The following is a 113,738-nucleotide window of genomic DNA, read 5'->3' as shown; positions in this document are numbered from 1 at the left end:
CGTTGGAGATCACGTCGAGCTTCTTCTGCACTTCGCCCTGCACGTTTTCGGTGCCCATGCTGCCCAGTACGCCGCCCAGGGCGCCTTTGGACACGTTGTGGCTGATCTCCTTGCACGCACGCGCCACCACCTCGATCAGGAAGCGCAGATCGGCAGGGGTATTGTTGCTGCGGGTCTGCTCAATCAGATAGCGACTCAGGGTAACGCGGGACATGTATGGCTCCGAAAAGGATAGGGGGTGAAAAACCCCCGCAGTTTACAGGGAGAGTGACGGCCTAGCGAGTAAAGAGACGCGCCTGGCGGATCAGACGGTAGATTGGGGGTTGAGTTCATTGGTTGCAGGGCCGATGGTCGGCGGGGGCCTCATCGCGGGACAAGCCCGCTCCCACGCAGCCATGAGCGACGCATGACCGCCGCTGCGAGCAGCGGCTGCGTGGGAGCGGCTGGTAGTAGCTGCTGCGTGGGAGCGGGCTTGCCCCGCGATAGCATGGCTCAATCCAACGCCTTCCAGATTTCCGTCGCATACTCGCGAATGGTCCGATCCGACGAGAACCAGCCCATTCGCGCAGTATTGAGCACCGCCATGCGCCACCATTCCTGCGGCTTGTGCCAAAGCTCCTCGACCCGGCGCTGGGCATCCCAGTAGGCATCGAAGTCGGCACAGACCAAGAAGCGGTCATAGGCAATCAGCGAATCGATCAGGTGCGCATAGCGCGACGGATCATCCGGGGAGAACACCCCACTGCGAATCGCCTGCAAGACATCCCCCAGACGATGGGAAGCGGCAATCGCCGCATTGGCACCGAAGTCCCCTGCCCGCTTGCGCGCCTCGACCTGCTGAGCAGTCAGGCCGAAGATGAACATGTTTTCCTCGCCGACCTGCTCACACATCTCGACGTTGGCGCCATCGAGGGTGCCGATGGTCAGCGCGCCGTTGAGGCCGAACTTCATGTTGCTGGTACCGGACGCTTCATAGCCGGCGGTGGAGATCTGCTCGGAGAGGTCCGCCGCCGGGATGATGCTCTCGGCCAGGCTGACGTTGTAGTTGGGCAGGAACACCACCTTGAGCAAGCCGCGCACGGTCGGGTCGTTGTTGACCACCCGGGCGATGTCGTTGGCCAGCTTGATGATCAACTTGGCCTGGTGATAACTGGCCGCCGCCTTGCCGGCGAAGATCTTCACCCGCGGCACCCAGTCGGTGCCAGGCTCAGAGCGCATCGCCTGATACAGCGCCACGGTGTGCAGCAGGTTGAGCAACTGGCGCTTGTACTCGTGGATGCGCTTGACCTGAACGTCGAACAACGCCTCAGGATTGACCGTTACCCCCAGCCGATCCTGAATGATGCTGGCCAGCGCGCGCTTGCTATGCAGGCGCTGGGCGGCGAACTGCTTGCGAAACGCCGGCTTGTCAGCGAATGGAGCAAGGTTGGTCAGGCGTGTTTCCGAATCGTCCAGCACCTCTGCCCCCAGCGACTCGATGAGCATGCTGGTCAACTGTGGATTGGCTTGGTACAGCCAACGACGGAAGGTGATGCCGTTGGTCTTGTTGTTGATCCGCTGCGGATACAGCTTGTGCAGCTCGGCAAACACCGTGCTCTTCATCAGCTTGCTGTGCAGTGCCGACACGCCATTGACGCTGTGCGAGCCGAGGAAGGCCAGGTTGCCCATGCGCACCCGGCGGCCGTTGTCTTCTTCGATCAGCGACACCGCGCGCAGCACGTCGAAGTCGTGCAAGCCTTTGGCCCGCAACGCGTCGATATGGTAGGCGTTGATCAGATAGATGATCTGCATGTGCCGTGGCAGCATGCGCTCCATCAGGGCTACCGGCCAGGTTTCCAGCGCTTCCGGCAGCAGGGTGTGATTGGTGTAGGCCAACGTGCCGACTGTGACTTCCCAGGCTTTCTCCCAAGGGATTTCATGCTGGTCGACGAGTAGCCGCATCAACTCGGCCACAGCGATCGAGGGGTGGGTGTCGTTGAGCTGGATCGCCGCAGCGTCTGGCAGGTTGAGCAAGGTGTCGTGCATGTTCAAGTGCCGACGCAGCAAATCCTGCAGCGAGGCGGAAACGAAAAAGTACTCTTGGCGCAGGCGCAACTCCTGCCCCGCTTCAGTGCTATCGGCTGGGTACAGCACCCGCGAGATGCTCTCGGCTCGCGCCACTTCCGCCACCGCGCCTAAATGGTCGCCGGCATTGAAGCGTTCCAGATGCAGCTCTTCCAGGGCCCGCGCACGCCACAGGCGCAGGGTATTGACGCTGGCACCCCGCCAGCCGACCACCGGCGTGTCGTAGGCCACCGCCCGCACCGTCTCGCCCGGCCACCAGACCTGGCGCTGCTGGCCGGCGCTGTCCTGCACGGTTTCAACGCTGCCGCCAAAGCTGATCGGGTAGATCACCTCGGCGCGCTCGAACTCCCAGGGGTTGCCGAAATCCAGCCAGTTTTCGGTCTGCTCCTGCTGCCAGCCATCGACCACCGCCTGGCGGAACAGGCCGTGCTCGTAGCGGATGCCATAGCCATGCGCGGCGATGCCGAGGGTCGACATGCTTTCCATGAAGCAAGCCGCCAAGCGGCCCAGGCCACCATTACCCAGCGCCGCATCGGGTTCGAGCAGGCGGATTCGCTCAAGGTCGACATCCAGCCCATCGAGGGCTTCCCGGGCAATGTCCAGCAGCCCGAGATTGCTCAGGCTGTCGAACAGCAACCGGCCTATCAGGAACTCCAGGGAGAGGTAATAGACGCGCTTCTGGCTGCGTCGATAGGCCTGTCGGGTGTGATCCATCCAGTGGTCGACCATATGGTCGCGCGCGGCCAGGGCGATGGCCTCGAACCAGTCATGATCGAAGGCGTGCTCCGGGTCCTTGCCGACCGCGTAGGTCAGCTTGGCCAATACAGCGGCACGAAATTCGGCCACCTCGGCGTCACGTGCTTTAGGTTCCTGGGACATGCGGCATCCTCGGGCAAGTTGACGAAAGCGGAGGGAGATTGTTGAGACTAGACCCTTCGACAGAGAGTGACAGTTCCCGTTCGCAGTTTTCATGCCCATAACGGCAATCGGGCAAAAGGTTGTTCACAAATTGAACAACTCCGGTATGATCGCGCGCCCCAAGACCGTGATCTGCCCCCCATAACTATGAAACCGACCCTGATTGCCGCGGCCGAAGTCGACCGCCTGGAAACCTGGCAGCGCTATGCCAGCCATATGTGCGGGGGCTGCCATTCGACCTGCTGCACCCTGCCTGTTGAAGTGAAGATCAAAGACCTGATCCGTATTGGCGTGGTGGATGAGTTCGAAAAGGACGAGCCGCCAAAGAACGTCGCCAAGCGCCTGCAGAAGGAAGGCATCATCGAACGCTTCAACCAGAAGTCAGGGATCTTCACCCTGACCCGGATGAGCAACGATGACTGCATGTATCTGGATCGTAAAAGCCGCCTGTGCACCATTTATGACAAGCGCCCGGATACCTGCCGCAACCACCCCAAGGTCGGGCCGCGGCCGGGGTACTGCGCCTACAAGCCCAAAGCCGTTACGCGCCAATAGCTGGCCAGTCTGTTAGCACGCCGAGCTTACTGCGTGGGAGCGGGCTTGCCCCGCGATTGGGCCTCTGCCTGACACCCCACACAAACAAAAACGCCCCCGGCCTTTCGACCGGGGGCGTTTTCATTCAGCCTGAGCTAACTCAGTTCTTGGCTTTCTTGGCAGCGCGGGTACGCTCGCCTTCGTCCAGGATCTTCTTACGCAGACGGATCGACTTCGGCGTGACTTCGCACAGCTCGTCGTCCTGGATGAATTCCAGGGCCTGTTCGAGGGTGTGGCGAACTGGCGGAACCAGGGCGATGACTTCGTCCTTGCCCGAAGCACGCATGTTGTCGAGCTTCTTGCCTTTGGTCGGGTTCACGCCCAGGTCGTTGTCACGGCTGTTCAGGCCGATGATCTGACCGTTGTAGATCTCTTGGCCGTGTTCAACGAACAGCTTGCCGCGAGCCTGCAGGGTTTCCAGCGAGTAGGTCAGAGCCTTGCCAGTCTCGACCGACACCAGAACGCCGTTCAGGCGGCCGGACATCTGGCCCGACTTCATGGTGTCGTAGCGATCGAAGATCGAGGTCAGGATGCCTGCACCGTTGGTCAGGGTCAGGAACTGGTTACGGAAACCGATCAGACCACGAGCTGGAATGTTGTACTCCAGGCGAACACGGCCCTTGCCATCCGGAACCATGTTGGTCAGGTCGCCTTTACGCAGACCCATCTCTTCCATGACCTTGCCCTGGGATTCTTCAGGGATGTCGATGGTGACGTTCTCGAACGGCTCCTGCTTGACGCCGTCGACTTCGCGGATGATCACTTCAGGACGGCCTACGGCCATCTCGAAACCTTCACGACGCATGGTTTCGATCAACACCGACAGGTGCAGTTCGCCACGGCCCGATACCTTGAACTTGTCAGGGGAATCGGTTTCCTGAACGCGCAGGGCAACGTTGTACAGCAGCTCTTTGTCCAGACGGTCCTTGATGTTACGGCTGGTGACGAACTTGCCTTCCTTGCCGCAGAACGGCGAGTCGTTGACCTGGAAGGTCATCGAAACGGTCGGCTCGTCAACGGTCAGCGGCTTCATCGCTTCTACCGCGTCAGGTGCGCACAGGGTGTCGGAGATGAACAGCTCATCGAAACCGCTGATGCAGACGATGTCGCCCGCTTGGGCTTCTTCGACGTCGATGCGGTGCAGACCGTGGTGGCCCATCAGCTTGAGGATACGGCCGTTACGCTTCTTGCCGTTGGTGTCGATGGCGACAACCGGGGTGTTCGGCTTGACGCGACCACGGGCGATACGGCCAACGCCGATAACACCGAGGAAGCTGTTGTAGTCCAGAGCGGAGATCTGCATCTGGAACGGACCGTCACGGTCGACAGACGGCGCAGGTACGTTGTCGATGATCGACTGGTACAGCGGGGTCATGTCTTCGGCCATGTCGGTGTGGTCCAGACCGGCGATGCCGTTCAGGGCCGAGGCGTAGACGACTTTGAAGTCCAGCTGTTCGTCGGTAGCACCGAGGTTGTCGAACAGGTCGAAGATCTGGTCCAGAACCCAGTCAGGACGCGCGCCCGGGCGGTCGACCTTGTTGATCACGACGATTGGCTTCAGACCTGCTTCGAAAGCCTTTTTGGTCACGAAGCGGGTTTGCGGCATCGGGCCGTCTTGGGCGTCGACCAACAGCAGCACCGAGTCAACCATCGACATTACACGCTCAACCTCGCCACCGAAGTCGGCGTGGCCGGGGGTGTCGACGATGTTGATGTGGTAGCCGTTCCAGTTGATGGCGGTGTTTTTCGCCAGAATGGTAATGCCGCGCTCTTTTTCCTGGTCGTTGGAGTCCATCACGCGCTCGTCGTTGAGCTCGTTACGCTCCAGGGTGCCGGACTGGCGCAGGAGTTTGTCGACCAGGGTGGTTTTACCATGGTCAACGTGGGCGATGATGGCGATGTTACGCAGATTTTCGATCACAAATGTATCTCGATCAGAGGATTCGGTTTGCTGCCCAGTCTAGGCAGCCAATATGAAGGTAAAAGGCTCAGCGGGCCCATTGGTCGGGAGGGCGATGGCGGATGCTGCCGCCATACAGCCCTGGCGTCTTATGCCGGACGATAAACACGCACATTGGCATGTCCCTCACTGAGCAGGTGATGCGCGTGCAGGCGGCTCATGACGCCCTTGTCGCAATAAAGAAGGTACTGACGATTGCCATCGAGGTGCTTGAAGCGGCTGTTGATGGCATAGAAAGGCATGACCTGGACCTCGATGCCGTCGATCACCAGGGGTTCGTCTTCCTGGGCATCGGGGTGGCGAATATCGATGACGATCTGGCCAGGCAGGGCTTCGCCCACTTCCTCGACCTGAATGTCCTGGCCCAGCTCGTCGATAACGTGGTCGATCGAGATGAAACGGGCACGCTCCAAGGCGCGCTCGAGCACCTGCATGTCGAACTGGTTTTCTTCATGCACGACCCGGTGCGGTTTGGCACAGGTGGTCGGGTTCACCGAGATCACGCCGCAGTATTCTGGCATGTGCTTGGCGAACTCGGCGGTACCGATCTGATAAGCGGTGTCGATGATGTCCTGCTTGTGGCTGGCCAATAGCGGGCGCAGTACCAACTTGTCGGTGGCCTGGTCGATCACTGCCAGGTTTGGCAGGGTCTGGCTGGACACCTGGGAGATCGCCTCGCCGGTGACCAGGGCGTCGATTTCCAGACGGTCGGCGATTTTCGCCGAGGCGCGCAACATCATGCGCTTGAGGGTGACGCCCATGTAGCTGTTGTCGACCTTGCCGAGAATCTCGCCGACCACTTCTTCGAACGGCACGCTGATGAACAGCACGCGCTGGCTGCTGCCGTATTTCTTCCACAGGTAGTGGGCAACTTCCATCACCCCCAGCTCGTGGGCACGGCCGCCGAGATTGAAGAAGCAGAAATGGGTCATCAGGCCGCGGCGCATCATCTGGTAGGCGGCCACCGTGGAGTCGAAGCCACCGGACATCAACACCAACGTCTGCTCCAGGGCGCCCAGCGGATAGCCGCCGATGCCCTGGTGCTGGTTGTGGATCACGTACAGGCGCTGGTCGCGGATCTCGATGCGCACCATCACTTCTGGAGTCTTCAGGTCGATCCCAGAGGCGCCGCACTGCTGGCGCAGTTGGCTGCCGACGTAGCGATCGACGTCCATCGAAGTGAAGTCATGGTGGCCGCCGCGCTTGCAGCGTACGGCGAAGCGTTTACCGGCCAGCAGGTGACCGAAGTGCTGCTTGCACTTCTCGACGATATCGTCGAAGTCGCCCAGCGGGTATTCCTCCACTTGCAGGAAGTGGGTGATCCCCGGCATGCAGGACAGGCGCTCGATCATCTCGCGCTGGACTTTTTCGTCTTCGACGCGGGTGACCACTTCGAGGTTGTCCCAGACACCATCGACCTTCAGCTCAGGGTCCAGATCCTTGAGCACATTGCGAATGTTCTTCGCGAGCTGACGGATGAAGCGCTTGCGCACTGGCCGGCTCTTGATGGTGATTTCTGGGAAGACTTTGACGATAAGTTTCATGGGTAAACAGCGCGCCCAGGGCCTGCCGAAAATGAGGGGCGCGAATTATAGCGGAAATTGCTCAGGATTTGAGCAACTTTTGTACAGAAGGTTTGACTTTCTCTGCCAAGCCCTGTTTTACAGGCCTGCAGCTATCGCGGGGCAAGCCCGCTCCCACGCAGCCTCCACGTTCTCCTGTACAGGCAGCGTGGGAACGGGCTTGCCCCGCGATAGAGCCCTGGCGATGAGAAGCAGTCGAATTTCGCACCATTACGGTGCATAAACTTTCAAAAACGCCTCTTATCAGTGCGCCACAGCCCGCCCATCCCGGAATAAATGCCCATAAACGCCTGCTTTTGTCCTGCCCTCGCCATTTTTGGGCACTGGCATGCAATTTGCTCCCTTGTGAGGCAGGTAAGCTTGGCCGACTATGCGCGCCCGGCGACACCCTTTTTCCAGGGCAGCGGCCCACCGCGCTCTAGACCATCCGGAGGACAACATGTCGAAGTCGGTTCAGCTCATCAAAGATCATGACGTCAAGTGGATTGATCTGCGTTTCACGGACACCAAAGGCAAGCAGCAACACGTCACCATGCCAGCTCGCGATGCGCTGGATGATGAGTTCTTCGAAGCTGGCAAGATGTTCGATGGTTCCTCCATCGAAGGTTGGAAAGGCATCGAAGCCTCCGACATGATCCTGCTGCCGGATGACAGCACCGCCGTGCTGGACCCGTTCACCGAAGAGCCGACCCTGATCCTGGTCTGCGACGTGATCGAGCCGTCCACCATGCAAGGCTACGACCGCGACCCACGCGCCATCGCCCGTCGCGCCGAAGAGTACCTGAAGACCACCGGTATCGGTGACACCGTCTTCGTCGGTCCAGAGCCTGAGTTCTTCATCTTCGACGACGTCAAGTTCAAGTCCGACATCTCCGGTTCGATGTTCAAGATCTTCTCCGAGCAAGGCTCGTGGATGACCGACCAGGACGTCGAAGGCGGCAACAAAGGCCACCGCCCAGGCGTCAAAGGCGGCTACTTCCCGCTGCCGCCGGTCGACCACGACCACGAAATCCGCACCGCAATGTGCAACGCCCTGGAAGAAATGGGCCAGGTCGTCGAAGTTCACCACCACGAAGTGGCAACTGCCGGCCAGAACGAAATCGGCGTCAAGTTCAACACCCTGGTCGCCAAGGCTGACGAAGTTCAGACCCTGAAGTACTGCGTGCACAACGTTGCCGACGCATACGGCCGCACCGCGACCTTCATGCCTAAGCCACTGTACGGTGACAACGGTTCGGGCATGCACGTGCACATGTCGATCGCCAAAGAAGGCAAGAACACCTTCGCTGGTGAAGGCTATGCCGGCCTGTCGGAAACCGCCCTGTACTTCATCGGCGGCATCATCAAGCACGGTAAAGCCCTGAACGGCTTCACCAACCCGGCTACCAACTCCTATAAGCGTCTGGTACCAGGCTTCGAAGCTCCGGTCATGCTGGCCTACTCGGCCCGTAACCGTTCGGCTTCGATCCGTATCCCTTACGTTTCCAGCCCGAAAGCTCGCCGCATCGAAGCGCGCTTCCCGGACCCAGCTGCCAACCCATACCTGTGCTTCGCTGCACTGCTGATGGCTGGCCTGGACGGCATCCAGAACAAGATCCACCCAGGCGATGCCGCCGACAAGAACCTGTACGACCTGCCGCCTGAAGAGGCCAAGGAAATCCCACAGGTTTGCGGTAGCCTGAAAGAAGCCCTGGAAGAGCTGGACAAGGGCCGTGCGTTCCTGACCAAGGGCGGCGTGTTCTCCGATGACTTCATCGATGCCTACATCGAACTGAAGTCGGAAGAAGAAATCCGCGTTCGCACCTTCGTCCACCCGCTGGAATACGATCTGTACTACAGCGTCTGATGCTAGCGGCGCCTGGCGCCGCAACCATCACCAAGAAACGGCCTCCTCGCGAGGCCGTTTCTGTTTTCAGAGGCACCTTTTTCGGAAGTGTCTGACTGCCGATATTTGAGACGGGTTGCACACTTCGGGGCTCCACTGCCACAGGAGACTCATCATGCGCCTTGCCTCACTTGCGCTGTGCTGCGCACTCGGCCTCACTGGCTGCAGTGCCGAGCCAGTCGATCCTGCCCTGTCCCGATTACTCGACAGTATCGAACGCCGGCTGGCGCTTGCCGAAGCCGTGGCCCTGCACAAGTGGGACCGCCAGCAACCGGTCCAAGCCACTGCCCGCGAGCAATCGGTGCTCGACGCCGTGCGCCGCTCAGCCCCAGCCCATCAACTCAGCACAGAACACGCCGAGGCGTTCTTTGCCGACCAGATGGAAGCCAACAAGCTGCTGCAATACGCCTTGCTGTCGCAATGGCGACTGGATGGCGAAGCCCCCGATCTGCCGCGCCAAGACCTGCAAAGCAAGATTCGCCCTCGACTGGATGTCCTGCAGGATGATCTGCTGCGCAACCTCGCGCAGTTCCGCCATAACCGTTCTGCCCAGTGCCCTGAGCAAGTCGCCAGCGCACTGCGCCAGCGCGAAGGCGACTTCCTGCATTACCTGGCGATGATTCGCGCCTCTGGCCAGCTGTGTGAATGAGTCAAGCGTCGCTATGCTCTATATTGGTGCATGAAAAGTCTAAGCGCCCCGTGATGCAGCCCAATTTGGGTCACGTGAAACGATAAACCACGATTTAAATCCCCCGAATGGCGCGGTAGCAGGTGTTTCTCGGGAAATTGCGCTTCTTTTCGGAGCCTTGGTTTGTTTCTTGCATTTTCAAGCCATCACGCGGATCACCAGCGCGCCCGCCCTTGGCCCAGCCATCGGCGGCCCATGTGCCAAAAGAGGTCAACGACGCCCCATGACCATCAGCGATGCACAGCACCGTCTGCTTCTGGACAACCTGACCACCGCCACGCTGCTGCTCAACGCCGAGCTGCGCCTGGAGTACATGAACCCGGCTGCGGAAATGCTCCTGGCCGTCAGTGGCCAGCGCAGTCATGGCCAGTTCATCAGTGAGCTGTTCACCGAGTCGACTGAAGCGCTCAACTCGCTGCGCCAGGCGGTGGAACAAGCACACCCGTTCACCAAGCGCGAAGCCCAACTGACCTCGTTGACCGGCCAGAGCATCACCGTCGACTACGCCGTTACGCCGATCCTGCATCAGGGCCAGACCCTGCTGCTGCTTGAAGTACACCCGCGCGACCGACTGCTGCGCATCACTAAAGAAGAAGCCCAGCTGTCCAAGCAGGAAACCACCAAGATGCTGGTGCGTGGCCTGGCCCACGAGATCAAGAACCCGCTGGGCGGTATTCGCGGCGCAGCGCAGCTGCTCGCGCGCGAGCTGCCCGAGGATGGCCTGCGTGACTACACCAACGTGATCATCGAAGAGGCCGACCGCCTGCGCAACCTGGTCGACCGCATGCTCGGCTCGAACAAACTGCCGTCGCTTGCGATGACCAACGTGCATGAAGTGCTGGAGCGCGTGTGCAGCCTGGTCGAGGCCGAAAGCCAGGGTGGCATCACGTTGGTACGCGATTACGACCCGAGCCTGCCGGACGTGCTGATCGACCGCGAACAGATGATCCAGGCCGTCCTCAACATCGTGCGTAACGCCATGCAGGCGATCAGTGGCCAGAACGAGCTGCGCCTGGGTCGTATCACCCTGCGCAGTCGTGCGGTGCGCCAGTTCACCATCGGCCACATCCGTCATCGCCTGGTGGCTAGGGTCGAGATTACCGACAACGGCCCCGGCATCCCGGCGGAACTGCAAGACACCCTCTTCTATCCCATGGTCAGCGGACGCCCGGACGGCACCGGGCTCGGCCTGGCCATCACCCAGAACATCATCAGCCAGCACCAGGGCCTGATCGAATGTGAAAGCCACGCCGGCCACACCACCTTCTCGATCTTCCTGCCCCTGGAACAAGGAGCCACAGCCCAATGAGCCGTAGTGAAACCGTCTGGATCGTCGACGATGATCGCTCCATCCGCTGGGTCCTGGAAAAAGCCCTGCAACAAGAAGGCATGACCACCCAGAGCTTCGACAGCGCCGACGGCGTCATGGGCCGCCTGGCCCGGCAGCAGCCGGATGTGATCATCTCTGACATCCGCATGCCCGGTGCCAGTGGCCTGGACCTGTTGGCGCAGATCCGCGAACAGCATCCGCGCCTGCCGGTGATCATCATGACCGCCCATTCCGACCTGGACAGCGCCGTGGCCTCGTACCAAGGCGGCGCGTTCGAGTACCTGCCCAAGCCATTCGACGTGGACGAGGCGGTGTCGCTGGTCAAGCGTGCCAATCAACATGCCCAGGAGCAGCAAGGCCTGGACGTACCGGCAGCCCTGACCCGCACCCCGGAGATCATCGGTGAAGCGCCGGCGATGCAGGAGGTGTTCCGCGCCATTGGCCGGCTCAGCCACTCCAACATCACCGTGCTGATCAACGGTGAGTCGGGCACCGGTAAAGAGCTGGTCGCCCACGCCCTGCACCGCCACAGCCCGCGCGCGGCGTCGCCGTTCATTGCCTTGAACATGGCGGCGATCCCCAAGGACTTGATGGAGTCCGAGCTGTTCGGTCACGAGAAGGGCGCCTTCACCGGCGCGGCCAACCTGCGCCGTGGCCGCTTCGAACAGGCCGACGGCGGCACCTTGTTCCTCGACGAGATCGGCGACATGCCCGCCGACACCCAGACCCGACTGTTGCGGGTGCTGGCCGACGGCGAGTTCTACCGGGTTGGCGGCCATGTGCCGGTCAAGGTCGACGTGCGCATCATCGCCGCGACCCATCAGAATCTGGAAACCCTGGTGCAGGCCGGCAAGTTCCGGGAAGACTTGTTCCATCGCCTGAACGTCATCCGCATCCATATCCCGCGCCTGGCAGATCGCCGCGAAGATATTCCGACCTTGGCGCGGCACTTCCTCGGGCGCGCGGCCCAGGAGTTGGCGGTCGAGCCCAAACTGCTCAAGCCGGAGACCGAAGAGTTCATTCGCAACCTGCCGTGGCCAGGCAACGTGCGCCAGCTGGAGAACACCTGCCGCTGGATCACCGTAATGGCCTCCAGCCGCGAAGTGCTGATCGGCGACCTGCCGCCCGAGCTACTCAACCTGCCGCAGGATGCCGCGCCGGTGACCAACTGGGAGCAGGCGTTGCGCCAATGGGCCGACCAGGCGCTGGCCCGGGGTCAGTCGAACCTGCTCGATAGCGCAGTGCCCAGTTTTGAACGGATCATGATCGAGACGGCGCTCAAGCATACGGCGGGGCGTCGGCGCGATGCTGCGGTGTTGCTGGGTTGGGGGCGCAATACCCTGACGCGCAAGATCAAAGAACTGGGAATGAAGGTCGATGGCGGGGATGATGATGAAGGCGATGAGCATTGATCTACGCTAGCCATTGACCGGCATCGCGCGGCAGCCCCTCCTCACGCGGGAGCGGGCTTGCCCCGCGATAGCATTGTTGCAGACACACCCTGCTCCAATCCTGCCTGGCAACGGTTCACATTGCGGCCTACCTTGAGAGCTCATCATTCAAGGAGACCGACATGGATCGTCCCGCCTCCAACCGCCTGCGCCGAGGCCGCTTTTCAGAGCCCGGCCGTATCTACCTGCTGACCAGCACAACGAAGGACCGGCGGCCCATATTCGCCGATTTCGGTGCTGCCCGCTGCCTCCCCCCGCTCCTCCACCAAGCCGAAATTGAAAACGCCCTTCGCTCTCTTGCCTGGGTAATCATGCCCGATCACTTCCACTGGCTGATCGAACTGCGCGACAGCACGCTGTGTAGCTTGATGCGGCGATTCAAATCCAGAAGCCGTTGCTCGCTATACAAACAAGGCAAGGTAGAGGGACGGTTATGGCAGCCTGGCTACCATGACCGGGCACTGAGGCGCGATGAGGATGTGCGCGACTTTGCGCGCTATATCGTGTGCAATCCGCTGCGGGCAGGCCTGGCAGAGCGCCTTGGCGATTACCCTCATTGGGACGCTGTTTAGCTGTGAGGATGCGATCGCGGGGCAAGCCCGCTCCCACGTTAATGCTCGTTGTTACGGGCTGAACCGCCCTACCATACCCCGCAATTGCTGCTCCAACTGCCCCAACTCGCCTTGCGTCAGGTGTTGTAAGGCCAACGAGACTTTGCGTGGGAGCGTTTGCGTGGGAGCGTTTGCGTGGGGCGTTTGCGTGGGGCGTTTGCGTGGGGCGTTTGCGTGGGAGCGGGCTTGCCCCGCGATAGCGGTGTTTGCCATGACGCTAATCGCGGGGCAAGCCCGCTCCCACGTTGATGCGCGCTGTTAAAGATTGAACCGCGCCACCATGCCCCTGCAATACTGCTCCAACTACTCTTACTCGCCTTGCGTCAGGCGCTGAAAGGCCAACGAGCGTTTGCGTGTGAGGCCTTAACTTTATCTGGGGTCGAACTGTCTGCATGCACCGTTGCTGTGCTTCATGCACCTCGCAAAGGCACAAATCCCCTCAAAGCCTGGCCGAACTGTCTTGAAACGCAATGTTTCCGGGCTTTCCGAAACTGGCACGACACCTGCAACAAGTACTGTATCTCCAGTTTCGGGGACCTCGGTACAGGCAGGCCGGGAATTCCCCTCTTTTATTCGTGCAGTTCGCTGCACACCCAACGCCCAGCGTGCTCCCGGCCTATCGCCGCGCTGCACGCTCCAGTTCTGGGGACCTCGGTACAGGCAGGCCGGGAATCCCCTCTTTTATTCGTGCAGCCTCACCTGCACTCGCCAGCGTCCCGCATCCTCTGCACCGACCCAGTCGCCCTGCAGAGGGCGCGCGGCAACCACTGTCAGCAGCAAGCCTTCCTCGCTCTTCTGCACCCGCCACCCCACTGGCTTACCCTGCAACGTCAGCTGCCCACGCTGGGACTTGCCCTGTGCTTCGAAGACCACTGCAACCGTGCCTTCGACATTCTCGCCATGCAGCTTGGGCTCTTCGTTGAACCACAGGTCCAAGCCGCCCTGCACCACTTCTATCTGCTCCAGCACGCGCTCTTCAGGGGTGGTAAGGCGGCCGATCATCAGCCCGACCATCACCCCGACGATGGCCAGGGAAAACATCACGCGCGGGAAGGCTTTCGAACGCAGGTCGGGTTCGGGGGTAGAATGCCCGTCATCTTCATGCTTGGAGCCGTGCATGTTTCACGTCATCCTTTTTCAACCAGAAATTCCGCCGAATACCGGCAATATCATCCGCCTCTGTGCCAACAGCGGCTGCGCCTTGCACCTGATCGAGCCGATCGGCTTCGAGCTGGGCGACAAGCGCTTGCGCCGGGCCGGGCTGGATTACCATGAGTATGCCACGCTCAAGCGCCACCAGAGCCTGGCCGGATGCCTGGAAAGCCTCGGCCAGCCGCGCCTGTTCGCCTTCACCACCAAAGGCTCGCATCCGTTTCACGAGGTCGCTTACCAGCCGGGCGATGCGTTCTTGTTTGGGCCTGAAAGTCGCGGGTTGCCCGCCGAAGTGCTGGACAATTTGCCGGCTGAGCAGAAGCTGCGCCTGCCGATGCGTCCGGGCTGTCGCAGCTTGAACCTGTCCAATACCGTTGCAGTGACGGTATACGAGGCGTGGCGTCAGCAAGGGTTTGCCTGACGGCCATGAAAAAAGCGCCCCAAGGGGCGCTTTTCGTTTCTCGCAAGCCGTGCTTACTGCAGCGACGGTGCTTCGCCAGCGGCCTGCATGCGCTCCATCTCTTGCGCGTACAGGGCGTCGAAGTTGACCGGCGACAGCATCAGGGCCGGGAACGAACCACGGGTCACCAGGCTGTCCAGGGTTTCGCGCGCATACGGGAACAGGATGTTCGGGCAGAATGCACCCAGGGTGTGGCTCATCGATGGCGCGTCGAGGTTCTTGATCAGGAAGATACCCGCCTGCTGAACTTCGGCAATGAACGCCACTTCGTCACCGTTCTTGACGGTTACCGACAGGGTCAGTACGACTTCGTGGAAGTCACCTTCCAGGGCTTTCTGACGGGTGTTCAGGTCCAGCGAAACCGCCGGTTCCCACTGCTGACGGAAGATCTGCGGGCTCTTTGGCGCTTCGAACGACAGGTCGCGCACATAGATGCGCTGCATGGAAAATTGTGGGGCGTTTTCGTCGGCGGCGGCGCCGTTATTTTGTTGGTCAGTCATGGCAGATCCTTTTCCTAATGGGGTTCTAAGCGGTGTGAATCAGGCCGCGAGAAGGCTGTCGAGCTTGCCCGCCCGCTCCAGGGCATAGAGGTCATCGCAACCACCGACATGGGTACTGCCGATCCAGATCTGCGGCACCGAGGTACGGCCGGCCTTCTGGCTCATTTCGGCGCGAACCTGTGGTTTGCCGTCGACCTTGATTTCCTCGAACGCCACGCCCTTGCTCTCGAGCAGGTACTTGGCGCGCATGCAGTAGGGGCAGTAGTCGCTGGAGTAAACGATGACGGGCTTCATATCACTTCACCAGGGGCAGGTTATCGGCTTTCCAGCTGGAAATGCCACCGCTGAGCTTGGCGGCGGTATAACCAGCCTTGAGCAGTTCACGGCAATGGGTACCAGACTGCTGGCCCATGCTGTCGACCACGATCAGGGTCTTGTCTTTGTGTTTCTCCAGCTCTGCCATGCGAGTGGCGAGCTTGTCTTGCGGGATGTTCAGCGCACCGACGATGTGCCCTGCCGAATATTCCTTGCTCGGGCGGATGTCGATCACCAGACCCTTGTCGGCATTGACCAGGGCGGTCAATTGGCCGTTGCTCAGGCTCTGCCCGCCGCGACGAATTTCATTGACCAGCAGCAGGATCAGCAGAACGAAGAAGATCGCCACCAGAATGAAGTGGTTTGTGGCAAAAGTGATCAGGTTAGCAACCATCAGGTGTGTTCCACGCGATTGAAAATGGCGGCCAGTATACACAGCCCCAAAGGCCCACCAAAGCCCGTAGGCCAGGCAGGCGAACAGCTTTCATTGCAGTTGGTCGGGACGATGGTCGGGCAGCACGATGAATTTTCGCCCCAGATGGCGTATTTGCCCTAAAATGCGTGTCTTTATCATCTTCTAGCAACCGTGAGTGGGATTGATGACGAGCACGCCTAAACCCCTGGTCCTGATCATCCTGGATGGTTTCGGTCACAGCGAAAGCCCCGAGTACAACGCCATCTTTGCAGCCAACACCCCGGTCTACGATCGCCTGCGGGCTACTCAGCCCAACGGCTTGATCTCCGGCTCTGGCATGGATGTCGGCTTGCCCGACGGCCAGATGGGCAACTCTGAGGTCGGTCACATGAACCTCGGAGCCGGGCGCGTGGTGTACCAGGACTTCACCCGGGTGACCAAGGCCATCCGTGACGGCGAGTTCTTCCATAACCCCGTGCTGACCGGTGCCGTGGACAAGGCCGCCAGCGCCGGCAAGGCCGTGCACATTCTCGGCCTGCTCTCCGACGGCGGCGTACACAGCCACCAGGACCACCTGGTCGCCATGGCCGAACTGGCCGCACAACGTGGCGCCGAGAAAATCTACCTGCACGCCTTCCTCGATGGTCGCGACACCCCGCCACGCAGCGCCCAGTCGTCGATCGAACTGCTCGACGCAACCTTCGCCAAGCTGGGTAAAGGCCGCATCGCCAGCCTGATCGGCCGCTACTTCGCAATGGACCGTGACAACCGTTGGGACCGCGTCAGCGCCGCCTACAACCTGATCGTCGACTCGGTGGCCGACTACACTGCCGATACCGCCGTGGCAGGCCTTGAAGCCGCCTACGCACGCGACGAAAGCGATGAGTTCGTCAAAGCCACACGCATTGGCGAAGCGGTGAAGGTCGAAGATGGCGATGCGGTGATCTTCATGAACTTCCGCGCCGACCGTGCCCGCGAGCTGTCGCGCGTGTTTGTCGAGCCAGACTTCAACGAATTCCCGCGGGCCCGCCTGCCCAAGCTTGCCGCCTACATCGGCCTGACCCAGTACTCGGCCAAGATCGCTGCCCCTGCGGCCTTTGCCCCAGCCAGCCTGGACAACGTACTGGGCGAGTACCTGGCGAAAAACGGCAAGACCCAGCTGCGTATCGCCGAGACCGAGAAGTATGCCCACGTGACGTTCTTCTTCTCGGGCGGGCGTGAAGAGCCGTTCGAAGGCGAAGAGCGCATCCTGATCCCGTCGCCGAAGGTCGCCACCTACGACCTGCAGCCAGAAATGAACGCCCCTGAAGTGACCGACCGCATCGTCGAAGCCATCGAGCAGCAGCGCTTCGATGTCATCGTGGTCAACTACGCCAACGGCGACATGGTCGGCCATACCGGCGTGTTCGAGGCGGCGGTCAAGGCTGTCGAGGCGCTGGACACTTGCGTGGGACGCATCGTCGAGGCGTTGGACAAGGTTGGCGGCGAAGCGCTGATTACCGCCGACCACGGCAACGTTGAACAAATGGAAGACGAGTGCACCGGCCAGGCGCATACCGCTCACACCACCGAGCCGGTGCCGTTCATCTATGTCGGCAAGCGCAAGCTTAAGGTCCGCGAAGGCGGCGTGCTGGCGGACGTGGCGCCGACCATGCTGCAACTGCTGGGCCTGGAAAAGCCAGCAGAGATGACCGGAACCTCGATCCTGGTGGATGCCTGATAACTACGGGGCCTGTCCAACAGGTCCTGGCACACCGCCTGTTTTATGATCGACTCGATTGCTGTGGGAGCGGGCTCGCCCGCGAAGGGCCGCAAAGCGGCCCCAGTCTCACGGTTTTCCAGACCAACGCCTCGCCGCAGATGCCGCGAGGCGTTTTTTTTGCAGGCCCAGGCGGGCATACTAGGCCAGTCTCCATCCCTGGTACGCCCAACCTCATGCTTCGCGCCCTGATTCTTCTCGCCCTGTCTTGCCTGCTCAGCCCGGCCTTCGCCGATGAGCGTGCGCAGACCCAGCAACAACTGGACGCCACCCGCCAGGACATCGCCGAGCTCAAGAAGATGCTGGGCAAGCTCCAGGAGGAAAAGTCTGGCGTGCAAAAAGACCTCAAGAGCACCGAGACCGATATCGGCGCGCTGGAAAAACAGGTGGAGGCGTTGCAGCAAGAACTAAAAAAGACCGAGGGCGAACTGGAGCGCCTTGATACCGAGAAAAAAAAACTCCAGTCCGCCCGCGTTGAACAGCAACGCCTGATCGCCATTCAGGCCCGTTCGGCTTACCAGAACAATGGCCGTGAGGAATACCTCAAGCTGCTGCTCAACCAGCAGAACCCTGAGAAATTCGCCCGCACCCTGACGTACTACGATTACCTGAGCAAGGCGCGCCTGGAGCAACTGCGCACCTTCAACGAAACCCTGCGCCAGCTGGCCAATGTCGAACAGGACATCGCCAGCCAACAGGCGCAACTGCTGGCCCAGCGCGGCAATCTCGACAGCCGCCGGCAAGAGCTCGAAGCCGAGCGCAGCAAGCGCCAGCAGGTGCTGGCCAAGCTCAACAGCGACCTGAAAGAGCGCGACCAGAAACTGCAAGCGCGCCAGCAGGATCAAGCCGAGCTGGGCAAAGTCCTCAAAACCATCGAGGAAACCCTTGCTCGTCAGGCCCGCGAAGCCGAGGAGGCGCGCCAGAAGGCCTTGCTCGCTCAGCAGGAGGCTGAGAAGCGTCGCCAGCAAGAAGCCCTGGCCGCTCGCCAAGCGCCAGAGCCGCCGAAGAAAAAGGCCCTGACCACCCTCGGCCCACTGGTTTCTGGAGATGGCGCCAACTACGGCGGCGCATTTTCTGCCGCTCGGGGAAAACTTCCATGGCCAGTCAATGGTCGACTACTGGCACGCTTCGGCGATGCGCGCGGTGGCGATGCCCGGGCCAAATGGGATGGCGTGATGATCAGCGCCGCCACCGGCACCCAAGTGCGCGCTGTGCATGGCGGTAGAGTGGTATTTGCCGACTGGTTGCGCGGCGCTGGACTTCTGGTCATTCTCGACCATGGTAATGGTTACCTGAGCCTGTACGGCCACAACCAGAGCCTGCTCAAGAGCGCCGGTGACGTAGTCAAGGCCGGCGAAGCCATCTCCACCGTGGGTGACAGCGGTGGTCAGGATAGCGCAGGCTTGTACTTCGCCATTCGCCAGCAGGGCCGCCCCAGCGACCCCGCGCAATGGTGCCGTGGCTAGGCATTTTATTTTTACGGTGGCTGCACCGTGGCTCCTGCGGGAGCGCCAACAGGATCAGGAGTTCGTTCGACATGCTGCACTCGCCTCGCCTCACCCAACTGGCCCTGACCATCGCCCTGGCGATCGGCGCGCCCCTGGCCGTTGCCGCCGAGCCGGCCAAGCCAGCCGCGGTGCCAGCGCCGGTGCCTGCCACCGAGGTGACGGCCAAGTCGCCGCTACCGCTTGAGGAGCTGCGCACCTTTGCCGAGGTCATGGACCGGATCAAGGCGGCCTATGTCGAGCCGGTGGACGACAAGACCCTGTTGGAAAATGCCATCAAGGGCATGCTCAGCAACCTCGACCCACACTCCGCCTACCTCGGCCCTGAAGACTTCCAGGAGTTGCAGGAAAGCACCAGCGGCGAATTCGGCGGCTTGGGCATCGAAGTCGGCATGGAAGACGGCTTCGTCAAAGTCGTCTCGCCGATCGACGACACCCCGGCCTCCCGCGCAGGCATCGAGGCGGGCGATTTGATCGTCAAGATCAACGGCGCGCCCACCCGCGGCCAGACCATGACCGAAGCGGTCGACAAGATGCGTGGCAAGATCGGCGAAAAAATCACCCTGACCCTGGTTCGCGATGGCGGTACGCCGTTCGACGTCACCCTCGCCCGCGCGGTCATCCAGGTCAAGAGCGTCAAGAGCCAGCTGCTCGAGAACGATTACGGCTACATCCGCATCACCCAGTTCCAGGTCAAGACCGGCGATGAAGTCGGCAAGGCCTTGGCCAAGATGCGCAAGGACAACGGCAAGAAGCTGCGCGGTGTGGTCCTGGACCTGCGCAACAACCCAGGCGGCGTGCTACAGTCGGCGGTAGAAGTGGCCGACCACTTCCTCACCAAGGGCCTGATCGTCTACACCAAGGGCCGTATCGCCAACTCTGAACTGCGCTTCTCGGCCAACGCCGCCGACGCCAGCGAAGGCGTGCCGTTGGTGGTGCTGATCAACGGTGGCAGCGCCTCGGCCTCGGAGATCGTCGCCGGCGCTCTGCAAGACCAGAAGCGCGCCGTGCTGATGGGCACCGACAGCTTCGGCAAAGGCTCGGTTCAGACCGTGCTGCCACTGGCCAATGACCGCGCCCTGAAGCTCACCACCGCCCTGTACTTCACCCCCAACGGCCGCTCGATCCAGGCCCAGGGGATCGTTCCGGACATCGAAGTGCGCCCAGCCAAGCTGACCGCCGAAGCCGATACCGAGAACTTCAAGGAAGCCGACCTGCAAGGTCACCTGGGCAACGGCAACGGCGGCGCCGACCGCCCGACCGGAAGCAGCAAACGCAAGGATCGCCCACAGGATGATGACTTCCAGCTGAGCCAGGCCCTGAGCCTGCTCAAAGGCCTGAACATCACCAAGGGCGATTGATCCTCTCGATGCGTTATCTGCTGTTTACGCTGTTCTGGCTGCTGGCTGGCACCGCCCATGCGGCGCCAGCCAAGGCTTATATGAGCATCATCATCGACGACCTGGGCCAGAACATCGAGCGCGACAATCGCACGCTCGCCCTGCCTGGGCCGGTCACCATGGCGATCATGCCCGACACGCCGCATGCCAGCGACTTCGCCCGTCAGGCGCACAAGGCCGGCAAGACGGTCATCCTGCACATGCCCATGGATCCGGCCACCGGCCCCTACGCCTGGCACCCCGATATCCCGTTGCCGGAACTCGCTAGCCGGCTCAATGCCGCCCTGGCGAAGGTGCCCCACGCTGCCGGCATCAACAATCACATGGGCAGCCGCATGACCGCCCAGCGCACGCCAATGACCTGGTTGATGGCTGAGTTGCAGCAGCGTCACCTGTTCTTCGTCGACAGCCGCACCAGTGCCGCCACGGTCGCCGCCGCCGAAGCTCAGGCGATCGGCCTGGCGCATGTGTCGCGGGATGTGTTCCTGGATGATGTGCGCACCACAGAAGCGATCACCGCCCAGCTCCAGGTGGGTATTGCCCAGGCCCGCAAGCAGGGCTCGGCGGTACTGATCGGCCACCCCTATCCACAGACGCTGGAGGTTCTGCAACGGGAAATTCCGCGCCTGAAGAGCCAGGGCGTCGAGCTGATCGAGCTTTCACAGATGATTGCCGAGCGTGGTAACCAAGCCATGCCCGGACATGGCAAAAACGGCCGCTACAGCAACCGCTGACTATCTGTCAGATCTATCTACCGCTTGCCGCCCAGGCAGTTGAAAACAATGGAACTCCAAACATTACGGAGACTTCCATGTTCAAGCACCACCCTTTCTGCCTGGGCGCAGCCCTGATCAGCCTGGCCATAACGGCCAGCGCCGAAGATACCGTCCAGCCTTCGGTCCCCACCCCTGAGCTGCTGACCAATGCCCACGGTGAGCGTCGCCAATGGACCGGCATTGGCCGCCTGACCCGGCCAGGCGGTAGTCAATGCATTGCCAGCCTGATCGACAGCCGCGCGCCCGGAATGGCCGCATCAGGCCCCGCCTACCTGGTCACCGCGGGGCATTGCGTGGACAAACGCAACGGCGTGATCGGCCATGACACTGAGATCGAAGGCAGCATCAGCTTCAACTTCTTCGTAGACACCCAGGACCAGCGCCACACCTTCGCCCTCAAACGCACGGTGTGGAGCAGCATGCAGGGCCTCGATCTGGCCCTATTGGAGCTGGACGCGAGTCTCAGCCAGGTCATGGCGCACGGCATTGTGCCGTTAGCGCTAGCCGCAGATTCTCCCCCTGGCGCAAACGTGCATGTCATCGGCGAGTCATCCGCCAATGAGCTTGGCTTGCGCCTGACAACCTGCAGCCAGGCCACTACCGACTTCGTGATCGCAGCCCCGTGGGTATGGCGCAACATCTACAGCAACGACTGCCTAGGCCTGGGACCCGGCTCCTCCGGCAGCCCAGTGATCGATGTGCAAAGTGGCCGCCTGCTCAGCGTGCTCAACAGCGTTTCTGAACCGATAAGCGGCAAAGCTGCCCCTTGCTCACTGAGCAGCCCCTGCCAAGTGCCGGTTCAAACCGATAAACCCGCGTTGACGACGGGCTTTTCCATACCACTGGGCCGCTTGCAAGGGTGTTTCGCTCAAGGCTTTGCCAATCTGTCACTGGACAGTTGCCAACTGCTGCCGGGCTTTGAGTTGATCGTCGAAAGAAATCCCCGATCGCTCACCAAGATCGCGACCGATGCAGAGGGTAACGAGCGTCTACCCAGGTGGGGCCTTAGCTTTTCCCTGAATACGCCACGCTACCGATACAAAACCGTGCGCAACCCGCTCGCCTGTGAAAACCCTGAGGGCTACAGCGGCACTATCGCTGCTGAGCAAAATCACATTGACGAGCCCATCGGTCCAGAACCAGGCTGGCACTTCCTCTGCCTGCTCGGCGTAGACTCAGCCGAGCACAAGCCCTCCCCGGCCTTGATGGGCAATAGCCTGAGCCTAGCGACCCAGCTGCTTCCCGCAGCTCCCGTGCCAGACCCCGACATGACCGTCACAGCGCTGCCCAACGGCAATGTACAAGTCAGTTGGCGCACCGCACCGCCGCACCTGACCCTGTACCGGGTAAAGCGCGGGCCACCTGCGACGACTGACTGCCAGGATCCCGCTGGCTTTCGTCACCTGCGCCATAAGCGCTATGAGTTCAAGGCCCAGCAACTGCCACTGACGCTGTGCACGGTCAGTGAAGACTTGATAGAGCAACGCTCTGCAGTACGCACCGATCTGTTACAACCAGCGGCTTCAGGGAAAAAATGAGCGTCGCAACGAGAAAGGGCCCTGTTCTCACGAACAGGGCCCTTCTCTTTTGCTTCAACCGTTGTCAGCTATAGACACGGCCAAGCAACTGGCGATGGCTCTCGAACTGATCGAGCACATCACGCACCACCTGTTCAGGGGTAAAGCCCATCAGGTCGTACTCCTGGCTGCCGTCGTGCAGGTACACCTCGGCGCGGTAGAAACGCTGGCGGACTTCCGGCTCACCTTCGACCGGTGCCTCGCTCGGCGCGGCCATGTAGCCGTCCAGGCTGACTTCATAGACGAACGGGTTACCCTCTTCCATCATCACCCGCAGGCCCATCATGTTGCGCGACTGGCCCACCCGGGTTTCGACCTCGAAGCCCAGGGTGCGCAACTGTGCGGCGGCATCCTTGAGCGCAGGGCTGACCTGCTTGTCCATGAAGCGCTGAACCACGGCCTGAGTCGGCTGCAGGTCCATCGCACTGAGGCGCTCGCTGAAACCGCGACGACCACGGGCGGCCAGCTCGGCGCGCTCCTGCTCAAGCTGCGAGTCCTGCTTCATGGCCTTGTACAGGCCGAACATGAACAGCACCAACACCACCGAGAACGGCAGCCCGGCCAGTACCACCATGGTCTGCATCGCCGCGAAGTTGCCGGCGAACAGCAAACCGATGGTGACCAGGGTAATCACCACCGACCAGAACACCACCATCCAATGCGGCGCGTCTTCGTCGACCTGACCACCTTTGCACGACAGGTTGGCCATCATCACCGCGCCGGAGTCGGCTGGGGTGAGGAACAGCACGAAGCCCACGAACACCGCTACACCAATGACGATCTTGGCCGCTGGGAAGTACTCCAGCAGCTGGTAGATCGACATCGACGGCTGCTCCAGCGCGGTCTTGCCCAACTCCACGGCGCCATGGTTCATCACCAGGTCCAGTGCAGTGTTGCCGAAGATCGACAGCCAGGCCAGGGTGAAGCCCAACGGGATCAGCAGCACGCCAGCGACCAGCTCACGCACGGTGCGGCCTTTGGAAATACGGGCAATGAACATGCCGACGAATGGGCCCCAGGAGATCCACCAGGCCCAGTAGAACACGGTCCACAGGCCCAACCAGCGCTCGGACTTGCCGGCCTCGCCTTCATAGACGTAGAGGTCGAAGGTCTTGAGCACGATGCCGTTGAGGTAGTCGCCAATGTTCTGCACGAAGCCGTTGAGCAGGTGCAGGGTGTCACCCGCCAGCAGGACAAAGATCAACAGGCCGCTGAACAGCAGGATGTTCAGGTTGGACAGACGACGGATGCCATTTTCCACACCGGAAACCGCCGCCACCGTGGCAACCGTGGCCATGACCAGGATCACGATCAGCAGGTTGGTCTTGCTGTGGTCCATGCCGAACAGGTATTCCAGCCCCGAGGCCACCTGCATCGAGCCGATACCCAGGTTGGTCACCAGGCCCAGCAGGGTCACGAACATACCGAAGATGTCCACTGCGTGACCGGCGCCACCCTTGACCCAACGCTCGCCCATCAACGGGTACAGCGCCGAGCGCAATGCCAGCGGCTGGTTGTGGCGGTAGGCGAAGTAACCCACGGCCAGGCCGACCAGGGCGTAGATCGCCCAGCCATGCAGGCCCCAGTGCAGGAAGGTCAGTTGCAGGCCCTGGCGCGCAGCCTCGGCGCTGGCCGAAGGTCCTTCAGGCGGATTGAAGTAGTGGTCCAGCGGCTCGGAGGCGCCAAAGTACAGCAGCGAGATACCGATACCGGAGGAGAACAACATGCCAGCCCAGGCGCCGTAGCTGAAGTCAGGCTGGTCATCCTTGCCGCCAAGCTTGAGCTTGCCGAAATTGGAGAAGGCCAGGACCACCACGAATACCAGGTATCCGCCGATCACCAGCATGTAGTACCAGCCGAAGGTGCGGGTCAGCCAAGTCTGGGCGACGTTGAGAACTTCACCGGCTTTTTCCGGTACAGCGATAAGCAAGGCAGTCAACACAAGGATCAGCAGCGCGGAGGTGATGAACACCACGTTGTTGACCCGGACCCTCTCGGCGGGGGGTTTGGTTAGGGAGGCAGAACTCATTGCACGAATGCTCCGGGGAGTGCGGCTGTGGAGGCTAATCAGTCATTTCCCGCGCAATTGGTGCAATAGCCCTACTGCGTCAGGTGTTATAAAAGCACCTTGGAAACCGTGATCCCGAATCGAAACGTTGCAAAAAACCAGACAGATGGCCTGAGTGCGAGCCGCCTCCCATGCTTGGGTGCGCGCATTAGCCACAGATCATCTCGCCCGCTCCAAGGGCCTGTCGCACGGCCTGTGACCGTTCGGCAGAATCTGTCATTCGCATCGCTCTAGCCCGTCAACGCCTTGTATTCCGGGGGTTACACGATTTCCTGGGGTGACAATCAGTGCCGCTTGGACCAGCTGAAAAACTGTCAATGGCACAAATTGTCGCAGAGCTTATTCTTTATTGATTGAACGTTCAATCAAAACAAAATAGACTGGCCTTCGCCGAGGCAGCCGCTTGTCGTCTGCCCGCAGGCCTGAGGAGAAAGCAAGATGCCCAAGGTCGGTATGCAACCCATCCGCCGCCAGCAGTTGATCGAAGCCACCCTGCAGGCGGTCGATCAGGTCGGACTGGGGGACGCCAGCATTGCGCTTATTGCCCGTTTGGCCGGGGTGTCGAATGGCATCATCAGTCACTACTTTCGGGACAAGAACGGCCTGATCGCAGCGACGATGCGTTACATCATGAACATGCTCAACGAAGGCGTAAGAGCACGTCGCCAGGCCCTGACGGACGACAGCCCGCGCGCTCACCTGAAGGTGATCATCGAGGGCAACTTCGATGCCAGCCAGGTGAACGGCCCGGCAATGAAAACCTGGTTGGCCTTCTGGGCTTCCAGCATGCACCAACCCGATTTGCACAGGTTGCAGCGGATCAACGATCACCGCTTGTATTCCAACCTGTGCTGTCAGTTCCGCCGCGCCCTGCCGCTCTACCATGCGCGTAAGGCAGCCCGCGGGCTGGCAGCGCTGATCGACGGCCTTTGGCTGCGTGGCGCTCTGTCGGGAGATGCATTCGACACCGAGCAGGCAATACGAATTGCCTACGAATACATGGATCTACAACTGGCTAAGCAGCACACCCTGGCCACAACCGACCAGGCCGCTGAACAAGCGCGCACGGCACTTGCCCACCCGGCAGGAGCGTGACGCGCAAAGCCAACCACACACTCCACTTGCGAGGACACTATGGCCCGTTTCGGAACGCAAAAACTCTACATCGATGGTGGTTATGTCGACGCTGGCTCTGACGCCACCTTCGAAGCCATCAACCCGGCTACCGGCGAAGTCCTCGCCCACGTGCAGCGTGCTACCCAGGCTGACGTCGAAAAAGCCGTCGAAAGCGCCGAGCGTGGCCAGAAAGTCTGGGCGGCGATGACCGCCATGCAGCGTTCGCGCATCCTGCGTCGCGCCGTCGACATCCTGCGCGAGCGCAATGACGAGCTGGCCCAGCTGGAAACCCTGGACACCGGCAAGTCGTACTCGGAAACCCGCTACGTAGACATCGTCACCGGCGCCGACGTGCTGGAATACTACGCAGGCTTGGTACCGGCCATCGAAGGCGAGCAGATCCCCCTGCGTGAAAGCTCCTTCGTCTACACCCGTCGCGAGCCGCTGGGCGTCACCGTCGGTATCGGCGCGTGGAACTACCCGATCCAGATCGCCCTGTGGAAATCCGCTCCAGCCCTGGCCGCTGGCAACGCGATGATCTTCAAGCCGTCGGAAGTCACCTCGCTGACCACCCTGAAACTGGCTGAAATCTACACCGAAGCTGGCCTGCCAAACGGCGTCTTCAACGTTCTGACCGGCAGCGGTCGCGAAGTCGGCACCTGGCTGACCGAGCACCCGCGCATCGAGAAAGTTTCCTTCACCGGCGGCACCACCACCGGCAAAAAAGTCATGGCCAGCGCTTCGAGCTCCTCGCTCAAGGAAGTGACCATGGAACTGGGCGGTAAATCGCCGCTGATCATCTGCGCCGACGCCGACCTGGACAAGGCCGCCGACATCGCCATGATGGCCAACTTCTACAGCTCCGGTCAGGTCTGCACCAACGGCACTCGGGTGTTCATCCCTGCCGCGATGAAAGCCGCCTTCGAAGCCAAGATCGCCGAGCGCGTTGCGCGCATCCGTGTCGGCAACCCAGAAGACGAAAACACCAACTTCGGCCCGCTGGTCAGCTTCCAGCACATGGAAAGCGTGCTGGGTTACATCGCCAAGGGTAAAGAAGAAGGTGCCCGCGTCCTGTGCGGCGGCGAGCGTCTGACCGAAGGTGATTTCGCCAAGGGCGCATTCGTTGCCCCAACCGTGTTCACCGACTGCACCGACGACATGACCATCGTCAAAGAAGAGATCTTCGGCCCAGTGATGAGCATCCTCTCCTACGAGAGCGAAGAAGAAGTCATCCGCCGCGCCAACGACACCGAGTACGGCCTGGCCGCTGGCGTATGCACCAACGACATCAGCCGCGCCCACCGTATCATCCACCAGCTTGAAGCTGGCATCTGCTGGATCAACGCCTGGGGTGAGTCGCCAGCTGAAATGCCAGTAGGCGGCTACAAGCAGTCGGGCGTTGGCCGTGAAAACGGCGTCAGCTCGCTGGCCCAGTACACCCGCATCAAGTCGGTCCAGGTTGAGCTGGGCGGCTACTCGTCGGTCTTCTGACCAACCGTTTCCAGCTGCTAGCTTCAAGCTGCAAGAAAGAGCCGGTCGGCGTCATGCCACCGGCCCTTGCAGGCCTCATCCATTCGCGAGCTTTGCACAACTGCTTTTCTTGCAGCTTGTAGCTTGAAGCTTGCCGCTCAAATGGGAGAAACCCATGGAATACGATTACATCATCGTCGGCGCAGGTTCGGCCGGTAACACGATCGCCACCCGCCTGACCGAAGACGCCAACGTCAGCGTATTGCTGCTCGAAGCCGGCGGTCCGGACTACCGCTTCGACTTCCGCACCCAGATGCCAGCCGCCCTGGCCTTCCCGCTGCAGGGCCGCCGCTACAACTGGGCCTACGAGACCGATCCAGAGCCACATATGGACGGCCGCCGCATGGAATGTGGCCGCGGCAAGGGCCTGGGTGGCTCCTCGCTGATCAACGGCATGTGCTACATCCGTGGCAACGCCCTGGACTTCGACGGCTGGGCCAAGTTGCCAGGGCTGGAAGACTGGACTTACCTGGACTGCCTGCCGTACTTCCGCAAAGCGGAAACCCGTGACATCGGCCCGAACGATTACCACGGCGGCGAAGGCCCGGTCAGCGTCACCACGCCTAAAGCCGGCAACAACCCGCTGTTCCACGCCATGGTCGAAGCCGGCGTGCAGGCCGGCTACCCGCGCACTGAAGACCTCAACGGCTACCAGCAGGAAGGTTTCGGTCCGATGGACCGTACCGTGACCAAGAAAGGCCGTCGCGCCAGCACCGCTCGCGGTTACCTGGACCAGGCCAAGAAGCGTCCGAACCTGACCATCGTCACCCACGCCCTGTCTGACCGCATCCTGTTCGACGGCAAGCGCGCCGTGGGCGTGACCTACCTGGTCGGCGACAGCGAAGAGCGCGTCGAAGCGCGTGCACGCAAGGAAGTCATCGTCAGCTCCGGCGCCATCGCTTCGCCGCAACTGCTGCAACGCTCCGGCGTCGGCCCCCGCGCCCTGCTGGAAAGCCTCGACGTACCGGTGGTGCACGACCTGCCGGGCGTCGGCGAGAACCTGCAAGACCACCTGGAGCTGTACCTGCAGTACGCCTGCACCCAGCCGGTCTCGCTGTATCCGTCGCTGCTGTGGTGGAACCAGCCGGCCATTGGCGCCGAGTGGTTGTTCAATGGCACTGGCATCGGCGCCAGCAACCAGTTCGAGGCCGGTGGTTTCATCCGTACTCGTCCTGAGTTCGAGTGGCCAAACATCCAGTACCACTTCCTGCCGGTAGCGATTAACTACAACGGCTCCAATGGCGTGAAGGAACACGGCTTCCAGGCGCACATGGGCTCGATGCGTTCGCCAAGCCGCGGCCGTATCCAGCTCAAGTCCAAGGACCCGCGCCAGCACCCGAGCATCCTGTTCAACTACATGGCCACCGAGCAGGACTGGCAGGAATTCCGCGACGGCATCCGCCTGACCCGCGAGATCATGGCCCAGCCAGCGCTGGACCCGTACCGTGGTCGCGAGATCAGCCCGGGTGAGCACGTGCAAACCGACGAAGAGCTGGACAAGTTCATCCGTGAGCACGCCGAGACCGCGTTCCACCCATCGTGCTCGTGCAAGATGGGCAGCGACGAGATGGCGGTGGTCGACAACGAAGGCCGCGTGCATGGCATGCAAGGCCTGCGCGTGGTCGATGCCTCGATCATGCCGATCATCATCACCGGCAACCTCAACGCCACCACGATCATGATCGCCGAGAAAATCTCCGACAAGATCCGGGGCCGCAAGCCACTGCCGCGCAGCACGGCCAAGTATTACGTGGCTAACGGCGCGCCAGTCAAAGGCAAGTCGATGCGTGAAGTGAAACAAGGCTGATTTGCGCGTTATCCGCTTGGGGCTGCTGCGCAGCCCCAAGCTTCTTCATGAGCACACGCTCAGGTTGGAATAGGGAAAAACCGCCGCATCAACGAGTCATCATCGGCCCCCAGTCGCCGCGCCAACACCTCCCGATCAAACACCTCCCCCGTACGCATCTCATACACCCTCGCCCCCGCCGGCACCTGACCCAATCCCTTCAGCCGTACCTCCATGAACCGATGGTTCATTCCCTTCACAGCGGTCACTTTCTCGACCTGTAGATAACGCCCCGGCAGCATCAACGACTCGACCTCATCCGGCCGTCGCGAGAACGGCGCCACCGGTGTAGCCTCAGCAAACTCGCCTGGTTCCAGCACATACACCACCGCATGGTCATCAAATACCGTCTTGCCGCTAACCTGCGCCTGTGGGTTGTTGAACACTTCCCAAAGCGCGTAGGGGTTTTCGGTGAACGAGGTGAAATCGGTGGTCACCAGCACATCACCCACCCCTACCCCACCCTCGCGAAACATCGACGTGCCGGTACCGCGTAATACCGACGCTGCCCGGTACAGCGTTAACTGATTGTTCACCCCAATCTGGCCCAGCGCATGCGCCAGGTCGTGGCTTCGCTGGATACTGACGCTGCGCCTGCCCTCAAGCGGCAAGCCACGCCAGAGGTTGTTGTAGCGCTCCGGTGAGCTGGTGTATTCGGCAATGGCTGCCGAACCATAGCCATACTCATCGCGGTACACCGGATACGGCTCACTGAAGGCATCCAGGTATTCGCCACTCGTACCCAACACATCCAGATCAGCCCAAGGTACTGCGCCCATCAGCGATTCTTGACGCGCCAGAGCGCGATCGGAATACGCCAGGAGCTCATCGGCTGCGGGCAGCATGTAACGCTCCCAGTCAGGCCCGGAAACGGCCAGTTCGCTCTGCGCGCCGATACGCAGCGGTTGCCGCGCATCGGCAAACAACTCGCCACTGCGCATCATCGCCGCGTCCAACAAGATGAACAGGATATCCAGCACCACAGCCCACCACGCTGCCACACGCCAAGCCGACTTACCGTTGATGGCGCGATCCAGATGCAAGCCAAGACTGCCCACGCCAAGCCCCAGCGAAGTCAGCACCACCGGCCATCCAAACGGCGCCATAGGTGCAATGATCACGCTGGCAGCCTGCAACCCGGCCAGCCAATTCGCCTTGCGCAGCTCGGCATTACTGGTCAGGCGCTCATGGGCGTTGTTGACCAGTTGCGCCATGGCTTGCTCGCGCAAGCGTACGAACAGGTCGCCAGTGATGGCCTGCCCGGCGATGCCGATATCGCCCCGCGCTTGTGCCAGCAACTTCAAGTAGTTGCGCAGGCGCGGTCGCAGTGATTGCGACAGCACATCAACGCCGATGAAATACTCGATCAAACGCTCACGGCCCACGGACGTGCCCGCCTGATCGCTCAACCACGCCTGCAGTGCGTGGCGATCATCGAACACCCGTAGCGCATCCTGCTCATCCGCCAGGTACAGGCAACGCCTGCCCGTGCCGAGCGTTCGCTGGAACAGTGTCCGGGCGGCGATGCCACCAATGCTCAAGGCACTCCAGCCGCTCTGCGCCGAGGCCGCACAGCTGCGACGCAGCGCCTGCACAGTGATCGGCACAGTGGCTACCACAAGGCTCGCCGCGCGCACCTCGGCGCGCTCCGCCTCGGTAAGCGCCGACCGCTCAAGCGCGGCCACAAAACGCGCCCGGGCCAGCACACAGAAGTCCTCACTGTGTTGCGCCTGAAAAGCTTGCAGCAGCTGCGTGTAGCGCTCAGAGAAGTTCATCTGCCAGAACATATCCAGCACCGCTTGGGGCGCCAGGCGAACTTCGTTGTGCTCGTCATATTCGCCATGGCTGGCATCCACCCGATAGAAACCGCCATAGACAGACAGCTGGTCAGCATCGGTTTGCTGCGCCGGACTGAATCGCTGCATCACCAGCTCAGTTAACGTCAGCGAACGCCGCGGCGGCCCCCGATGACGCCAGCCGGTATAACTCAGCGCGCTGCTGGCGGCCGATTCGAACTCATGCCAATAGAGCGTGTCAGGGTCGAGCCAGTACCCCAGCAGGCGCTGCAGCACGTGGCCGGCAGCCTGCCGGGCAAGGCCATGCAAATCAGGAAATCGACCCAGGAAACGCTGGGCAATGTGTTCAAGTGTCTGGTTGTTGCCGCTACTCATGTTGCTCTGCCTAAGTGAAGGTGGAGCACCACTTCAGCTCAAGTCGCCTGCCGCCATGCGGTAACGCTTTACAGCCCGCGCTGGCATCAGGTTAGAATCGATTGGCACGCAACCTGCGTGCTCGGCGTCAGCCTTCCCTTCGCGTTTCCCCGGAGTACTGCCTTTGGATGCAAGCACCATCAATAGCCTGTTCCTGATCGGCGCATTGCTGGTGGGTGCAAGTATCTTGGTCAGTTCGCTGTCATCGCGCCTGGGCATCCCTATTCTGGTCATCATCCTCGCGGTCGGCATGGTCGCTGGAGTCGATGGTGGCGGCATCATCTTCAACAACTACCCAACCGCCTACCTGGTGGGCAACCTGGCCTTGGCGGTGATCCTGCTCGACGGCGGCTTGCGTACGCGAGTGGCGAGCTTTCGCGTAGCCTTGTGGCCGGCGTTGTCGCTGGCCACAGTGGGCGTTTTGATCACCACAGCGTTGACCGGCATGGTCGCCGCCTGGCTGTTCGACCTGAGCCTGATTCAAGGGCTGCTGATCGGCGCCATCGTCGGTTCGACCGACGCCGCAGCGGTGTTCTCGCTGCTCGGCGGCAAGGGTCTGAACGAACGGGTTACCGCCACGCTTGAGATCGAGTCGGGCAGTAACGACCCGATGGCGGTGTTTCTCACCGTCACCCTGATCGACATGATTGCCAGCGGCCAGACGGGCCTGCACTGGAGCCTGTTGACCCACCTGCTGCGCGAGTTCGGCATCGGTGGCCTGCTGGGCCTGGGCGGCGGCTGGCTGATGCTGCAGCTGGTCAACCGGATCAACCTGGCCGGCGGCCTGTACCCGATCCTGGTGGTCGCCGGTGGCCTGGTGGTGTTCTCCCTGACCAACGCCCTGCATGGCAGCGGCTTCCTTGCCGTGTACCTATGCGGCCTGGTCTTGGGCAACCGCCCCATTCGCAGCCGCCACGGCATTCTGCACATGCTCGACGGTATGGCCTGGCTGGCGCAGATCGGCATGTTCCTGGTACTCGGCCTGCTGGTCACGCCGCACGACCTGCTGCCGATCGCCTTGCCCGCGCTGGGCCTGGCGCTGTGGATGATCCTGGTCGCCCGCCCCCTTTCGGTGGTCGCCGCCCTGTTGCCGTTCAAGGCTTTCCATGGCCGCGAGAAAGGCTTCATCTCCTGGGTTGGCCTGCGCGGTGCGGTGCCGATCATTCTTGCGGTGTTCCCGCTGATGGCCGGGCTGCCGCAGGCGCAGCTGTTCTTCAACCTGGCGTTCTTCATCGTGCTGGTATCACTGCTGGTGCAAGGCACCAGCCTGCCGTGGATGGCCAAGCTGCTGAAGGTTACGGTGCCGCCGGACCCAGCGCCGATCTCCCGCTCCGCGCTGGAGGTGCACGTCACCAGCGAGTGGGAGCTGTTCGTCTATCGCCTGGGCGCAGAAAAATGGTGCATCGGCGCCGCCCTGCGCGAGCTGAAGATGCCTGAAGGCACGCGGATTGCCGCGCTGTTTCGCGGCGAGCAATTGCTCCACCCCTCGGGCAGTACCGTGCTGGAAGTGGGCGACATGCTCTGCGTGATCGGTCATGAGCACAATCTGTCGGCGCTGGGCAAACTGTTCAGCCAAGCGCCCCAGCGAGGCTTGGATCTACGCTTCTTTGGCGACTTCGTCCTTGAAGGTGATGCCGAGCTGGGTGCAGTGGCGGCACTTTATGGCCTGAAACTCGATGGCCTGGACGCGAAAATGCCGTTGGCGCAGTTCATCCGACAAAAGGTCGGAGGCGCTCCAGTAGTAGGGGATCAGATCGAATGGCACGGCACAATCTGGACCGTCGCGGTGATGGACGGGAACAAGATCCACAAAGTCGGCGTCAGATTCCCGGAAGGTACTCGGCCTGGCCCCGGGTTGTTCCTCTAGACTTCGACTTACCTCGTTTTACAAAAACCCTGCACAAGACTCTGCCTATGTCCCTGCGCGTGTATCTCCGCGCAGCCCTGCTCGGGCTGTGCTTGTCCCTCTCGTTCGCTGTCAGCGCGGCCGAGGCTCCAACCACCGCCAGCATCCAGAACAGCCTCGACAAGATTGCCGATCGCAAGCTTCCAGAGGCCGAGCAGAAGGCTCTGCAGCAAGTCCTCGAAGACACCTTGAGCCTGCTCGCCAGCAAGGAAGACAGCGAGAAGAAGCTCGCCGCGCTCAAGCAACAGCTGGCCGACGCTCCGCGCCTGACCAGCGAAAGCCAGCGCGAACTGATCAAGCTCAAGACCAGCAAGACCATACCGGTTGCCCAACGCTACGCCAGCCTCAGCGTGCCGCAGTTGGAACAGCTGCTCAGCGAACGCAGCACCCTTCAGGGTGAGCTGCAAAAAGCGCTGTCCGAAGCCAATAGCCTGATCATCAACTCGCAGACCCGCCCCGAACGGGCCCAACGCGAGATCAGCAACAACCAGACTCGCGCCCAACAGATCAACAGCAGCCTCAAGTCCGGCAAGGACAACGGCAAGACCCTGTCCGCCGACCAGCGCAACCAGCTTAATGCCGAACTGGCATCGCTCAACGCCGTGACCCTGCTGCGCCGCCAGGAACTGGCTGGCAACGGCCTGCTGCAAGACCTGGGCAACGCTCAGCACGACCTCTTGATCGAACGCGCAGCACGTCTGGAGCAAGAAATCCAGGACCTGCAGACGCTGATCAACGACAAGCGCCTGGCCCAGTCGCAGCAAACCGTCACCCAGCAGTCGATCGAAGCGCAAAAAGCCGGTGGCAGCAGCCTGTTGGCCACCGAGAGCGCTGCCAACCTCAAGCTTTCCGACTACCTGCTCAAAAGCACCGACCGCCTCAACGAGCTGACCCAGCAGAACCTCAGGACCAAGCAGCAGCTCGATAGCCTGACCCAGGCCGACCAGGCCCTGGACGAGCAAATCAACGTGCTCAAGGGCAGCCTGCTGCTGTCCAAGATCCTCTACAAGCAGAAGCAGACCCTGCCGCACCTGAAGCTCGACCGCGACCTGGCCGACCAGATCGCCGACATCCGCCTGTACCAGTTCGAGATCAACCAGCAGCGCGAGCAGATGAGCAACCCAGTGGGCTACGTCGACCGCCTGCTGGCCACGCAGCCCGAGCAGGATGTCACCCCACAACTGCGCAAAGCCCTGCTGGAAGTGGCGATTACCCGCAGCGACCTGCTTGAACGGCTGAACCGCGAACTGTCCGCCCTGCTTAACGAGTCGATCACCCTGCAGCTCAACCAGAAGCAGCTGCTGAGCACTGCCCAGGGCCTGCGTACCACCCTGGAAGAGCAGATGTTCTGGATCCCCAGCAACAAGCCGCTGGATTGGGAATGGCTGCGCAGCGTGCCGCAACGCTTCGTCGACCAGGTCGCCAACCTGCCCTGGGGTTCGGGGATCAAGGAGCTGACTGACGGCCTGATCCAGCGGCCGCTGCTGTTCCTGCCGCTGTTCCTGGTCATCGGCGGGCTGTTGTGGCGCCGCAAATACCTGTACCAGCGGCTGGGCAAGGTTCACCAGGACATCGGCCACTTCAAGCGCGATAGCCAGTGGCATACGCCCCAAGCCATCCTGATCAACATTCTCCTGGCCTTGCCGGTCAGCATTGCCCTGGCCCTGGGCAGCTACGCACTACAGATCGACGCGCGTGGGCAGAACGCCAACCTCGGCGCGGCACTTTGGCAACTGGCCCAGGCCTGGTTGGTGTTCTACACCGCCTATCGCATCCTTGCCCCGGGCGGAGTGGCAGAAATCCACTTCCGCTGGCACAAGCCGCAAGTCGAGTTCCTGCGCGGCTGGGTGCGCCGCCTGGGTACCGTGGTACTGGCATTGGTCGGCGTGGTGGCGGTGGCTGAGCACCAGCCCTCGGCGTTGGCCGACGACGTCCTGGGGATCGGCGTGGTGCTGACCTGCTACGCGCTGATGGCCTGGCTGCTCAGCCGACTGCTGCTCAGCAGCCCGGCGCACCGCGATACCTCGCTGTTCCGCAAAGCAGTCGGGGTGGCCTTCACGGCCCTGCCGATCGCGCTGTTCGTGGCGGTATGCTTTGGCTACTACTACACCGCGCTGAAGCTCACCGACCGGCTAATCTACACCCTCTACCTGCTGCTGTTCTGGCTGGTGATCGAGGCCGCCTTCGTCCGGGGCCTGTCGGTGGCCGCTCGGCGCCTGGCCTACCAACGTGCGCTGAGCAAGCGCCAGGCGACCAAGGAAGGGCTCGATGGCGAGGTCATCGCCGAGGAGCCGACGCTGGACATCGAGCAGGTCAACCAGCAGTCGCTGCGCCTGATTCGCCTGGCCCTGCTTGGGGGGTTCATTGGCGGCCTGTACTGGGTCTGGTCGGACCTGATCACGGTGTTCGCCTACCTCAACAACTTCACCCTCTACGAGTACACCAGCGGCACCGGTGCCGCCGCCAGCATGGTGCCGATCAGCCTCGGCGATCTGCTTGGCGCGCTGGTGATCGTCGGCATCACCTTCGCCCTGGCGGGCAACTTGCCTGGCCTGCTGGAAGTGCTGGTGCTGTCGCGCTTGAACCTGGCCCAGGGCAGCGCCTACGCCACCACCACGTTGCTGTCGTATGTGATTGCCGGGGTGGGCTTCGTCAGTACCCTGTCGACCCTCGGGGTCAGCTGGGACAAGTTGCAATGGCTGGTCGCCGCGCTATCGGTGGGCCTGGGCTTTGGCATGCAGGAGATCTTCGCCAACTTCATCTCCGGCATCATGATCCTGTTCGAACGCCCGGTGCGCATCGGCGACACCATCACCATCGGCAACCTGTCTGGCACGGTGAGCAAGATCCGCATCCGTGCCACCACCATCACCGACTTCGACCGCAAGGACATCATCGTCCCCAACAAGACCTTCATCACCGGCCAGCTGATCAACTGGTCGCTGACCGACACGGTTACCCGGGTGACCTTGAAGCTGGGCATCGACTACGGTTCGGACCTGGACCTGGTGCGCGACCTGCTGCTCAAGGGCGCCCATGAGAACCCGCGGGTACTCAAGGATCCGGAGCCGCTGGTGTACTTCCTCAACTTCGGCGAAAGCTCGCTCGATCACGAGCTGCGCATGCACGTGCGCGATCTAGGCGACCGCAACCCGACCCTGGATGAGATCAACCGCTACATCAACCGCGAGTTCAAGGCGCACAACATCAAGATTTCGGTGCGCCAGGTCGAGGTGTTCCTGATGGATACCCAGGGGCAGAAGCAGAAGTTGATTGCTGTCGAGGGGGGTGATGGCACTGCACCGCAGGGCACTCGGCCGGTGTAACTGGACTCCAAAGGGCGTGAACCGCAGAATTGCGTCGAGGGCTACGCCCTCGTTCGCAGGCAAGCCCACGCCCACAGGAGCCGCATAATACCTGTAGGCGCTGGCTTGCCTGCGAAGGGCCGCACAGCGGCCGCCAATTCTCCAACCAGGAGCCGGCCCTTGAAAGCCCTCGACCAACTGACCTTCGACAACCGCTTCGCTCGCCTGGGCGATGCGTTCTCCACCCAGGTCTTGCCCGACCCGATCGCCGACCCACGGCTGGTCGTCGCCAGCCACTCGGCCATGGCCCTGCTCGACCTCGACCCCGCGCAAGCCGAGCTGGCGCTGTTCGCCGAGCTGTTCAGCGGGCACAAGTCCTGGCAAGACGCCGACCCACGGGCGATGGTCTATTCGGGCCACCAGTTCGGCTCCTACAACCCGCGCCTGGGCGACGGTCGCGGCCTGCTGCTCGGCGAAGTGGTCAACGATGCTGGCCAGCACTGGGACCTGCACCTCAAGGGCGCCGGCCAGACCCCTTACTCGCGCATGGGCGATGGCCGCGCAGTACTACGCTCGTCGATCCGCGAGTTCCTCGGCTCCGAAGCCCTGCACGCCCTGGGCATCCCCAGCAGCCGCGCCCTGTGCGTAATCGGCTCCAGCACCCCGGTCTGGCGCGAAACTCGCGAAAGCGCGGCGATGCTCTTGCGGGTTGCCCAAAGCCATATCCGTTTCGGCCACTTCGAATATTTCTACTACACCCGCCAGCCGGAGCAACAACAGCTGCTGATCGATCATGTGCTGGATCAGCATTACCACGAATGCCGCGAGGCCGAGCAGCCGTACCTGGCCATGTTCCGCAGCATCGTCGAGCGCAATGCCGAGCTGATTGCCCGCTGGCAAGCCTATGGCTTCTGCCACGGGGTGATGAACACCGACAACATGTCGATCCTGGGTATCACCTTCGACTTCGGCCCGTTCGCCTTCCTCGACGACTTCGACGCCAATTTCATCTGCAACCACTCCGATGACCGAGGCCGCTACAGCTACTCCAACCAGGTGCCAATCGCCCACTGGAACCTCAGCGCCCTGGCCCAGGCCCTGACACCCTACATCGAGGTCGAGGCGCTCAAACAAGCGCTTGGGCTGTTCCTGCCGCTGTACCAGGCGCATTACCTGGACCTGATGCGCCGCCGCCTGGGTTTGACCAGCGCCGAGGACGATGACCTGGCGCTGGTCGAGCGCTTGCTGCAACGCATGCAAAGCGGCGGCGTCGACTACACGCTGTTCTTCCGCCGGCTTGGCGAGCAGCCGGTGGCCGAGGCCCTGAAGGTGGTGCGTGATGATTTCATCGACCTCGCCGGCTTCGATGCCTGGGGCGCAGATTATCTGGCCCGCTGCGAGCGGGAGCCTGGCAATGCCGAAGGGCGGCGTGAGCGGATGCATGCGGTGAATCCGCTGTATGTGCTGCGCAACTACCTGGCGCAGAAAGCCATCGAAGCGGCTGAGGGCGGCGATTACAGTGAAGTGCGGCGGTTGCATCAGGTGCTGAGCAACCCCTTCGAACAACAACCCGGGATGCAGGCCTATGCTGAACGGCCGCCAGAGTGGGGTAAGCATCTGGAGATCAGTTGCTCATCCTAGTACTAGTCTTTCCCGGGGGCGCAAAGCGGCCCCAAAACACTCAGGAGCTTCTATGTCAGAACCATTACTGATCCCCTGCCCGCATTGCAACGGCCTCAACCGCCTGCCCGCCGCACGCCTGAACGACGCCCCCAAATGCGGCCGCTGCAAACAGGACGTACTCCTGAGCAAACCCTTCGACCTCAGCGAAAGCAGCTACGCCAGCCAGATCAAAGGCGACCTGCCGCTCCTGCTGGACGTCTGGGCCGACTGGTGCGGCCCATGCAAATCCTTCGCACCGATCTTTGAACAGGCTGCCAGCCAACTCAGCGGCCGCTGCCGCCTGGCCAAACTCGACAGCGAGGCCAATCGCAACCTGGCCGGGCAACTGGGCATCCGCTCGATTCCCAGCCTTATCCTGTTCAAGAATGGCCGCGAAATCAGCCGCCAAGCGGGCGCCTTGCCACTCCAGTCATTGCTGGAGTGGTTGCGTAGCCAAGGGGTCTAGGCGTTTTCTTCGAGCAGCGAGTGCAACTCGACAAACTGCTGAGTGAGCTTGTGCCGGGGCTCCAGATGGATCAGCGGCAAGCTGGCGTGGTGCGATTCGCGCATCTTCACCGAGCTACTCAGGTACACCGGCAACACCGGCAAACCCTCTTCCAGCAGCTCATCGAGCATCTGTTGCGGCAAGCTGGCGCGTGACTGGAACTGGTTGACGACAATGCCTTCAACCACCAGATCTTCGTTGTGGTCATCCTTGAGTTCTTCGATCTCAGCCAGCAGGCCATACAGCGCCTGGCGCGAGAAGCTGTCGCAATCGAACGGAATCAGCACTCGATCGGCGGCGATCAACGCGGAAACCGCATAGAAATTCAGCGCAGGCGGGGTATCGATGTAAATGCGCTCGTAATCCTCATCCAGATCATCGAGCAGTTTGCGCAGCTTGTTGATCTTGTGCTTGGCCTCAAGCTTGGGCTGCAGGTCGGCCAGCTCCGGGGTCGCGGTGACCACGTGCAGGTTGTCGAACGGTGTTTCGTAGATATCGACCTTGTTCTTCTTGGCAAACGGCCCGCTGGACAGGCTCTGCTTGAAGAAGTCGGCGATACCCATGGGGATGTCCTCACCAGTCAGCCCGGTCAGGTATTGGGTCGAGTTGGCCTGGGCATCCAGGTCGATCAGCAGGGTCCGATAGCCCTCATTGGCGCTCACCGCTGCCAGGTTGCAGGCGATGCTCGACTTGCCCACACCACCTTTCTGATTGAATACCACGCGCCGCATGAGAGACCTCCGTGTATCAACGAATGCCCGAGTATGTGGGCAGTGGCCGGGCTTGACCAGTACCGTTGCTCAACCTTCTCCTACAACAACCGATACCTTGTCCAGGCACTGTTATCAGACGTATCTGGCTCGCCAGCGAAGCCATGTATCGCTAACCTCGTGATTTTTCCGCTGGCCACGGTCTAAGCATTTGCTACAGCTCGGCAGCACCGGGATAATGCGCGCCAGTCGGCGAATGCCAATCCCCTGTCAGGCCGTTGTGGCGCTCATTTCAATGCAGAACGCGTCTCCACAGGGCGGGAAACAGACACATCGTGATCACCTTCGACATCAGCCAATGGCGCGCTTGGGCTCCAGGCCTGCAGACGCCTGTCGATTGGCAGGCCTGGGCCGATGGCGCCGATCTGCCTGCAGATGACGGCCAAGCGCCATACGTAGGGTTCTTGCCGGCCATGCAACGGCGGCGGCTGAGCTATCTGGCGCGCATGGCGTTTGCGGTCGGCTGGCCGCTGGTCGAAGGTATCGAGGCCTTGCCACTGGTGTATGTCTCGCGCCACGGCGAAACCCCGCGCACCTTCGCCCTGCTCAGCGAGCTGGCCGAGCGCCAGCCGTTGTCACCCACCCAGTTCAGTTTGTCGGTGCACAATGCGGTGATCGGCTTGTGGTCGATCCTGCGCGGCGAAACCAGCGAAATGACCGCCCTGGCGGCGGCCGGCGACGGTTTCGAGCAAGGCGTGATCGAGGCCGCGGGCCTGCTCCATGAGGGGGCGCCGGCGGTCCTGCTGATCGTCGCCGAAGAGCAGCCGCCAGTCGCCTACCGGCCGTGGATCGATGATGTGCCCTGCTCCTACGCCTTGGCCCTGCTACTGACCCCCGGCACGCAGTGGCAACTGACCCTCGGCCAAGCGTTGTCAGGGCAAGCAGCAACGGTCCCTGCGCCGCTGCCGCATGCACTGAGCTGGCTACGCGCCCTGCTCAGCGAGCAAACCCGCCTCACTCACCCAGGAACGCAGCGCTCATGGACCTGGCAACGACAGCCATGAACACGCCTCGCGACGCCTACTATTGGCGCCTGCTGGCGACCGCCCTGAGCTTCTTGCTGTTCGGCGTCGGTGGCCTGTGCCTGCGGCTGCTGGTGTTTCCTTTGCTCGCCTGCCTGCCAGGTGATGCCGAGCGCCATCAACAACGCGCCAGGCGCACCATCGGCTGGCTGTTCTGGCACTTCATCCGCTTCATGCGTGCCAGCGGCGTGCTGACTTATGAGATCATTGGCGCCGAGCGCCTGGGGCGCCCTGGGCAGATGATCATTGCCAACCATCCGTCGCTGATCGATGTGGTGTTTCTTATCGGCCTGGTGCGCAACGCCAACTGCGTAGTCAAGCAAAGCCTGTTCGCCAACCCGTTCACCCGTGGCCCGGTCCGCGAGGCGCAGTACCTGGGTAACGATGGCAGCATGCAGATGTTCGATGCGGCAGTCGATGCACTGCACCAGGGCCAGCCACTGATCATCTTCCCGGAAGGCACCCGCACCGAACCCGGCAAACCACCGGCCTTTCATCGTGGCGCCGCCGCAATCGCCCTGCGCGGTGCGAAGATCATCACGCCTGTGACCATCAGCGTCAGCCCCACCACGCTGACCAAGAACGAGCCGTGGTACCGCATCGCCCGGCGCCGCGTGCACGTGCGCCTGAAGGTCGGCGGCGACATTGACCCGGCGGCTTTCGCAGCCCAGGGCCCGGCGCCCATGGCCTCGCGCCGGCTCAACGACTATCTGCATCACTATTTCATCAAGGAGCTCGCCGAAGATGAGCGATCCACAGCAACACCTGAACCGTGATATCAAGCAGTTGATCATCGATGCCCTGGGCCTTGAAGACATCACCGTGCAGGACATCGACGACCAACAGCCCCTGTTCGGCGAAGGCCTGGGCCTGGATTCGGTGGACGCGCTCGAACTCGGCCTGGCCCTGCAGAAGCACTTCGGCATCAAGATCGACGCCGATGCCAAGGACACCCGTAGCCATTTCAGCAACGTCGCCAGCCTGGCGGCGTTCGTCACTGCCCGTCAGGCCGCCTGAGACCGCCCCATGCAAAACCGTGAAGACATCTTCAATATTCTGCGCGACGCCTTGGTCGAGCTGTTTGAAACCAACCCTGCCAGCATCACCCTGGACTCCAACCTGTACCAGGACCTGGAGATCGACAGCATCGATGCCATCGACCTGATCGACCATATCAAGCGCCAGACCGGCAAGAAGATCAGCGCCGAAGACTTCAAGAGCGTGCGCACCGTGGGCGATGTGGTCGAAGCCGTATTCCGCCTGGTCAACACTGCGGCATGAAACGCCTGGTCGGCCTTGGCCTGGTGCTGGCCGGCGTGCTGTATCCGTTTGCCGTGCATTTCGGTCTCGGCCACTTCGCGCCCTGGCAGTTTGCCGTGTTGCTCGGTGGCCTGTGGCTGGCCCGCAGCGTCAGCGCACCGCGCCGCCCCGGCAACCTGTGGATGGCGGCAGTAGCGCTGACGTTCTGCGCCGTGCTGGCATTTTCCGACAGCAGCCAACTGCTGCGTTGGTATCCGGTGCTGGTCAACGCCTTCATGCTGGTGTTGTTCGGTTCGAGCCTGAAATACGGCCCGCCGCTGGTTGAGCGCTTGGCCCGCTTGCGCGAACCGCAACTGCCTGAAGCGGCGCTCAGCTACACCCGCCGAGTGACCCAAGTGTGGTGCGGCTTCTTTGTGCTCAACGGCGGGATCGCTGCGGCTCTCACCCTCTGGGCGCCGCTGAGCTGGTGGACACTGTACAACGGCCTGATTGCCTATATCGCCATGGGCCTGCTGTTTGCCGGTGAATGGCTGACACGACAACAGGTGCGAGGACGCGCATGAACTGGATCAACCCCGAGCAGCTGTTGCGCCCCGTGGACGGGCCGCGCTTGGTCACGATGGCGCCCGCCCTGACGCATGCCGAGCTGTGTGAACAGGCCTTGCGCCTGGCCGGTGGCCTACAAGCGAAAGGTATCCAGCGCCTGGCGGTGCACCTGCAAGACGCTGCCGCGCTGGCCATCGCATTGCTCGGTGCCTGGCGCGCCGGCGTGCAGGTCTTGCTACCGGCCGACCTGCAAGCGCAGACCCGCGCACGCTGGAACGATCAGGTCGACCTGTGGATAAGTGACCAGCCCGACGACCTCAGCATCGCTGACCTACGGGGCGAACCGCTGCCACCCGCCGAGCTGGATCTCGATAAGTGCCGGATTGGCCTGTGCACCTCAGGTTCCAGCGGCCAAGCCAAGCTGATCGACAAGCGCCTGCGCCAGCTGGCCAATGAAGTCACCGCCCTGGAGCAGCTGTGGGGCGCGGCGCTTGGCGATGCCTGGATCATCGGCAGCGTGGCCACCCAGCACATCTACGGCTTTCTGTTCCGCGTGCTTTGGCCTCTCTGTGCCGGCCGGGGTTTCCTGCGCCAGCCAATGCCCTTCCCCGAAGATCTGCAACGGGCCAGCCGCGAACTGCCAAGCTTTGCCTGGGTGGCCAGCCCGGCACTGCTCAAGCGCATGGGCGATAACCTTGATTGGCCAGCGTTGAGCCAGGTGCGCAAGGTGTTCTCATCAGGGGGTGAGCTGCCGGCCGCGGCAAGTGCACGTCTGCAGCAGCGGCTTGGCCAATGGCCCGTGGAGATCCTCGGCAGCTCGGAAACCGGCGGCATCGCCTGGCGAGAGGGCGGCGACCTGTGGCAACCCTTCGCAGGCGTGCAACTTGCTGTGGATGAACAGGGCGCCCTGCGCATCGCCTCGCCCTACTTGCCGCCTGGCCATATCGAACAAAGTGCCGACGCTGCCGAACTGTTCAGTGATGGCCGCTTGCGCCTGCTCGGCCGCCTCGACCGCATCGTCAAGCTGGAAGAAAAACGTATCGCCCTGCCCATGCTCGAACAGGCGCTGTGCCGCCACGCCTGGGTCAGCGAAGCGCGCCTGGGCGTGATCGAGGAAGGCCGTGCCTCGCTGGGCGCCTTGTTGGTACTTAGCCCAGCCGGCGTGCACGCCTTGCGCAACCAGGGCCGGCGGACCTTGCTCGACAGCCTGCGCCAGCACCTGGCCCAGTATTGCGAGGCGCTGGCCCTGCCTCGGCGCTGGCGGCTGCTACGGCAATTGCCGATGAACGCCCAAGGCAAGCTGGCCGAGGCGCAGGTCCAGGCCCTGCTCAAAGCACCACGGGCGAATGATCCACAGGTGCTTGAGCGGCTGGAAGAGGGCGCTCTGCTGCGCCTGTGGGTACCTGCGGACCTGCCCTGCTTCACCGGCCACTTCCCGACCACGCCGATCCTGCCGGGCGTGGTGCAGATCGACTGGGCGATTACCCTCGGCGCAGCACTGGTGCCGCCAGGGCTGCGTTTCGCCGGCATGGAAGTGCTCAAGTTCCAGCAACTGGTGCGCCCCGCAGACGAGCTCGAACTGAGCCTGCGCTTCGACCCGCAACGCAGCAAGCTGTACTTTGCCTTCAGCCGCGCAGGGCAACCCTGCTCCAGCGGTCGCATTGCGTTGGAGGCCGCCTGTGCATAAGCCTTGCGCGGTGATCCCGGTGTACAACCACGAACGGGCGGTGCCTGCCGTGGTCGCTGAATTGCGCCGGGCGGGCTTACCCTGCGTGCTGGTGGACGACGCCAGCCATCCGCCCTGCGCCGGGGTGCTACGCCAGCTGGCTGGCCAGCCGCAGGTGTTCCTGATCACCTTGAGCAGCAACCAGGGCAAGGGCGGCGCGGTGATGGCCGGCTTGCGCGAGGCGGCGCGGCTGGGGTTTAGCCACGCCCTGCAAGTGGACGCCGATGGCCAGCATGACCTGGCTGATATCGCCACCTTCCTGGCCCAGTCGCAGGCCCATCCGCAGGCGCTGATCTGCGGTTATCCACAGTACGACGCCAGCGTGCCCAAGGGCCGCCTGTATGCCCGCTACCTGACTCACGTATGGGTGTGGATCAACAGCCTGTCGCTGGCGATCCCTGATTCGATGTGCGGTTTTCGGGTCTACCCGCTGCCAGCGACCCTGGCCCTGATCGACTCGGTGCAACTGGGCCTGCGCATGGATTTCGACACGGAAATTCTCGTGCGCCTGGCCTGGCGCGAGCAACCGATGCGCTGGCTGCCAACCCGTGTGCATTACCCGCAGGACGGCGTCTCGCACTTTCGCCTGGTGCACGACAACGCGCTGATTTCGCGCATGCACGCGCGCTTGTTCTTCGGCATGCTGCTGCGCGCGCCACTGATCCTCTGGCGCCGGTGGCGACGATGAACAGCCCATCACGGCACTGGGCCGAGCAACGCGAACGCGGCAGTTTCTGGTTGATGAAGCTCACCGCCGGGCTGGTGCGCCTGCTTGGCCGGCGCCTGCTCAGCCCGCTGATCCACGCCATCGTGCTGTACTTTTTCCTGTTCGGCCGCCGTGCCCGGCGCAGTGCCTGGCAGTATCAACAACGGCTGGCTGCGCACAGCCGCGCAGCCACGCCAGCGCCCAGCCACTGGCAGGTGTTTCGCCAGTTCATGGCGTTCGCCGACTCCCTGCTGGACAAGCTCGACGCCTGGAACGGCAAGCTGCGCCTGCAAGATATCGAAATCGACGACCCTGCCGGCCTGCGCCAGCAACTGCGCGGCAGCCGCGGGCAAATGCTGGTCGGTGCGCACCTGGGCAACCTCGAGGTGTGCCGGGCCTTGGCCGAGTTGGGCGAGCAGGTAACCATGAATGTGCTGGTGCACACCCGCCATGCCGAACGCTTCAATCGCTTGCTGGGCGAAGCTGGGGCCAGCCACCTGCGGCTGATCCAGGTCAGCGAGCTGGACCCGGCGATCATGCTGCAGCTGTCCGAACGCCTGGAACGCGGCGAATGGCTGGCGATTGCTGGCGACCGCGTCCCCTTGCATGGCGCGCGTACGGTCGAGGTGGATTTCCTCGGCCATCCGGCCGCATTTCCCCAAGGCCCCTGGCTGCTGGCGGGGTTGTTGGGTTGCCCGGTCAACCTGCTGTTCTGCCTCAAGCGCGAAGGCCGCTATCGGATCACACTGGAGCCGTTCGCCGAGCGCCTGCACTGGCGGCGCGACCACCGCGAACAGGTGATCGGCGAATGGGCTGCGCGCTACGCTGCGCGGCTGGGCCATTATTGCCAGCAGGCGCCCACCCAGTGGTTCAACTTCTACCCCTTCTGGAAAGACCGATGACGACGCATGAGTCTGTAACCTTCGGCGAGGCGCCGCTCGCCATCGAGGATGTCCTGGCCCTGAGCCAGCGCCAAGCAGCCGCACGCCTGGAGGAGGCCCCCGCCTATCGTGAGCGGATCGCTCGCGGCGCGCGTTTTCTCGACACCCTGCTGGACAAGGAAGGGGTGATCTACGGCGTCACCACCGGCTATGGCGACTCGTGCGTGGTGGCAGTACCGCCGGAGCACGTCGAAGCCCTGCCGATCCACCTGTACACCTTTCACGGCTGCGGCCTGGGCAAGCTGCTCGAGCCTGCGGCCACCCGCGCGGTGCTGGCGGCGCGGCTGCGCTCGCTGAGCCATGGGATGTCGGGGGTGCGCCTGGAGTTGCTGGAACGGCTGCGGGCGTTCCTCGAACACGACATCCTGCCGCTGATCCCCGAAGAGGGCTCTGTGGGCGCCAGCGGCGACCTGACCCCGCTGTCATACGTAGCGGCGACCCTGTCTGGCGAACGCGAGGTGCTGTACCGCGGTGAAAAGCGCAGCAGCGCCGACGTCCATCGCGAGCTCGGCTGGCAACCGCTGGTGCTGCGCCCCAAGGAAGCCCTGGCATTGATGAACGGCACCGCCGTGATGACCGGCCTGGCCTGCCTGGCCTTTGGCCGCGCCGACTACCTGCTCAAGCTGGCCACCCGGATTACCGCACTCAACGTGATCGCATTGCAAGGCAACCCTGAGCATTTCGACGAGCGCCTGTTCGCCGCCAAACCGCACCCCGGCCAGACCCAGGTCGCCGCCTGGCTGCGCCAGGATCTGGCCATCGACGCCCCGGCTGCCCCGCTGCACCGCCTGCAAGACCGCTACTCGCTGCGCTGCGCACCCCATGTACTGGGGGTGCTGGCCGACAGCCTGGGCTGGTTGCGCAGTTTTATCGAAACCGAGCTCAATAGCGCCAACGATAACCCGATCATCGATGGCGACGCCGAGCGAGTTCTGCATGGTGGCCATTTCTATGGCGGCCATATCGCATTCGCCATGGACAGCCTGAAGACCCTGGTGGCCAACGTCGCCGACCTGCTCGACCGCCAGCTCGCGCTGCTGGTCGACGAACGCTACAACCATGGCCTGCCGAGCAATCTGTCCGGCGCCGAAGCCGACCGTGCGATGCTCAACCATGGCTTCAAGGCAGTGCAGATCGGCGCCAGCGCCTGGACCGCCGAGGCGCTCAAGCAGACCATGCCTGCCAGCGTGTTCTCCCGCTCCACCGAATGCCACAACCAGGACAAGGTAAGCATGGGCACCATCGCCGCACGCGATGCCTTGCGCGTTCTTGAGCTGACCGAGCAGGTCGCTGCGGCAACCCTACTGGCGGCCAATCAGGGCGTCTGGTTGCGTGGCCGCCAGGCAGGTGAGCGACCACTGCCGCCAGCGCTGGCTGAGATGCATGGCGCATTGCTGGAAGACTTCGCCCCCGTCATCGAAGACCGCGCATTGGAGCGAGAACTGCGCCTGTGCCTGAGCCGTATCGCCGAACGACACTGGAGGCTGCATGCGTAGCCCCGGCGTGTTCCACGTCGATACTGAGATCGTCGTGCCGTTCTTCGATGTCGACAGCATGCACATCGTCTGGCACGGGCACTACGTCAAGTACCTGGAAGTCGCCCGCTGTGTCTTGCTCGACAAGCTCGAGCACGACTATCGGCAGATGCATGCCAGCGGCTACATGTGGCCGGTGATCGACTTGCAGCTGCGCTACATCCGTGGCGCCACTTTCGGCCAGCGCCTGAACGTGCGCGCCAGCCTGGTGGAGTGGGAAAGCCGGCTGAAGATCAATTACCTGATCAGTGATGCTGAAAGTGGCGAGCGCATGACTCGCGCCAGCACGGTGCAGGTTGCAGTGCACATCGATAGCGGCGAAATGCAACTGGCCTCACCGCAGGTGATGCTCGACGCGGTGCAGAAGGTGCTGTCATGAAACTTGCCACTGGGCCCGCTTTGCTGGCCATCGCAACGCTGCAAAACCCTGTGGGAGCGGGCTTGCCCGCGAAGGGTCGCAGCGCGACCCCAAACCCTCCAAACCACTCCATGGCGCTGGCGTTACGCGCCCTCACCACGTTAGCCCTGCTGCTCACCAGCCCACTAACCTTAGCCTTCACCCTCGAAGACCTGCAAAAGCAGCTAAGCGAACCCACTGTAGTCAAAGGCCCCTTCATCCAGGAAAAACACCTGCGCGCCCTTCCCCAGCCCTTGGTCAGCCGCGGCCAATTCGTCCTGGCCCGCGACCACGGCCTGCTCTGGCTGCTGCAAACACCGCTGCGCCAGGACTACCGCATCACCGCCAACGGCATTGCCCGGCGTGATCCATCCGGCTGGCAAACCCTGCCCAGCCGTAGCGCCGGCGCCGAGCAGAACCGTCTGTTTTTCGCTGTCCTGCAAGGCGACAGCAGCGGCCTGCAACGCGACTTCGAGCTGAACTTGCAAGGCACCGCCGAGCACTGGCAACTGCAGCTGAACCCTCGCTCGCTGTTGCTCAAGCAGATCTTCCGCCGTATCGACATCGCCGGCGGCCAGTACGTCGAGCGCATCGAGCTTGAGGAAAGCCAAGGCGACAGCACCGTGCTGCGCCTGCCAGCCAGCAGCGGCGCCACTGCCCTGAGCGATACGGAGCGCAGCGATTTTGCCGATTGAACGCCTGTTGCCCCGGCTGTTCCTGGCCTTGCTGATTGCCGTGCTGGCTGTCGCCGGCTGGCAGTGGCAGCGTGGCGCGCCGCTGTCGGGCGACTTGATGGCGCTGGTGCCCGGCGACACCCAAGATCCGTTGGTACAGCGCGCCGAGCAACGCATGCAGGCACCGCTGAACCGCGAGATGCTGGTGTTGGTCGGCGACCAGGACCGCCAGCGCGCCGTAGCCCTCGCCGAACGCCTGGCCGGACAGTGGCAAGCCAGCGGCCTGTTCGAAAAGGTCCAGTGGAGCCTGCAGACCGACCTGCAAGCAGTGCGCGAGCAACTGCTGCAAGGCCGCCTGGCGATGCTCTCGGCCGCTGATCGCAGACAGCTGGTCGAACAACCCGAGGCCTTTATCGAACAACGCGTGCAAAGCCTGTTCGACCCCTTCACCGGCTTTAGCCTGGTCCCCAGCCAGGACGATTGGCTAGGCCTGACTGGACGCATCCAGGCCAGTCAGCCGAAGCCGGCCAATGTCCAGCTCGACACCGCCAGCGGTGCGCTGATCGCCGAGGCTGACGGCAAGCACTGGGTATTGCTGCGCGCGCGTAGCCTGGGCGACGCCTTCGACCTGAAGTTGCCGTTACAGGTCGCCGACCTGCTGGCCGCCAGCCGGCTCCACGCCGAGCAGAGCGGGGCCCAACTGTTGGCGGTCAGCGGCCTGTTGCACGCCGCCAATGGCCAGCGCCAGGCCAGCCGAGAGATCACTTGGGTCGGCGGTGGCGCTACCCTGGGCATTCTTCTGCTGTTGCTGCTGACGTTTCGCCGCTGGCGGGTGTTGCTGGCATTCGTGCCGGTGCTGGTTGGCATGCTGTTCGGCGCGGTGGCCTGCGTGGCGTTGTTCGGCAAGATGCATGTAATGACCTTGGTCCTGGGTTCCAGCCTGATCGGGGTGGCGGTGGACTATCCACTTCACTACCTGTCCAAGAGCTGGAGCCTGCGCCCTTGGCGCAGCTGGGCGGCCCTGCGGCTGACCTTGCCGGGACTGAGCCTGAGCCTGGTCACCAGCTGCATCGGTTACCTGGCCCTGGCATTCACCCCGTTTCCGGCACTGACCCAGATCGCTGCATTCTCGGCGGCGGGCCTGGTCGGCGCCTACCTCAGCGCAGTGTGCCTGCTACCGGCACTGCTGCAGTCTGTCGAGCTGCGCCCGGCAGACTGGCCGCTGCGCATTGCCCAGGCCCTCACCGACCTACGTGAACGCCTGCTGAGCAAAGTCCCCAGTGCCGTGTTGCTGGGCCTTTTGATGCTGTTCTGCGCCGCAGGCCTGTGGCAACTGGACAGCCGTAACGATATCCGCCAGTGGGTCGGTAGCTCACCGCAGTTGCTGCAAGAGGCGCAGACCGTCGCACGCATCACCGGTTACCAGCCGACCAGCCAGTTCTACCTGGTCCGCGCCGCCGACCAAGGCCAACTGCTCGAACGCTTGCAGGCGTTGAGTACAAAGCTCGACGAGCTGGCTGACCTGGACAAGCTCAAGGGCTACATGAGCCTCAGCCAACTGGTCGCCAGCGCTGGTGCTCAGCGACAGCTACGCCAGGCGCTGGCGCAATTGCCTGCCCATTGGCAACCGTTGCTGGCACTGGGCGTGCCGCAAGATGCATTGGCCGCAGAGCTTGAACAACTGCGCAGCCTGCCGGATCGCTCGATCGAGCACGTCCTGGCTGGCCCGCTCGGCGAGGCTTGGCGACCGTTGTGGCTGGGCGAGGATGGCCATGGCGTGGCGGCGATCGTCAGCCTGCAAGGGCTCAACGATCCGGCGCTGCTGCGCTTGCAGACCGATGAACTGCCAGGGGTGCAACTGGTGGATCGGCTCGGTCAGCTGAACCAGTTGTTCGCCGCTACCCAAGTCAGCGCCGCTGAGTTGAAACTGCTGTCGTGCGCGCTGATCCTGTTGCTGTTGGTCGTGCCTTTCGGTTTGGCTGGCGCTCTACGGCTGGTCGCCCTGCCGCTGCTGGCCGCGCTGTGCAGCCTGGCCAGCCTTGGCTGGCTGGGACAACCGCTGACCCTGTTCAGCCTGTTCGGCCTGTTGCTGGTAACAGCGATCAGTGTCGACTACGCGATCCTTATGCACGAACGGATCGGCGGCGCTGCGGTCAGTCTGCTCGGCACCCTGTTGGCGGCGCTCACCACCTGGCTGTCGTTTGGCCTGCTGGCACTGTCCAGCACGCCGGCGGTGAGCAACTTTGGCCTGGCAGTGAGCCTGGGCCTGGCCTTCAGTTTCGTCCTGGCGCCTTGGGCCGCCGCCCGTGATAGAGAACCTGCGCAATCATGAAACCCCTGCTGCTGTTGCTGACCCTGCTGCTGAGCGCCTGCGCTGCGCGGCCACCGCTACCAGAGCGTCTACCCCAGCTGACATTGCCGCAGCAATTGCACGTGCAACGCGAACAAGCCGGGCAACGCCAGGACTGGTTGTTGGTGGTGCAGCGTGAAAATGGCCGCCTGCGCTGGTCGCTGCTCGACCTGATGGGCATCCCCCAGGCGCGGCAGTTGCTCGATGGCCAGGACTGGCAAGCCGATGGCCTGCTGCCGCCCAACCCTGCTGCGCGGGAGTTGTTCGCCGCCGTGCTGTTCGCGCTAACCCCCGAGCAGCAACTGCTGCAGCTTTATCCACAGGCCCGGCAGCAGGAGCAGCGGCGCTGGCTGGATACACGCTGGCAGGTCGACTATCGCCGCGCCGACCACTTCACCTTGAACCTCGGCCAGGGCCTGCGTTACCTCGTCAGCCCTCTGCCCAATGAGACTGCGCCATGACCGCCTACCTCAATGCCCTGGGCCTGGTCTGCGCCCTTGGCCAGGGCCAGGCCGAAGTCGCCCGCAAGCTGTTCGCCGGTGACTGCTCAGGCATGCAAGCGCAGGGCGGCTGGGTGCCGGAGCGCAGCCTGCCGGTCGGCGCCGTGGCCGGCCCGTTGCCGCAGCTACCCCTAGCAGGCCAGCAAAGCCGCAACAATCAGCTGCTGTATGCCGCTGCCCTGCAGATCGAGCCGGTCATCCGCCAGGCCATCGCGCGCCACGGCGTCCAGCGGGTCGGTGTGGTGCTAGGCACCAGCACCTCGGGAATCGACGAAGCCAGCGCCGGCATCGCCCATTACCTGGACGCTGGGCACTTCCCTGCGGACTATCGCTATGACCAGCAGGAACTGAGCGCCCCGGCCAACTTCCTGGCCGCTTGGCTGCAACTCGAAGGCCCGGCTTATGTCATCTCGACCGCCTGCACCTCCAGTGGCCGCGCCCTGTTGAGCGCACGTCGATTGCTCGACCTGGGCCTGTGCGATGCGGTGCTGTGCGGCGGCGTCGACAGCCTGTGTGGCCTGACCGTCAATGGCTTCAACGCCCTTGAGGCCGTCAGCTCACAGCGCTGCAACCCGTTGTCGGTCAACCGCGACGGGATCAATATCGGCGAAGGCGCGGCGCTGTTCCTGATGACACGCGAAGGTTCAGGCATTGCCCTGCTCGGCGCGGGCGCCAGCTCAGACGCGCACCACATTTCCGCCCCCGAACCTAGCGGCAGGGGCGCCTTGCAGGCCATGGGCAAAGCGCTGGACAATGCCCGTCTCGAGCCCGCGCAGATCGATTACCTGAACCTGCACGGCACCGCCACCGAACACAACGACGCCATGGAATGCCGGGCCGTGCACAACCTGTTCGGCGCCCAGCTGCCTTGTTCATCGAGCAAGCCGATGACCGGTCATACCCTCGGCGCCGCCGGCGCCCTGGAAGCAGCCTTCTGCTGGCTGAGCCTGAGCGAGCACAACCCACTTGGCCTGTTGCCGCCGCACCTCTGGGATGGTCAGGCCGACCCACAACTGCCCGCGCTCAATCTGGTCGATGGCAGCCAACGCTTGGCGCTGCACGGACCGCGCCGGTTGATGAGCAATTCGTTCGCCTTCGGCGGCAACAATGTCAGCCTGATTCTCGGAGATGCACCATGACCACCTGGCCCCTGGCCGACCTGCTGCCGCACGCCGGTGACATGATCCTCATCGATGGCATCGACAGTTGTGACGAGGAGCAGATCCACACCCACGCAACGGTCCGTGCTGGCGGCCAATTCAACCGTGCCGACGGCAGCCTGCCCGCCTGGCTGGCGCTGGAGCTGATGGCGCAGAGCGTGGCGGCCTATGCCGGCTGTCGCGCACGGCGGCTGGGCCAGCCAGTGGAAATGGGCTTTCTGCTCGGCACACGCAAGTTCGAGTGCACTGTCGAACACTTTCCCGTCGGCGCCCAGCTGCGTATCCACGCCCTGCGCTCGCTGGAAGACGACAACGGCATGGGTGTGTTCGAATGCCACCTGCGCGGCGACGGCATCCAAGCCAGCGCCCGCCTGAATGTCTACCGCCCGCCCCAGGCAAGCCAGTACCTGGCCGAGCCGGCACCCGAGGAACACCCGCATGACTGACACCATCCTGGTCACCGGCTCCAGCCGCGGCATTGGCCGCGCGATCGCCCTGCGTCTGGCCCGCGCCGGCTACGATCTGGTCCTGCATTGTCGCAGTGGCCGCAGCGAGGCCGAGGCGGTTGCCGAACAGGTCCGCGCGCTGGGGCGCCAGGCGCGCATCCTGCAATTTGATATCGCCGATCGGGCGGCCTGCGCTGCCATCCTCAATGAGGATGTCGAAGCGCATGGCGCTTACTACGGCGTGGTGTGCAACGCCGGGCTGACTCGCGATGGCGCCTTCCCAGCCCTGAGCGAGGACGATTGGGACCAGGTCATGCGGACCAATCTGGATGGTTTCTACAACGTCCTGCACCCCTTGATGATGCCGATGATCCGCCGCCGTGCGCCGGGGCGGATCGTCTGCATCACCTCGGTTTCCGGGCTGATCGGCAATCGCGGCCAGGTCAACTACAGCGCCTCCAAGGCCGGCCTGATCGGTGCAGCCAAGGCCCTGGCGATCGAACTGGGCAAGCGCCGGATCACGGTCAACTGCGTCGCCCCAGGGCTGATCGACACGGCCATGCTCGACGAGCACGTGCCGGTCGAGGAGTTGCTCAAGATGATTCCGGCCCAGCGCATGGGCACCCCGGAAGAGGTCGCCGGCACGGTCAACTTCCTGATGTCCAGTGAAGCGGCCTACATCACCCGCCAGGTCATCGCGGTCAACGGAGGGTTGTGCTGATGCGCCGTGTCGTGGTCACCGGCATGGCCGGCATCACTGCCCTGGGCAATGACTGGGAAACCCTTTCCAGGCATTTTGTGAGGAACCGCAGTGGCATTCGCCGCATGCACGAATGGGACGTTTTCGAAGACCTCAATACCCGCCTGGGCGGGCCCATCGACGAATTCACAGAGCCCGCGCACTGGACCCGCAAGCAACTGCGCAGCATGGGCCGGGTCGCCCGCCTGGCGGTAGCGGCCGCAGAACGAGCGCTGGCCGATGCCGGTCTGCTCGACGATCCGAGCATCCGCGATGGCCGCATGGGCGTGGCGTGCGGCTCCTCTGCTGGCAGCACCGACGAGATCAAGGCGTTTGGCAACATGCTGCTCAATGCCAGGGCCGATGGCCTCAATGCCAACTCCTACGTGCGCATGATGCCGCACACCACTGCGGCCAACATCAGCATCTTCTTCGGCCTCACCGGACGGCTGATCCCCACCTCCAGCGCCTGCACCAGTGGCAGTCAGGGGGTCGGCTATGCCTACGAGGCGATCAAGTTCGGCCGCCTGCCGATGATGCTCGCCGGTGGCGCCGAAGAGCTGTGCCCGACCGAGGCCATGGTGTTCGATGCCCTGTATGCGACCAGCCTGATGAACGACACCCCTGAACTGAGCCCGCGCCCTTACGACAGCGCCCGCGACGGGCTGGTAGTGGGTGAGGGTGGCGGCATGCTGGTGCTGGAGGAGCTGGAGCATGCACTGGCCCGTGGCGCGCGCATTCATGCCGAGATCGTTGGTTTTGGCAGCAATGCCGATGGCCAACACATCACGCGTCCTGAACAAGCCACCATGCGCCGCGCCATGGAGCTGGCGCTGGAGGATGCCGGGTTGGCGCCAGAGGCGATTGGCTACGTCAACGGCCATGGCACGGCCACTGAACAGGGCGATATCGCCGAGACCCTGGCTACCAGCGAACTGTTTGGGCCGCGGATGCCGATCAGTTCGCAGAAGAGCTTCCTTGGCCATACGCTTGGCGCCTGTGGTGCGCTGGAATCGTGGTTCAGCATCGAGATGATGAATCGCGACACGTACGTGCACACCCTCAACCTGGACAACATCGACCCGCGCTGTGGCGAGCTCGACTACGTGCGTGGCGGCATGCGGGTGATGAGCAATGAGTACGTGATGAACAACAATTTTGCCTTTGGTGGGGTGAATACCTCGTTGATCTTCCGGCGCTGGCCAAGGGCTTAACGGCGCCTGCATCGGCCTCTTCGCGGGCAGGCCCGCTCCCACTGGGTTCGGTGGTGCTGCATATCCTTGTGGAGGCGGGCTTGCCCGCGAAGAGGCCAGTACGGGCTACAGGGTACTTTCGCGGGTCAGCAGCTCGGCAAATGCCTTGGCCATCGCCGAGCCACCCGCCTGACGCTGGACCAGCCACACCGCCGTACCCGCGCCCTCATCGAGCAGGGTGCGATACACCACGCCATCAATACGCATGCGCTGGAACGACGCCGGCAGCACCGACACCCCCAACCCCGCCGACACCAGGCCAATGATGGTCATCGCCTCCCCCGCCTCCTGGGCAAAATGCGGGCTGAACCCCGCTTGCCGAGCCAGACTCAACAACTGCGCATGCAAGCCGCTGCCATAGCTGCGCGGAAAGAACACGAACGGCTCATGGGCCAGCGCCGCCATGTACACGCCCTGCTCGCTCCCCTGCGCCAGCGGGTGCGAGGCGTTGATCACTGCCACCAGCGGCTCTCGGAACAACTCGGTGACGACCAACCCCTCAGGCAACGGCATTGGCCGCATCAGGCCGACTTCGATCGACTCGTCGAAGACCGCCTCGGCGACATCGCGACTGCTCATCTCCTTGAGGTTCAGGTGCACGGCGGGAAAGCGTTGGCGAAATGCATGAATCGCCTTGGGAATCTTCGAGGTAAATGGCGCCGAAGAGGTGAAGCCGATCTTCATTTCACCCAACTCGCCCAGTTGCGCTCGACGGGCGACATCCGCGGCTTTTTCCACTTGGGCGAGTACCTGGCGCGCCTCCTCTAGAAACAACCGGCCAGCTTCGCTCAGCTCTACCCGACGATTGGTGCGCTCGAACAATCGCGCGCCCAGCTCCTGCTCCAGCGCCTGGATCTGCTGGCTCAGGGGGGGCTGGGAAATCCCCAGCTGCTGCGCGGCACGGCCAAAGTGCAGCTCCTCGGCAACGGCGATGAAGTAGCGCAGGTGACGCAATTCCATGAGCAGCTCCAAACAAGTCGTAAAACGTCTTAAATAGGTCGAACAATATATTGGATCTAATCATTAGCCAGCTATATGCTTTTTACAATTCGCAACACCGGCCCGCGTGCCTGAGGGACCCATTCGTGAAAACTGCTGTAGCGCCCCTGCCTGTCGACCCTGAGCCTGCCCCGCTGAACGAGATCTGGATCGAGAAAGGTACTCCCGCCTTCCTCAAGACCGTGCTGGCATTGTTCAGCGGCGGCTTTGCCACCTTTGCCCTGCTCTACTGCGTGCAACCGATGATGCCGTTGCTGTCGCAGGAGTTCTCCATCAACGCCGCGCAGAGCAGCCTGGTGCTGTCGGTGTCGACGGCGATGCTCGCCTTTGGCCTGCTGGTCACCGGGCCGATCTCGGACCGGATCGGCCGTAAGCCGGTAATGGTATTCGCCCTGGTCTGCGCTGCGCTGTCGACCCTGGCCAGCGCGGTAATGCCAAGCTGGGAGCTGGTGCTGGCGACCCGGGCCATGGTGGGCTTGTCGCTCAGCGGCCTGGCAGCGGTGGCAATGACTTACCTGAGTGAGGAAATTCATCCGCAGCACATCGGCCTGGCCATGGGCCTGTACATCGGCGGCAATGCCATCGGCGGCATGAGCGGGCGGCTGATCACTGGCGTGCTGATCGACTTCGTCAGCTGGCACACGGCGATGCTGACCATTGGCGGGCTGGCCCTGGCAGCGGCGCTGGTGTTCTGGAAAGTGCTGCCCGAGTCGCGCAACTTCCGCCCGCAAGCGATGAACCCGCGCAGCCTGCTCGATGGCTTTGTCATGCACTTTCGCGACGCCGGTTTGCCGTGGTTGTTCCTTGAAGCGTTCCTGCTGATGGGCGCCTTCGTCACCCTGTTCAACTACATCGGCTACCGCTTGCTGGCCGAGCCCTATCACATGAACCAAGCGCTGGTGGGCTTGCTCTCGGTGGTTTACCTGTCGGGTATCTACAGTTCGGCGCAGGTCGGCGCCCTTGCCGACAAGCTGGGGCGGCGCAAAGTGTTCTGGGCGAGCATCCTGGTGATGGCAGGCGGGCTGTTGCTGACCCTGGCCAGCCCGCTGGCGATGGTGATCCTGGGCATGCTGGTGTTCACCTTTGGCTTCTTTGGCGCGCACTCGGTGGCCAGCAGCTGGATTGGCCGACGCGCATTGAAGGCCAAGGGCCAGGCGTCTTCGCTGTATCTGTTCTGCTATTACGCCGGATCGAGTGTGGCCGGGACGGCCGGTGGGGTGTTCTGGCACATGGCCGGATGGAATGGGATTGGCCTGTTCATTGGCAGCCTGTTGGCGGTGGCGTTGCTGGTTGCGTTGCACCTAAGCCGATTGGCGCCCAAGACCACGTGAAGCCGGGGCCGCTTTGCGGCCCTTCGCGGCGGTTCGGCGCCCCGACAAGCCCGCTCCCACAGAGTCTTGCAGCGCTGTCGAACCCTGTGGGAGCGGGCTTGCCCGCGAAGGGTCGCAAAGCGACCCCAGTCCTCTGGATCAGTTAATGATCTCGACGATATCCACATCCACTTCGCGGCTCATCAGGTTCTTCTCGACTTCACCGGTCAGCTTGACCTTGGTCTTGTCATTGAAGCCTGCCGCTGGCATGTCCTCATCGTCGATCTCGACTGTGATGGTGCCGGTGTTGTCCTTGAATTCGTACTTGTCGTCGTTATCCAGCTTCTTGGTCACGAAGCCTTGCAGGACCACGCGGGTGTCGTCAGCGGCGTCGTTGGCAGCAGCCACAGTGGTGACCGGCTGAGCACCTGGACCGGTGTAGGTATTGGCCAGGGCAGCGGTGCTGAACAGCGGTGCGAGAATCAGGGCGAAGTAGCGAGCTTTCATGAGGTCAGGTCCTGTATCGGTTGAGATGGGACCAGATTAACGACGATCGCTGAATTAAACCTTAATCCAAACGTATCGCGGGGCAAGCCCACTCCCACGCCTCGTCCCTGAGGACTTTTGCGTGGGAACGGGCTAGCCCCGCGATAGATTCAACGCTTACTGGTGATACTGCGCGGACAGCTCGTGCACCGCGTTGATGAACGCGCCTGCATGCTCTGGATCGACCTCTGGGGTAATGCCATGCCCCAGGTTGAATACATGCCCAGTGCCCTTGCCGTAGCTGGCCAGAATCCGCGCAACTTCCTGGCGAATCGCGGCAGGCTTGGCGTACAGCACGGTCGGGTCCATGTTGCCCTGCAGGGCCACCTTGTCGCCGACCCGGCGGCGGGCATCGCCAATCTCGCAGGTCCAGTCCAGGCCCAACGCGTCAGCGCCAGCCTCGGCGATGCTTTCCAGCCACATGCCGCCGTTCTTGGTGAACAGGATCACCGGCACCTTGCGCCCGTCGTGCTCGCGGATCAGGCCGCTGACGATCTTGCGCATGTAGGCCAGGGAGAACTCCTGGTAGGCCGCCGCCGACAGGTTGCCACCCCAGGTGTCGAAGATCTGCACTGCCTGGGCACCGGCCTGGATCTGGCCGTTGAGGTAGCTGGTGACCGACTGGGCCAGCTTGTCCAGCAGCAGGTGCAGGGCCTGCGGGTTGTCGTAGAGCATGGACTTGATCTTGCGGAAGTCCTTGGAGGAGCCGCCTTCGACCATGTAGGTAGCCAGGGTCCAGGGGCTGCCGGAGAAGCCGATCAGCGGTACGCGGCCATTGAGCTCACGGCGGATGGTGCTGACCGCGTCCATCACGTAGCCCAGGTCCTTGTGCGGATCAGGGATTGGCAGCGCTTCGATGTCCGCCAAAGTGCTGATGACCTTCTTGAAACGCGGGCCTTCGCCGGTTTCGAAGTACAGGCCCTGGCCCATGGCATCGGGGATGGTGAGGATGTCCGAGAAGAGGATCGCTGCGTCCAGCGGGTAACGGTCCAGCGGCTGCAGGGTGACCTCGCAGGCGAACTGCGGGTTCATGCACAGGCTCATGAAGTCACCCGCCTTGGCCCGGCTGGCGCGGTACTCCGGCAGGTAGCGGCCGGCCTGGCGCATCATCCAGACTGGAGTGACGTCTACGGGTTGCTTGAGCAGTGCACGCAGGAAACGATCGTTCTTCAGGGCAGTCATGTCGGCATCCGGAAAAAAAGTGCGGGCATTTTCTCAGACGTACAGAGAAAAGGCACGGTTGTTTGTCTATCCGTCTGCCTTGGATCAATTATTTTTGTATACAAAAAGCATCGCGGGGCAAGCCCGCTCCCACGCAGCACACACTTCTGCATGGCAGCGGGCTTACCCCGCGATAGCGATCGATCAGACTTCGAGGTAGTCCAGGATCCCTTCCGCAGCGGTGCGCCCTTCGAAGATCGCCGTCACCACCAGGTCAGAACCGCGCACCATGTCGCCACCGGCAAACACTTTAGGGTTGCTGGTCTGGTGCTTGAACTTGGCCTTCTCAGGTGCAACCACCCGCCCTTGGCTGTCGGTTTGAATGCCGTACTGCTCGAACCACGGCGCTGGGCTCGGACGGAAACCGAAGGCGATCACCACGGCATCGGCCGGCAGGATCTCCTCGGAGCCCGGAATCGGCTCAGGGCTACGACGGCCACGGGCATCCGGCTCGCCGAGACGGGTCTCGACCACCTTCACCCCTTCGACCTTGTCTTCGCCAACGATGGCGATCGGCTGGCGGTTGTAGAGGAATTTCACCCCCTCTTCCTTGGCGTTCTTCACCTCTTTGCGCGAACCGGGCATGTTCGCTTCGTCACGACGGTAGGCACAGGTCACCGACTTGGCGCCCTGGCGGATCGAGGTGCGGTTGCAGTCCATCGCGGTATCGCCACCGCCGAGCACCACCACCTTCTTGCCCTGCATGTCGACGAAGTCTTCCGGCGACTTTTCAAAGCCCAGGTTGCGGTTGACGTTGGCGATCAGGAAGTCCAGTGCATCGTGCACGCCCGGCAGGTCTTCACCCGGGAAGCCGCCCTTCATGTAGGTGTAGGTGCCCATGCCCATGAACACTGCGTCGTACTCGGCGAGCAGTTGTTCCAGGGTGATGTCCTTGCCCACTTCGGTGTTCAGGCGGAACTCGATGCCCATGCCGGTGAAGACTTCGCGGCGATTGCTCAGCACGGTCTTTTCCAGCTTGAACTCGGGGATGCCGAAAGTAAGCAGGCCACCGATTTCAGGGTTGCGGTCGAACACCACCGGAGTCACCCCGGCACGCACCAGCACGTCAGCACAGCCCAGGCCCGCAGGGCCGGCACCGATGATCGCGACGCGCTTGCCGGTCGGCTTGACCTTGGACATGTCCGGACGCCAGCCCATGGCGAAGGCGGTGTCGGTGATGTACTTCTCCACCGAGCCGATGGTCACGGCACCAAAGCCGTCATTGAGGGTGCAGGCACCTTCGCACAGACGATCCTGCGGGCACACGCGGCCGCAGACTTCCGGCAAGGTGTTGGTCTGGTGCGACAGTTCCGCCGCCGCCAGGATGTTGCCCTCGGAGACCAGCTTCAACCAGTTGGGGATGAAATTGTGCACCGGGCACTTCCATTCGCAGTACGGGTTGCCGCAACCCAGGCAACGGTGCGCCTGCTCGACGGACTGCTGGGGCTTGAAGGGTTCGTAGATCTCGACGAACTCCTTCTTGCGCTGACGCAGCAGCTTTTTCTTCGGGTCTTTGCGCCCGACTTCGATGAACTGGAAGTCGTTATTCAGACGTTCAGCCATTTTTCAAAACCTCTCAACAGCAGCTGCAAGCGATAAGCTGCAAGCCGCAAGACGATCACGTAAGCCCGGCAAACCTCGCACTGCGTTCACTTGCAGCTTGAGGTTTGCCACTTGCAGCTGCTTTTACTGCGGGTTGGCACGGGTACTGGACAGCAACTGCTTGAGATTGGCCGCCTTCGGCTTGACCAGCCAGAAGCGCCGCACGTAGTCGTCCAGGTTCTCCGAGAGCTCACGCCCCCACTCGCTGCCGGTCTCTTCAACGTATTCGGCAAGGACCCGCGCCAGGTGGCTACGGTAAGCCTCCATCGCTTCACCACTGATACGCTGGATTTCCACCAGCTCGTGGTTGAGCTTGTCGACGAAGCTGTTGTCCATGTCGAGCACGTAGGCGAAGCCGCCAGTCATGCCAGAACCGAAGTTGTAACCGGTCTTGCCCAAGACGCAGACAAAGCCGCCGGTCATGTATTCACAGCAGTGATCGCCGGTGCCCTCGACCACAGCGTGGGCGCCGGAGTTACGTACAGCGAAGCGCTCACCTGCGGTACCGGCGGCGAACAGCTTGCCGCCAGTGGCACCGTATAGGCAGGTATTGCCGACGATGGCGCTGTCCTGGGTTTTGAACGGGCTGCCAGCAGGCGGCACGATGGTCACCTTGCCACCGGTCATGCCCTTGCCGACGTAGTCGTTGGCATCGCCTTCGAGCAGCAGGTTCAGGCCGCCGGCGTTCCACACACCGAAGCTCTGCCCCGCAGTACCCTTGAAGCGGAAGGTGATTGGCTTGGCGGACATGCCCTGGTTGCCGTACAGCTTGGCGATTTCGCCAGAGATGCGCGCACCAATCGAACGGTCGCAGTTGCAGATGTCCAGGCTGAACTCACCACCGGCCTGGTCGCGGATCGCCGGCAAGGCCATCTCGACCATCTTCTCGGCCAGCTCGCCTTGATCGAACGGCGGGTTCTTGTCGACTTCGCAGAACTGCGGCTTGTCGGCCGGGATGTGCGAGCTGCCCAACAGCGGGCTGAGGTCGAGGTACTGCTGGCGCTCGGTGTCGCCTGGCAGTACTTCAAGCAGGTCGGTGCGACCGATCAGCTCGCCGAGGCTGCTGACGCCCAGCTTGGCCAGCCACTCACGGGTTTCTTCGGCGACGAAGGTGAAGAAGTTGATCACCATGTCGACCGTGCCGATGTAGTGATCCTTGCGCAGCTTGTCGTTCTGGGTCGCGACGCCGGTGGCGCAGTTGTTCAGGTGGCAGATACGCAGGTATTTGCAGCCCAGGGCGATCATCGGCGCGGTGCCGAAACCGAAGCTTTCGGCGCCGAGAATGGCGGCCTTGATCACGTCCAGGCCAGTTTTCAGGCCACCGTCGGTCTGCACCCGAACCTTGCCGCGCAGGTCGTTGCCGCGCAGGGTCTGGTGGGTCTCGGCCAGGCCCAGCTCCCACGGTGCACCGGCGTACTTGATCGAAGTCAGCGGCGAAGCGCCGGTGCCGCCGTCGTAGCCGGAGATGGTGATCAGGTCGGCATAGGCCTTGGCCACGCCGGCGGCGATGGTGCCCACGCCAGCTTCAGCGACCAGTTTGACCGAGACCAGCGCCTGCGGGTTGACCTGCTTGAGGTCGTAGATCAGCTGGGCCAAGTCCTCGATCGAGTAGATGTCATGGTGCGGCGGCGGCGAGATCAGGGTCACGCCGGGAACCGCATAACGCAGCTTGGCGATCAGGCCGTTGACCTTGCCGCCTGGCAGCTGGCCACCTTCGCCCGGCTTGGCGCCCTGGGCCACCTTGATCTGCAGCACTTCGGCGTTGACCAGGTATTCGGGGGTGACACCAAAGCGGCCCGTGGCGACCTGCTTGATCTTGGAGCTACGCACGGTGCCGTAACGCGACGGGTCTTCACCGCCCTCACCGGAGTTGGAGCGCGCGCCCAGGCGGTTCATCGCCTCGGCCAGGGCCTCGTGGGCTTCTGGAGACAGCGCCCCCAGCGAGATACCGGCAGAGTCGAAGCGCTTGAGGATCGCCTCCAGCGGCTCGACCTGATCCAGCGCCAGCGGCTGCTCGGCCACCTTGACCTTGAGCAGGTCGCGGATCATCGACACCGGCCGGGTGTCGACCAGGGTGGTGTATTCCTTGAACTTGGCGTAGTCGCCCTGCTGCACGGCGGCCTGCAAGGTGTTGACCACATCCGGGTTGTAGGCATGGTATTCGCCACCATGGACGAACTTGAGCAGCCCCCCTTGCTGGATCGGCTTGCGCGCGCTCCAGGCTTCGGCGGCGAGCAGCTTCTGGTCGCCTTCCAGGTCGACGAAACGCGCGCCCTTGATGCGGCTCGGTACGCCCTTGAAGCTCAGGCCGACCACTTCGTCGGACAGGCCGATGGCTTCGAACAGCTGCGCGCCACGGTACGAGGCGATGGTCGAGATACCCATCTTCGACAGGATCTTCAGCAGCCCCTTGGAGATGCCCTTGCGGTAGTACTTGAACACTTCGTCCAGATCGCCCAGCACTTCGCCGGTACGGATCAGGTCGGCCAGCACTTCGTAGGCCAGGTAGGGGTACACCGCCGAGGCACCGAAGCCCAGCAGCACGGCGAAGTGATGCGGGTCGCGGGCGGTAGCGGTCTCTACCAGGATGTTGCTGTCACAGCGCAGGCCCTGTTCGGTCAGGCGGTGATGCACCGCGCCCACGGCCAGCGAAGCGTGCACCGGCAGTTTGCCAGGGGCGATGTAACGGTCGCTCAGCACCAGCTGGGTCTTGCCAGCCCGCACCGCTTCTTCAGCCTGGTCGGCGATGTTGCGGATGGCAGCTTCCAGGCCAATGCTTTGTTCGTAGTTGAGGTCGATCAGCTGGCGCTCGAAGCCTTCGCGCTCCAGGTTCATCAGCGAGCGCCACTTGGCTGGCGAGATCACTGGCGAGCTGAGGATCACCCGCGAAGCATGCTCCGGGGACTCCTGGAAGATGTTGCGCTCGGCACCCAGGCAGATCTCCAGCGACATCACGATCGCTTCGCGCAGCGGGTCGATCGGGGGGTTGGTCACCTGGGCGAACTGCTGGCGGAAGAAGTCGTACGGCGAACGCACGCGCTGCGACAGCACTGCCATCGGCGTGTCATCACCCATCGAGCCGACCGCTTCCTGGCCCTGCTCGCCGAGCGGACGCAGGACCTGGTCACGCTCTTCGAAGGTGACCTGGAACATCTTCATGAATTGCTTGAGCTGGTCAGCATCGTAGCTGGCCGCGCCCTGGTCATCGCTCAGGGTCGCCTGGATGCGCGTGGCGTGCTGGCGCAACCAGCGCTTGTACGGATGGCGCGACTTGAGGCGGTTGTCGATGGCGTCGGTGTCGAGGATCTGCCCGGTCTCGGTGTCCACGGCAAAGATCTGCCCCGGACCAACCCGGCCCTTGGCGACCACGTCCTCTGGCTTGTAGTCCCACACGCCGATTTCCGAGGCGAGGGTGATGTAGCCGTTGCGCGTGGTGACCCAGCGCGCCGGGCGCAGGCCGTTGCGGTCGAGCAGGCAGACGGCATGGCGACCTTCGGTCATGACGATACCGGCCGGGCCGTCCCACGGCTCCATGTGCATGGAGTTGTATTCGTAGAAGGCACGCAGGTCGGCGTCCATGGTCTCGACGTTCTGCCACGCTGGCGGCACCAGCATGCGCACGCCGCGGAACAGGTCGATGCCGCCGGTGACCATCAGTTCGAGCATGTTGTCCATGCTCGAGGAGTCCGAACCTACGCGGTTGACCAGCGGGCCAAGCTCTTCGAGATCGGGAATCAGGTCGTTGGCGAATTTGGTGCGACGGGCCATGGCCCAGTTGCGGTTGCCGGTGATGGTGTTGATCTCGCCGTTGTGGGCGAGGAAGCGGAACGGCTGGGCCAACGGCCACTTCGGCAGGGTGTTGGTCGAGAAACGCTGGTGGAACACGCAGATCGCGGTTTGCAGGCGTGGGTCATCGAGGTCTGGATAGAACGCCGCGAGATCGCGCGGCATCATCAGGCCTTTGTAGATGATGGTCTTGTGCGAGAAGCTGCAGATGTAGTGGTCGCTGTCGTGGGCGTTGGCCACAGACGAGCGACGACGGGCACTGAACAGCTTGATGGCGAACTCTTGGTCGCTCAGGCCTTCACCGCCGATGAATACCTGCTCGATCTGCGGCAGGCGCTCCAGGGCCAGGCGGCCGAGCACGCTGGTGTCGATCGGCACTTTGCGCCAGCCGACCAGCTTCAGGCCAGCGGCGAGGATCTCGCGGTCCATGTTGGCGCGCGCGGCTTGCGCTTTAACCGGGTCCTGGTTGAAGAACACCATGCCTACCGCGTACTGCTTGGGCAGCTCGACGGCGAAATGCTCTTGGGCCACGGCGCGCAAAAACTGATCGGGCTTCTGCATGAGCAAGCCGCAACCGTCGCCGGTCTTGCCGTCGGCGTTGATCCCACCGCGGTGGGTCATGCAGGTCAACGCCTGCATGGCAGTTTGCAGAAGGTGGTGACTTGGCTCGCCCGTCATATGGGCGATCAGGCCGAAACCACAGTTGTCCTTGAATTCTTCCGGATGGTACAGACCTGTTTTCATAGACACATTCTCACCAGGTTCACCTCTCGACGGAGGCAAATCTCTTTTTAGTACAACCACTTACCATCCACACCGGTCGAATGCCAGCTTTTTTGCGGGGGGCAACGTGAAACCATTGTTGCACAGCGACAGTGAAGCTCACAAATTCTCACGACGAATCGTTGTAAATTTATGTCGCAATTTTGAATGTTTTTGACCTTTTGCCGTGGTACGGCATTGGTCGGAGTCTGAAGCGTTTCAGCCTGGACTGCAAGAGAGGGCTTGTGGCCGGCAGTCTGGGACAGAAAAGCCTGCCGCGTTTGAACGCAGCAGGCTAGACGAAAGTCAGGAGTCGCTCAGCATCTGGGCAGCGGGGTGGTGCCGCCCGGAAGGTATCAGCGAGCCGTAGCCAGCTCTTGTTGGACGCTGGCAACGGTACGTGGCCAAGGTTTACCAGCCTGGACCTTCGCTGGCAAGTTCTTGATTGCCGCAACCGCTGCATCACGGTTGGCGAAGTTGCCGTAAGTGACGACGTACAGTGGCTTGCCCTGCAGGGTTTTCTTGAAGTAGCGATAGTCGCCACCCTGCGCTTTGACGAACGATTGGGCCGATGCCTCGGAGCTGGTGCCGAGGATCTGCACCACGTAATTGCCTGGTTTTTGGCCCGAGTACCAGCTGCTGTTGCCACTGCCACCAGCAGCAGGTTTAGCCGCTGGCTTAGAGGTTGCGACCTGAGTCGGAGCCGGCGCTGGCTTGGCAGGCGCTACCGGCTTGGCCGGCTGGGTTGCAACAGGCTTCGGTGCAGGCGCAACCGGCTGGCTTGGCGCGCTGGCGATTGGCTGCGCAGGTGCCGTAGCTGGCCCCGCAGGAACACCTTCAGGCGGCGCAATGGTGGTAACGGTCGGCGGGTTGGCGGGCTGTAGCGCAGTGTTGCCGGCTGGACCGCCCTCTTCGCCATCGCCCATGCCTGCGGCCTGGGCTAGCGGCTCGCGCATGACCGGCTGCGACTGCCCTACCAGCGGCAGTGGCATCGGCTGGGAGGAGCCGGAGAACTCGATGGCAGGGTTGCCATTGTTGGCCTGGGCGTTGCCCGGCTGGCCTTCACCCAACGGCAGCTGGGCTTGGGCCGCAGGTGCGTCGGTAGGGGCTTTATCGGCGCCTTTCTTGGGCATCAGGACCGCCGCAGCAACGGCGACCACTACGACAGCAGACAGCGCGAGCACGTGTTTTTTAGGCATTTTGAACCCCATGGATGGTCGCTTCGCCGTACTGCGGGTGGCGATCATGGCTTCGATCAAGGTATCGCGGGCGACCTGGTTGATAGTGCCAGGCCAGCCGTCCGAATGTTCATGGATATCGACGATCTGTTCAGCGCTGAACACCTCGATGCCCCGGCCAGCGCCCTCCAGGCGTTGCTCCAGGTACTCGCGGGTTTCTTCCTCGCTGTAGGGGGCAAGCTCGATGACGTGGAAACGATCACCATCGGCATTGAGCTCATCCAACCCTGCGATCAGCGAGGGCTCACCGAACAGGAACACGTGCGGACGCCCTTCCGGAACCCCCGCCGCCAACTCCAGCAACGCTTGGAGTGCCGACTCGCCGAGTTGTTCCGCATCGTCCACCAACAGATAGACTTCCTGACCGGTCAGCGCCAGTTGTACCACCTGGGACAGAATGGCTTGCACCTCGGCCTGGGCCACCCCAAGCGCCTGGGCCACCTGGCCCAGCACGCTGGCAGCATCGCTGGCGCCACGGGCGGAAACCACCACGCTCTGTACCGACTGTTTGTTGGTGCTTGCCACCAGCGCCTGGCGCAGCAGGGTCTTGCCGCTGCCCACCGGCCCTGTGACCACCAGCATCAGCTGGCTGTAGCGGGCCAGGTGATGCAACTGCCCCAACACTGGCTTGCGCTGGGCGGGGAAGAACTTGAAGCCGGGCACACGCGGCGCGAACGGATCGTGGCTCAGTTGGTAATGGTCGAGAAACGCCTCATCGGCATGCAAACTGGTCATTGCGCTGTCACAACCTCAAAGCTGGGCCACGATCGCGCGGTAATCCGCTGCCAGCGTGGCCTGAAGGATCTCTTTCGGATAGTCGTCGGTAATCACGGCTTCGCCCAGCTGGCGCAACAGCACCAGGCGCAAGCGACCGTCGAGAACCTTTTTGTCGACCGCCATATGCTCCATGAAATGTGCCGGGGTCATTTCCTGTGGGGGCACCACCGGCAATCCTGCGTCCTGCAGCAGGCGAATAGCGCGATCACGCGCCGGCTGGTCGATCCAGCCCAGGCGCATGGACATTTCCAGGGCCATTACCGTGCCTGCTGCCACGGCTTCGCCGTGCAGCCAGACGCCGTAGCCCATGTGGGTCTCGATGGCATGGCCAAAGGTATGACCCAGGTTGAGGGTCGCACGCACGCCAGACTCACGCTCGTCAGCTCCGACCACCGCAGCCTTGGCCGCGCAGGAACGGCGAATGGCCTCGGTCAGGGCAGCGTTATCCAGGCCACGCAGGGCCGTCATATTGTCTTCGAGCCAGTCAAGGAACGGCTTGTCGCAGATCAGGCCGTACTTGATGACTTCGGCAAGCCCTGCCGACAGCTCGCGCTCTGGCAGAGTCTTGAGGGTGGTGGTGTCGATCAGCACCGCATTGGGCTGATAGAAGGCACCGACCATGTTCTTGCCCAGCGGGTGGTTGATGCCGGTCTTGCCGCCAACCGAGGAATCGACCTGGGACAACAGCGTGGTCGGCACTTGGATGAAATCGACACCGCGCTGATAGCACGCGGCAGCGAAACCCGCCATATCGCCGATCACGCCTCCGCCCAGTGCGACCACGGTGGTACGCCGATCATGGCGTGCGCTGAGCAGGCCATCGAAGATCAACTGCAGGGTTTCCCAGTTCTTGTAGGCTTCGCCGTCGGGCAGCACCACATGCACCACCGAGTAGGCGCCCAGGGTGCGACTCAAGCGTTCGAGATACAGGGGCGCGACGGTCTCGTTGGAAACGATGGCGACTTGCCGGCCGGCAATGTGCGGTGCCAGCAACTCAGGCTGGTCCAACAGGCCTTCGCCAATGTAGATCGGGTAGCTGCGTTCGCCCAGATCGACCTTTAGTGTCTGCATGTATCCCCACAATGTGCTTGGGCGCGGCATCGCCAGTGCAATCCGCGCGGTAACGTTGAACCCTGCCTCGGCATTGGCTGCCGAGGATAGTCCCCGGCTTAGCGGGGCGGCAACTTCTCCAGGCGCTCGAGGATATCGAGCACTACCATGCGCGGTGGCCGTTCGTCGGTTTCCACCACCAGATCAGCGATCTCGCGGTAGAGCGGATCGCGCGATTCCAGCAGCGCACGCAAGGTCGCCTCGGGATTGGCTGTGCGCAACAGCGGGCGATTGCGATCACGTGCGGTGCGGCCGACCTGCTGCTCCACCGAGGCGTGCAGGTAGATCACTCGTCCGCCGGCGTGCAGTGCCTGGCGATTGGCCTCACGCATCACTGCGCCGCCACCGGTGGCCACGACCACGCCGTCCAGCTCGCAGAGCTCGGCGATCATCGCCTCTTCACGATCACGGAAACCCGGCTCGCCTTCCTTGTCGAAGATCCACGGGATATTGGCGCCGGTTCGCAGCTCGATTTCCTTGTCGGAATCCTTGAACAGCAAACGCAGCTCTTTGGCCAAAAGGCGACCGATGGTGCTTTTACCAGCACCCATGGGGCCTACAAGTATCAAATTTCGCACAGAATCAACGACTCACAGCAATCGCCTGGTCACTCATGATACGCGGAGTCAGGAAGACCAGCAGCTCGGATTTTTTCTCTTGTAATGCATCGCGTCGAAACAGCCGCCCAACATACGGCAGATCGCCGAAAAATGGCACCTTGTCGACTACATTGTTTTGCGAAGTCGAGTAGACGCCACCGATGACAATGGTTTGGCCATCCGCCACCCGGACCTTGGCATTGACCTCGTTCTTGCGAATCGGCGGTACGTTGTTCAAGGCATTGACGAAGTCTGGCTCGTCCTTGGTCACCTTGACCGTCATGATAACGCTACCGTCTGGCGTAATTTGTGGTGTGACCTCCAGTGACAACGATGCCTCGCGAAAAGAGATAGAGGTCGCGCCATTTCTGCTGGTCTCCTGATAGGGCACCTCGGTGCCCTTGAGGATGCGGGCAGTCTCCTTGTCTGCCGTAACCACTTTAGGCTGGGAGATGATCTCGCCATTGCCGCTTTTTTCCATGGCACTGAGCTCCAGATCGAGCAACGTATCGCCACGCAGCAACCCCAAACCCACCCCGGATGTGGCGCGGTCGACGCCAAGGTCGACAAACAGGCCGTTAGTCAGCTGCGCATCGCCCCCCGAGAATGACGCGCCCCAACGCACACCCAGGCTTTTCTCGTAATCGACATTGGCCTCGACGATGCGCGCCTCGATCATGACCTGACGCACAGGCACATCCAGTTGCGCGACCAAGCGCCGCAACTCTTCGAGGCGCGCTGCCGGCTGGTGGGCAACCAAGGTGTTGGTACGCACATCCACGCTCAGACTGCCACGCCCAGCTTCTCCCGCTTCGGCGAGCGTGGCCCGCAACAGCTCGGCAAGTTCGCTCGCCTTGGCGTGATGAATGGGCAGCAGCTCGCGAACCAGCGGCTGCAACTGTGCATCGAGCTCCAGCCCCAACTGCGCCTCGCGTGACTGCCCCGCCAACTCGGCCACTGGTGCTACCAGCAGGACACTCCCCTCTTGGCGCCGGGCCAGCCCCTTGCTGCGCAGTACCAGGTCCAAGGCCTGATCCCAGGGTACCTGCTCCAGCCGCAAGGTGATGTTGCCAGTGACTGAGTCGCTGACCACCAGATTGATCCCGGCGTAGTCAGCCAGTACTTGCAGGATCGAGCGCACTTCTACGTCCTGGAAGTTCAACGACAACGGTTCATCCTCGTAAGTCGCCGCTGACGCCCCCTGAATCCACAGGATCATTGCCACTAACCACACCGACAGCTGCTTCACGCTCATCCTTGACCCCTTTGCCCGCGCGCTTCCGGAGCGCGAGATACGTCGACCGGTGCTGCCAGGCACCACCGAGGAACACTCGTTCAAGCACTTCTAGCTGGCGCTCATCGATGCGCGTGACGACGCCCTCATCCCTGCCCAGGGGATCGCCCACCTTGACTCGATAGATTCGGCCCGCTGACCACACCAGTGCCTGCGACTGGCCGGCACGCGAAAGGCTGCCGACCATCTCCAGTTGTGCCAGCGGCACCCTGGCCAAGCCTTCCACTGCGAGCCTCGATGACCAGGCTTGAAACGGATCGGAGCGAGGCGGCTCGATGGCTTCCCGGGCCGGCTCATCCGCCAGCGACAATGGCAGCGGCAGCGTCTGCCCGGCGTGATAGGCCTGTACCTGCAGGCGCATCCGCAACACGCCTGTGCGACCCTGCGCTGCTTCCAGGCGCAGCCCCGAGGGGCGCAACAGGCGCATTTGCCCCAACCACTCGTCGAGCCACGTGCGCAACGCCGGATAGCTACCTACGACTTCAATCTGCAAAGGAGCAACCCAATAATCGCTGGCCTGGACCTCCTCCAGCACATCGAGCCGTTCGAACGACAGCCCAAGAGCGTGTCCGGAACTGGCCAACTGGTCGAGCAGGTCACTCATGCCCTCTCCCGCCGCGAGGCGCCAACGGGCGTCTTGTAGCTGGGCTTGGCTATCAGCCAGCGCCGCCTTGATAGTCGGCAGATCCTGCATCTGTTGCGACTTTTGCGCATGTGCCCGCGCCAACTCGACGAGCGCCTCAGCACCTTGTCGATACGACTGCTGGGGCTCTTGCAGTCGCAACAGCCAGCCCAGGCCCAACACCAGCAAGGCGGGAGCAGCCAGGGCCGCAATCTTCAACGGCCTGGAACTGACAGCGAATTCCTGCCATTCGGCGAACCACGCGCCAGTCACGTGGAAAGCGCCGACAAACGGGCCATCAGCAAGAACTGATCGCCTTGGGAATGCGCCTTGATTTGCTTGAGTTCCAACCCTTCAAGTAGCCGTGACTGTTGCAGTTCGCGCATAAACTGAGCGACTACAGCCGAAGACGCCGCCAGCCCGGTCAATTCAAGCTGCCCGTCTTGCAAGGACAGGTTGGTGAGTTGCAGCCCGGCCGACAACGCCCTTTCCAACTCGGCGAATAATCTTGGCAGTACGCCCTGGTCCACTCTCAAGGCCGCCAGGGCAGCTGATTGTGCCAGCGTGCGCTCACGCGCCTGGCGCAACTGGGCAAGACTCTCCAGTTGTCCATCCAACTGCGCGAGGCCAGCTTGGCGCTCGGCAATCCTCGAGGCTTGCTGGAGCCCACGCTGACGCGCCATATGGTCCATTACCATGACCGCGCAAAGCGCGAACAGCAGGCTAACCACTAGACCACGCTGAAACCGTCGCACTGCCGCCAGTCGCTGTCGCTCACGCCAGGGCAATAGATTGAGGCGAACCATTATTGCCCCCCTCCCAACGCCAAGCCGCAGGCCAGTGCCATGGACGGCGCGAGCAAAGAGCGTTCTTTTACATCGGCCCGCACCCCATGTAGAGCGCGGAACTGATCGCAAGGTATCCCCAAGCGCTGCTGTAAGCCGTCGATCCAGCCAGATTCTGTAGGTTGCGTTGCAACCATCAGCCCTTGCGGGGTGACACCACGGAAAAGCTGGACAGCCCGCTCCAGCCGCGTTTCGCAAGGCTCAGATGGAGCAAAGCGCACCTCCTGACGTTGCGGCAACCCAGTGTCAGACCAGGTATGCAGAGCTGCACTAGCCGATTCAATCCGCAGCAAAGCGTGCTTGCCAGCCGGCAGAACCCGTCGCAGGGCAATGCTGTCGACCTCCACCGCTACGGCCTGCAAACCTGCCTCTTCAAACACCTGCTCCAGAAGCTCGAGTGAGCGCTGACGACAGGCCGCCACCAGGACATCCACATGCCCCTCAGCCTGCGGCGAAGCGCCCATGACCTGAAAATCCATGGCCAGGTCTTCGAGTGGAAAAGGAAACAGCCGTTCTGCGTCTGCGAGCAGCCGCTCCTCCAGCTGCGCGGCGGTCAGCCCTGCCGGTAGAGAGCAAACCTTGCAGATGACCTCAGCACCCGGCAGCGCTACGGCGACTTGCTGGCGCTTGCAGCCACTGCGCAGATAGGCGCTGCGCAGCGCTTTGATCAGTGGCTGATAGTCTTTTGACCAATCTGCGTGCAATGGCACGTCCAGCGCCTCTTGCGCCCAGGCGAGTGCCTGGTAGCGCCCTTGTCGGCGCTGCACTTGCAGCATGCGTATCGAGTCAGGGGCTATTTCCACCCCCAACAGTGAACCGGCATCCTTGCCAAAGCGTCCAAGCATCGCTGCCTCCCTGCTCCATCGTCGCCAAACCGCGCCCACCGATCCGGCGGCCAGGGCCGGCCGGTCGCCCGGAAAGGCGAAAAATGCTTATAATGCCCAGCGTTTTTTTCTGTCCGCCGGACCCGCGTGCAATCCACTTCTCAATCTGGACACCCCAAAGCCTTGATACGCCTGCTGAAGTTTTTCTGGTGGTCTTTCGTCGCAGTCATCTGTGCGCTCGTACTCGGTCTGAGCGGTGCGTTTCTGTATCTTAGCCCCAGCCTGCCTTCGGTCGAGTCGCTACGAAGCATCCAGTTGCAGATCCCCCTGAGGGTGTACAGCAGCGATGGCAAGCTGATTGCCGAGTTCGGCGAAATGCGGCGGTCTCCAATCCGTTTTGCGGAAATTCCCCCACAGTTCATTCAGGCGCTTCTGTCAGCCGAGGACGACAATTTCCTCAATCACTATGGCGTCGATCCAAGCAGTTTGATGCGCGCCGCGACCCAGTTGGTGAAGTCTGGTCATATCCAGACTGGCGGCAGCACCATTACCATGCAGGTGGCGAAGAACTTCTTCCTCACCAGCGAGCGCAGCTTCTCGCGCAAGACCAACGAAATTCTCCTGGCCCTGCAGATCGAACGTGAGCTGACCAAGGACGAGATTCTTGAGCTGTACGTCAACAAGATCTACCTGGGCAACCGCGCCTACGGCATCGACGCCGCCGCACAGGTCTACTACGGCAAATCGATCCGCGATGTCAGCCTGGCGCAGATGGCCATGATCGCCGGCTTGCCCAAGGCGCCGTCACGTTTCAACCCGCTGGCCAATCCGGTGCGCGCCAAAGAGCGCCGCGACTGGATCCTCGGCCGCATGTACAAGCTGGGCAAAATCGACGAAGCCAGCTATCAGGCCGCCTTGGCCGAGCCGCTCAACGCCAGCTATCACGTGCCGACCCCGGAAGTGAACGCGCCCTACATCGCCGAAATGGCCCGCGCCGAAATGGTTGGCCGCTATGGCAGCGATGCCTACACCGAAGGTTTCCGCGTCACCACCACGGTGCCGAGCGACATGCAGAACATGGCCAACAATGCCGTGCTCAATGGCTTGTCCGACTATGACGAGCGCCATGGCTACCGCGGGCCGGAATCGCGCTTCCCCGGCAAGACCCATGCAGCCTGGCTGCAAGAGCTGAGCAAGCAGCGTACCCTCGGCGGCCTGGAGCCGGCCATCGTCACCCAGGTCGACAAGGCTGGGCTGAAGGTACTGACCCGCAACGGCGAAGAGCAGGATGTCGCCTGGGAGACCATGAAATGGGCCCGGCCGTATCTGAACAACAACGCCCAGGGCCGTGCACCGCAGTCGCCGGCAGACGTTGCCCAGATCGGTGACCTGATCCGCGTCCAGCGCCTGGAAGAAGGCAAGCTCAAGTTCAGCCAGGTGCCTGCCGCGCAGAGTGCCCTGGTCACCCTCGACCCTTATAACGGTGCTATCCGCGCCCTGGTCGGCGGCTTCTCGTTCGAGCAAAGCAACTACAACCGCGCCATGCAGGCCAAGCGCCAACCGGGATCGAGCTTCAAGCCGTTCGTTTATAGCGCGGCCCTGGACAACGGCTACACCGCCGCCAGCCTGGTCAACGACGCACCGATCGTGTTCGTCGACGAGTACCTGGACAAAGTCTGGCGACCGAAGAACGACACCAACACCTTCCTCGGGCCGATCCGCATGCGTGAGGCGCTGTATAAGTCGCGCAATCTGGTGTCGATCCGCCTGCTGCAAGCGATGGGCGTAGATCGCACTATCGACTACATCGCCAAGTTCGGTTTCAACAAGCAGGACCTGCCGCGCAACCTCTCGCTGGCGCTGGGCACCGCGACCCTGACACCCATGGAGATCGCTACCGGTTGGAGCACCTTTGCCAACGGCGGCTACAAGATCAGCCCGTACCTGATCGAGCGCATCGAGAGCCGCAGCGGTGAAACCCTGTTCACCGCCAACCCGGCTCACGTGCCGCAAGGTGGTGGCGAAGACCAGGCCGGCATTGCCGCGCCAGAGCAGCCGATCAGCACCGTTGCCATGCCAGGTGAGGCACCGTCGGCCCTTGGCCAGGTCGCGCCTGCCCCGCAGACACCGGTGATTGCCGAGCAGATCATCGATGGGCGCACCAGCTACATTCTCACCAGCATGCTACAAGACGTGATCAAGCGCGGTACCGGGCGCCGCGCCTTGGCGCTGGGCCGTACTGACCTGGCAGGCAAGACCGGTACCACCAACGAGTCCAAGGACGCCTGGTTCTCTGGCTATAACGCTGATTACGTGACCACTGTGTGGGTCGGTTTCGACCAGCCGGAAACCCTGGGCCGGCGTGAGTACGGTGGTACGGCAGCGCTGCCGATCTGGATGAGCTTCATGGGCGCCGCCCTGAAGGACAAACCGAACCATCCACCTGCCGAGCCTGAGGGTATTCTCAGTCTGCGGGTCGACCCGGTCAGCGGTCGTGCGGCTACGCCGAATACGCCCAATGCCTACTTCGAGCTATTCAAGGCTGAAGACTCGCCGCCGTCGGTGGATGAGCTGGGCAATGGTGCAGCGCCGGGCAGCCCGCTGCCAGCGGATGAAGCGGCGCCGATGGATTTGTTCTGATACCGGCCCAGTCTCTCCTTATCAAACGACGCTAGTATTTGGGGCTGCTTTACAGCCCCAAAATTCCCACAAAAAAGCCCCGGCTCTCGCGAGCCGGGGCTTTTTCATGACGCTACGGACAATCAGCCGTTGAACACGTCATCCACGCTTTTCAGCGGGTAGTGCTGCGGGTACGGCAGGGTCGCCACGCCGCTTTCGATCGCGGCCTTGGCCACGGCATCGGATACCAGAGTGATCAGGCGTGGGTCCATTGGCTTCGGAATGATGTACTCACGACCGAATTCCAGGGCCTGAACGCCGTAGGCCTCGCACACTTCCTTCGGCACTGGCTGCTTGGCCAGGTCTTTGAGGGCGATTGCAGCGGCGATCTTCATCTCTTCGTTGATGCGCTTGGCGCGAACGTCCAGGGCACCACGGAAGATGAACGGGAAGCCCAGTACGTTGTTGACCTGGTTCGGGTAGTCGGAACGACCGGTAGCCATGATCACGTCATTACGCGTGGCGTGGGCCAGCTCAGGCTTGATCTCTGGATCCGGGTTCGAGCAAGCGAACACGATCGGGTTGGCAGCCATCGACTTCAGGCCTTCAGGGCTCAGCAGGTTCGGGCCGGACAGGCCAACGAACACGTCTGCGCCTTGCAGGGCGTCGGCCAGGGTGCGCTTGTCGGTAGCGTGGGCGAACTGGGCCTTGTACTGGTTCAGGTCGTCGCGGCCAGCATGAATCACGCCGGTACGGTCGATCATGAAGATGTTCTCGACCTTGGCACCCATGCTGACCAGCAGCTTCATGCAGGAGATAGCGGCAGCACCGGCGCCGAGGCAGACGATCTTCGCCTCTTCGAGGGTTTTACCAGCGATTTCCAGGGCGTTGATCATGCCGGCCGCGGTGACGATGGCGGTGCCATGCTGGTCATCGTGGAAGACCGGGATGTCGCACTGCTCGATCAGGGTACGTTCGATTTCAAAGCACTCAGGCGCCTTGATGTCTTCGAGGTTGATGCCGCCGAAGGTGATCGAGATGCGGCGTACGGTGTCGATGAACGCTTGCGGGCTTTCCGACTCGACTTCGATGTCGAATACATCGATACCTGCGAAACGCTTGAACAGCACGCCCTTGCCTTCCATGACCGGTTTGGAGGCCAGTGGGCCGAGGTCACCCAGGCCAAGAATGGCGGTACCGTCGGAAATCACTGCGACCAGGTTGCCCTTGCCGGTGTACTTGTAGGCCAGCTCTGGATCACGACCGATCTCGCGCACGGGTTCGGCGACGCCCGGGCTGTAGGCCAGGGACAGGTCACGCGCGGTGGCGGTCGGTTTGGTGAGCTCGACGCTCAGTTTCCCCGGACGAGGCTGAGCATGGTATTCGAGAGCGGCGGTTTTCAGGTCTGACATGGTGGGCAATTCCGCTATTTACTGTTCTGACGGACCGCCGAGGATACGCAAAGAGCCGGGGGGCGACAAGACTGCCCGGTCACTTGTGTCAAGGCCCTTGGCCTACGACTTTACGCTATAACCCACGGGGCATGCGGGCTTCAGTGTGTACAATCCAATATCGAAATGTCTACAATTTTTTAGTCAGGAGCGCGCTCCAGCATGCTCGGGTCGGTCAGCGGCAAAACCCAGCGCCGCTGCCCAGGCTGCAATCCACCCTTGCGGGAACGATCCAGCACCCAGCCGCGGGCTTCGACCTGGTGCCCTTTGAGGTTATCGAAGAAGCTAGAGGGGAAGTTGCGTAGCAGACGAGCGGGTACTTGCAGCACCAGAGCATCGTCGAGTTCCAACCAGATTCCACCACGATTGCGCTGGATACCTTGAATTTTACCGCCGATAACCGCAAAGCCCGATTGCTGGATATCGCGGTCGCGCTGCACCGGTGACTGCCGCCAAAGTCCTGCACGGACGGCTCGGGCAGCCTGTTCGGCATCCTGCTGGCAGCCGGCAAGGCTGACATTAGGCGCCACTGCAACGCGGTAGCCGAGCCCCTCACTGAGCAGCGCAGCCTCGAAATTGTCACCACGCTTGCCGTAGATGTGGGCCAGGGTCCGCCCATATTTGTCTTTGGCTTCCACCCCGGGGACCAAGCCCACCTGGCCATCGCTGGCTTTCACCAAGGCCTGGAGACGCCGCTTGGCCGCCTCGGCATAGGGCTCGCTGGTGCGCCCCTTGCGGCCGATCTCGGGGGCGTTGATGCCAATCAGGCGCACGCTGCGCCCATCGTTCAGGCGCAACGTATCGCCATCCACCACCTGGCGAACGATCACCTGCTGGGGCTGCTCAGGCAGCGGACAAAAGGCCAGGGCCGGCAGCTGCCAGATCGCGCTCACAAAAAAAGCGCCCACAAGGGGCGCCTTTTTTAGCAGCAGCGCGAAACCCGAAGGATTCGCCATGCGCATAATTACTTCTTGGTACCGAACATACCGAAGCGGTCGGCGAACTTCTGTACGCGACCACCGGTGTCCAGGACTTTCTGCTTACCAGTGTAGAACGGGTGGCACTGGGAGCACACGTCGATCGCCAGCGGCTTGGCCAGGGTCGAACGGGTTTCGAATTTGCTGCCGCAGCTGCAGGTGACTGCAACTACTTCGTAGTTCGGATGAATATCTGCTTTCATGGTCACTTCCTCGAGCTGCGTGCCGCCACCCAACACCTATTGTTGAATACCGCACGTAATTAGGCGGCGAATAATACCAGAGCTCAGCCTCAGCGCAAGTTGTCGCTTGCACCGACTGTCGTCTGCTAGGCTCGGCGCATTCCGTACCCGTCCCCAAATGCCCTTCAGAGACCTTCTGCGTGTCCGACGTCATCCTGCGCCTCGCCCTGCCCTCGCCCCTGCGTCGCCTGTTCGACTACCGGGCCACGGCCGCGATGGCGCGTCTGCCACTGACGCCGGGGATGCGCTTTCGGGTGCCATTTGGCCGGCGCGAGATGATCGGCGTGCTGGTGGAGGTGTGCGACAAGAGCGAAGTGCCCGCCGACAAACTCAAGCCCGCCAGCGCCCTGCTCGACCCAGTCTCACCGCTGCCGCCAGCGCTGTTCAAGCTGTGCCTGTGGACTGCCCAGTACTATCAGCACAGCCTGGGCGACACCTTGAGCTGGGCCTTGCCGGTGCTGCTGCGCCAGGGCGAGCCGGCCGAGATACGCCAGGAGCGCTTCTGGCAGGTGACCCCGGGTGCCCGCCTGGAAGATCCGCGCATCGCCCGCGCACCGCGCCAGCGTGATGCCCTCAAGACCTTGTCGCAGCACCCGCACGGCGTGGCTCATAGCCTGTTGAGCAAGCTGGGGCTGAACAAAGACAGCCTCGACTTGCTCCTGGCCAAGGAGCTGGTCCAGCTCGAAATACGCCGACACCTGCCGGCCGCGCGCCATGAACACTGGCTGGCCCAGCCTGAACTGCCGCTCAACGAAGAGCAGCTGGCCGCATTCGAAGCCGTGCGTTCCGGCTTCGGCAGTTTCCACGCATTCCTCCTCGCTGGAGTTACCGGCAGCGGCAAGACCGAGGTCTACCTGCAACTGATCCGCGAAACCCTGGAGGCCGGCAAGCAGGCGCTGATCCTGATCCCGGAGATCAACCTCGGCCCGCAAACCCTGGCGCGCTTCGAGCAGCGCTTCAACGCGCGCATCGCGCTGCTGCACTCGGCGGTCAACGACCGCGAGCGCCTGGATGCCTGGCTGGCGGCCCGCGACGGCGAGGCCGATATCATCATCGGCACCCGCTCGGCGTTGTTCACGCCGATGAAAAACCCTGGCCTGATCATCATCGACGAAGAGCATGACGGCTCGTATAAACAGCAAGAAGGCCTGCGCTATCACGCCCGCGACCTGGCGCTGGTACGCGCACACCAGGAAAACATCCCGATCTTGCTCGGCTCCGCCACGCCGTCGCTGGAAAGCCTGCACAACGCCCATACCGGGCGCTATGGCCTGCTGCGCATGAATCAACGCGCCGGCGGCGCCCGGCAGCCACGCTTCATGCGCCTGGACGTGCGCAGCCGGCCGCTGGACAGCGGCATCAGCGGCCCCTTGCAGCAGGCCATCGGCCAGACCCTGCAAGCCGGGCAGCAGGTGCTGGTATTTCTCAACCGCCGTGGCTTCGCCCCGACCCTGTTGTGCCACGACTGCGGCTGGCTGTCCGAATGCCCGCGCTGCGATGCGCGAATGACCGTGCACCAGCGCTCAAACGTGCTGCGCTGCCACCACTGCGGTTACGACGAACGGCTGCCGCTGCAGTGTCCCAAGTGCGCGCATGTCGACCTGCGGCCGGTAGGCGCTGGCACCGAGCGCGCCGAGGAACGGTTGAAAATTCTGTTCCCGGACTACCCGGTGCTGCGCGTCGACCGCGACAGCACCTCGCGCAAGGACGCCATGCACAACCTGTTCACTACCATTCAACGTGGCCAGCCGAGCATCCTGGTCGGCACCCAGATGCTGGCCAAGGGGCACCACTTCCCTCGGGTGACCCTGGTGGCCATTCTCGATGCTGACGGCGGGCTGTTCTCGGGTGATTTTCGCGCCAGCGAACGCATGGCTCAGCTGATCGTCCAAGTCGCGGGCCGCGCCGGTCGCGCCGAAGAGCCCGGCAAGGTGATCATCCAGACCCACCTGGCCGAGCATCCCTTGCTGGTGCAACTGACCGAGCAAGGCTACTTCGCCTTCGCCGAGCAAGCGCTGAGCGAGCGCCGCGCTGCCGGCCTGCCGCCGTTTGCCCACCTCGCCTTGCTGCGCGCCGAAGCGCACAAGCCAGGCCAGGCCGAAGGCTTCCTTGATGAGGCGTGCAGTGCTGCCGAGCGCATCGTGGCCGAACAAGGCCTGCAAGGCGTCGAACTGCTCGGCCCGGTACCAGCCCCGATGGAGCGACGAGCGGGGCGTTTTCGCGCGCAACTATTGCTCCAGGCCAATGCCCGGGCGCCCTTGCATCGACTGATCAGTGCCTGGTTGCTAGTGTTGGAGCAGATGCCAGCAGGGCGCCAAGTACGCTGGTCGCTAGACGTGGATCCAGTCGATCTCTATTGACGCCGTGGGAGCGGGCTTGCCCCGCGATTACCAAGCATCGTTCACCACCGCCATCGCGGGTCAAGCCCGCTCCCACACGGCACCCGCTCAGCCGGACATGCCCTGAAAGGTTGGCAACCGCGGCCCAGCCACGGATAATGCTCAGTTTTTCCACCTGCGCATCGAAGCGCCCCGCCGCGCTTGCGGTCGAAAAGAGAATCTCATGAAAGACACCATTCGCCAGCTGATCCAGCAAGCCCTCACCCAACTCGTCACCGACGGTGTGCTGCCTGAAGGGCTGACGCCGGCGATCCAGGTGGAAAACGCCCGTGACAAGACCCACGGCGACTTCGCCAGCAACATCGCCATGATGCTGGCCAAGCCAGCCGGCATGAAGCCGCGCGACCTGGCCGACAAACTGATCGCCGCGCTGCCTGCCAGCGCCGACATCAGCAAGGTCGAGATCGCCGGCCCCGGCTTCCTCAACTTCTTCCAGAACACCAACGCCCTGGCCAATCGCCTCGACGCCGCCCTGGCCGACGCTCATCTGGGCGTGCGCAAGGCCGGTCCGGCCGAGAAAGTCGTCATTGACCTGTCGGCGCCAAACCTTGCCAAAGAGATGCACGTTGGCCACCTGCGCTCGACCATCATTGGCGACAGCGTTGCCCGCGTGCTGGAGTTCCTCGGTGACAACGTCATCCGCCAGAACCATGTTGGCGACTGGGGCACTCAGTTCGGCATGCTGATGGCCTACCTGCAAGAAAACCCGATCACCAGCGACGAGCTGTCGGACCTGGAGAATTTCTACCGCGCGGCGAAAAAGCGCTTCGACGAGTCCGAAGAGTTCGCCAACCGCGCCCGTGGCCTGGTGGTCAAGCTGCAGGCTGGCGACGCGGAATGCCTGGCCTTGTGGACGCGCTTCAAAGACATTTCGCTGTCGCACTGCCAGAAGACCTACGAGCTGCTCAACGTCAAATTGACCATGGCCGACGTGATGGGCGAGAGCGCCTATAACGACGACCTGGCCAACGTCGTCGCCGACCTCAAGGCCAAGGGCCTGCTGGTCGAGAGCCAAGGCGCCCAGTGCGTATTCCTCGACGAATTCAAGAACGCCGAAGGCGAGCCGTTGCCGGTAATCGTGCAAAAGGCCGACGGCGGCTACCTGTACGCCACCACCGACCTGGCGGCTGTGCGCTATCGCAGCAACACCCTGAAAGCCGATCGCGCCCTGTACTTCGTCGACCAGCGCCAGGCCCTGCACTTCAACCAAGTGTTCGAAGTGGCCCGTCGTGCCGGCTTCGTCGGCCACCCGATGCAAATGGAACACATGGGCTTCGGCACCATGAACGGCGCCGATGGCCGTCCGTTCAAGACCCGTGATGGCGGCACCGTCAAGCTGATCGACCTGCTCACCGAAGCCAAGGAGCGTGCCTACGCCCTGGTCAAGGACAAGAACCCGAGCCTGGCCGAAGACGAGCTGCGCCATATCGCTGAAGTGGTTGGCATCGGTGCAGTCAAGTACGCCGACCTGTCCAAGCACCGCACCAGCGACTACAGCTTCAACTTCGAACTGATGCTCAACTTCGAAGGCAACACCGCGCCTTACCTGCTGTACGCCTACACCCGTGTGGCGGGCGTGTTCCGCAAACTGGGCAAGGGCTACGACGAAGTCGACGGCCACATCGTATTGCAGGCCGCTCATGAGCAGGACCTCGCGGCGCGCCTGGCGCAGTTCGGCGAAGTGCTCAACAACGTGGCTGAAAAAGGCACTCCACACGTGCTGTGCAGCTATCTGTACGACATCGCCGGGTTGTTCTCCAGCTTCTACGAGAACTGCCCAATCCTCTCCGCCGAAACTGCCGAACAGCAGCAAAGCCGCCTGCGCCTGGCTGCGCTGACCGGTCGTACGCTCAAGCAAGGCCTGGAGCTGCTCGGCCTGGAAACCCTGGAGCGTATGTAAGTTGGCTGCCAAGAAAAAACCCGCACCCAAGCGCGGCGCCAGCCGCCAACAGGCGCCGGCCAAACAGCCGATCCCAGGCTGGGTTTGGTTGGCGGTCGGCCTTACCGTGGGCGCGTTCATCGTCTTCCTGATGAAGCTCGAGCCCGGCGGCGATGACATCAAGCGCGCCAAGCCTGAACAGCAGAAACCGGCCAAAGTCGCCGAAACGGCGAAAAACACCGCCCCGACGCCACAGCAGCCGGTCAAGCCGAAGTACGACTTCTATACCCTGCTGCCAGAGTCGGAAGTGATCGTGCCGCCTGAAGCGGTGCCGGAGAAAACGCCCCCCGTGCCTGCCCAACCGGTCACCCCCGTGACGCCGGCGGAAGCGGCCAAGATCGATACCGCTCGCGCCCAGGCGGCGCTGCTGGGGCAAACTCCACCACCGCCACCACCGGTGATCAAGCCGGCAGCGACCACCCTGTTCTTCCTCCAGGCCGGCTCGTTCCGCAAGCAGGCCGATGCCGACAAGGTCCGCGCACAGATCATCCTGCTCGGCCAGGCGGTGAAGGTGGAGTCGGGGACGGTCAAGGAAGAGACCTGGTACCGGGTCCTGGTCGGCCCGTTCAGCAACCGCGAACAGCTGACCGTGGCGCAGAAGCAGTTGGCCGGCGCAGGCTTCAGCAACCTGCTCTTGCAACAGCGACAGACCCGCCAGTAATGAAAAAGGCCTTGCCGCTCCCGTGCGACAAGGCCTTTTTTCTTAAGCTCTACCAGCGTTGACTTCGGAAACCTGCCGGTTCAGCGTCCAGAAGTCGTAGAGCACACCCAGCAGGAACAACCCGCCAGTGAAGAAGTAAATGATCGCGCTGATCCACTTGCCCTGGTACAGCCGGTGCGCGCCGAAGATGCCGAGGAAGGTCAACAGGATCCAGGCCAGGTTGTAGTCCACCCGCCCGGCCTGAAAGCGCATATCGGCCTCACGATCCATCGACGGGATCAGGAACAGGTCAATCAGCCAGCCAATCCCCAGCAGCCCCAAGGTGAAGAACCAGATGGTCCCGGTAATCGGCTTGCCGTAATAGAACCGGTGCGAACCGGTGAAGCCGAAAATCCACAGCAAATAGCCAAGGACCTTGCTGTGGGTGTCGTGAAACGGCGCCCCTTGTTGATAGCTGTTCATTCTTAGCCCTCGTGGCTTAGCCAAAAATTTTCCAAGAAAAAATGTGACTTTTTCGTGTGAAGTCGACGTGTGGCACCCTGCCAGTCGACCAACGGATCATTTTTTGAGCAAAAAGCTGTTATAAAGTTGCGCGCCAATACCTAATTCAAACATATCAAGAGCTTCAACTATGCCGCCTTTGTTCAAGACATGGCTGACCCTCTGCCTATTATTGCCGCTGGCCGCCCACGCCACCAACCGTGAGCAACGTCTTCCCAACGGCTTCACTGGCTATACCACCAACGCCACCGTGAAGCGCGCCCCGGTCAAGCATGCCAACACCCTGCGTGCTCGCCCAAGCAATGCCGCCAAGGCTCGTGACGGCTTGCCTGCCGTCGCCATGTCGGCCAAGCAAAGCAGCGATGTACTCAGCCGCGCCGTCAATGTCCTCGGTACCCCCTATCGTTGGGGCGGCAGCAGCCCAAGTAAAGGCTTCGACTGCAGCGGGCTGGTCAAATATGCCTTCAACGACGTGGCTGACGTCGACCTGCCGCGCACCTCCAATGCCATGGCCCAAGGCCACGGGGTCAAGGTGGCACGCAGCGATCTCAAGCCTGGCGACCTGATCTTCTTCAACATCAAGAGCCGCCGGGTCAATCACGTTGCCATCTACCTGGGCAACGACCGCTTCATTCATGCACCGCGCCGTGGCAAGCGAGTGAGCATCGATCAACTGAGCAAGCCGTATTGGCAGAAGCACTATGTAGTGGCCAAACGAGTGCTGCCTAAAGACCAGCAGCTGAGCCTGGCCAAACGCTGATCATTTTCACCTCATCGCGGGGCAAGCCCGTTCCCACAGAGCCTGAGGGCGCCTCATATCCTCTGGGAGCGGGCTTGCCCGCGAAGAGGCCAGTGATGACCCTACTCAAGCTCAATCACACCCTGAGCACGCAAACACTGCAACGCCGCTTCCATCGTCTGCATCCCCGCCGCCCCACCCGCCTGCATCACTGAATACAGCTGCGCCATGCGCCCCTCGCGAATCAGGTTACGCACCGCAGCAGTGGCCACTAGCACTTCCCTGGCCGCCACCCGCCCGCCACCAACGCGCTTGACCAGCACCTGCGCCACCACCATACGCAGCGACTCGGCGAGCATGGCCCGTACCAGCGGCTTTTCTTCGGCAGCGAACACCTCTACCAACCGGTCGATGCTATTGACCGCGGAACGCGTATGCACGGTTGCCAGCACCAAATGCCCCGTCTGCGCAGCCCGCAACGCCAGGCGGATGGACTCAAGATCACGCAGCTCGCCGATCATGATTACATCAGGGTCCTGGCGCAGGGCACTGCGCAGCGCCTGGGCAAAGTCGCGGCTATCGCGGCCAATCTCACGCTGGGTAAGCAGGCTGCGCTGGCCGCTGTGGATAACTTCGACGGGATCTTCAAGGGTGATGATGTGCAACGAGCGCTCGCGATTGAGCCAATCGACCAGCGCGGCGAGGGTGCTCGACTTGCCACTGCCAGTCGGCCCAGCCACCAGCACCAGTCCGTCGGTGCAATGCGCAATAGGTTGAAACACATCAGCCAAACCCAGTTCATCCAGCGTCGGCACGCCACTGGGGATCAGCCGGAAACTGGCTGCCAAGCCATTGCGCTGGCGAAACAGATGCACGCGCAGGCGACCCAGCTGGGGCAAGCTCAACGCCAGGTCGAGTTCATCGCCCGCCAGCCATTGGCGCCGCTGCTCCTGCTCCAGCCAAGGGGCCAGGCCCTCCTCCAGCTGGCCGGCCTGCAACGGCGGTAGCTGCATGCGCTGCAATTGCCCATCCAGGCGCAGCATCGGTATCTCGCCCACGGCCAGGTGCAAGTCGGATGCCCTTGCAGCTGCGGCGTGGGCCAACAGGTCAGTCACGTCCATGAGACTCCCCAAAGGCCTTCAAGCAGGTAGAATGCCGCAGACCCCTGAGCCGTCGGCATTGATCCATGTCCACCATAGCAGACAACCTTTGCGCGCTCGCCGCACGCATCAGCCAGGCAGCGCAAGCCTGCGGGCGCGATCCAGCCAGCATCCAGTTGCTGGCCGTGAGCAAGACCAAGCCCGCCGCCGCCGTACGCGAGGCCTACGCTGCCGGCGTGCGCGACGTCGGTGAAAACTACCTGCAAGAAGCCCTGGCCAAGCAGCAAGAATTAACCGACCTGCCCTTGACCTGGCACTTCATCGGCCCCATCCAGTCGAACAAGACTCGTGCAATTGCCGAACATTTCGACTGGGTACATTCCGTGGATCGCCTAAAGATTGCCCAACGCCTGTCAGAGCAACGCCCTGCCGAGCTGCCAGCGCTGAACATCTGCCTGCAAGTCAACGTCAGCGGCGAGGACAGCAAGTCTGGCTGCGCAGCGGCCGACCTGCCGGCGCTGGCCGCTGCCGTTGCGGCCTTGCCCGGCCTGCGTCTGCGCGGACTGATGGCGATCCCCGAACCGACTGATGACCGCGCCGCCCAAGAAGCTGCCTTCGCTCGCCTGCGTGAGCTGCAAGAGCAACTCAAGCTCGGCCTGGACACCCTTTCTATGGGCATGAGCCACGACCTGGAAGCGGCGATCGCCCAGGGTGCGACCTGGGTACGCATCGGCACCGCCCTGTTTGGCGCGCGTGATTACGGGCGCGCCTGAAACCATGCTTTACTCACTCTTTCCCTCAAGGACCTGACATGAGCAACACACGTATTGCCTTTATCGGCGCCGGCAACATGGCCGCCAGCCTGATCGGTGGCCTGCGTGCGCAGGGCCTGGATGCCACGCAGATCCGCGCCAGCGACCCGGGCGCCGAGACCCGCAGTCGCGTCCACGCCGAGCACGGCATCGAGGTATTCGAAGACAACGCCCAGGCTGTCGCTGACGCTGAGGTGATCGTCCTGGCGGTCAAGCCACAGGTCATGAAAAGCGTCTGCCAGGCCCTGCAGCCGAGCCTGCACGAAGGCCAGCTGATCGTTTCCATTGCCGCCGGCATTACCTGCGCCAGCCTGCAAGATTGGCTGGGCGCGCGCCCGGTGGTGCGCTGCATGCCCAATACGCCGGCGCTGCTGCGCCAGGGTGTCAGCGGCCTGTACGCCACCGCCCAGGTATCGCCTACGCAACGCCAGCAGGCCCAGGAGCTACTCTCGGCCGTGGGCACTGCCTTGTGGCTGGACCAGGAGCAGCAACTGGACGCCGTCACGGCTGTTTCCGGCAGTGGCCCGGCCTATTTCTTCCTGCTGATCGAGGCCATGACCGCCGCTGGCGAGAAACTCGGCCTGCCGCGCGAGACAGCCTCCCAGCTGACCCTGCAAACCGCTTTGGGCGCCGCACACATGGCCGTGGCCAGTGATGTCGACGCTGCCGAACTGCGCCGCCGGGTGACCTCGCCAGCCGGCACCACCGAGGCGGCAATCAAGTCTTTCCAAGGCAACGCTTTCGAGGCCATCGTGGAACAGGCGCTGCAGGCTGCGGCGACCCGTTCCGCCGAGTTGGCCGAACAATTGGGCAAATAAGGAGCTGTTGATGAATGCACTGTCCGGCGCCGCGATCTTCGTGGTGCAAACCCTGGTCAGCCTGTACCTGGTGATCGTCCTGCTGCGCTTCGTCCTGCAGCTGGTCAAGGCCGATTTCTACAACCCGCTGAGCCAGTTCGCGGTGCGCGCCACCCAGCCACTGCTCAAGCCGATCCGCCGGATCATCCCGAGCATTGCCGGCCTGGACACCTCGTCGCTGTTGCTGGCGATCCTGATCCAGGCGTTGCTGATGGCCTTCGTGCTGATGGTCAGCTACGGCACTTTCGGCGATGTCCTGCACCTGCTGCTGTGGGCGATCATTGGCATCACCTCGCTGTTCCTGAAGATCTTCTGGGTGGCGATGATCGTCATGGTGATCGTTTCCTGGGTCGCGCCTAACAGCCACAACCCCGCTGCCGAGCTTGCCTACCAGATCAGCGAACCGGTGCTGGCGCCGTTCCGCCGCCTGGTGCCGAACCTGGGCGGCATGGACATTTCGCCGATCTTCGCCTTCCTGGCGATCCAGGTGATCCAGTCGTTCGTCATGCCGCCGCTGGCTGCCTATGCCGGCATGCCGCAAGAGCTGTGGCGGATGATTTGACCCACATCCCCCTAGCGGCAAGCCTTTGCTTGCCGCTGGGGGGAGTGCTCTTTAGACTTACGCCTCCGTCAAGCGTGAGCAGGGTCGATGTCCACTGTCCTTCCCGAAGATTCCGTCGGTCTGGTAACACCGCAGATCGCCCGGTTCGATGAACCGCTGGCCCTGGCCTGTGGCCGATCGCTGGCCAGCTACGAGCTGGTCTATGAAACCTATGGCACGCTCAACAGCACGGCCAGCAACGCTGTGCTGATCTGCCATGCGCTGTCCGGCCATCACCATGCCGCGGGCTACCATGCCGACACCGACCGCAAGCCCGGCTGGTGGGACAGCTGCATTGGCCCCGGCAAGCCGATCGATACCAATCGCTTCTTCGTGGTCAGCCTGAACAACCTCGGCGGCTGCAATGGCAGCACCGGTCCGAGCAGCGTCAACCCGGCCACCGGCAAGCCCTATGGCGCCGACTTCCCGGTGCTGACCGTGGAAGACTGGGTGCACAGCCAGGTGCGCCTGGCCGACCGCCTGGGCATTGGCCAGTGGGCCGCGGTGGTCGGCGGCAGCCTGGGTGGCATGCAGGCGCTGCAATGGACCATCACCTACCCGGATCGAGTGCGTCACTGCGTCGACATCGCCTCGGCGCCGAAACTGTCGGCACAGAACATCGCCTTCAACGAGGTGGCTCGCCAGGCGATCCTCACCGACCCGGAGTTTCACGGCGGCTCGTTCCAGGACCAGGGCGTGATCCCCAAGCGCGGCCTGATGCTGGCGCGCATGGTTGGCCACATCACCTACCTGTCGGACGACTCGATGGGTGAGAAATTCGGTCGTGAGCTCAAGAGCGACAAACTCAACTACGACTTCCACAGCGTGGAATTCCAGGTCGAGAGCTACCTGCGCTATCAAGGTGAGGAGTTCTCCGGGCGCTTCGACGCCAACACCTACCTGCTGATGACCAAGGCCCTGGACTACTTCGACCCGGCCGCAGCGCACGCTGGCGATCTAGCCGCGACCCTGGCCCACGTTAGCGCCGACTACTGCATCATGTCGTTCACCACCGACTGGCGGTTCTCGCCGGCCCGCTCGCGGGAAATCGTCGATGCCCTGATGGCGGCGCGCAAGAACGTCTGTTACCTGGAAATCGACTCCCCCTACGGGCACGATGCCTTCCTGATCCCCACGCCTCGCTACATGCAGGGATTCTCGAACTACATGAACCGCATCGCCATCTGAGGACAGCATGAGAGCCGACCTGGAAATCATCCACGACTGGATCCCCGCCGGCAGCCGGGTACTTGACCTTGGCTGCGGCAACGGCGAGCTGCTGGCTTCGTTGCGCGACCGTAAAGGCGTTACCGGCTACGGCCTGGAAATCGACGCCGACAACATCGCCGCCTGCGTGGCCAAGGGCGTCAACGTCATCGAGCAGGACCTGGACAAAGGCCTGGGCAACTTCGCCAGCAACAGCTTCGACGTAGTGGTCATGACCCAAGCGCTGCAAGCCGTCGAGTATCCCGACCGGATTCTCTCGGAGATGCTGCGAGTGGGCCGCGAGTGCATCATCACCTTCCCCAACTTCGGCCACTGGCGCTGCCGTTGGTACCTGGCGACCAAAGGCCGCATGCCGGTCTCGGACTTCATGCCGTATACCTGGTACAACACGCCGAACATTCACTTCTGTACCTTCGCCGACTTCGAGAACCTGTGCCACGAGCACCGGGCCAAGGTTCTCGACCGTTTGGCGGTCGACCGTTTGCACCGTAATGGGTTGGGCGGGCGGGTATGGCCTAATCTTCTAGGTGAGATCGGCATCTATCGCCTCAGCAGCCCGGGCCTGACGGAACATCAGGTCGCGGTCTGATCTGCCCACCCCGGAGGAATGGCACCATGCGTCGTCTAGCTCTTTTCCTGATCAGCCTGTGCCTGGCCTTGCCAGTGCTGGCTGCCGATGCTGCCAAGCCTGAGCGCAAGCAGGACTTCGGCGACGTCACGGTGCACTACAGCGCCTTTACCTCGAGCATGCTGCAGCCAGAGATCGCCGACGCCACCGGCCTGACCCGCAGCAAGAATCAGGGCGTACTGAACATTGCCGTGCTCAAGGCCGGCAAGCCGGGCATGGCGGTGGTCAGCGGCACCGTCAAAGACCTGACCGGCCGCAGCAGCCCACTGTCGTTCAAGCAGATCGCTGACAAGGGCGCGGTGTACTACATCGCGCAGTTCAAGATCGACCAGGCAGAAACCCTGACCTTCGACTTGAACATCGAGACTGGTGGCGTCAGTCATAAACTCAGCTTCAACCAGGAAGTGTTCCCAGGCGAATGATGAATTTCCAGCAACTCGTATTGGCCAGCCATAACGCTGGCAAGCTCAAGGAACTCCAGGCCATGCTCGGCACGTCCGTGCAGCTGCGCTCGATCGGTGAATTCAGCCAGGTCGAGCCAGAAGAGACCGGTCTGTCGTTCGTCGAAAACGCCATCCTCAAGGCCCGTAACGCTGCGCGTATTTCCGGCTTGCCGGCGCTGGCCGATGACTCGGGGCTGGCGGTGGACTACCTTGGCGCCGCACCGGGGATCTACTCGGCTCGCTACGCTGACGGCAAGGGCGACGCGGCGAATAACGCCAAGCTGCTCGACGCCCTCAAGGATGTCCCGGACGATCAGCGCGGCGCGCAGTTCGTCTGCGTCCTGGCCTTGGTTAGGCATGCCGACGACCCGCTGCCTATCCTCTGCGAAGGCCTGTGGCACGGCAGCATCCTGCATGCCGCCAGCGGCGAACACGGCTTTGGCTATGACCCGCTGTTCTGGGTTCCGGAGCGCGAGTGCTCCAGCGCCGAGTTGAGCCCTGTCGAAAAGAACCAGCTCAGCCATCGCGCCCGCGCCATGGTCCTGCTGCGTCAGCGTTTGGGACTGGCATGACCGAAAAGCCGTCCATCCAGCTGCTCCACCCCGGAGCGGCTGGGGCCAGTCTGCATGTGCCACGCCTGGCGCTGCCGGAACTGCCGCCGCTGTCGCTGTACATCCATATCCCCTGGTGCGTGCGCAAGTGCCCTTACTGCGACTTCAACTCGCACCAGGCCGGCCCACAGCTGCCGGAGGCTGAATACGTCGATGCCCTGCTGGCCGATCTCGATCAAGAGCTGGCTGCCGTTCAGGGCCGACCGCTCAGTTCGATCTTCTTTGGTGGCGGCACGCCAAGCCTGTTCAGCGCCGATGCACTGGGGCGCCTGCTGCGCGGGGTGGAGCAACGTATCCCGTTCGCCGCGGATATCGAGATCACCCTGGAAGCCAACCCCGGGACCTTCGAGCAGGACAAGTTCAAGGCCTACCGGCAGACCGGTATCAATCGGCTGTCGATTGGCGTGCAGAGCTTCCAGCCAGCCAAGCTTCAGAAGCTGGGCCGCATCCATAATGGCGACGAAGCAATTCGGGCAGCCGGCATGGCCCGTGCAGCGGGCTTCGACAACTTCAACATGGACCTCATGCACGGCCTACCTGAGCAGTCGCTGGACGACGCCCTGGGCGACCTGCAACAGGCCATCGACCTCGGCCCCACGCACTTGTCCTGGTACCAGCTGACCGTGGAGCCGAACACGGTGTTCTGGAACCAGCCACCGAAGCTGCCCGAAGACGATATTCTTTGGGACATCCAGGAAGCCGGCCAGGCGCTGCTCGCCCAGCACGGCTTCGCTCAATACGAAGTCTCAGCCTATGCCCAGCCAGACCGGGCAGCGCGGCACAACCTCAATTACTGGCGCTTTGGCGATTTCATCGGCATTGGCGCGGGTGCCCACGGCAAGCTGTCGTTCGCCGATGGGCGCATCCTGCGCACCTGGAAGACCCGCCTGCCCAAGGACTACCTGAACCCGGCCAAGCCGTACAAAGCTGGCGAGAAGCTGCTGCCAGTCGATGAGCTGCCGTTCGAGTTCCTGATGAACGCCCTGCGCCTGACCCACGGAGTGGAAGCCGAGCTGTTCAGCCGCCGTACCGGCCTGCCGTTGGAGCAGCTTGCCCAAGCCCGTCGCGAGGCCGAACAAAAGGGCCTTTTGCAGGTCGAACCGGATCGACTGGCCGCTACCCCACGCGGCCAGTTGTTCCTCAATGACCTGCTGCAGTATTTCTTGACCTAAGGATGACCCATGGACCTGGTACTTGACCTGCTTGCGACCGTATCGCGCTGGAGCCGCAGCAATTTGTCGGAGATTTCCCTGGCACTGGTAGGCTGCCTGCTAGTGCTGTTCGGCACTGATATCAAGGCATGGGTAGAACAGCGTCTGGGCGGCCTGGCTGGTGCGCTGCGTGTGCCGTTCATGGCACTGCTGGTGATGATCGGCAGTGGCGCGGCGCTGATCTATGCGACGCCGTGGGTGGTGAAGGGGCTGAGCCAGTTCAACAACTATGCGTTGGCGCCAGTGCTCTTGGTGGTGCTGGTGTTGATTGGCGTGGTGGCTGATCGGCGGGGATGAAGCCAGCGCGCGGGATAGGCCAACGCCAACCCCTGTAGGAGCGGGCTTGCCCGCGAAGAGGCCGGTACATACCCATTGATGGAAGGCGAGGGCTTTGCCCTCGTTCGCGGGCAAGCCCGCTCCCACAAGGGCCAACGCAATCAGTTAGCCGGCATTGATTCTGCTGAGGCCTGATCAAAAAAAACCGCCCCTCGTAGGGCGGTTTTTTTACTTGTACTACAGCAGGTTCTGCCATCCAAAGGCCGGCTAGGCAGCCCAGCGATCAGCTCAGCTTCTCGAACTTCAAGTCCCACACTCCATGCCCGAGTCGCTCGCCGCGGCGTTCGAACTTGGTGATCGGGCGCTCTTGCGGGCGCGGCACATAAGCACCATCGGCCGCCTGGTTGCGGTAGCCCGGCGCGGCGCTCATCACTTCCAGCATGTACTCGGCATATGGCTCCCAGTCGGTAGCCATATGGAATACACCGCCCGGCTTGAGCTTGCGGCGCACCAGCTCAGCGAACTCCAGCTGGACGATCCGGCGCTTGTGATGGCGCGCCTTGTGCCATGGGTCGGGGAAGAACAGCATCAACCGATCCAGGCTGTTGTCGGCCACACAACGGTTAAGCACTTCGATCGCGTCGCAGTCGTACACACGCAGGTTTTTCAAACCCTGGGTCAGCACGCCATTGAGCAGCGCGCCGACACCTGGACGGTGGACTTCGACACCGATGAAGTCCTGCTCAGGCGCGGCAGCAGCCATCTCCAGCAGCGAATGGCCCATGCCAAAGCCGATCTCCAGGGTGCGCGGCGCCGAGCGGCCAAACACCTGGTCGTAGTCCACTGGGCTGTCAGCCAGGGGCAGGATGAACAGGGGGCCGCCCTGATCCAGACCACGTTGCTGGCCTTCGGTCATGCGCCCAGCGCGCATCACGAAACTCTTGATGCGGCGGTGTGGGCGCTCTTCGCCGTCGGCGGTGATCGGCGTTTCTTGCGATTCAGTCATCAGGGGCTCTTACTTGATCAGACCATCCAGCGGCGACGAGGCGCTGGCATAGAGTTTCTTCGGCATGCGCCCGGCGAGATACGCCAGACGACCAGCGACGATTGCGTGTTTCATGGCTTCAGCCATCAGCACCGGCTGCTGAGCGTGGGCAATGGCGGAGTTCATCAGCACAGCCTCACAGCCCATTTCCATGGCAATGGTGGCGTCAGAGGCGGTACCCACACCTGCGTCGACCAATACCGGCACCTTGGATTCTTCGAGGATGATCTGCAGGTTGTACGGGTTGCAGATGCCCAGGCCGGTACCGATCAGGCCTGCCAGCGGCATGACCGCGATGCAGCCGATCTCGGCCAACTGACGGGCAATGATCGGATCGTCGCTGGTGTAGACCATCACGTCGAAACCGTCCTTGACCAGCACTTCGGCGGCCTTGAGGGTTTCGATGACGTTAGGGAACAGGGTCTTCTGGTCGGCCAGTACTTCGAGCTTGACCAGGTTGTGGCCATCGAGCAGCTCGCGGGCCAGGCGGCAGGTACGCACGGCTTCGACCGCGTCGTAGCAGCCTGCGGTGTTCGGCAGGATGGTGTAGCGATCTGGTGGCAGCACGTCGAGCAGGTTCGGCTCGCCCGGATTCTGGCCAAGGTTGGTGCGGCGCACAGCAACGGTGACGATCTCGGCCCCCGAGGCCTCGATGGCCAGGCGGGTTTCTTCCATGTCACGGTACTTGCCGGTGCCGACCAGCAGGCGCGACTGGAAAGTGCGCCCGGCCAGGGTGAAGGGCTTGTCGCTACGAACGTTGCTCATCTGTGTTCCTCTGGAAAGGTTGCGGGGCGTTCCGTGAATTGCCGGGGCAGGCTTAGCCGCCACCAATGGCATGGACCACTTCGACCTGGTCACCCTCGCTGAGCTGGGTGCTGTCGTGCTGGCTGCGCGGCACGATATCCAGGTTGAGCTCCACCGCCACCCGGCGACCGGTCAGCTCCAGCCGAGCGAGCAAGGCGGCAACGCTCTCGCCAGCGGGCAATTCGTAGGGTTCACCGTTCAGTTGAATGCGCATGCGCACGGCCACCATTGTTCTTTGGGGCCCGCATTCTAGCCCCGATCCACCGTTGAACCCAAGGGTGGCGGGCACCATTAGTCGCGATTGTGGACCAGTCGGTCAGCCCAGACGCCAGGCTGCCAGGCCCAGGCACAGCCAGCCCGCGAGGAAGCACAGGCCACCGATCGGGGTAATGATGCCCAGCTTGCCCAAGCCGCTCAGGGTCAACAGGTACAGGCTACCGGAGAACAGCACGATGCCCAGCGCGAACAGACCGCCGGCCCAGCCCACCAGGCGCCCCGGCAGGTGCGCGGCGAGCAGCGCAACAGCAAAGATCGCCAAGGTATGCACCAGTTGATAGGTCACCCCGGTATGAAAGATGGCCAGGTACTCGGCGCTGAGGCGGTTTTTCAGACCGTGGGCAGCGAACGCACCCAGCGCGACACCGGTGAATCCGAAAAACGCGGCGAGCATCAGGAAGCTGCGAAGCATGGGGACGACTCCTCGGAAGGGGTCTGTATAATGGCCCCTTCCATCGGTCCGGCCAAGCCATCGCCATGCTGTCATCTTTTTTCCGCCGCGTTGTCCGCGCCCTGCTCTGGTTTGCTGCTGGCAGCATCGTGCTGGTTCTGGCGCTGCGCTGGATACCGCCACCGGGCACGGCGCTAATGGTCGAGCGCAAGGTGCAGTCCTGGTTCAGTGGCGAGCCGATTGACCTGCAGCGCGACTGGGAGCCGTGGGAGCGCATTTCCGATGACCTGAAAGTGGCGGTGATTGCCGGCGAAGACCAGAAATTCGCCAACCACTGGGGCTTCGACATTCCAGCGATCCAGGCTGCACTGGCGCATAACGAGCGCGGTGGCAACATTCGCGGGGCCAGTACCTTGACTCAGCAGGTGGCCAAGAACCTGTTCCTGTGGTCGGGGCGCAGCTGGTTACGCAAAGGGCTGGAGGCCTGGTTTACCGCATTGATCGAGCTGTTCTGGTCGAAGGAGCGGATCCTTGAGGTGTATCTGAACAGCGTCGAATGGGGGCCAGGGGTGTTTGGCGCCCAAGCGGCGGCGCGTTATCACTTTGGCGTGGATGCCAGCCGCCTTACCCGCCAACAGGCTGCGCAATTGGCGGCGGTGCTGCCGAGCCCACTCAAGTGGAATGCTGGCCGGCCCAGCGCCTATGTCGCGAGCCGGGCCGGGTGGATTCGGCGGCAGATGAGCCAGTTGGGCGGCACCAGCTATTTGATGCAGCTGGAGGCTTCGCGGGGGCCTTGAGGCTCTATGGCGGGGCAAGCCCCCTCCCACGTTCTGTCCGGCACGTTCAGTCTCTCGTGGGAGCGGGCTTGCCCCGCGATAGCACTGGCACTGCCCCAAAAAAAACCGCCTGCCCCGTAAGGGACAGGCGGTTTTTTAACAGTCTGGCAACCAATCAGATGGTAATCAGCGCCTTGACCTTGTTCATCGCGTTCTTCTCCAGCTGACGAATACGCTCAGCCGACACGCTGTACTTCTCTGCCAACTCATGCAGCGTGGCCTTTTCTTCGGCCAACCAGCGCTGATAGAGGATGTCCCGGCTACGCTCGTCCAGGCCACTCAAGGCCTCGTGCAGGTTGCTGGTGGAGTTGTCGCTCCAGTCGGCATCCTCAAGCTGCATGGCCGGGTCATAGCGGTGGTCTTCCAGGTAATGCGCAGGCGACTGGAAGGCGCTGTCGTCATCAGCCTCTGCGGCGGGATCGAAGGCCATGTCCTGACCGCTCAGGCGGCTTTCCATCTCGCGCACTTCACGTGGCTCGACGCCGAGGCTCTCGGCAACCCGATGCACTTCGTCGTTGTTCAGCCAGGCCAGGCGTTTCTTCTGGCTACGCAGGTTGAAGAACAGCTTGCGCTGGGCCTTGGTGGTAGCCACCTTGACGATGCGCCAGTTGCGCAGGATGAATTCGTGGATCTCGGCCTTGATCCAGTGCACCGCGAAGGACACCAGACGCACGCCCATTTCCGGGTTGAAGCGTTTTACCGCCTTCATCAGGCCAACGTTGCCTTCCTGAATCAGGTCGGCCTGGGCCAGGCCGTAGCCGGCATAGCTGCGCGCGATATGCACGACGAAACGCAGGTGGGCCATTACCATTTGCCGAGCGGCCTCAAGATCCTGCTCGTAAAAGAGACGCTCGGCCAGTTCACGCTCCTGCTCGGGCGTCAGCAGGGGAATGCTGTTGACCGTGTGCACATAGGCTTCCAGGTTTGCCCCGGGAACCAAAGCATATGCAGGCTGCAACGAAGTGGTCATTCAAGAACCTCCGACTCACTGGACTCGTGCCTTGTGGGCACTGCCAACATTGACCAGGAACCGCGAAACAAGTTCCCAGAACGGTAAGAAAGTCAATGCTGGCGAAAAAACATTATCGTGGGGCCAGCTCATTCAAGTGGCGGGCCACCGCGATCCATGCACCGATATACCCTAACAACACTGCACCAATCAAGAGCGATAGACCATCGGACGCTGGCACTCCGCCAAGTGCGAAATCACTACCATACAGGCCAGAAAGGCCGACTACCGCGTCGTTGAGCCAGTCCAGCCCGAACGCCAGGATGCCCCAGGCCAATAGCCCGGCACCCAGCCCATACAGCGCCCCCATGTACAAAAAAGGCCGGCGCACGTAGCTGTCCGTGCCGCCTACCAGCTTGATCACTTCGATCTCGACACGGCGGTTTTCAATATGTAGACGAATTGTGTTACCGATTACTAACAGCAAGGCAGAAATCAGCATCACAGCCAGGCCGAAGACAAACCGATCGCCCAGCTTGAGAATTGCCGCCAGACGCTCGACCCAGACCAAATCGAGCTGCGCCACTTCAACCCGTGGCAGCTCCGAAAGGCGCTGACGCAGGGCTTCCAAAGCGGGCTTGTCGACTTCGGTCGGGGTCACCACGACGACACCCGGCAAGGGGTTGTCCGGCAACTCACGCAGTGCTTCGCCCAGGCCGGACTGTTGCTGGAACTCTTCCAACGCCTGCTCGCGGCTGACGTATTGGGCATCGGCCACCCCAGGCATGCCCTTGATTTCATCGCGCAGCGCCTCGCCTTCGCGGCTACCGGCATCGAGCTTCAGGTACAGCGAAATCTGTGCAGCACGCTGCCAGGAACCGCCCAGTTGCTCGACATTCTTCAGCAGCAGCGACAGGCCCATCGGCATGCTCAAGGCCACGGCCATCACCAGGCAGGTGAAGAAACTACCGATAGGCTGCTTGCCCAGTCGGCGCAGGCTGTCGGCCAGGCTCGCCCGGTGGCTTTCCAGCCAGGCATTGAACAGGGTGCGAAAATCCGGGCCGTCGTCATCGTGGCCGCCGCGCTTCTTGCTCGGCTGCGGATCAGCAGGCTTGGGCGCGACGCGCTCGGAAACCTTTGGTGTACGTGTGGTGCTCATTGCCCGGCCTCCCCATCGCCGATCAGACGGCCGCGTTGCAGGGTCAGCATGCGGTGACGCATGCGCGCGATCAGGGCCAGGTCGTGACTGGCGATCAATACCGTGGTGCCCAGGCGATTGATGTCCTCGAACACGCCCATGATCTCCGCCGCCAGGCGTGGATCGAGGTTACCGGTCGGTTCGTCAGCCAGCAGCAACGCTGGCTGATGGACGATGGCGCGAGCAATACCGACCCGCTGCTGCTGGCCAGTGGACAAGTCTGCCGGGAACAGCTCGCCTTTGTCGCTCAACGACACGCGCTCGAGCGCCGAATCCACACGCTTGGCGATCTCGGCCTTGGACAAGCCGAGAATCTGCAGCGGCAGGGCGATGTTGTTGAATACCGTGCGATCGAACAGCAACTGGTGGTTCTGGAACACCACGCCGATCTGCCGACGCAGGAACGGGATCTGCGAATTGCTGATCTGGCCAAGGTCTTGCCCTGCCAGCAACAGTTTGCCGCTGGTCGGACGCTCCATGGCCAGCAGCAGGCGCAGCAAGGTGCTCTTACCGGCGCCAGAGTGGCCGGTGACGAACAGGAACTCGCCCCGGCGCGCGCGGAAACTCAGTTCATGCAGGCCGACGTGGCCATTTGGGTAGCGCTTGGCAACCTGTTCGAATCGAATCATGAATGCTCCCGCTCGGCAAACAGGGCTTTGACGAAAGGCTCGGCCTCGAAGGTGCGCAGATCGTCGATGCCTTCACCGACGCCAATGAAGCGAATCGGCAGCCTGAACTGCTTGGCCAGGGCGAAGATCACCCCGCCCTTGGCGGTGCCGTCCAGCTTGGTCAGGGCCAGGCCGGTGAGCTCGACGCTCTGGTTGAAGTACTTGGCCTGGCTGATAGCGTTCTGGCCGGTACCGGCATCGAGCACCAGCAGCACTTCGTGCGGTGCATCGGCATCGAGCTTGGCGATGACCCGGCGGACCTTCTTCAGCTCTTCCATCAGGTTGTCTTTGGTATGCAGGCGACCGGCGGTATCGGCGATCAGCACATCCGCGCCACGGGCCTTGGCGGCCTGCACGGCGTCGAAGATCACCGAGGCCGAATCGGCACCGGTGTGCTGGGCGATGACCGGAATCTGGTTACGCTCGCCCCAGACCTGCAACTGCTCGACAGCCGCGGCGCGGAAGGTGTCGCCAGCAGCCAGCATGACTTTCTTGCCATCGAGCTGCAGCTTCTTGGCCAGCTTGCCGATGGTGGTGGTCTTGCCGGCGCCGTTCACGCCGACCACGAGGATCACGTAGGGCTTGTTCTGCGCTTCGACTTTCAGCGGCTGCTCGACCGGGCGCAGCAGTGCGGCCAGCTCTTCCTGCAGCGACTTGTACAGTGCGTCAGCGTCGGCCAGCTGTTTACGGGCAACCTTCTGGGTCAGGCTCTGGACGATGGTCGAGGTGGCCTCAACCCCAACGTCAGCGGTCAGCAGGCGGGTCTCGATCTCGTCGAGCAAGTCATCGTCGATGACTTTCTTGCCCAGGAACAGGCTGGCCATGCCTTCGCCGATGCTGGCACTGGTCTTCGACAGGCCTTGCTTGAGGCGAGCGAAGAAGCCGAGCTTGGACTGCTCATTGGCAACCACCGCTGGAACCTGCTCAGGTTCAGGTTCAGGCTCGGCGGCGGTCGGCGCGGCTTCCACAGCAGGCGTTGGCTGCGCCACGACAACTGGCTCAGGCTCGGGCTCAGCTACGGCAGCAGTGGCAACAACAGGCTCGACAGGCTGCGGCTCGCTGACCGGAGCCACGGCGACAGCTTCAGGCTGCAGCGCAGCAGGCTCGGGCGCCTGCACCACCGGGGCCACAGGTTCGACAGCTGGGCGCAGGGGGATCGCCGGGGGCTCCATAGGCTCAAGGTCAGGAACCAGCGCCACAGGCTCTTCGGCCACCGGCAAAACCAGCGAGCTGACAGGGGTGTGAGCCGGCTCGGCAGTCGGCGTCACGGCCGCGGCCACAGGGTTCTGTGGTGGCTGCTCGATTTCTGCGGCTGGCGAGCTCTGCACAGGGGCAGGCTCGGGCTGCGTCACCTGCGCGTCCGGAGCAGGCTGCTCGACGGGCACAATCGGCTCGGCAGCCTGAGGCTCAGGCGTTTGCGGCTGTTCGGCGACAGGTTGCTGCGGTTTCTTGCGGAACCAGCCGAACAGGCCTTTCTTCTCGCCAGCCTCGGCCGGCGCTTTTTTGTCGTCGTTGGAACCAAACATGGAAGACGGCTATCTCAGGGTAGCGATGGGCCATTAGCGGCGCATCTGGAATTCTCTATCACGCAGAACAGACTATCTTGAATCCGGCTGGTTCATGCGCAACGTTTTGTCGTAGGTCCTGCGGGCCAGAACGGCGACAGGCATGGTCGCCAGGCAACCGGATCAGTATCCTAGCACCTCCTGGCCCGCCGACGCTAAACCGAAGCGGGCCGCCGTACAGGTTAATCAACGTATGAATGCTCTAGCCCGCCGTGCCGCTGGCCTGTTGCTCAGCACGCTCTGCCTGCCGCTGGCAGCCCTCGCCGCCGATCCGCAACCGACCCACGAGTTCATCCTCGACAACGGCCTGAAAGTGGTCGTGCGCGAAGACCATCGCGCGCCAGTGGTGGTCTCGCAGATCTGGTACAAGGTTGGTTCCAGCTACGAAACCCCGGGCCAGACCGGTCTGTCGCATGCACTCGAACACATGATGTTCAAAGGCAGCGCCAAGCTTGGCCCTGGTGAAGCCTCGCGCATCCTGCGTGATCTGGGCGCGGAAGAAAACGCCTTCACCAGTGACGACTACACCGCTTATTACCAGGTTCTGGCCCGCGATCGCCTGCCGGTCGCCCTGGAGCTTGAGGCCGACCGCCTGGCCAGCCTACGTCTGCCGGCCGACGAATTCAGCCGCGAGATCGAGGTCATCAAGGAAGAGCGCCGCCTGCGCACCGACGACCAGCCCAATGCCAAGGCGTTCGAGCTGTTCAGCGCCATGGCCTACCCGGCCAGCGGCTACCACACCCCAACCATCGGTTGGATGGCCGACCTGGACCGCATGAAGGTCGAGGAGCTGCGTCACTGGTACGAGTCCTGGTACGCGCCGAACAACGCCACCCTGGTAGTGGTCGGCGATGTCACCGCCGATGAGGTCAAGGGCCTGGCGCAAAAGTACTTCGGTGCCATTCCCAAGCGTACGGTGCCGCCTTCCAAGCTACCGCTGGAATTGGCCGAGCCTGGCCTGCGCCAACTCACCCTGCATGTGCGCACCCAACTGCCCAATCTGATCTACGGCTTCAACGTGCCAGGCCTGGCGACTGCCAAGGACCCACGTAGCGTGCACGCCCTGCGCCTGATCTCGGCACTGCTCGATGGTGGCTACAGTGCACGCATGCCCGCGCGCCTGGAGCGCGGCCAGGAGCTGGTGGCCGGTGCATCTTCCGGTTACGACGCCTTCACCCGCGGCGACAGCCTGTTCCTGATCTCGGCCACGCCAAACGTGCAAAAGCAAAAAAACCTGGCGGATGTGGAAAAAGGCATCTGGCAATTGCTCGACGAGCTCAAGACCACCCCGCCGACCGCCGAAGAGCTCGAGCGCGTGCGCGCCCAGGTCATCGCCGGGCTGGTGTATGACCGCGATTCCATCAGCAGCCAGGCCACCACCATTGGCCAGCTGGAAACCGTGGGCCTGTCCTGGAAGCTGATCGACAGCGAACTGGATGAGCTCAAGCGCGTGACCCCGCAGGACATCCAGGACGCCGCCCGCACCTATTTCACCCGCGAACGCCTGAGCGTTGCCCATGTACTGCCCGAGGAGTCCGCTCATGAGTGATCGCAGCGCCCCACGCTATACCCTGATAGGCCTGGGCATCGTCGCGCTGGTAGTGGCCGCAGCCTTCCTGCTGGCCCGCCCTGCCCAATCGGACAACGCGGGCAAGGCCGACAGCGCCGCCGCCCGCCCGACCAATACCCTGCAATCGCTGGCCGAGCTGGACGGCAAGACGCCCAGCCGACGCGAGCTGAACATCCAGAATTGGACCACCGCCGAAGGCGCGCGGGTGCTGTTCGTCGAGGCCCGTGAGTTGCCGATGTTCGACCTGCGCGTGACCTTCGCCGCCGGTAGCAGCCAGGATGGCGACGTCCCTGGCCTGGCCACCTTGACCAACGCCATGCTCAACGAAGGGGTTGCCGGCAAGGACGTGACCGCCATCGCCGAAGGCTTCGAAGGCCTGGGCGCGGACTTTGGCAACGGCTCCTACCGGGACATGGCGGTCGCTACCCTGCGCAGCCTCAGCGCCCCGGACAAACGTGAACCGGCACTGAAACTGTTCGCTGAAGTTGCCGGTAAGCCGACCTTCCCCACCGACGCCCTCAAGCGCATCCAGAACCAGCTGTTGGCCGGTTTCGAGTACGAGAAGCAGAATCCAGGCAAGATCGCTGGCAAGGCGCTGTTCGCCAACCTGTATGGCAGCCACCCCTACGCGCACCCGAGCGACGGCACCGCCCAGAGCATTCCTGGGATCACCCAGCAACAGCTGCGCGATTTCCATGCCAAGGCCTATGCCGCAGGCAATGCGGTGATCGCCTTGGTCGGCGACCTGAGCCGTAGCGAAGCCGAAGCCATCGCCGCTCAAGTCTCCGCCGCGCTGCCTAAAGGTGCCGCCCTGGCCAAACCAGCCGAGCCGAGCGAGCCCAAGGCCGGCGTTACCCATATCGACTTCCCGTCCAAGCAGACCCACCTGATGCTCGCCGAGCTGGGTATCGATCGTCAGGATCCAGACTGGGCTGCGCTGTCGCTGGGCAACCAGATCCTCGGTGGCGGTGCCTTCGGCACCCGACTGATGAGCGAAGTGCGGGAAAAACGCGGCCTGACCTACGGCGTCTACTCGGTGTTCAGCCCGATGCAGGTGCGTGGCCCGTTCATGATCAACTTGCAAACCCGCGCCGAACTGAGCGAAGGCACTCTCAAGCTGGTGCAGGATATCCTCGCCGACTACCTCAAGAATGGCCCGACCCAGCAAGAGCTGGACGATGCCAAACGCGAACTGGCCGGCAGCTTCCCGCTGTCCAATGCCAGCAACGCCAGTATCGTCGGCCAGCTGGGCGCTATTGGCTTCTACAACCTGCCGCTGACCTGGCTCGAAGACTTCATGCAGCAGTCGCAGAGCCTGACCGTCGAGCAGGTCAAGGCAGCCATGAATAAACACTTGGCGGCGGACAAACTGGTGATCGTCACGGTTGGCCCGAAAGTGCCGCAAAAACCACTGCCACCGCCTACTGACAAACCCGCCGAGCAGCCGCTTGGCGTACCGGAGCATTAATGGCCAAGCCATCCACCCCCGCTCGCGCCGCCCAGGGCGCGAGCCAAGGCCAGGGCCACCTGCGCATCATCGCTGGCGAGTGGCGTAGCCGCCGCCTGGCGGTGCCCGCAGGCCCGGGCCTGCGCCCAACCCCTGATCGCGTGCGCGAAACCGTGTTCAACTGGCTCGCCCCCTACATCGAGGGCGCCCAGGTGCTCGACGCCTTCACCGGCAGCGGCGCCCTGGTCCTCGAAGCGTTGTCTCGCGGCGCCGAAGATGCCGTGGCACTGGACAGCAACCCGGCAGCCATCAGCAACCTCAAGGACAACCTGGAACTGCTGCGCTGCCCGCGCGGGCAGATCCTGCAGACCGATGCCCTGCGCTATCTGGACGGCGAGGCGAAAAAGCAGTTCGACGTGGTGTTCCTCGACCCACCGTTTCACCAGGACCTGTTGGCCAACACCTGCAACCTGCTCGAACAGCATCAGTGGCTACGTGAGCGCGCCTGGATCTACACCGAAAGCGAAGCCGCGCCATCCTCGCTGAAGATGCCAGCCAACTGGCGCCTGCACCGCGAGAAGAAAACCGGCCAGGTGCATTACGCGTTGTGGCAACGCGGCTGATTGCCGACCAATAGCGTAGGTACAGCGGCGGTGTTCCATGGCACTCTAGGCAGGCACACAAAGAGTCGCCCAGCATGCCCAGCCTCACCGCCACGTTCCGCCCCGCCACCGGGATTTCCAACCCCCACCTGCAAACCTTGTGGGGGCCGCTCTGGCGCAAGATGCCCGATTTGCAGCGCAGCCGAGAGCGACTCTGGCTGGCCGATGGCGACTTCCTCGACCTCGACTGGCACGGCCCGCATCAGCATGACGCACCGCTGGTGCTGGTCCTCCACGGCCTGACCGGCTCATCCAACTCACCTTACGTCAAAGGCTTGCAGCAAGCCTTGCTGGCGCGTGGCTGGGCCAGTGTCGCGGTGAACTGGCGTGGCTGCTCGGGCGAGCCGAACCTGCTGGCCCGCAGTTATCACTCCGGCGCCAGCGAAGACCTCGCCGAAGCCATTGGCCACCTGCGTGCCCAGCGGCCACTGGCGCCACTGTATGCAGTTGGCTATTCATTGGGCGGCAATGTGTTGCTCAAGTATCTGGGTGAAAGCGGCTCGGCCAGCCAACTGCAGGCAGCGGTAGCGGTGTCGGTGCCGTTTCGTCTGGACGAGTGTGCCGACCGCATCGGTCAGGGCTTCTCCAAGGTCTACCAGGCGCACTTCATGCGTGAAATGCTCGCCTACGTCCAGCACAAGGAGCGGCATTTGCGCGCTAACGGCCACCAGGAAGGGTTGGCGGCGCTGGAGCGCCTCGGCACTCTGCGCAATTTGCGCACGTTCTGGGATTTCGATGGCAAGGTGACCGCGCCGCTCAACGGCTTCCGCGATGCGCACGATTACTACCGGCGCTCATCGAGCCGCTATTACCTGGGCGAAAATCGCACGCCGACGCTGATCATTCATTCCAGCGACGACCCGTTCGTGTTCAGCCACAGTTTGCCCACGGCGGACGAGCTGGCGCCGCAGACGCACTTCGAGCTGCACAGCCGTGGCGGGCATGTCGGATTTGTCGACGGCAGCCTGCGCAATCCGGGGTATTACCTGGAGCGACGGATTCCGCAGTGGCTGGTAGAGGGAGGCTGAGCCCGAATCGTTGGCCAGCCCCCACTTGAAGTCAGGTTCAGTCGCCTGTCGCAACCCTACGTTGCGGATCATTGATCCACTCGCTCCACGACCCCGCATACAGCTTGCCTAGTGGATACCCCGCCAGCGCCAAGGCGAACAGGTTGTGACAAGCTGTCACCCCTGACCCGCAATACGCCACCAATTGCTCGGGAGCACGCCCCGCCAGCTTCTCGTCAAAGCGCTGCTTGAGCTGGTCAGCCGGCAAAAATCGCCCATCTGCACCCAGATTGTCGGTAAATGCCGCGCATTGAGCGCCCGGGATATGCCCTGCCACCGGATCAATCGGTTCGACTTCGCCGCGAAAACGCGGCAGGCCGCGAGCGTCGATCAGGGTCAACTCTGGTTTTTTCAGCGTCTTGGCCAGCTGCTCGGCATCGATCAACAGGTGCATGTCTGGTTCGCCGCTGAAGGTTCCTTCGCGCTTGGGTGCAGGATCCAGACTCAACGGTAGGTGCGCCGCGTGCCAGGCTTTGAGGCCACCATCAAGAATCGATACCCCGTCGCGCTTACCCAGCCACGCCAGCAACCACCAGGCACGAGCAGCAAAGGCGCCAGGACCATCGTCATACAGCACTACTTGGCTGTCGTTATCCACACCCCACTCGCGCAAGCGCTCGACCAGGCGCTGCGGCTCGGGCAGTGGATGACGACCGGTCACGCCCTTGACCACCTTGCCACTCAAGTCCCGCTCCAGATCAGCAAAATGCGCCCCGGCGATGTGGCCCTCGGCATAGCTGCGTTGGCCATAGTCCACGTCTTCCAGGGCGAAACGACAATCGAGGATCACCAACTTGGGCGAGTCGAGTTGCTCGGCCAGCTGTTGCGGGGTGATCAATTGCGCAAGGGGCATGACAATCTCCTGATCAATGGCACGAAAGCCCTGGCTCACTGCTCCAGGGCTTGGTTGAACGGTATGTGGAATTCCTGGCACAGCGCATCCACGGCAGTGCGGGCGTCGGCGGTGACAAAGCCGAGCTCCAGTACCAGCACCTGATAGACACCGCGTTTGAAGGCTTCTTCACCCATGTGCGCGGAATGTTCGCGAGTGGTACTGAGAAACCGTACCCAAGAGGTCAGCACGATCCAGGCGTTGATGGTCAGCGACTCGATCTGCGCAGGCTCCATGGCCAGAATCCCGGCATCGACGAAACCACGGTAAATCGCTTGCCCCTGCTGCAGGCAGCGTTGGGAAAAACGTCGATAGCGCGCAGCCAGCTCCAGGTCACTTTCAAGCAGGTGTTCAAGATCACGATGCAGGAAGCGAAAATTCCACATCGCCGCCAGCAAGGCCTTGAGATAGAAACGCTTGTCCTCGACCGTCGCGGCGCGGCCCTGGGGCGGTCGCAGGAAACTGTCGACCAGCTCTTCGTACTGGCTGAACAGCACGGCGATAATCGCCTGCTTGTTAGGGAAGTGGTAATACAGGTTGCCGGGAGAAATCTCCATGTACGCGGCAATGTGATTGGTGCTGACGCTACGTTCGCCCTGTTGGTTGAACAGCTCCAGGCTGTTCTGCACGATGCGCTCACGGGTCTTGATGCGCGGGGCCATGCTCAGCTCCAGTCTGCAGGCTTGTAGATAGCTGCATCTTACGGTTAATCGCGACCAAGATGCACCGTTGCAGCAGGGGGAAAAACTCCAGCCAAGCGCCGCTTTAGAGTATAGGCTCTAGGGGTTGTGCAGCCTCTTGGAGCTCCCATGACCTCGTCTTTTTCCCTGCCCCCTGTGCATTCGGACCTCGACCTGCAGGCGTTGTTCGCCAGTCAGCGACAGGCGTTCGCCAGCCACCCGATGCCACCCGCAGCCCAGCGCCGACAATGGCTGAAAAGCCTGCGCGAAGCGTTGCTGGCGGACCAAGATGCACTGATCGAAGCGATTGACGCCGACTTCGATGGGCGCAGCGCCGATGAAACCTTGCTCGCTGAGCTGTTGCCGTCGGTGCAGGGCCTGCGCCATGCCGAGCAACACCTGCAGCGCTGGATGAAGCCCGCGCGGCGCAAGGTAGGCCTGGCATTCCAGCCGGCGGCCGGGCGCGTGCTGTACCAGCCGTTGGGCGTAGTCGGGATTATCGTGCCATGGAACTACCCGCTGCTTCTCGCCATCGGCCCGCTTACCTGCGCCCTGGCCGCCGGCAACCGGGTGATGCTCAAGCTCAGCGAAGCCACGCCGGCCAGTGCCGCGGTGCTCAAAGCGCTGCTGGAGCGGGTATTTCCTGCTGATCTGGTCAGTGTCGTGCTCGGCGAGGTGGAAGTCGGCCAGGCCTTCGCCCGCCTGCCTTTCGATCACCTGCTGTTCACCGGTGCCACCAGCATCGGCCGCCAGGTGATGCTGGCCGCCGCGCACAACCTCACGCCGGTAACCCTGGAGCTGGGCGGAAAATCACCCGCTATCGTCTCGCCCAGCGCAGCGCTGGACAGCGCCGCCGAGCGCATCGCCTTCGGCAAGACCCTCAACGCCGGACAAACCTGTGTCGCGCCCGACTATGTGCTGGTGCCTCGCGACCACCTGGGGGCGTTTGCCGAGGCCTATCGACGTGCGGTACGGCGCATGTACCCATGCATTGCCGACAACCGCGACTACAGCGCGATCATCAACCCGCGCCAGCTGCAACGCCTTGAGCGGCTACTGGCCGATGCCAGCGACAAGGGCGCGCAGGTGCTCGACCTGTACCCAGACGAAACGCGCCAGGGTCGGCGTCTGCCACCGCATTTGCTGTTCGATGTGAGCGATGACATGCAGGTGATGCAGGACGAAATTTTCGGCCCATTGCTGCCGCTAGTGCCTTATGACCGTCTTGAGGACGCCTTGGCCTACATCAACCAGCGTCCCAGAGCCCTGGCACTCTACTATTTTGGCTACGACCGGGCCGAGCAGGACTACGTGGTGCATCACACCCACTCCGGCGGAGTGTGCCTGAATGACACCCTGCTGCATGTTGCCCAGGATGATCTGCCATTTGGCGGCATCGGCCCATCCGGCATGGGCCACTACCATGGCCAGGATGGTTTTCTGACCTTCAGCAAGGCCAAGGCCGTGCTGGCCAAGCAACGACTCAATGCAGCGCGGTTGATCTACCCGCCATATGGCAAGGCGTTGCAGCGCCTGGTCTACAAGCTGTTCATCCGCTGAGCGGGTGTTTATCGTGTCAGTCATGGCCTCTTCGCGGGCAAGCCCGCTCCCACAGTGTCAGCGCTGATCTGAAGACTGGCGCTGTACCTGTAGGAGCGGGCTTGCCCGCGAAGAGGCCCGCGCCGCCCCTGAGGCTCAAGCACATGACAAGCCATAGCCGTACTGTCTATAGTGCCTTCGTCAGGCCGCACCGCTTGGCCGGGCGCAATCGCTGCGCTACCATCCGACTCCCCAACGCACTCCAAGCCAGGATGACGCGATGAACCGAGTGTTGTACCCGGGTACTTTCGACCCTATTACCAAGGGCCATGGCGACCTGGTCGAGCGCGCTTCGCGTCTGTTCGATCACGTGATCATCGCTGTGGCGGCCAGCCCCAAGAAAAATCCATTGTTCCCCCTGGAACAGCGGGTTGAGCTGGCCCGTGAGGTCACCAGGCACCTGCCCAATGTCGAAGTCATCGGCTTCTCCAGCCTGCTTGCGCATTTCGCCAAGGAGCAGAATGCCAATGTGTTCCTGCGAGGCCTGCGCGCGGTCTCGGATTTCGAGTACGAATTCCAATTGGCGAACATGAACCGCCAGCTGGCACCGGACGTCGAGAGCCTGTTCCTGACGCCGTCGGAGCGCTATTCGTTCATTTCCTCGACCTTGGTCCGTGAGATAGCCGCACTGGGCGGTGACATCACCAAGTTCGTCCATCCGGTGGTGGCCGAAGCCCTGACCGAACGCTTCAAGAAGTGATCTACCCGACCTGAGCGTCGCGCCCGCGTGCACTGCGGGCGCGATTGCGGCACAATTGTGCCCATTAGGTCTGAAACATGCCCGGGCCCAGAGCCCCGGCCGGAGCCCCCATGTCCCTGATCATCACCGACGATTGCATCAACTGCGACGTCTGCGAACCCGAGTGCCCGAACGCCGCCATCTCCCAAGGCGAAGAGATCTACGTGATCGACCCAAACCTGTGCACCCAGTGCGTGGGCCATTACGACGAGCCGCAGTGTCAGCAGGTTTGTCCGGTCGACTGCATCCCCTTGGATGAAGCCCACCCGGAAACCGAAGACGAACTGATGGCCAAATACCGTCGGATCACCGGCAAAGCCTGATGCCGTTCGTCGGCGCGTTTCGCAGGGCAGCCCTGGGCGCCGTTTTGGCGCTGTTGGCGACTGCGGCCCACGCCCAAGGTCCTGGCCGCGCGGCAGTCGCCAGCCCGCATGCGCAAGCCACTGCGGCAGCAGGCCAAATCCTTGCGCAAGGTGGTAACGCCTTTGATGCAGCGATTGCCGTCAGCGCTGCGCTGGCAGTGGTCGAACCCTATGGTTCGGGGCTTGGCGGCGGTGGTTTCTTCCTGCTGCGAGAAGCTGGGCAAACCCCGCGCTACCGCTTCCTCGACGCCCGCGAGCGCGCCCCTGGCGGCGCAACCGAGGACATGTACCTCAAGCAGGGCAAAGTCAGCCCGGGGCTTTCGATCAATGGCGCGTTGGCCGCAGCCATTCCCGGCCTGCCTCAAGCCCTGGCCGAACTCGCTGCGACTCACGGCAAGCTGCCGCTCAAGGACAGCCTTGCCCCAGCCATCCGCCTGGCGAACCAGGGCTTTACCGTGGACCGCATCTATCGCGACCGCGCCACTATGCGCCTGAGTGCGCTGCGTGACGATCCGGAAAGCGCACGGTTATTTTTGGTAAGCAACCAGGTTCCGCCGCTGGGCGCGGTAATCCGCCAGCCAGAGCTGGCCCGCACCCTGCAACGCATGGCCGATGACGGCCGTGATGGCTTTTACCGAGGCGTGCTGGCCGAACAGTTGGTAGATGGAATCCGCGAGGCTGGCGGTATCTGGACCCTCGATGACCTGGCCAACTACCGCACCGCCTGGCGTGAGCCGTTGCGTTTCAACCTGGCCAACCAACGCCAATTGATCAGCAGCCCACCGCCCTCGGCAGGTGGCGTGGCCTTGGCGCAAAGCCTGGCCATGCTCCAGCGCCTGCCCTGGCAAAGCGCCGAGCCGGTCCAACGCAGCCATTACGTGATTGAAGTGCTGCGCCGCGCCTATCGAGATCGTGGGCTACTGGGCGACCCGGATTACGTCAGCAACCCGATCAATCGCCTGCTGGCGCGCAGCTACCTGACTGGACTGGCCGACAGCATCGACGTTTATCAAGCCACACCCAGCAGCACCTTGGCCCCCGCACCGGCATGGCGCGAAGGCGATCACACCACGCACTTTGCGGTGATCGACGCCGACGGCAATGCAGTGTCAGCCACCCTTTCGGTCAACTTGCCATTCGGCGCGGCCTTCACCGTGCCAGGCAGTGGCGTGGTGCTCAACAACGAGATGGACGACTTTGCCGCCGATCCACACGGCAGTAATAATTATGGACTCGCTGGCAGCCAGGCCAATGCCGTGGCCGCAGGCAAGCGCCCACTGTCGAGCATGAGCCCCAGCTTTATCGAGAGCCCGACCCAGTTGGCCAGCTTCGGCACGCCGGGGGGCAGCCGGATTCCGAGCATGGTGCTGCTGTCGGTGATGGGTTTTCTTGAGGGCCGACCGGTGAGCGAATGGCCGGCGACGGCGCGGTATCACCACCAATATCTGCCGGACGTGGTTGAGCATGAGCCGGGGACGTTCAGCGCTGTGCAAAAAGCTGAGCTGGAGGCTCGCGGGTATCGCCTGAAGGACCTGGGGCGTAGCTACGGCAATCAGCAGGTGCTGTATTGGGACAAGGCGGCGGGGACGCTAGAAGCGGCAAGTGATCCGCGCGGTGTGGGCGAGGCTTTGATCGCTCCTTAACCTGGAGCAGGAAAATCGCGGGGCAAGCCCGCTCCCACGCCGTCTCAGTATCGAAGAATGAGCTGCGTCCCAGATGTTGGACACCCATCCATCATCTGGGGCGCAGCTCAGAACTGCGTGGGAGCGGGCTTGCCCCGCGATAGCGTCAGCGCTGACAACGCGGGCAATAGACACTAGCGCGTTGCCCCAGCTTCAGCTCACGCAAAGGGGTACCGCACAGCTTGCACGGCATCCCACCGCGCCCATAGACAAACAGCTCCTGCTGGAAGTAGCCCGGCTGCCCATCGCCACCAATGAAATCGCGCAAGGTGGTACCACCGCGTTCGATGGCCGCCGCCAGCACCCGTTTGATCTCGATCGCCAGCTTTAAATAGCGCGCCCGGGAGATCCCCCCAGCCTCACGCCGTGGATCGATCCCGGCGGCGAACAACGCCTCGGTCGCATAGATATTGCCCACGCCAACCACCACCGCGTTGTCCATGATGAACGGCTTGACCGCCATCGAGCGGCCCCGCGACAGCTGGAACAACCGATCGCCGTCGAACAGATCGGTCAGTGGTTCCGGCCCCAGCCGCAGCAGCAGCTCATGGTTCAGCGGGTCGAGCGACCAAAGCATCGCGCCAAACCGACGCGGATCGGTGTAGCGCAGCGCCAGCCCTGACTCCAGCTCGATATCCACATGCTCGTGCCTGCCCGCGGGCAAGCCCAGCTCAACCAGGCGCAGATTGCCCGACATACCCAAATGACTGATCAACGTGCCCACCTCGGCATTGATCAACAGGTACTTGGCCCGCCGCTCCACCGTGACGATGCGCTGGCCGGACAGACGCACATCCAGGTCCTCCGGAATCGGCCAGCGCAAGCGCCGCTCACGCACCACCACGCGGTTGACCCGCTGGCCCTCCAGATACGGCGCAATACCGCGCCGGGTAGTCTCGACTTCGGGCAATTCAGGCATCGGTCAGTGCCCGCCCAGTTCGCGAATGGTCTGCTTGAGGTTTTCGAAGTCGTACTCCGACAAACCGATGTAGTCGAGCACCAGTGGACCAACCACATTCCACTCATGGTCGACGTTCTGGTTGCCCAGCACCCGATAAGAGGCGCAGATGTGCTCGGCCATCTTCAACACCGCCAGCAGGTTTTTCAGCTGAGTCTGGGTGTTGCGCGAGGACTCATCGCGGAACACCGCCAACGCATTGTGGTGGTTGGCGATCGCCGCGCTGATGTGCTCTGGCAAGCGCCAGGACTTGGCGGTGAAGTACCCCACCACCGAATGGTTGGTATTGAACACCCGGTTCTCGGTGTCGACCACGCGGATTTGTTCGCTTGCCGTGGCATAGGCGTCTTCCAGCACGTCCATGTAATTGGGGAAGCGCTTGAGCATCAGCGGCACACCGCAATCGTGGAACAGGCCCAAGGTGTAAGCCTCGTCTGCTGCCTGAATACCGGTGCGCTTGGCCAGGGTCAGGCAGGTCATCGCCACGTCCTGGGCAGTGTCCCAGAAGCGGTTGAGGGTGACGATGGTCTCGTCGCTCATTTCGCCCTTGATCGACTGGGCGTTGATCAGGTTGATGATCGAACGGCTGCCGAGCAGATTGACCGCTCGCTGGATCGATCCAATCTTGTTGGAAAGGCCGAAATGCGGCGAATTAACCAGTTTGAGCAACGCGCCGGAGAGGCCCGGGTCCTGGGCGATCAGCTTGGCGATGGTTTCCAGATCCGGATCGGGCATGTACTGCTCGAACTGCAGGTCGACCATGATCTGCGGCTGCGGCGGAATGGTAATGCCTTGCAAGGCTTGTTGGATCTGTTCGGGGCTGAGTTCCTGGGACATTGGGCACGCACTCGGTAAGGACATGGGATTTTAACCCTGTACTCCTGCAGGGCACCAATCACTGGATCGTTCGAACGGCGCTTAACTTTATACCTGAGATGTCCGCAGCGACCTGCGCGTGCTGTCAGTCTTGGCGTGTTTGCAGCTAAACACCCGAACCCGCCCGCGCTTTGTCGCGCCCCACAGCGAAGCTGGGGCCAACACGTTATACTCCCGCTCTTTTTTCCGGAGCGACGTCATGTCCCTGCCCAGCCTACGCCTCAAAGCCAATGCCGATCGCCGCCTGCGCGCCGGTCACCTGTGGGTCTATAGCAACGAAGTCGATGTCACCGCGACCCCGCTGCAAGGCCTGCAAGCCGGCCAACAGGCGATCCTCGAGGCAGCCAACGGCAAGCCGCTGGGCATCGTCGCGCTGAGCCCGAACAACCTGATCTGCGCTCGCCTGCTGTCGCGTGACATCAAGCTGCCGCTGGACAAGTCGCTGCTGGTGCACCGCCTCAACGTGGCGCTGTCGCTGCGTGAACGGCTGTTCGACAGGCCGTGCTACCGCCTGGTCTATGGCGACTCTGACCTGCTGCCAGGCCTGGTAGTCGACCGCTTCTTCGACATCCTCGTGGTACAGCTGGCCTCGGCGACCATGGAACAGCACAAGGACGACGTGATCGCCGCCCTGGTCCAGGTACTCAAGCCAAGCGGCATCCTGTTCAAGAACGACTCCGCCGCCCGTGATGCCGAAGGCCTGCAGCGCTACGTCGAGACCGTCTACGGCGAAGTACCGGATTGGGTCGCGCTGGAAGAGAACGGGGTGAAATTCGAAGCACCGGTACGTGAAGGACAAAAGACCGGCTGGTTCTACGACCACCGCATGAACCGCGCGCGCCTGGCGCCGTACGTCAGCGGCAAGCGCGTGCTGGATCTGTTCAGCTACATCGGTGGCTGGGGTGTACAGGCCGGCGCGTTCGGCGCCAGCGAAGTGTTCTGCGTCGATGCCTCCGGCTTCGCCCTCGATGGCGTCGAGCGCAACGCAGCGCTGAACGGCATCAGCGAGAAAGTCACCTGTATCGAAGGTGACGTGTTCGAGGCCCTGCGCGAGCTGAAGGCCGCTGAAGAGCGCTTCGATGTGATCATCGCCGACCCACCCGCCTTCATCAAACGCAAGAAAGACCTGAAAAACGGCGAGGCCGCCTACCGCCGCCTCAACGAACAGGCCATGCGCATGCTGACCAAGGACGGCATTCTGGTCAGTGCCTCGTGCTCCATGCACCTGCCTGAAGATGACCTGAACAGCATCCTGCTGACCAGCGCCCGTCACCTGGACCGCAACATGCAGTTGCTCGAGCGCGGCGGCCAAGGCCCGGATCATCCGGTGCACCCGGCCATTCCTGAAACGCGCTACATCAAGAGCATCACCTGTCGGTTGCTGCCTAACAGCTGATCCAGGCCGCGCCGCGTGAATGCGGCTGCGTGGGCTGCGTGGGCTGCGTGGGCTGCGTGGGCTGCGTGGGCTGCGTGGGCTGCGTGGGCTGCGTGGGCTGCGTGGGCTGCGTGGGCTGCGTGGGCTGCGTG

At 62.6% G+C, this 113,738-nt stretch carries 100 protein-coding genes and 1 pseudogene (1 of these 101 only partly in view); 61 read left to right on the top strand and 40 right to left on the bottom strand.

What is annotated here, in order from left to right; all coding sequences use genetic code 11:
* Positions 1 to 214, bottom strand: the 5' portion of a protein-coding gene (locus ACI2JX_RS18320; protein WP_186557622.1) for a class 1 fructose-bisphosphatase. 797 nt of this gene lie to the left of the window's left edge; 214 of the gene's 1,011 nt are visible here — the first part of the coding sequence; its start codon is at positions 212 to 214; its stop codon lies beyond the left edge, outside the window.
* A 278-nt stretch (positions 215 to 492) separates the two neighbouring features.
* Positions 493 to 2,943 carry a glycogen/starch/alpha-glucan phosphorylase gene (locus ACI2JX_RS18315; protein ID WP_264235631.1) on the bottom strand — a complete coding sequence of 817 codons (2,451 nt, stop codon included), beginning with the start codon at positions 2,941 to 2,943 and terminating at the stop codon, positions 493 to 495.
* Positions 2,944 to 3,129: 186 nt separating this feature from the next.
* Here ACI2JX_RS18315 and ACI2JX_RS18310 point away from each other — a divergent pair, with 186 nt between their 5' ends.
* Positions 3,130 to 3,537, top strand: a complete 408-nt coding sequence (locus tag ACI2JX_RS18310; protein WP_404690683.1) for a YkgJ family cysteine cluster protein — start codon at positions 3,130 to 3,132, stop codon at positions 3,535 to 3,537.
* Between the two features lie 139 nt (positions 3,538 to 3,676).
* Here the strand turns inward: ACI2JX_RS18310 and typA are convergent, their stop codons facing one another.
* The gene (gene typA / locus ACI2JX_RS18305; protein WP_186557619.1) at positions 3,677 to 5,497 is read right to left on the bottom strand and encodes a translational GTPase TypA; all 1,821 of its coding nucleotides are present in this window, start codon (positions 5,495 to 5,497) and stop codon (positions 3,677 to 3,679) included.
* 128 nt (positions 5,498 to 5,625) lie between these two features.
* On the bottom strand, positions 5,626 to 7,080 hold the full coding sequence (gene thiI / locus ACI2JX_RS18300; RefSeq protein ID WP_264235633.1) for a tRNA uracil 4-sulfurtransferase ThiI: 1,455 nt from the start codon (positions 7,078 to 7,080) through the stop codon (positions 5,626 to 5,628).
* Positions 7,081 to 7,558: 478 nt separating this feature from the next.
* Here thiI and glnA point away from each other — a divergent pair, with 478 nt between their 5' ends.
* From glnA to ACI2JX_RS18275, 5 genes are all read left to right on the top strand, one after another.
* A complete protein-coding gene (gene glnA, locus ACI2JX_RS18295) occupies positions 7,559 to 8,965 on the top strand; it encodes a glutamate--ammonia ligase (protein WP_186557617.1) in 1,407 nt (468 codons plus the stop codon).
* A gap of 154 nt (positions 8,966 to 9,119) precedes the next feature.
* Positions 9,120 to 9,653, top strand: a complete 534-nt coding sequence (locus ACI2JX_RS18290; protein ID WP_264235634.1) for a chorismate mutase — start codon at positions 9,120 to 9,122, stop codon at positions 9,651 to 9,653.
* 262 nt (positions 9,654 to 9,915) lie between these two features.
* Positions 9,916 to 11,001 carry a nitrogen regulation protein NR(II) gene (gene glnL, locus ACI2JX_RS18285; protein WP_186557615.1) on the top strand — a complete coding sequence of 362 codons (1,086 nt, stop codon included), beginning with the start codon at positions 9,916 to 9,918 and terminating at the stop codon, positions 10,999 to 11,001.
* Positions 10,998 to 12,434: a nitrogen regulation protein NR(I) gene (gene ntrC, locus ACI2JX_RS18280; RefSeq protein ID WP_264235635.1), complete on the top strand. Its 1,437-nt coding sequence runs from the start codon at positions 10,998 to 11,000 to the stop codon at positions 12,432 to 12,434. Before glnL ends, ntrC begins: the two co-directional genes overlap by 4 nt.
* 161 nt (positions 12,435 to 12,595) lie before the next feature.
* Positions 12,596 to 13,045: an REP-associated tyrosine transposase gene (locus ACI2JX_RS18275; protein ID WP_404690682.1), complete on the top strand. Its 450-nt coding sequence runs from the start codon at positions 12,596 to 12,598 to the stop codon at positions 13,043 to 13,045.
* 720 nt (positions 13,046 to 13,765) lie between these two features.
* Here ACI2JX_RS18275 and ACI2JX_RS18270 read toward each other — a convergent pair.
* Positions 13,766 to 14,203, bottom strand: coding sequence for a hypothetical protein (locus tag ACI2JX_RS18270; protein WP_186557612.1), 438 nt, complete (start codon positions 14,201 to 14,203; stop codon positions 13,766 to 13,768).
* On the opposite strand from ACI2JX_RS18270, the gene trmL reads away from it, so the two are divergent.
* Complete coding sequence (gene trmL, locus ACI2JX_RS18265; RefSeq protein WP_404690681.1) at positions 14,202 to 14,657, top strand: tRNA (uridine(34)/cytosine(34)/5-carboxymethylaminomethyluridine(34)-2'-O)-methyltransferase TrmL; 456 nt, start codon at positions 14,202 to 14,204, stop codon at positions 14,655 to 14,657. The genes ACI2JX_RS18270 and trmL overlap by 2 nt on opposite strands.
* 53 nt (positions 14,658 to 14,710) lie before the next feature.
* Here the strand turns inward: trmL and secB are convergent, their stop codons facing one another.
* The 3 genes from secB to ACI2JX_RS18250 are packed head-to-tail and all read right to left on the bottom strand — an operon-like array spanning position 14,711 to position 15,905.
* Positions 14,711 to 15,196 (bottom strand): protein-export chaperone SecB, encoded by a 486-nt coding sequence (secB, locus tag ACI2JX_RS18260; RefSeq protein ID WP_186557610.1) that lies wholly within the window; start codon positions 15,194 to 15,196, stop codon positions 14,711 to 14,713.
* 39 nt (positions 15,197 to 15,235) lie between these two features.
* Positions 15,236 to 15,490, bottom strand: a complete 255-nt coding sequence (gene grxC / locus ACI2JX_RS18255; protein ID WP_186557609.1) for a glutaredoxin 3 — start codon at positions 15,488 to 15,490, stop codon at positions 15,236 to 15,238.
* A 1-nt stretch (position 15,491) separates the two neighbouring features.
* On the bottom strand, positions 15,492 to 15,905 hold the full coding sequence (locus ACI2JX_RS18250) for a rhodanese-like domain-containing protein (RefSeq protein WP_186557608.1): 414 nt from the start codon (positions 15,903 to 15,905) through the stop codon (positions 15,492 to 15,494).
* Between the two features lie 205 nt (positions 15,906 to 16,110).
* On the opposite strand from ACI2JX_RS18250, the gene gpmI reads away from it, so the two are divergent.
* From gpmI to ACI2JX_RS18225, 5 genes are all read left to right on the top strand, one after another.
* Entirely contained in the window at positions 16,111 to 17,646 is a 1,536-nt protein-coding gene (gene gpmI / locus ACI2JX_RS18245) for a 2,3-bisphosphoglycerate-independent phosphoglycerate mutase (protein WP_404690680.1), read from the top strand.
* Between the two features lie 215 nt (positions 17,647 to 17,861).
* On the top strand, positions 17,862 to 19,151 hold the full coding sequence (locus tag ACI2JX_RS18240; RefSeq protein ID WP_368973098.1) for a murein hydrolase activator EnvC: 1,290 nt from the start codon (positions 17,862 to 17,864) through the stop codon (positions 19,149 to 19,151).
* Between the two features lie 71 nt (positions 19,152 to 19,222).
* Positions 19,223 to 20,551, top strand: coding sequence for a S41 family peptidase (locus ACI2JX_RS18235; RefSeq protein ID WP_186556607.1), 1,329 nt, complete (start codon positions 19,223 to 19,225; stop codon positions 20,549 to 20,551).
* A gap of 8 nt (positions 20,552 to 20,559) precedes the next feature.
* Complete coding sequence (locus ACI2JX_RS18230) at positions 20,560 to 21,324, top strand: divergent polysaccharide deacetylase family protein (protein ID WP_264235639.1); 765 nt, start codon at positions 20,560 to 20,562, stop codon at positions 21,322 to 21,324.
* 77 nt (positions 21,325 to 21,401) lie between these two features.
* Positions 21,402 to 22,904, top strand: a complete 1,503-nt coding sequence (locus ACI2JX_RS18225; RefSeq protein WP_404690679.1) for a trypsin-like peptidase domain-containing protein — start codon at positions 21,402 to 21,404, stop codon at positions 22,902 to 22,904.
* A 64-nt stretch (positions 22,905 to 22,968) separates the two neighbouring features.
* Here ACI2JX_RS18225 and ACI2JX_RS18220 read toward each other — a convergent pair whose 3' ends face one another.
* Positions 22,969 to 24,972, bottom strand: coding sequence for a BCCT family transporter (locus ACI2JX_RS18220; RefSeq protein ID WP_189661935.1), 2,004 nt, complete (start codon positions 24,970 to 24,972; stop codon positions 22,969 to 22,971).
* Between the two features lie 477 nt (positions 24,973 to 25,449).
* Here ACI2JX_RS18220 and betI point away from each other — a divergent pair, with 477 nt between their 5' ends.
* The 3 genes from betI (at position 25,450) to betA (ending at position 29,464) form a co-directional block, all read left to right on the top strand.
* Positions 25,450 to 26,106, top strand: a complete 657-nt coding sequence (betI, locus tag ACI2JX_RS18215) for a transcriptional regulator BetI (protein WP_186556604.1) — start codon at positions 25,450 to 25,452, stop codon at positions 26,104 to 26,106.
* 39 nt (positions 26,107 to 26,145) lie between these two features.
* On the top strand, positions 26,146 to 27,618 hold the full coding sequence (gene betB / locus ACI2JX_RS18210; protein ID WP_264235642.1) for a betaine-aldehyde dehydrogenase: 1,473 nt from the start codon (positions 26,146 to 26,148) through the stop codon (positions 27,616 to 27,618).
* 154 nt (positions 27,619 to 27,772) lie between these two features.
* Complete coding sequence (betA, locus tag ACI2JX_RS18205) at positions 27,773 to 29,464, top strand: choline dehydrogenase (protein ID WP_404690678.1); 1,692 nt, start codon at positions 27,773 to 27,775, stop codon at positions 29,462 to 29,464.
* A 59-nt stretch (positions 29,465 to 29,523) separates the two neighbouring features.
* Here the strand turns inward: betA and ACI2JX_RS18200 are convergent, their stop codons facing one another.
* Complete coding sequence (locus tag ACI2JX_RS18200; protein WP_404690677.1) at positions 29,524 to 31,674, bottom strand: dermonecrotic toxin domain-containing protein; 2,151 nt, start codon at positions 31,672 to 31,674, stop codon at positions 29,524 to 29,526.
* 163 nt (positions 31,675 to 31,837) lie between these two features.
* Between ACI2JX_RS18200 and ACI2JX_RS18195 the strand changes: the two genes are divergently transcribed.
* The 4 genes from ACI2JX_RS18195 (at position 31,838) to trxC (ending at position 39,052) form a co-directional block, all read left to right on the top strand.
* Positions 31,838 to 33,580 (top strand): potassium/proton antiporter, encoded by a 1,743-nt coding sequence (locus ACI2JX_RS18195; RefSeq protein ID WP_264235645.1) that lies wholly within the window; start codon positions 31,838 to 31,840, stop codon positions 33,578 to 33,580.
* A 47-nt stretch (positions 33,581 to 33,627) separates the two neighbouring features.
* A complete protein-coding gene (gene mscK / locus ACI2JX_RS18190; RefSeq protein ID WP_404690676.1) occupies positions 33,628 to 36,945 on the top strand; it encodes a mechanosensitive channel MscK in 3,318 nt (1,105 codons plus the stop codon).
* 159 nt (positions 36,946 to 37,104) lie between these two features.
* Entirely contained in the window at positions 37,105 to 38,565 is a 1,461-nt protein-coding gene (gene selO / locus ACI2JX_RS18185) for a protein adenylyltransferase SelO (RefSeq protein ID WP_264235647.1), read from the top strand.
* Positions 38,566 to 38,617: 52 nt separating this feature from the next.
* The gene (gene trxC, locus ACI2JX_RS18180) at positions 38,618 to 39,052 is read left to right on the top strand and encodes a thioredoxin TrxC (RefSeq protein WP_368973103.1); all 435 of its coding nucleotides are present in this window, start codon (positions 38,618 to 38,620) and stop codon (positions 39,050 to 39,052) included.
* Here the strand turns inward: trxC and ACI2JX_RS18175 are convergent.
* Complete coding sequence (locus tag ACI2JX_RS18175; RefSeq protein ID WP_404690675.1) at positions 39,049 to 39,822, bottom strand: ParA family protein; 774 nt, start codon at positions 39,820 to 39,822, stop codon at positions 39,049 to 39,051. The two genes, trxC and ACI2JX_RS18175, sit on opposite strands and share 4 nt — an antisense overlap.
* Positions 39,823 to 40,136: 314 nt before the next feature.
* On the opposite strand from ACI2JX_RS18175, the gene ACI2JX_RS18170 reads away from it, so the two are divergent.
* From ACI2JX_RS18170 to ACI2JX_RS18090, 17 genes and pseudogenes are all read left to right on the top strand, one after another.
* Positions 40,137 to 40,865 (top strand): beta-ketoacyl synthase chain length factor, encoded by a 729-nt coding sequence (locus ACI2JX_RS18170; RefSeq protein ID WP_404690674.1) that lies wholly within the window; start codon positions 40,137 to 40,139, stop codon positions 40,863 to 40,865.
* Positions 40,841 to 41,659 carry a lysophospholipid acyltransferase family protein gene (locus ACI2JX_RS18165; protein ID WP_368973073.1) on the top strand — a complete coding sequence of 273 codons (819 nt, stop codon included), beginning with the start codon at positions 40,841 to 40,843 and terminating at the stop codon, positions 41,657 to 41,659. Before ACI2JX_RS18170 ends, ACI2JX_RS18165 begins: the two co-directional genes overlap by 25 nt.
* Positions 41,628 to 41,900 (top strand): phosphopantetheine-binding protein, encoded by a 273-nt coding sequence (locus tag ACI2JX_RS18160; RefSeq protein ID WP_186556593.1) that lies wholly within the window; start codon positions 41,628 to 41,630, stop codon positions 41,898 to 41,900. Before ACI2JX_RS18165 ends, ACI2JX_RS18160 begins: the two co-directional genes overlap by 32 nt.
* Before the next feature lie 9 nt (positions 41,901 to 41,909).
* Positions 41,910 to 42,164, top strand: a complete 255-nt coding sequence (locus tag ACI2JX_RS18155; protein ID WP_186556592.1) for an acyl carrier protein — start codon at positions 41,910 to 41,912, stop codon at positions 42,162 to 42,164.
* The gene (locus ACI2JX_RS18150; protein ID WP_264235654.1) at positions 42,161 to 42,706 is read left to right on the top strand and encodes a hypothetical protein; all 546 of its coding nucleotides are present in this window, start codon (positions 42,161 to 42,163) and stop codon (positions 42,704 to 42,706) included. The genes ACI2JX_RS18155 and ACI2JX_RS18150 overlap by 4 nt, the downstream gene beginning before the upstream one ends.
* Positions 42,703 to 44,376: an AMP-binding protein gene (locus ACI2JX_RS18145; protein WP_404690673.1), complete on the top strand. Its 1,674-nt coding sequence runs from the start codon at positions 42,703 to 42,705 to the stop codon at positions 44,374 to 44,376. The genes ACI2JX_RS18150 and ACI2JX_RS18145 overlap by 4 nt, the downstream gene beginning before the upstream one ends.
* Entirely contained in the window at positions 44,369 to 45,103 is a 735-nt protein-coding gene (locus ACI2JX_RS18140; RefSeq protein ID WP_404690672.1) for a glycosyltransferase family 2 protein, read from the top strand. The genes ACI2JX_RS18145 and ACI2JX_RS18140 overlap by 8 nt, the downstream gene beginning before the upstream one ends.
* Positions 45,100 to 46,033: pseudogene (locus tag ACI2JX_RS18135) on the top strand (glycosyl transferase). Before ACI2JX_RS18140 ends, ACI2JX_RS18135 begins: the two are co-directional and overlap by 4 nt.
* On the top strand, positions 46,020 to 47,558 hold the full coding sequence (hutH, locus tag ACI2JX_RS18130) for a histidine ammonia-lyase (protein ID WP_264235658.1): 1,539 nt from the start codon (positions 46,020 to 46,022) through the stop codon (positions 47,556 to 47,558). Before ACI2JX_RS18135 ends, hutH begins: the two are co-directional and overlap by 14 nt.
* Entirely contained in the window at positions 47,551 to 47,976 is a 426-nt protein-coding gene (locus tag ACI2JX_RS18125) for an acyl-CoA thioesterase (protein ID WP_404690671.1), read from the top strand. The genes hutH and ACI2JX_RS18125 overlap by 8 nt, the downstream gene beginning before the upstream one ends.
* Before the next feature lie 110 nt (positions 47,977 to 48,086).
* Positions 48,087 to 48,689, top strand: coding sequence for an outer membrane lipoprotein carrier protein LolA (locus ACI2JX_RS18120; RefSeq protein WP_404690703.1), 603 nt, complete (start codon positions 48,087 to 48,089; stop codon positions 48,687 to 48,689).
* The gene (locus tag ACI2JX_RS18115; RefSeq protein ID WP_404690670.1) at positions 48,679 to 51,000 is read left to right on the top strand and encodes an MMPL family transporter; all 2,322 of its coding nucleotides are present in this window, start codon (positions 48,679 to 48,681) and stop codon (positions 50,998 to 51,000) included. The genes ACI2JX_RS18120 and ACI2JX_RS18115 overlap by 11 nt, the downstream gene beginning before the upstream one ends.
* A complete protein-coding gene (locus tag ACI2JX_RS18110) occupies positions 50,997 to 51,479 on the top strand; it encodes a hypothetical protein (RefSeq protein WP_372353320.1) in 483 nt (160 codons plus the stop codon). Before ACI2JX_RS18115 ends, ACI2JX_RS18110 begins: the two co-directional genes overlap by 4 nt.
* On the top strand, positions 51,476 to 52,657 hold the full coding sequence (locus tag ACI2JX_RS18105; RefSeq protein WP_404690669.1) for a beta-ketoacyl-[acyl-carrier-protein] synthase family protein: 1,182 nt from the start codon (positions 51,476 to 51,478) through the stop codon (positions 52,655 to 52,657). Before ACI2JX_RS18110 ends, ACI2JX_RS18105 begins: the two co-directional genes overlap by 4 nt.
* Positions 52,654 to 53,124, top strand: coding sequence for a hotdog family protein (locus ACI2JX_RS18100; protein ID WP_186556582.1), 471 nt, complete (start codon positions 52,654 to 52,656; stop codon positions 53,122 to 53,124). Before ACI2JX_RS18105 ends, ACI2JX_RS18100 begins: the two co-directional genes overlap by 4 nt.
* Positions 53,117 to 53,845 (top strand): 3-oxoacyl-ACP reductase FabG, encoded by a 729-nt coding sequence (gene fabG, locus ACI2JX_RS18095; RefSeq protein ID WP_186556581.1) that lies wholly within the window; start codon positions 53,117 to 53,119, stop codon positions 53,843 to 53,845. Before ACI2JX_RS18100 ends, fabG begins: the two co-directional genes overlap by 8 nt.
* Complete coding sequence (locus ACI2JX_RS18090; RefSeq protein WP_404690668.1) at positions 53,845 to 55,077, top strand: beta-ketoacyl-ACP synthase; 1,233 nt, start codon at positions 53,845 to 53,847, stop codon at positions 55,075 to 55,077. The genes fabG and ACI2JX_RS18090 overlap by 1 nt, the downstream gene beginning before the upstream one ends.
* Before the next feature lie 105 nt (positions 55,078 to 55,182).
* Here the strand turns inward: ACI2JX_RS18090 and ACI2JX_RS18085 are convergent, their stop codons facing one another.
* Complete coding sequence (locus tag ACI2JX_RS18085) at positions 55,183 to 56,076, bottom strand: LysR family transcriptional regulator (protein WP_264235665.1); 894 nt, start codon at positions 56,074 to 56,076, stop codon at positions 55,183 to 55,185.
* A 125-nt stretch (positions 56,077 to 56,201) separates the two neighbouring features.
* Between ACI2JX_RS18085 and ACI2JX_RS18080 the strand changes: the two genes are divergently transcribed.
* Positions 56,202 to 57,446: an MFS transporter gene (locus tag ACI2JX_RS18080; protein WP_404690667.1), complete on the top strand. Its 1,245-nt coding sequence runs from the start codon at positions 56,202 to 56,204 to the stop codon at positions 57,444 to 57,446.
* A gap of 138 nt (positions 57,447 to 57,584) precedes the next feature.
* Here ACI2JX_RS18080 and ACI2JX_RS18075 read toward each other — a convergent pair whose 3' ends face one another.
* The 11 genes from ACI2JX_RS18075 to pilM form a co-directional block, all read right to left on the bottom strand.
* Complete coding sequence (locus ACI2JX_RS18075; RefSeq protein ID WP_264235667.1) at positions 57,585 to 57,932, bottom strand: NirD/YgiW/YdeI family stress tolerance protein; 348 nt, start codon at positions 57,930 to 57,932, stop codon at positions 57,585 to 57,587.
* A 156-nt stretch (positions 57,933 to 58,088) separates the two neighbouring features.
* Positions 58,089 to 59,153 carry a uroporphyrinogen decarboxylase gene (gene hemE, locus ACI2JX_RS18070; protein ID WP_404690666.1) on the bottom strand — a complete coding sequence of 355 codons (1,065 nt, stop codon included), beginning with the start codon at positions 59,151 to 59,153 and terminating at the stop codon, positions 58,089 to 58,091.
* Between the two features lie 183 nt (positions 59,154 to 59,336).
* Positions 59,337 to 60,755 (bottom strand): FAD-dependent oxidoreductase, encoded by a 1,419-nt coding sequence (locus ACI2JX_RS18065; RefSeq protein ID WP_264235669.1) that lies wholly within the window; start codon positions 60,753 to 60,755, stop codon positions 59,337 to 59,339.
* Between the two features lie 123 nt (positions 60,756 to 60,878).
* Entirely contained in the window at positions 60,879 to 65,324 is a 4,446-nt protein-coding gene (gene gltB, locus ACI2JX_RS18060; RefSeq protein ID WP_368973079.1) for a glutamate synthase large subunit, read from the bottom strand.
* Between the two features lie 374 nt (positions 65,325 to 65,698).
* Positions 65,699 to 67,315, bottom strand: coding sequence for an SPOR domain-containing protein (locus ACI2JX_RS18055; RefSeq protein ID WP_404690665.1), 1,617 nt, complete (start codon positions 67,313 to 67,315; stop codon positions 65,699 to 65,701).
* A 15-nt stretch (positions 67,316 to 67,330) separates the two neighbouring features.
* The gene (aroB, locus tag ACI2JX_RS18050; protein WP_368972843.1) at positions 67,331 to 68,428 is read right to left on the bottom strand and encodes a 3-dehydroquinate synthase; all 1,098 of its coding nucleotides are present in this window, start codon (positions 68,426 to 68,428) and stop codon (positions 67,331 to 67,333) included.
* A gap of 98 nt (positions 68,429 to 68,526) precedes the next feature.
* A complete protein-coding gene (aroK, locus tag ACI2JX_RS18045; protein WP_186556571.1) occupies positions 68,527 to 69,045 on the bottom strand; it encodes a shikimate kinase AroK in 519 nt (172 codons plus the stop codon).
* A 4-nt stretch (positions 69,046 to 69,049) separates the two neighbouring features.
* Positions 69,050 to 70,321, bottom strand: a complete 1,272-nt coding sequence (locus tag ACI2JX_RS18040) for a type IV pilus secretin PilQ (protein WP_404690664.1) — start codon at positions 70,319 to 70,321, stop codon at positions 69,050 to 69,052.
* A complete protein-coding gene (locus tag ACI2JX_RS18035) occupies positions 70,239 to 71,255 on the bottom strand; it encodes a pilus assembly protein PilP (protein ID WP_404690663.1) in 1,017 nt (338 codons plus the stop codon). Before ACI2JX_RS18035 ends, ACI2JX_RS18040 begins: the two co-directional genes overlap by 83 nt.
* Entirely contained in the window at positions 71,252 to 71,788 is a 537-nt protein-coding gene (locus tag ACI2JX_RS18030; RefSeq protein WP_404690662.1) for a PilN domain-containing protein, read from the bottom strand. Before ACI2JX_RS18030 ends, ACI2JX_RS18035 begins: the two co-directional genes overlap by 4 nt.
* Complete coding sequence (pilM, locus tag ACI2JX_RS18025) at positions 71,788 to 72,672, bottom strand: type IV pilus biogenesis protein PilM (protein WP_404690702.1); 885 nt, start codon at positions 72,670 to 72,672, stop codon at positions 71,788 to 71,790. The genes ACI2JX_RS18030 and pilM overlap by 1 nt, the downstream gene beginning before the upstream one ends.
* A 162-nt stretch (positions 72,673 to 72,834) precedes the next feature.
* On the opposite strand from pilM, the gene ACI2JX_RS18020 reads away from it, so the two are divergent.
* Entirely contained in the window at positions 72,835 to 75,291 is a 2,457-nt protein-coding gene (locus ACI2JX_RS18020) for a penicillin-binding protein 1A (RefSeq protein WP_368972847.1), read from the top strand.
* 122 nt (positions 75,292 to 75,413) lie between these two features.
* Here ACI2JX_RS18020 and ACI2JX_RS18015 read toward each other — a convergent pair whose 3' ends face one another.
* From ACI2JX_RS18015 to rpmE, 3 genes are all read right to left on the bottom strand, one after another.
* Complete coding sequence (locus ACI2JX_RS18015; protein ID WP_186556568.1) at positions 75,414 to 76,682, bottom strand: malic enzyme-like NAD(P)-binding protein; 1,269 nt, start codon at positions 76,680 to 76,682, stop codon at positions 75,414 to 75,416.
* A gap of 179 nt (positions 76,683 to 76,861) precedes the next feature.
* On the bottom strand, positions 76,862 to 77,683 hold the full coding sequence (locus ACI2JX_RS18010) for a thermonuclease family protein (RefSeq protein WP_404690661.1): 822 nt from the start codon (positions 77,681 to 77,683) through the stop codon (positions 76,862 to 76,864).
* Positions 77,684 to 77,685: 2 nt separating this feature from the next.
* Positions 77,686 to 77,901 carry a 50S ribosomal protein L31 gene (gene rpmE, locus ACI2JX_RS18005; protein WP_029614303.1) on the bottom strand — a complete coding sequence of 72 codons (216 nt, stop codon included), beginning with the start codon at positions 77,899 to 77,901 and terminating at the stop codon, positions 77,686 to 77,688.
* 179 nt (positions 77,902 to 78,080) lie between these two features.
* On the opposite strand from rpmE, the gene ACI2JX_RS18000 reads away from it, so the two are divergent.
* From ACI2JX_RS18000 to ACI2JX_RS17990, 3 genes are all read left to right on the top strand, one after another.
* Positions 78,081 to 80,300 (top strand): primosomal protein N', encoded by a 2,220-nt coding sequence (locus ACI2JX_RS18000; protein WP_404690660.1) that lies wholly within the window; start codon positions 78,081 to 78,083, stop codon positions 80,298 to 80,300.
* Between the two features lie 202 nt (positions 80,301 to 80,502).
* Positions 80,503 to 82,239, top strand: a complete 1,737-nt coding sequence (gene argS, locus ACI2JX_RS17995; RefSeq protein WP_404690659.1) for an arginine--tRNA ligase — start codon at positions 80,503 to 80,505, stop codon at positions 82,237 to 82,239.
* Between the two features lies 1 nt (position 82,240).
* The gene (locus ACI2JX_RS17990; RefSeq protein WP_186556564.1) at positions 82,241 to 82,939 is read left to right on the top strand and encodes an SPOR domain-containing protein; all 699 of its coding nucleotides are present in this window, start codon (positions 82,241 to 82,243) and stop codon (positions 82,937 to 82,939) included.
* 42 nt (positions 82,940 to 82,981) lie between these two features.
* On the opposite strand, the gene ACI2JX_RS17985 is transcribed toward ACI2JX_RS17990, so the two are convergent.
* On the bottom strand, positions 82,982 to 83,401 hold the full coding sequence (locus ACI2JX_RS17985; RefSeq protein ID WP_368972850.1) for an NINE protein: 420 nt from the start codon (positions 83,399 to 83,401) through the stop codon (positions 82,982 to 82,984).
* A 169-nt stretch (positions 83,402 to 83,570) separates the two neighbouring features.
* Here ACI2JX_RS17985 and ACI2JX_RS17980 point away from each other — a divergent pair, with 169 nt between their 5' ends.
* Positions 83,571 to 84,200: a C40 family peptidase gene (locus ACI2JX_RS17980; RefSeq protein ID WP_186556562.1), complete on the top strand. Its 630-nt coding sequence runs from the start codon at positions 83,571 to 83,573 to the stop codon at positions 84,198 to 84,200.
* 101 nt (positions 84,201 to 84,301) lie between these two features.
* On the opposite strand, the gene ACI2JX_RS17975 is transcribed toward ACI2JX_RS17980, so the two are convergent.
* Positions 84,302 to 85,300 carry a type IV pilus twitching motility protein PilT gene (locus ACI2JX_RS17975; protein ID WP_264235685.1) on the bottom strand — a complete coding sequence of 333 codons (999 nt, stop codon included), beginning with the start codon at positions 85,298 to 85,300 and terminating at the stop codon, positions 84,302 to 84,304.
* 65 nt (positions 85,301 to 85,365) lie between these two features.
* Here ACI2JX_RS17975 and ACI2JX_RS17970 point away from each other — a divergent pair, with 65 nt between their 5' ends.
* The 9 genes from ACI2JX_RS17970 to ACI2JX_RS17930 all read left to right on the top strand — a co-directional run bounded on the left by ACI2JX_RS17970 (position 85,366) and on the right by ACI2JX_RS17930 (position 91,966).
* Positions 85,366 to 86,052, top strand: coding sequence for a YggS family pyridoxal phosphate-dependent enzyme (locus ACI2JX_RS17970; RefSeq protein WP_264235686.1), 687 nt, complete (start codon positions 85,366 to 85,368; stop codon positions 86,050 to 86,052).
* A 38-nt stretch (positions 86,053 to 86,090) separates the two neighbouring features.
* Positions 86,091 to 86,909, top strand: coding sequence for a pyrroline-5-carboxylate reductase (gene proC / locus ACI2JX_RS17965; protein ID WP_264235687.1), 819 nt, complete (start codon positions 86,091 to 86,093; stop codon positions 86,907 to 86,909).
* Positions 86,910 to 86,919: 10 nt separating this feature from the next.
* A complete protein-coding gene (locus ACI2JX_RS17960) occupies positions 86,920 to 87,510 on the top strand; it encodes a YggT family protein (protein WP_186556558.1) in 591 nt (196 codons plus the stop codon).
* Positions 87,511 to 87,597: 87 nt separating this feature from the next.
* On the top strand, positions 87,598 to 88,737 hold the full coding sequence (locus tag ACI2JX_RS17955) for a homoserine O-acetyltransferase (RefSeq protein ID WP_186556557.1): 1,140 nt from the start codon (positions 87,598 to 87,600) through the stop codon (positions 88,735 to 88,737).
* 7 nt (positions 88,738 to 88,744) lie between these two features.
* A complete protein-coding gene (gene metW, locus ACI2JX_RS17950; protein ID WP_186556556.1) occupies positions 88,745 to 89,365 on the top strand; it encodes a methionine biosynthesis protein MetW in 621 nt (206 codons plus the stop codon).
* Between the two features lie 26 nt (positions 89,366 to 89,391).
* Positions 89,392 to 89,826 (top strand): DUF4426 domain-containing protein, encoded by a 435-nt coding sequence (locus ACI2JX_RS17945; RefSeq protein WP_404690658.1) that lies wholly within the window; start codon positions 89,392 to 89,394, stop codon positions 89,824 to 89,826.
* On the top strand, positions 89,823 to 90,419 hold the full coding sequence (gene rdgB, locus ACI2JX_RS17940) for an RdgB/HAM1 family non-canonical purine NTP pyrophosphatase (RefSeq protein WP_404690657.1): 597 nt from the start codon (positions 89,823 to 89,825) through the stop codon (positions 90,417 to 90,419). The genes ACI2JX_RS17945 and rdgB overlap by 4 nt, the downstream gene beginning before the upstream one ends.
* A complete protein-coding gene (hemW, locus tag ACI2JX_RS17935; protein ID WP_404690656.1) occupies positions 90,416 to 91,630 on the top strand; it encodes a radical SAM family heme chaperone HemW in 1,215 nt (404 codons plus the stop codon). The genes rdgB and hemW overlap by 4 nt, the downstream gene beginning before the upstream one ends.
* Before the next feature lie 9 nt (positions 91,631 to 91,639).
* Positions 91,640 to 91,966 (top strand): DUF3392 domain-containing protein, encoded by a 327-nt coding sequence (locus ACI2JX_RS17930; protein WP_016393360.1) that lies wholly within the window; start codon positions 91,640 to 91,642, stop codon positions 91,964 to 91,966.
* A gap of 262 nt (positions 91,967 to 92,228) precedes the next feature.
* On the opposite strand, the gene trmB is transcribed toward ACI2JX_RS17930, so the two are convergent.
* The 4 genes from trmB to ACI2JX_RS17910 all read right to left on the bottom strand — a co-directional run bounded on the left by trmB (position 92,229) and on the right by ACI2JX_RS17910 (position 94,482).
* Positions 92,229 to 92,951, bottom strand: a complete 723-nt coding sequence (gene trmB / locus ACI2JX_RS17925) for a tRNA (guanosine(46)-N7)-methyltransferase TrmB (protein ID WP_186556553.1) — start codon at positions 92,949 to 92,951, stop codon at positions 92,229 to 92,231.
* A 9-nt stretch (positions 92,952 to 92,960) separates the two neighbouring features.
* Positions 92,961 to 93,755 carry a thiazole synthase gene (locus ACI2JX_RS17920; protein WP_186556552.1) on the bottom strand — a complete coding sequence of 265 codons (795 nt, stop codon included), beginning with the start codon at positions 93,753 to 93,755 and terminating at the stop codon, positions 92,961 to 92,963.
* 52 nt (positions 93,756 to 93,807) lie between these two features.
* Positions 93,808 to 94,008: a sulfur carrier protein ThiS gene (gene thiS / locus ACI2JX_RS17915; protein ID WP_099814494.1), complete on the bottom strand. Its 201-nt coding sequence runs from the start codon at positions 94,006 to 94,008 to the stop codon at positions 93,808 to 93,810.
* Positions 94,009 to 94,110: 102 nt separating this feature from the next.
* The gene (locus tag ACI2JX_RS17910; protein ID WP_264235693.1) at positions 94,111 to 94,482 is read right to left on the bottom strand and encodes a DUF423 domain-containing protein; all 372 of its coding nucleotides are present in this window, start codon (positions 94,480 to 94,482) and stop codon (positions 94,111 to 94,113) included.
* A gap of 65 nt (positions 94,483 to 94,547) precedes the next feature.
* Here ACI2JX_RS17910 and mtgA point away from each other — a divergent pair, with 65 nt between their 5' ends.
* Positions 94,548 to 95,258: a monofunctional biosynthetic peptidoglycan transglycosylase gene (gene mtgA / locus ACI2JX_RS17905; RefSeq protein ID WP_404690655.1), complete on the top strand. Its 711-nt coding sequence runs from the start codon at positions 94,548 to 94,550 to the stop codon at positions 95,256 to 95,258.
* Between the two features lie 154 nt (positions 95,259 to 95,412).
* Here the strand turns inward: mtgA and rpoH are convergent, their stop codons facing one another.
* The 4 genes from rpoH to ftsY all read right to left on the bottom strand — a co-directional run bounded on the left by rpoH (position 95,413) and on the right by ftsY (position 99,638).
* Positions 95,413 to 96,267, bottom strand: coding sequence for an RNA polymerase sigma factor RpoH (gene rpoH / locus ACI2JX_RS17900; protein WP_264235695.1), 855 nt, complete (start codon positions 96,265 to 96,267; stop codon positions 95,413 to 95,415).
* Positions 96,268 to 96,379: 112 nt separating this feature from the next.
* Positions 96,380 to 97,405 (bottom strand): permease-like cell division protein FtsX, encoded by a 1,026-nt coding sequence (gene ftsX / locus ACI2JX_RS17895; protein ID WP_264235696.1) that lies wholly within the window; start codon positions 97,403 to 97,405, stop codon positions 96,380 to 96,382.
* A complete protein-coding gene (ftsE, locus tag ACI2JX_RS17890) occupies positions 97,402 to 98,073 on the bottom strand; it encodes a cell division ATP-binding protein FtsE (RefSeq protein ID WP_186556547.1) in 672 nt (223 codons plus the stop codon). The genes ftsX and ftsE overlap by 4 nt, the downstream gene beginning before the upstream one ends.
* Complete coding sequence (ftsY, locus tag ACI2JX_RS17885; RefSeq protein WP_404690654.1) at positions 98,070 to 99,638, bottom strand: signal recognition particle-docking protein FtsY; 1,569 nt, start codon at positions 99,636 to 99,638, stop codon at positions 98,070 to 98,072. Before ftsY ends, ftsE begins: the two co-directional genes overlap by 4 nt.
* A gap of 232 nt (positions 99,639 to 99,870) precedes the next feature.
* Between ftsY and ACI2JX_RS17880 the strand changes: the two genes are divergently transcribed.
* The 4 genes from ACI2JX_RS17880 to ACI2JX_RS17865 all read left to right on the top strand — a co-directional run bounded on the left by ACI2JX_RS17880 (position 99,871) and on the right by ACI2JX_RS17865 (position 104,384).
* On the top strand, positions 99,871 to 101,226 hold the full coding sequence (locus ACI2JX_RS17880; protein ID WP_404690653.1) for a M16 family metallopeptidase: 1,356 nt from the start codon (positions 99,871 to 99,873) through the stop codon (positions 101,224 to 101,226).
* The gene (locus ACI2JX_RS17875) at positions 101,219 to 102,715 is read left to right on the top strand and encodes a pitrilysin family protein (protein WP_264235699.1); all 1,497 of its coding nucleotides are present in this window, start codon (positions 101,219 to 101,221) and stop codon (positions 102,713 to 102,715) included. Before ACI2JX_RS17880 ends, ACI2JX_RS17875 begins: the two co-directional genes overlap by 8 nt.
* The gene (gene rsmD / locus ACI2JX_RS17870) at positions 102,715 to 103,317 is read left to right on the top strand and encodes a 16S rRNA (guanine(966)-N(2))-methyltransferase RsmD (protein WP_404690652.1); all 603 of its coding nucleotides are present in this window, start codon (positions 102,715 to 102,717) and stop codon (positions 103,315 to 103,317) included. The genes ACI2JX_RS17875 and rsmD overlap by 1 nt, the downstream gene beginning before the upstream one ends.
* Positions 103,318 to 103,391: 74 nt before the next feature.
* The gene (locus ACI2JX_RS17865) at positions 103,392 to 104,384 is read left to right on the top strand and encodes a hydrolase (RefSeq protein ID WP_404690651.1); all 993 of its coding nucleotides are present in this window, start codon (positions 103,392 to 103,394) and stop codon (positions 104,382 to 104,384) included.
* A gap of 37 nt (positions 104,385 to 104,421) precedes the next feature.
* Here the strand turns inward: ACI2JX_RS17865 and ACI2JX_RS17860 are convergent, their stop codons facing one another.
* Positions 104,422 to 105,276, bottom strand: coding sequence for a sulfurtransferase (locus tag ACI2JX_RS17860; RefSeq protein ID WP_404690650.1), 855 nt, complete (start codon positions 105,274 to 105,276; stop codon positions 104,422 to 104,424).
* A gap of 35 nt (positions 105,277 to 105,311) precedes the next feature.
* The gene (locus tag ACI2JX_RS17855; RefSeq protein WP_404690649.1) at positions 105,312 to 105,977 is read right to left on the bottom strand and encodes a TetR/AcrR family transcriptional regulator; all 666 of its coding nucleotides are present in this window, start codon (positions 105,975 to 105,977) and stop codon (positions 105,312 to 105,314) included.
* A gap of 147 nt (positions 105,978 to 106,124) precedes the next feature.
* Here ACI2JX_RS17855 and ACI2JX_RS17850 point away from each other — a divergent pair, with 147 nt between their 5' ends.
* The 4 genes from ACI2JX_RS17850 to ggt all read left to right on the top strand — a co-directional run bounded on the left by ACI2JX_RS17850 (position 106,125) and on the right by ggt (position 110,338).
* Positions 106,125 to 107,555, top strand: a complete 1,431-nt coding sequence (locus ACI2JX_RS17850) for a coniferyl aldehyde dehydrogenase (RefSeq protein ID WP_404690648.1) — start codon at positions 106,125 to 106,127, stop codon at positions 107,553 to 107,555.
* A 259-nt stretch (positions 107,556 to 107,814) separates the two neighbouring features.
* A complete protein-coding gene (gene coaD / locus ACI2JX_RS17845) occupies positions 107,815 to 108,294 on the top strand; it encodes a pantetheine-phosphate adenylyltransferase (protein ID WP_186556538.1) in 480 nt (159 codons plus the stop codon).
* Positions 108,295 to 108,404: 110 nt separating this feature from the next.
* The gene (locus tag ACI2JX_RS17840; RefSeq protein ID WP_011531711.1) at positions 108,405 to 108,656 is read left to right on the top strand and encodes a YfhL family 4Fe-4S dicluster ferredoxin; all 252 of its coding nucleotides are present in this window, start codon (positions 108,405 to 108,407) and stop codon (positions 108,654 to 108,656) included.
* Positions 108,656 to 110,338, top strand: coding sequence for a gamma-glutamyltransferase (ggt, locus tag ACI2JX_RS17835; RefSeq protein ID WP_404690647.1), 1,683 nt, complete (start codon positions 108,656 to 108,658; stop codon positions 110,336 to 110,338). The genes ACI2JX_RS17840 and ggt overlap by 1 nt, the downstream gene beginning before the upstream one ends.
* Before the next feature lie 145 nt (positions 110,339 to 110,483).
* Here ggt and mutM read toward each other — a convergent pair whose 3' ends face one another.
* Both mutM and ACI2JX_RS17825 read right to left on the bottom strand, forming a co-directional pair.
* A complete protein-coding gene (gene mutM / locus ACI2JX_RS17830) occupies positions 110,484 to 111,296 on the bottom strand; it encodes a bifunctional DNA-formamidopyrimidine glycosylase/DNA-(apurinic or apyrimidinic site) lyase (RefSeq protein WP_264235707.1) in 813 nt (270 codons plus the stop codon).
* Between the two features lie 3 nt (positions 111,297 to 111,299).
* The gene (locus tag ACI2JX_RS17825; protein WP_404690701.1) at positions 111,300 to 112,118 is read right to left on the bottom strand and encodes an HDOD domain-containing protein; all 819 of its coding nucleotides are present in this window, start codon (positions 112,116 to 112,118) and stop codon (positions 111,300 to 111,302) included.
* Positions 112,119 to 112,410: 292 nt separating this feature from the next.
* Between ACI2JX_RS17825 and ACI2JX_RS17820 the strand changes: the two genes are divergently transcribed.
* Complete coding sequence (locus tag ACI2JX_RS17820; protein WP_404690646.1) at positions 112,411 to 113,607, top strand: class I SAM-dependent rRNA methyltransferase; 1,197 nt, start codon at positions 112,411 to 112,413, stop codon at positions 113,605 to 113,607.
* The last annotated feature ends 131 nt before the right edge of the window (positions 113,608 to 113,738 follow it).

This window comes from Pseudomonas sp. NPDC088890, assembly GCF_044900155.1.
GTDB lineage: Bacteria > Pseudomonadota > Gammaproteobacteria > Pseudomonadales > Pseudomonadaceae > Aquipseudomonas > Aquipseudomonas urmiensis.
Note: the sequence above shows the minus strand (reverse complement) of the source record. Positions and strands in the feature narration are given on the sequence as shown.

What these genes read in the sequence shown, in the direction of transcription:
- ACI2JX_RS18075 (WP_264235667.1), bottom strand. Translation starts at nt 57,932, where the DNA reads ATGAAAGCTCGCTACTTCGCCCTGATTCTCGCACCGCTGTTCAGCACC.
- aroB (WP_368972843.1), bottom strand. Translation starts at nt 68,428, where the DNA reads ATGCAGACACTAAAGGTCGATCTGGGCGAACGCAGCTACCCGATCTAC.
- ACI2JX_RS18055 (WP_404690665.1), bottom strand. Translation starts at nt 67,315, where the DNA reads ATGACCAGTTTGCATGCCGATGAGGCGTTTCTCGACCATTACCAACTG.
- ACI2JX_RS18100 (WP_186556582.1), top strand. Translation starts at nt 52,654, where the DNA reads ATGACCACCTGGCCCCTGGCCGACCTGCTGCCGCACGCCGGTGACATG.
- ACI2JX_RS18110 (WP_372353320.1), top strand. Translation starts at nt 50,997, where the DNA reads ATGAAACCCCTGCTGCTGTTGCTGACCCTGCTGCTGAGCGCCTGCGCT.
- ACI2JX_RS17945 (WP_404690658.1), top strand. Translation starts at nt 89,392, where the DNA reads ATGCGTCGTCTAGCTCTTTTCCTGATCAGCCTGTGCCTGGCCTTGCCA.
- ftsX (WP_264235696.1), bottom strand. Translation starts at nt 97,405, where the DNA reads ATGAGCACCACACGTACACCAAAGGTTTCCGAGCGCGTCGCGCCCAAG.
- mtgA (WP_404690655.1), top strand. Translation starts at nt 94,548, where the DNA reads ATGCTGTCATCTTTTTTCCGCCGCGTTGTCCGCGCCCTGCTCTGGTTT.
- ACI2JX_RS18310 (WP_404690683.1), top strand. Translation starts at nt 3,130, where the DNA reads ATGAAACCGACCCTGATTGCCGCGGCCGAAGTCGACCGCCTGGAAACC.
- mscK (WP_404690676.1), top strand. Translation starts at nt 33,628, where the DNA reads ATGTCCCTGCGCGTGTATCTCCGCGCAGCCCTGCTCGGGCTGTGCTTG.
- betA (WP_404690678.1), top strand. Translation starts at nt 27,773, where the DNA reads ATGGAATACGATTACATCATCGTCGGCGCAGGTTCGGCCGGTAACACG.
- ACI2JX_RS17960 (WP_186556558.1), top strand. Translation starts at nt 86,920, where the DNA reads ATGAATGCACTGTCCGGCGCCGCGATCTTCGTGGTGCAAACCCTGGTC.
- rpoH (WP_264235695.1), bottom strand. Translation starts at nt 96,267, where the DNA reads ATGACCACTTCGTTGCAGCCTGCATATGCTTTGGTTCCCGGGGCAAAC.
- coaD (WP_186556538.1), top strand. Translation starts at nt 107,815, where the DNA reads ATGAACCGAGTGTTGTACCCGGGTACTTTCGACCCTATTACCAAGGGC.
- ACI2JX_RS18270 (WP_186557612.1), bottom strand. Translation starts at nt 14,203, where the DNA reads ATGCACGGCTCCAAGCATGAAGATGACGGGCATTCTACCCCCGAACCC.
- ACI2JX_RS18085 (WP_264235665.1), bottom strand. Translation starts at nt 56,076, where the DNA reads ATGGAATTGCGTCACCTGCGCTACTTCATCGCCGTTGCCGAGGAGCTG.
- ACI2JX_RS17855 (WP_404690649.1), bottom strand. Translation starts at nt 105,977, where the DNA reads ATGGCCCCGCGCATCAAGACCCGTGAGCGCATCGTGCAGAACAGCCTG.
- ACI2JX_RS18040 (WP_404690664.1), bottom strand. Translation starts at nt 70,321, where the DNA reads ATGAGCGTGAAGCAGCTGTCGGTGTGGTTAGTGGCAATGATCCTGTGG.
- glnL (WP_186557615.1), top strand. Translation starts at nt 9,916, where the DNA reads ATGACCATCAGCGATGCACAGCACCGTCTGCTTCTGGACAACCTGACC.
- proC (WP_264235687.1), top strand. Translation starts at nt 86,091, where the DNA reads ATGAGCAACACACGTATTGCCTTTATCGGCGCCGGCAACATGGCCGCC.
- ACI2JX_RS17865 (WP_404690651.1), top strand. Translation starts at nt 103,392, where the DNA reads ATGCCCAGCCTCACCGCCACGTTCCGCCCCGCCACCGGGATTTCCAAC.
- ACI2JX_RS17880 (WP_404690653.1), top strand. Translation starts at nt 99,871, where the DNA reads ATGAATGCTCTAGCCCGCCGTGCCGCTGGCCTGTTGCTCAGCACGCTC.
- ACI2JX_RS17980 (WP_186556562.1), top strand. Translation starts at nt 83,571, where the DNA reads ATGCCGCCTTTGTTCAAGACATGGCTGACCCTCTGCCTATTATTGCCG.
- ACI2JX_RS18240 (WP_368973098.1), top strand. Translation starts at nt 17,862, where the DNA reads ATGCTTCGCGCCCTGATTCTTCTCGCCCTGTCTTGCCTGCTCAGCCCG.
- ntrC (WP_264235635.1), top strand. Translation starts at nt 10,998, where the DNA reads ATGAGCCGTAGTGAAACCGTCTGGATCGTCGACGATGATCGCTCCATC.
- gltB (WP_368973079.1), bottom strand. Translation starts at nt 65,324, where the DNA reads ATGAAAACAGGTCTGTACCATCCGGAAGAATTCAAGGACAACTGTGGT.
- ACI2JX_RS18200 (WP_404690677.1), bottom strand. Translation starts at nt 31,674, where the DNA reads ATGAGTAGCGGCAACAACCAGACACTTGAACACATTGCCCAGCGTTTC.
- trmB (WP_186556553.1), bottom strand. Translation starts at nt 92,951, where the DNA reads ATGACTGAATCGCAAGAAACGCCGATCACCGCCGACGGCGAAGAGCGC.
- ACI2JX_RS18165 (WP_368973073.1), top strand. Translation starts at nt 40,841, where the DNA reads ATGGACCTGGCAACGACAGCCATGAACACGCCTCGCGACGCCTACTAT.
- ftsY (WP_404690654.1), bottom strand. Translation starts at nt 99,638, where the DNA reads ATGTTTGGTTCCAACGACGACAAAAAAGCGCCGGCCGAGGCTGGCGAG.
- ACI2JX_RS18125 (WP_404690671.1), top strand. Translation starts at nt 47,551, where the DNA reads ATGCGTAGCCCCGGCGTGTTCCACGTCGATACTGAGATCGTCGTGCCG.
- fabG (WP_186556581.1), top strand. Translation starts at nt 53,117, where the DNA reads ATGACTGACACCATCCTGGTCACCGGCTCCAGCCGCGGCATTGGCCGC.
- rpmE (WP_029614303.1), bottom strand. Translation starts at nt 77,901, where the DNA reads ATGAAAGCAGATATTCATCCGAACTACGAAGTAGTTGCAGTCACCTGC.
- rdgB (WP_404690657.1), top strand. Translation starts at nt 89,823, where the DNA reads ATGATGAATTTCCAGCAACTCGTATTGGCCAGCCATAACGCTGGCAAG.
- ACI2JX_RS18230 (WP_264235639.1), top strand. Translation starts at nt 20,560, where the DNA reads ATGCGTTATCTGCTGTTTACGCTGTTCTGGCTGCTGGCTGGCACCGCC.
- thiI (WP_264235633.1), bottom strand. Translation starts at nt 7,080, where the DNA reads ATGAAACTTATCGTCAAAGTCTTCCCAGAAATCACCATCAAGAGCCGG.
- betI (WP_186556604.1), top strand. Translation starts at nt 25,450, where the DNA reads ATGCCCAAGGTCGGTATGCAACCCATCCGCCGCCAGCAGTTGATCGAA.
- glnA (WP_186557617.1), top strand. Translation starts at nt 7,559, where the DNA reads ATGTCGAAGTCGGTTCAGCTCATCAAAGATCATGACGTCAAGTGGATT.
- ACI2JX_RS18290 (WP_264235634.1), top strand. Translation starts at nt 9,120, where the DNA reads ATGCGCCTTGCCTCACTTGCGCTGTGCTGCGCACTCGGCCTCACTGGC.
- ACI2JX_RS18015 (WP_186556568.1), bottom strand. Translation starts at nt 76,682, where the DNA reads ATGTCAGACCTGAAAACCGCCGCTCTCGAATACCATGCTCAGCCTCGT.
- grxC (WP_186557609.1), bottom strand. Translation starts at nt 15,490, where the DNA reads ATGAAGCCCGTCATCGTTTACTCCAGCGACTACTGCCCCTACTGCATG.
- ACI2JX_RS17930 (WP_016393360.1), top strand. Translation starts at nt 91,640, where the DNA reads ATGGACCTGGTACTTGACCTGCTTGCGACCGTATCGCGCTGGAGCCGC.
- ACI2JX_RS18225 (WP_404690679.1), top strand. Translation starts at nt 21,402, where the DNA reads ATGTTCAAGCACCACCCTTTCTGCCTGGGCGCAGCCCTGATCAGCCTG.
- trxC (WP_368973103.1), top strand. Translation starts at nt 38,618, where the DNA reads ATGTCAGAACCATTACTGATCCCCTGCCCGCATTGCAACGGCCTCAAC.
- ftsE (WP_186556547.1), bottom strand. Translation starts at nt 98,073, where the DNA reads ATGATTCGATTCGAACAGGTTGCCAAGCGCTACCCAAATGGCCACGTC.
- ACI2JX_RS18145 (WP_404690673.1), top strand. Translation starts at nt 42,703, where the DNA reads ATGAACTGGATCAACCCCGAGCAGCTGTTGCGCCCCGTGGACGGGCCG.
- gpmI (WP_404690680.1), top strand. Translation starts at nt 16,111, where the DNA reads ATGACGAGCACGCCTAAACCCCTGGTCCTGATCATCCTGGATGGTTTC.
- metW (WP_186556556.1), top strand. Translation starts at nt 88,745, where the DNA reads ATGAGAGCCGACCTGGAAATCATCCACGACTGGATCCCCGCCGGCAGC.
- ACI2JX_RS18175 (WP_404690675.1), bottom strand. Translation starts at nt 39,822, where the DNA reads ATGCGGCGCGTGGTATTCAATCAGAAAGGTGGTGTGGGCAAGTCGAGC.
- trmL (WP_404690681.1), top strand. Translation starts at nt 14,202, where the DNA reads ATGTTTCACGTCATCCTTTTTCAACCAGAAATTCCGCCGAATACCGGC.
- ggt (WP_404690647.1), top strand. Translation starts at nt 108,656, where the DNA reads ATGCCGTTCGTCGGCGCGTTTCGCAGGGCAGCCCTGGGCGCCGTTTTG.
- pilM (WP_404690702.1), bottom strand. Translation starts at nt 72,672, where the DNA reads ATGCTTGGACGCTTTGGCAAGGATGCCGGTTCACTGTTGGGGGTGGAA.
- ACI2JX_RS18250 (WP_186557608.1), bottom strand. Translation starts at nt 15,905, where the DNA reads ATGGTTGCTAACCTGATCACTTTTGCCACAAACCACTTCATTCTGGTG.
- ACI2JX_RS17975 (WP_264235685.1), bottom strand. Translation starts at nt 85,300, where the DNA reads ATGGACGTGACTGACCTGTTGGCCCACGCCGCAGCTGCAAGGGCATCC.
- hemW (WP_404690656.1), top strand. Translation starts at nt 90,416, where the DNA reads ATGACCGAAAAGCCGTCCATCCAGCTGCTCCACCCCGGAGCGGCTGGG.
- ACI2JX_RS17955 (WP_186556557.1), top strand. Translation starts at nt 87,598, where the DNA reads ATGTCCACTGTCCTTCCCGAAGATTCCGTCGGTCTGGTAACACCGCAG.
- betB (WP_264235642.1), top strand. Translation starts at nt 26,146, where the DNA reads ATGGCCCGTTTCGGAACGCAAAAACTCTACATCGATGGTGGTTATGTC.
- ACI2JX_RS18275 (WP_404690682.1), top strand. Translation starts at nt 12,596, where the DNA reads ATGGATCGTCCCGCCTCCAACCGCCTGCGCCGAGGCCGCTTTTCAGAG.
- secB (WP_186557610.1), bottom strand. Translation starts at nt 15,196, where the DNA reads ATGACTGACCAACAAAATAACGGCGCCGCCGCCGACGAAAACGCCCCA.
- ACI2JX_RS17920 (WP_186556552.1), bottom strand. Translation starts at nt 93,755, where the DNA reads ATGAGCAACGTTCGTAGCGACAAGCCCTTCACCCTGGCCGGGCGCACT.
- ACI2JX_RS18235 (WP_186556607.1), top strand. Translation starts at nt 19,223, where the DNA reads ATGCTGCACTCGCCTCGCCTCACCCAACTGGCCCTGACCATCGCCCTG.
- ACI2JX_RS18160 (WP_186556593.1), top strand. Translation starts at nt 41,628, where the DNA reads ATGAGCGATCCACAGCAACACCTGAACCGTGATATCAAGCAGTTGATC.
- ACI2JX_RS18155 (WP_186556592.1), top strand. Translation starts at nt 41,910, where the DNA reads ATGCAAAACCGTGAAGACATCTTCAATATTCTGCGCGACGCCTTGGTC.
- thiS (WP_099814494.1), bottom strand. Translation starts at nt 94,008, where the DNA reads ATGCGCATTCAACTGAACGGTGAACCCTACGAATTGCCCGCTGGCGAG.
- ACI2JX_RS18120 (WP_404690703.1), top strand. Translation starts at nt 48,087, where the DNA reads ATGGCGCTGGCGTTACGCGCCCTCACCACGTTAGCCCTGCTGCTCACC.
- ACI2JX_RS18150 (WP_264235654.1), top strand. Translation starts at nt 42,161, where the DNA reads ATGAAACGCCTGGTCGGCCTTGGCCTGGTGCTGGCCGGCGTGCTGTAT.
- ACI2JX_RS18065 (WP_264235669.1), bottom strand. Translation starts at nt 60,755, where the DNA reads ATGGCTGAACGTCTGAATAACGACTTCCAGTTCATCGAAGTCGGGCGC.
- ACI2JX_RS17840 (WP_011531711.1), top strand. Translation starts at nt 108,405, where the DNA reads ATGTCCCTGATCATCACCGACGATTGCATCAACTGCGACGTCTGCGAA.
- ACI2JX_RS18090 (WP_404690668.1), top strand. Translation starts at nt 53,845, where the DNA reads ATGCGCCGTGTCGTGGTCACCGGCATGGCCGGCATCACTGCCCTGGGC.
- ACI2JX_RS17985 (WP_368972850.1), bottom strand. Translation starts at nt 83,401, where the DNA reads ATGAACAGCTATCAACAAGGGGCGCCGTTTCACGACACCCACAGCAAG.
- rsmD (WP_404690652.1), top strand. Translation starts at nt 102,715, where the DNA reads ATGGCCAAGCCATCCACCCCCGCTCGCGCCGCCCAGGGCGCGAGCCAA.
- ACI2JX_RS18010 (WP_404690661.1), bottom strand. Translation starts at nt 77,683, where the DNA reads ATGCGCATGGCGAATCCTTCGGGTTTCGCGCTGCTGCTAAAAAAGGCG.
- argS (WP_404690659.1), top strand. Translation starts at nt 80,503, where the DNA reads ATGAAAGACACCATTCGCCAGCTGATCCAGCAAGCCCTCACCCAACTC.
- ACI2JX_RS18315 (WP_264235631.1), bottom strand. Translation starts at nt 2,943, where the DNA reads ATGTCCCAGGAACCTAAAGCACGTGACGCCGAGGTGGCCGAATTTCGT.
- ACI2JX_RS17910 (WP_264235693.1), bottom strand. Translation starts at nt 94,482, where the DNA reads ATGCTTCGCAGCTTCCTGATGCTCGCCGCGTTTTTCGGATTCACCGGT.
- ACI2JX_RS17850 (WP_404690648.1), top strand. Translation starts at nt 106,125, where the DNA reads ATGACCTCGTCTTTTTCCCTGCCCCCTGTGCATTCGGACCTCGACCTG.
- ACI2JX_RS18030 (WP_404690662.1), bottom strand. Translation starts at nt 71,788, where the DNA reads ATGGTTCGCCTCAATCTATTGCCCTGGCGTGAGCGACAGCGACTGGCG.
- ACI2JX_RS17875 (WP_264235699.1), top strand. Translation starts at nt 101,219, where the DNA reads ATGAGTGATCGCAGCGCCCCACGCTATACCCTGATAGGCCTGGGCATC.
- ACI2JX_RS17820 (WP_404690646.1), top strand. Translation starts at nt 112,411, where the DNA reads ATGTCCCTGCCCAGCCTACGCCTCAAAGCCAATGCCGATCGCCGCCTG.
- hutH (WP_264235658.1), top strand. Translation starts at nt 46,020, where the DNA reads ATGACGACGCATGAGTCTGTAACCTTCGGCGAGGCGCCGCTCGCCATC.
- mutM (WP_264235707.1), bottom strand. Translation starts at nt 111,296, where the DNA reads ATGCCTGAATTGCCCGAAGTCGAGACTACCCGGCGCGGTATTGCGCCG.
- ACI2JX_RS18105 (WP_404690669.1), top strand. Translation starts at nt 51,476, where the DNA reads ATGACCGCCTACCTCAATGCCCTGGGCCTGGTCTGCGCCCTTGGCCAG.
- ACI2JX_RS17970 (WP_264235686.1), top strand. Translation starts at nt 85,366, where the DNA reads ATGTCCACCATAGCAGACAACCTTTGCGCGCTCGCCGCACGCATCAGC.
- ACI2JX_RS17860 (WP_404690650.1), bottom strand. Translation starts at nt 105,276, where the DNA reads ATGCCCCTTGCGCAATTGATCACCCCGCAACAGCTGGCCGAGCAACTC.
- ACI2JX_RS18220 (WP_189661935.1), bottom strand. Translation starts at nt 24,972, where the DNA reads ATGAGTTCTGCCTCCCTAACCAAACCCCCCGCCGAGAGGGTCCGGGTC.
- hemE (WP_404690666.1), bottom strand. Translation starts at nt 59,153, where the DNA reads ATGACTGCCCTGAAGAACGATCGTTTCCTGCGTGCACTGCTCAAGCAA.